Annotated in this window: 109 protein-coding genes, 1 tRNA gene and 1 pseudogene (2 of these 111 running past the window's edge); 62 read left to right on the top strand and 49 right to left on the bottom strand. The window is 57.5% G+C overall.

What is annotated here, in order from left to right:
* The 4 genes from ACOAP0_RS14780 to ACOAP0_RS14765 all read right to left on the bottom strand — a co-directional run.
* Positions 1-1,196: the 5' portion of an ATP-binding protein gene (locus ACOAP0_RS14780; RefSeq protein ID WP_498377014.1), read on the bottom strand. Its footprint begins 832 nt before the window's first position; the window shows 1,196 of its 2,028 coding nt (coding positions 1-1,196); it begins with the start codon at positions 1,194-1,196; its stop codon lies beyond the left edge, outside the window.
* Between the two features lie 59 nt (positions 1,197-1,255).
* Positions 1,256-3,235, bottom strand: a complete 1,980-nt coding sequence (locus tag ACOAP0_RS14775; RefSeq protein ID WP_498377013.1) for a methyl-accepting chemotaxis protein — start codon at positions 3,233-3,235, stop codon at positions 1,256-1,258.
* A gap of 130 nt (positions 3,236-3,365) precedes the next feature.
* Positions 3,366-3,752, bottom strand: a complete 387-nt coding sequence (locus tag ACOAP0_RS14770; RefSeq protein WP_498377012.1) for a response regulator — start codon at positions 3,750-3,752, stop codon at positions 3,366-3,368.
* Complete coding sequence (locus ACOAP0_RS14765; protein ID WP_498377011.1) at positions 3,749-4,447, bottom strand: glutathione S-transferase N-terminal domain-containing protein; 699 nt, start codon at positions 4,445-4,447, stop codon at positions 3,749-3,751. The genes ACOAP0_RS14770 and ACOAP0_RS14765 overlap by 4 nt, the downstream gene beginning before the upstream one ends.
* A 119-nt stretch (positions 4,448-4,566) precedes the next feature.
* Here ACOAP0_RS14765 and chrA point away from each other — a divergent pair, with 119 nt between their 5' ends.
* Positions 4,567-5,925 carry a chromate efflux transporter gene (gene chrA, locus ACOAP0_RS14760; RefSeq protein ID WP_498377010.1) on the top strand — a complete coding sequence of 453 codons (1,359 nt, stop codon included), beginning with the start codon at positions 4,567-4,569 and terminating at the stop codon, positions 5,923-5,925.
* Here chrA and ACOAP0_RS14755 read toward each other — a convergent pair.
* The 4 genes from ACOAP0_RS14755 to nadC form a co-directional block, all read right to left on the bottom strand.
* Complete coding sequence (locus ACOAP0_RS14755) at positions 5,903-7,486, bottom strand: methyl-accepting chemotaxis protein (protein ID WP_498377009.1); 1,584 nt, start codon at positions 7,484-7,486, stop codon at positions 5,903-5,905. The two genes, chrA and ACOAP0_RS14755, sit on opposite strands and share 23 nt — an antisense overlap.
* A gap of 254 nt (positions 7,487-7,740) precedes the next feature.
* The gene (locus ACOAP0_RS14750; protein WP_498391447.1) at positions 7,741-8,181 is read right to left on the bottom strand and encodes a hypothetical protein; all 441 of its coding nucleotides are present in this window, start codon (positions 8,179-8,181) and stop codon (positions 7,741-7,743) included.
* Positions 8,182-8,288: 107 nt separating this feature from the next.
* On the bottom strand, positions 8,289-9,392 hold the full coding sequence (nadA, locus tag ACOAP0_RS14745; protein WP_498377007.1) for a quinolinate synthase NadA: 1,104 nt from the start codon (positions 9,390-9,392) through the stop codon (positions 8,289-8,291).
* Complete coding sequence (nadC, locus tag ACOAP0_RS14740) at positions 9,392-10,261, bottom strand: carboxylating nicotinate-nucleotide diphosphorylase (RefSeq protein WP_498377005.1); 870 nt, start codon at positions 10,259-10,261, stop codon at positions 9,392-9,394. The genes nadA and nadC overlap by 1 nt, the downstream gene beginning before the upstream one ends.
* Positions 10,262-10,355: 94 nt before the next feature.
* On the opposite strand from nadC, the gene ACOAP0_RS14735 reads away from it, so the two are divergent.
* From ACOAP0_RS14735 to ACOAP0_RS14710, 6 genes are all read left to right on the top strand, one after another.
* Positions 10,356-11,381: a DUF2167 domain-containing protein gene (locus ACOAP0_RS14735; RefSeq protein WP_498377004.1), complete on the top strand. Its 1,026-nt coding sequence runs from the start codon at positions 10,356-10,358 to the stop codon at positions 11,379-11,381.
* Between the two features lie 42 nt (positions 11,382-11,423).
* The gene (locus tag ACOAP0_RS14730; RefSeq protein WP_498391446.1) at positions 11,424-11,630 is read left to right on the top strand and encodes a DUF3460 family protein; all 207 of its coding nucleotides are present in this window, start codon (positions 11,424-11,426) and stop codon (positions 11,628-11,630) included.
* Positions 11,631-11,692: 62 nt separating this feature from the next.
* Positions 11,693-12,541 (top strand): segregation and condensation protein A, encoded by an 849-nt coding sequence (locus ACOAP0_RS14725; protein WP_087496624.1) that lies wholly within the window; start codon positions 11,693-11,695, stop codon positions 12,539-12,541.
* Positions 12,542-12,645: 104 nt separating this feature from the next.
* Complete coding sequence (panB, locus tag ACOAP0_RS14720; RefSeq protein ID WP_087496623.1) at positions 12,646-13,548, top strand: 3-methyl-2-oxobutanoate hydroxymethyltransferase; 903 nt, start codon at positions 12,646-12,648, stop codon at positions 13,546-13,548.
* A gap of 115 nt (positions 13,549-13,663) precedes the next feature.
* Entirely contained in the window at positions 13,664-14,488 is an 825-nt protein-coding gene (gene panC / locus ACOAP0_RS14715; protein WP_498377003.1) for a pantoate--beta-alanine ligase, read from the top strand.
* Between the two features lie 15 nt (positions 14,489-14,503).
* On the top strand, positions 14,504-15,064 hold the full coding sequence (locus ACOAP0_RS14710; RefSeq protein ID WP_087496621.1) for a DUF1569 domain-containing protein: 561 nt from the start codon (positions 14,504-14,506) through the stop codon (positions 15,062-15,064).
* Between the two features lie 46 nt (positions 15,065-15,110).
* Here ACOAP0_RS14710 and ACOAP0_RS14705 read toward each other — a convergent pair whose 3' ends face one another.
* Together ACOAP0_RS14705 and ACOAP0_RS14700 are read right to left on the bottom strand one after the other, a co-directional pair.
* On the bottom strand, positions 15,111-15,602 hold the full coding sequence (locus ACOAP0_RS14705; RefSeq protein WP_498377002.1) for a cyanophycin metabolism-associated DUF1854 family protein: 492 nt from the start codon (positions 15,600-15,602) through the stop codon (positions 15,111-15,113).
* Positions 15,599-17,857: a cyanophycin metabolism-associated ABC transporter gene (locus tag ACOAP0_RS14700; protein WP_498377001.1), complete on the bottom strand. Its 2,259-nt coding sequence runs from the start codon at positions 17,855-17,857 to the stop codon at positions 15,599-15,601. The genes ACOAP0_RS14705 and ACOAP0_RS14700 overlap by 4 nt, the downstream gene beginning before the upstream one ends.
* 181 nt (positions 17,858-18,038) lie before the next feature.
* Here ACOAP0_RS14700 and ACOAP0_RS14695 point away from each other — a divergent pair, with 181 nt between their 5' ends.
* Both ACOAP0_RS14695 and cphA read left to right on the top strand, forming a co-directional pair.
* Positions 18,039-20,213, top strand: coding sequence for a cyanophycin synthetase (locus ACOAP0_RS14695; protein ID WP_498377000.1), 2,175 nt, complete (start codon positions 18,039-18,041; stop codon positions 20,211-20,213).
* A 7-nt stretch (positions 20,214-20,220) separates the two neighbouring features.
* A complete protein-coding gene (cphA, locus tag ACOAP0_RS14690) occupies positions 20,221-22,794 on the top strand; it encodes a cyanophycin synthetase (RefSeq protein ID WP_498376999.1) in 2,574 nt (857 codons plus the stop codon).
* Between the two features lie 18 nt (positions 22,795-22,812).
* Here cphA and ACOAP0_RS14685 read toward each other — a convergent pair whose 3' ends face one another.
* The 4 genes from ACOAP0_RS14685 to ACOAP0_RS14670 form a co-directional block, all read right to left on the bottom strand.
* Positions 22,813-23,838 (bottom strand): NAD(P)H-dependent glycerol-3-phosphate dehydrogenase, encoded by a 1,026-nt coding sequence (locus ACOAP0_RS14685; RefSeq protein WP_498376998.1) that lies wholly within the window; start codon positions 23,836-23,838, stop codon positions 22,813-22,815.
* A gap of 53 nt (positions 23,839-23,891) precedes the next feature.
* On the bottom strand, positions 23,892-24,347 hold the full coding sequence (gene secB, locus ACOAP0_RS14680) for a protein-export chaperone SecB (protein WP_087496616.1): 456 nt from the start codon (positions 24,345-24,347) through the stop codon (positions 23,892-23,894).
* Between the two features lie 84 nt (positions 24,348-24,431).
* Positions 24,432-24,695 carry a glutaredoxin 3 gene (grxC, locus tag ACOAP0_RS14675; RefSeq protein ID WP_087496615.1) on the bottom strand — a complete coding sequence of 88 codons (264 nt, stop codon included), beginning with the start codon at positions 24,693-24,695 and terminating at the stop codon, positions 24,432-24,434.
* A 29-nt stretch (positions 24,696-24,724) separates the two neighbouring features.
* On the bottom strand, positions 24,725-25,132 hold the full coding sequence (locus ACOAP0_RS14670; RefSeq protein WP_087496614.1) for a rhodanese-like domain-containing protein: 408 nt from the start codon (positions 25,130-25,132) through the stop codon (positions 24,725-24,727).
* A 104-nt stretch (positions 25,133-25,236) separates the two neighbouring features.
* Between ACOAP0_RS14670 and gpmA the strand changes: the two genes are divergently transcribed.
* The 5 genes from gpmA to ACOAP0_RS14645 all read left to right on the top strand — a co-directional run bounded on the left by gpmA (position 25,237) and on the right by ACOAP0_RS14645 (position 30,031).
* Positions 25,237-25,980, top strand: coding sequence for a 2,3-diphosphoglycerate-dependent phosphoglycerate mutase (gpmA, locus tag ACOAP0_RS14665; protein WP_498391445.1), 744 nt, complete (start codon positions 25,237-25,239; stop codon positions 25,978-25,980).
* 118 nt (positions 25,981-26,098) lie between these two features.
* Positions 26,099-27,535: a S41 family peptidase gene (locus ACOAP0_RS14660; RefSeq protein WP_498376997.1), complete on the top strand. Its 1,437-nt coding sequence runs from the start codon at positions 26,099-26,101 to the stop codon at positions 27,533-27,535.
* A 6-nt stretch (positions 27,536-27,541) separates the two neighbouring features.
* Positions 27,542-28,288 (top strand): HesA/MoeB/ThiF family protein, encoded by a 747-nt coding sequence (locus ACOAP0_RS14655; protein ID WP_498376996.1) that lies wholly within the window; start codon positions 27,542-27,544, stop codon positions 28,286-28,288.
* A 112-nt stretch (positions 28,289-28,400) separates the two neighbouring features.
* Positions 28,401-29,195, top strand: a complete 795-nt coding sequence (locus ACOAP0_RS14650; RefSeq protein WP_498376995.1) for a GGDEF domain-containing protein — start codon at positions 28,401-28,403, stop codon at positions 29,193-29,195.
* On the top strand, positions 29,195-30,031 hold the full coding sequence (locus ACOAP0_RS14645; protein WP_087496609.1) for a MinD/ParA family protein: 837 nt from the start codon (positions 29,195-29,197) through the stop codon (positions 30,029-30,031). Before ACOAP0_RS14650 ends, ACOAP0_RS14645 begins: the two co-directional genes overlap by 1 nt.
* On the opposite strand, the gene ACOAP0_RS14640 is transcribed toward ACOAP0_RS14645, so the two are convergent.
* From ACOAP0_RS14640 to ACOAP0_RS14565, 16 genes are all read right to left on the bottom strand, one after another.
* Complete coding sequence (locus ACOAP0_RS14640; RefSeq protein ID WP_498376994.1) at positions 30,028-30,867, bottom strand: DUF429 domain-containing protein; 840 nt, start codon at positions 30,865-30,867, stop codon at positions 30,028-30,030. The genes ACOAP0_RS14645 and ACOAP0_RS14640 overlap by 4 nt on opposite strands.
* Positions 30,868-30,870: 3 nt before the next feature.
* Positions 30,871-31,752 (bottom strand): DMT family transporter, encoded by an 882-nt coding sequence (locus tag ACOAP0_RS14635; RefSeq protein ID WP_498376993.1) that lies wholly within the window; start codon positions 31,750-31,752, stop codon positions 30,871-30,873.
* A gap of 9 nt (positions 31,753-31,761) precedes the next feature.
* Entirely contained in the window at positions 31,762-32,184 is a 423-nt protein-coding gene (locus ACOAP0_RS14630; protein WP_087496606.1) for a BLUF domain-containing protein, read from the bottom strand.
* A gap of 4 nt (positions 32,185-32,188) precedes the next feature.
* Positions 32,189-32,890 (bottom strand): GTP cyclohydrolase I, encoded by a 702-nt coding sequence (folE, locus tag ACOAP0_RS14625; protein WP_498376992.1) that lies wholly within the window; start codon positions 32,888-32,890, stop codon positions 32,189-32,191.
* A 102-nt stretch (positions 32,891-32,992) separates the two neighbouring features.
* Entirely contained in the window at positions 32,993-34,207 is a 1,215-nt protein-coding gene (gene clsB, locus ACOAP0_RS14620) for a cardiolipin synthase ClsB (protein WP_498376991.1), read from the bottom strand.
* A complete protein-coding gene (locus tag ACOAP0_RS14615; protein ID WP_498376990.1) occupies positions 34,201-34,950 on the bottom strand; it encodes an endonuclease/exonuclease/phosphatase family protein in 750 nt (249 codons plus the stop codon). Before ACOAP0_RS14615 ends, clsB begins: the two co-directional genes overlap by 7 nt.
* Complete coding sequence (gene nudB / locus ACOAP0_RS14610) at positions 34,947-35,444, bottom strand: dihydroneopterin triphosphate diphosphatase (protein ID WP_498376989.1); 498 nt, start codon at positions 35,442-35,444, stop codon at positions 34,947-34,949. Before nudB ends, ACOAP0_RS14615 begins: the two co-directional genes overlap by 4 nt.
* A gap of 75 nt (positions 35,445-35,519) precedes the next feature.
* A complete protein-coding gene (aspS, locus tag ACOAP0_RS14605; RefSeq protein WP_498376988.1) occupies positions 35,520-37,334 on the bottom strand; it encodes an aspartate--tRNA ligase in 1,815 nt (604 codons plus the stop codon).
* Positions 37,335-37,382: 48 nt separating this feature from the next.
* Positions 37,383-38,027, bottom strand: a complete 645-nt coding sequence (locus tag ACOAP0_RS14600) for a DUF502 domain-containing protein (RefSeq protein WP_198301977.1) — start codon at positions 38,025-38,027, stop codon at positions 37,383-37,385.
* Positions 38,028-38,045: 18 nt separating this feature from the next.
* The gene (locus tag ACOAP0_RS14595; RefSeq protein WP_498376987.1) at positions 38,046-38,363 is read right to left on the bottom strand and encodes an FmdB family zinc ribbon protein; all 318 of its coding nucleotides are present in this window, start codon (positions 38,361-38,363) and stop codon (positions 38,046-38,048) included.
* A 52-nt stretch (positions 38,364-38,415) separates the two neighbouring features.
* Entirely contained in the window at positions 38,416-39,981 is a 1,566-nt protein-coding gene (gene ubiB / locus ACOAP0_RS14590) for a ubiquinone biosynthesis regulatory protein kinase UbiB (protein WP_498376986.1), read from the bottom strand.
* Entirely contained in the window at positions 39,978-40,532 is a 555-nt protein-coding gene (locus ACOAP0_RS14585; RefSeq protein WP_498376985.1) for a ubiquinone biosynthesis accessory factor UbiJ, read from the bottom strand. Before ACOAP0_RS14585 ends, ubiB begins: the two co-directional genes overlap by 4 nt.
* A gap of 34 nt (positions 40,533-40,566) precedes the next feature.
* Positions 40,567-41,559, bottom strand: coding sequence for a Tim44 domain-containing protein (locus ACOAP0_RS14580; RefSeq protein ID WP_498376984.1), 993 nt, complete (start codon positions 41,557-41,559; stop codon positions 40,567-40,569).
* 25 nt (positions 41,560-41,584) lie between these two features.
* Positions 41,585-42,316 (bottom strand): bifunctional demethylmenaquinone methyltransferase/2-methoxy-6-polyprenyl-1,4-benzoquinol methylase UbiE, encoded by a 732-nt coding sequence (gene ubiE / locus ACOAP0_RS14575; protein ID WP_498376983.1) that lies wholly within the window; start codon positions 42,314-42,316, stop codon positions 41,585-41,587.
* 79 nt (positions 42,317-42,395) lie between these two features.
* Complete coding sequence (locus ACOAP0_RS14570) at positions 42,396-42,809, bottom strand: gamma-butyrobetaine hydroxylase family protein (RefSeq protein ID WP_087496595.1); 414 nt, start codon at positions 42,807-42,809, stop codon at positions 42,396-42,398.
* 9 nt (positions 42,810-42,818) lie between these two features.
* Positions 42,819-46,769 carry a DUF3683 domain-containing protein gene (locus ACOAP0_RS14565; RefSeq protein WP_498376982.1) on the bottom strand — a complete coding sequence of 1,317 codons (3,951 nt, stop codon included), beginning with the start codon at positions 46,767-46,769 and terminating at the stop codon, positions 42,819-42,821.
* Positions 46,770-46,968: 199 nt separating this feature from the next.
* Here ACOAP0_RS14565 and ugpB point away from each other — a divergent pair, with 199 nt between their 5' ends.
* The 5 genes from ugpB to ACOAP0_RS14540 all read left to right on the top strand — a co-directional run bounded on the left by ugpB (position 46,969) and on the right by ACOAP0_RS14540 (position 52,073).
* Positions 46,969-48,288: a sn-glycerol-3-phosphate ABC transporter substrate-binding protein UgpB gene (ugpB, locus tag ACOAP0_RS14560; RefSeq protein ID WP_498376981.1), complete on the top strand. Its 1,320-nt coding sequence runs from the start codon at positions 46,969-46,971 to the stop codon at positions 48,286-48,288.
* Between the two features lie 97 nt (positions 48,289-48,385).
* Positions 48,386-49,273 (top strand): sn-glycerol-3-phosphate ABC transporter permease UgpA, encoded by an 888-nt coding sequence (gene ugpA, locus ACOAP0_RS14555; RefSeq protein ID WP_498376980.1) that lies wholly within the window; start codon positions 48,386-48,388, stop codon positions 49,271-49,273.
* Between the two features lie 92 nt (positions 49,274-49,365).
* Entirely contained in the window at positions 49,366-50,208 is an 843-nt protein-coding gene (ugpE, locus tag ACOAP0_RS14550; RefSeq protein WP_498376979.1) for a sn-glycerol-3-phosphate ABC transporter permease UgpE, read from the top strand.
* 15 nt (positions 50,209-50,223) lie between these two features.
* Positions 50,224-51,258 (top strand): sn-glycerol-3-phosphate import ATP-binding protein UgpC, encoded by a 1,035-nt coding sequence (locus ACOAP0_RS14545; RefSeq protein WP_498376978.1) that lies wholly within the window; start codon positions 50,224-50,226, stop codon positions 51,256-51,258.
* Entirely contained in the window at positions 51,255-52,073 is an 819-nt protein-coding gene (locus ACOAP0_RS14540; RefSeq protein ID WP_498376977.1) for a glycerophosphoryl diester phosphodiesterase, read from the top strand. Before ACOAP0_RS14545 ends, ACOAP0_RS14540 begins: the two co-directional genes overlap by 4 nt.
* Here the strand turns inward: ACOAP0_RS14540 and ACOAP0_RS14535 are convergent.
* On the bottom strand, positions 52,060-52,722 hold the full coding sequence (locus ACOAP0_RS14535) for an HAD family hydrolase (protein WP_498376976.1): 663 nt from the start codon (positions 52,720-52,722) through the stop codon (positions 52,060-52,062). The two genes, ACOAP0_RS14540 and ACOAP0_RS14535, sit on opposite strands and share 14 nt — an antisense overlap.
* Positions 52,723-52,750: 28 nt before the next feature.
* Positions 52,751-53,020 (bottom strand): hypothetical protein, encoded by a 270-nt coding sequence (locus ACOAP0_RS14530; RefSeq protein WP_313868997.1) that lies wholly within the window; start codon positions 53,018-53,020, stop codon positions 52,751-52,753.
* A 76-nt stretch (positions 53,021-53,096) separates the two neighbouring features.
* Between ACOAP0_RS14530 and hemA the strand changes: the two genes are divergently transcribed.
* Positions 53,097-54,356 carry a glutamyl-tRNA reductase gene (hemA, locus tag ACOAP0_RS14525; RefSeq protein ID WP_498376975.1) on the top strand — a complete coding sequence of 420 codons (1,260 nt, stop codon included), beginning with the start codon at positions 53,097-53,099 and terminating at the stop codon, positions 54,354-54,356.
* Positions 54,357-54,507: 151 nt separating this feature from the next.
* Positions 54,508-55,629: a peptide chain release factor 1 gene (gene prfA / locus ACOAP0_RS14520; protein ID WP_498376974.1), complete on the top strand. Its 1,122-nt coding sequence runs from the start codon at positions 54,508-54,510 to the stop codon at positions 55,627-55,629.
* Between the two features lie 183 nt (positions 55,630-55,812).
* Here the strand turns inward: prfA and ACOAP0_RS14515 are convergent, their stop codons facing one another.
* Positions 55,813-57,777 carry a methyl-accepting chemotaxis protein gene (locus ACOAP0_RS14515; protein WP_498376973.1) on the bottom strand — a complete coding sequence of 655 codons (1,965 nt, stop codon included), beginning with the start codon at positions 57,775-57,777 and terminating at the stop codon, positions 55,813-55,815.
* A gap of 188 nt (positions 57,778-57,965) precedes the next feature.
* Between ACOAP0_RS14515 and prmC the strand changes: the two genes are divergently transcribed.
* Together prmC and ACOAP0_RS14505 are read left to right on the top strand one after the other, a co-directional pair.
* Complete coding sequence (prmC, locus tag ACOAP0_RS14510; protein ID WP_498376972.1) at positions 57,966-58,799, top strand: peptide chain release factor N(5)-glutamine methyltransferase; 834 nt, start codon at positions 57,966-57,968, stop codon at positions 58,797-58,799.
* 70 nt (positions 58,800-58,869) lie between these two features.
* Positions 58,870-59,208, top strand: coding sequence for a zinc ribbon domain-containing protein YjdM (locus tag ACOAP0_RS14505; RefSeq protein ID WP_498376971.1), 339 nt, complete (start codon positions 58,870-58,872; stop codon positions 59,206-59,208).
* Positions 59,209-59,255: 47 nt separating this feature from the next.
* On the opposite strand, the gene leuA is transcribed toward ACOAP0_RS14505, so the two are convergent.
* Both leuA and ACOAP0_RS14495 read right to left on the bottom strand, forming a co-directional pair.
* Positions 59,256-60,995: a 2-isopropylmalate synthase gene (gene leuA / locus ACOAP0_RS14500; protein WP_498376970.1), complete on the bottom strand. Its 1,740-nt coding sequence runs from the start codon at positions 60,993-60,995 to the stop codon at positions 59,256-59,258.
* A 168-nt stretch (positions 60,996-61,163) separates the two neighbouring features.
* Entirely contained in the window at positions 61,164-61,640 is a 477-nt protein-coding gene (locus ACOAP0_RS14495) for an FKBP-type peptidyl-prolyl cis-trans isomerase (protein ID WP_498376969.1), read from the bottom strand.
* A gap of 112 nt (positions 61,641-61,752) precedes the next feature.
* Between ACOAP0_RS14495 and grxD the strand changes: the two genes are divergently transcribed.
* Together grxD and ACOAP0_RS14485 are read left to right on the top strand one after the other, a co-directional pair.
* Positions 61,753-62,079 carry a Grx4 family monothiol glutaredoxin gene (gene grxD / locus ACOAP0_RS14490; protein ID WP_087496578.1) on the top strand — a complete coding sequence of 109 codons (327 nt, stop codon included), beginning with the start codon at positions 61,753-61,755 and terminating at the stop codon, positions 62,077-62,079.
* Positions 62,080-62,152: 73 nt separating this feature from the next.
* Positions 62,153-64,054, top strand: a complete 1,902-nt coding sequence (locus ACOAP0_RS14485; RefSeq protein WP_481874472.1) for a putative bifunctional diguanylate cyclase/phosphodiesterase — start codon at positions 62,153-62,155, stop codon at positions 64,052-64,054.
* Here ACOAP0_RS14485 and ACOAP0_RS14480 read toward each other — a convergent pair.
* Complete coding sequence (locus tag ACOAP0_RS14480) at positions 64,051-64,695, bottom strand: lytic transglycosylase domain-containing protein (protein ID WP_498376968.1); 645 nt, start codon at positions 64,693-64,695, stop codon at positions 64,051-64,053. The genes ACOAP0_RS14485 and ACOAP0_RS14480 overlap by 4 nt on opposite strands.
* Positions 64,692-66,434 (bottom strand): proline--tRNA ligase, encoded by a 1,743-nt coding sequence (locus tag ACOAP0_RS14475; protein WP_498376967.1) that lies wholly within the window; start codon positions 66,432-66,434, stop codon positions 64,692-64,694. Before ACOAP0_RS14475 ends, ACOAP0_RS14480 begins: the two co-directional genes overlap by 4 nt.
* Before the next feature lie 91 nt (positions 66,435-66,525).
* On the opposite strand from ACOAP0_RS14475, the gene ACOAP0_RS14470 reads away from it, so the two are divergent.
* Positions 66,526-67,149, top strand: a complete 624-nt coding sequence (locus ACOAP0_RS14470; RefSeq protein WP_087497404.1) for an RNA pyrophosphohydrolase — start codon at positions 66,526-66,528, stop codon at positions 67,147-67,149.
* On the top strand, positions 67,146-67,667 hold the full coding sequence (locus tag ACOAP0_RS14465) for a CNP1-like family protein (protein ID WP_498376965.1): 522 nt from the start codon (positions 67,146-67,148) through the stop codon (positions 67,665-67,667). The genes ACOAP0_RS14470 and ACOAP0_RS14465 overlap by 4 nt, the downstream gene beginning before the upstream one ends.
* Positions 67,668-67,686: 19 nt before the next feature.
* On the opposite strand, the gene proB is transcribed toward ACOAP0_RS14465, so the two are convergent.
* The 4 genes from proB to rplU all read right to left on the bottom strand — a co-directional run bounded on the left by proB (position 67,687) and on the right by rplU (position 70,624).
* Positions 67,687-68,823, bottom strand: coding sequence for a glutamate 5-kinase (proB, locus tag ACOAP0_RS14460; RefSeq protein ID WP_087496573.1), 1,137 nt, complete (start codon positions 68,821-68,823; stop codon positions 67,687-67,689).
* A gap of 55 nt (positions 68,824-68,878) precedes the next feature.
* Positions 68,879-69,970, bottom strand: a complete 1,092-nt coding sequence (gene cgtA / locus ACOAP0_RS14455) for an Obg family GTPase CgtA (protein ID WP_087496572.1) — start codon at positions 69,968-69,970, stop codon at positions 68,879-68,881.
* A gap of 73 nt (positions 69,971-70,043) precedes the next feature.
* Positions 70,044-70,301 carry a 50S ribosomal protein L27 gene (rpmA, locus tag ACOAP0_RS14450; RefSeq protein ID WP_087496571.1) on the bottom strand — a complete coding sequence of 86 codons (258 nt, stop codon included), beginning with the start codon at positions 70,299-70,301 and terminating at the stop codon, positions 70,044-70,046.
* Positions 70,302-70,312: 11 nt separating this feature from the next.
* The gene (rplU, locus tag ACOAP0_RS14445) at positions 70,313-70,624 is read right to left on the bottom strand and encodes a 50S ribosomal protein L21 (RefSeq protein WP_087496570.1); all 312 of its coding nucleotides are present in this window, start codon (positions 70,622-70,624) and stop codon (positions 70,313-70,315) included.
* 208 nt (positions 70,625-70,832) lie between these two features.
* On the opposite strand from rplU, the gene ACOAP0_RS14440 reads away from it, so the two are divergent.
* The gene (locus ACOAP0_RS14440; RefSeq protein WP_498391517.1) at positions 70,833-71,762 is read left to right on the top strand and encodes a polyprenyl synthetase family protein; all 930 of its coding nucleotides are present in this window, start codon (positions 70,833-70,835) and stop codon (positions 71,760-71,762) included.
* A gap of 26 nt (positions 71,763-71,788) precedes the next feature.
* Positions 71,789-71,865 (top strand) — tRNA-Pro (locus tag ACOAP0_RS14435).
* A 68-nt stretch (positions 71,866-71,933) separates the two neighbouring features.
* Here the strand turns inward: ACOAP0_RS14435 and ACOAP0_RS14430 are convergent.
* The 5 genes from ACOAP0_RS14430 to ACOAP0_RS14410 all read right to left on the bottom strand — a co-directional run bounded on the left by ACOAP0_RS14430 (position 71,934) and on the right by ACOAP0_RS14410 (position 76,751).
* Positions 71,934-72,524, bottom strand: a complete 591-nt coding sequence (locus ACOAP0_RS14430) for an FxDxF family PEP-CTERM protein (RefSeq protein WP_498376963.1) — start codon at positions 72,522-72,524, stop codon at positions 71,934-71,936.
* A gap of 163 nt (positions 72,525-72,687) precedes the next feature.
* On the bottom strand, positions 72,688-73,308 hold the full coding sequence (locus tag ACOAP0_RS14425) for an FxDxF family PEP-CTERM protein (protein ID WP_498376962.1): 621 nt from the start codon (positions 73,306-73,308) through the stop codon (positions 72,688-72,690).
* 164 nt (positions 73,309-73,472) lie between these two features.
* Entirely contained in the window at positions 73,473-74,087 is a 615-nt protein-coding gene (locus ACOAP0_RS14420; protein ID WP_498376961.1) for a PEP-CTERM sorting domain-containing protein, read from the bottom strand.
* 90 nt (positions 74,088-74,177) lie between these two features.
* On the bottom strand, positions 74,178-75,626 hold the full coding sequence (locus ACOAP0_RS14415; protein WP_498376960.1) for a mannose-1-phosphate guanylyltransferase/mannose-6-phosphate isomerase: 1,449 nt from the start codon (positions 75,624-75,626) through the stop codon (positions 74,178-74,180).
* A gap of 21 nt (positions 75,627-75,647) precedes the next feature.
* Positions 75,648-76,751: a nucleotidyltransferase family protein gene (locus tag ACOAP0_RS14410; RefSeq protein WP_498376959.1), complete on the bottom strand. Its 1,104-nt coding sequence runs from the start codon at positions 76,749-76,751 to the stop codon at positions 75,648-75,650.
* A gap of 426 nt (positions 76,752-77,177) precedes the next feature.
* On the opposite strand from ACOAP0_RS14410, the gene epsA reads away from it, so the two are divergent.
* The 23 genes and pseudogenes from epsA (at position 77,178) to ACOAP0_RS14295 (ending at position 103,098) form a co-directional block, all read left to right on the top strand.
* Positions 77,178-77,981 carry an XrtB/PEP-CTERM-associated transcriptional regulator EpsA gene (epsA, locus tag ACOAP0_RS14405; RefSeq protein ID WP_498376958.1) on the top strand — a complete coding sequence of 268 codons (804 nt, stop codon included), beginning with the start codon at positions 77,178-77,180 and terminating at the stop codon, positions 77,979-77,981.
* Positions 77,974-79,395, top strand: coding sequence for an undecaprenyl-phosphate glucose phosphotransferase (locus ACOAP0_RS14400; protein ID WP_498376957.1), 1,422 nt, complete (start codon positions 77,974-77,976; stop codon positions 79,393-79,395). Before epsA ends, ACOAP0_RS14400 begins: the two co-directional genes overlap by 8 nt.
* 3 nt (positions 79,396-79,398) lie before the next feature.
* Positions 79,399-80,598 carry an XrtB/PEP-CTERM-associated polysaccharide biosynthesis outer membrane protein EpsL gene (epsL, locus tag ACOAP0_RS14395; protein ID WP_498376956.1) on the top strand — a complete coding sequence of 400 codons (1,200 nt, stop codon included), beginning with the start codon at positions 79,399-79,401 and terminating at the stop codon, positions 80,596-80,598.
* Positions 80,599-80,607: 9 nt separating this feature from the next.
* Entirely contained in the window at positions 80,608-81,555 is a 948-nt protein-coding gene (locus tag ACOAP0_RS14390) for an EpsD family peptidyl-prolyl cis-trans isomerase (protein WP_498376955.1), read from the top strand.
* Between the two features lie 50 nt (positions 81,556-81,605).
* Positions 81,606-82,409, top strand: coding sequence for a polysaccharide export protein EpsE (epsE, locus tag ACOAP0_RS14385; RefSeq protein WP_498376954.1), 804 nt, complete (start codon positions 81,606-81,608; stop codon positions 82,407-82,409).
* A gap of 15 nt (positions 82,410-82,424) precedes the next feature.
* Positions 82,425-83,801: a chain length determinant protein EpsF gene (gene epsF, locus ACOAP0_RS14380; protein WP_498376953.1), complete on the top strand. Its 1,377-nt coding sequence runs from the start codon at positions 82,425-82,427 to the stop codon at positions 83,799-83,801.
* A complete protein-coding gene (gene epsG / locus ACOAP0_RS14375) occupies positions 83,798-84,649 on the top strand; it encodes a chain length determinant protein tyrosine kinase EpsG (RefSeq protein WP_498391443.1) in 852 nt (283 codons plus the stop codon). Before epsF ends, epsG begins: the two co-directional genes overlap by 4 nt.
* Before the next feature lie 8 nt (positions 84,650-84,657).
* Positions 84,658-85,533: an exosortase B gene (gene xrtB, locus ACOAP0_RS14370; RefSeq protein WP_498376951.1), complete on the top strand. Its 876-nt coding sequence runs from the start codon at positions 84,658-84,660 to the stop codon at positions 85,531-85,533.
* A gap of 10 nt (positions 85,534-85,543) precedes the next feature.
* Positions 85,544-86,296: an exosortase C-terminal domain/associated protein EpsI gene (locus tag ACOAP0_RS14365; protein WP_498376950.1), complete on the top strand. Its 753-nt coding sequence runs from the start codon at positions 85,544-85,546 to the stop codon at positions 86,294-86,296.
* On the top strand, positions 86,286-87,776 hold the full coding sequence (locus tag ACOAP0_RS14360) for a DUF6418 domain-containing protein (RefSeq protein WP_498376948.1): 1,491 nt from the start codon (positions 86,286-86,288) through the stop codon (positions 87,774-87,776). Before ACOAP0_RS14365 ends, ACOAP0_RS14360 begins: the two co-directional genes overlap by 11 nt.
* Before the next feature lie 9 nt (positions 87,777-87,785).
* Positions 87,786-88,988: a glycosyltransferase family 4 protein gene (locus tag ACOAP0_RS14355; protein ID WP_498376947.1), complete on the top strand. Its 1,203-nt coding sequence runs from the start codon at positions 87,786-87,788 to the stop codon at positions 88,986-88,988.
* Between the two features lie 39 nt (positions 88,989-89,027).
* Positions 89,028-90,464, top strand: coding sequence for an oligosaccharide flippase family protein (locus ACOAP0_RS14350; protein ID WP_498376946.1), 1,437 nt, complete (start codon positions 89,028-89,030; stop codon positions 90,462-90,464).
* A gap of 40 nt (positions 90,465-90,504) precedes the next feature.
* Entirely contained in the window at positions 90,505-91,059 is a 555-nt protein-coding gene (locus ACOAP0_RS14345) for a serine O-acetyltransferase (RefSeq protein ID WP_498376944.1), read from the top strand.
* Entirely contained in the window at positions 91,056-92,291 is a 1,236-nt protein-coding gene (locus ACOAP0_RS14340) for a glycosyltransferase (RefSeq protein WP_498376943.1), read from the top strand. Before ACOAP0_RS14345 ends, ACOAP0_RS14340 begins: the two co-directional genes overlap by 4 nt.
* Complete coding sequence (locus ACOAP0_RS14335) at positions 92,288-93,337, top strand: acyltransferase family protein (protein WP_498376942.1); 1,050 nt, start codon at positions 92,288-92,290, stop codon at positions 93,335-93,337. Before ACOAP0_RS14340 ends, ACOAP0_RS14335 begins: the two co-directional genes overlap by 4 nt.
* A 209-nt stretch (positions 93,338-93,546) precedes the next feature.
* Entirely contained in the window at positions 93,547-95,208 is a 1,662-nt protein-coding gene (locus ACOAP0_RS14330) for a hypothetical protein (protein WP_498376941.1), read from the top strand.
* On the top strand, positions 95,201-96,286 hold the full coding sequence (locus ACOAP0_RS14325) for a glycosyltransferase family 4 protein (protein ID WP_498376939.1): 1,086 nt from the start codon (positions 95,201-95,203) through the stop codon (positions 96,284-96,286). Before ACOAP0_RS14330 ends, ACOAP0_RS14325 begins: the two co-directional genes overlap by 8 nt.
* Positions 96,287-96,315: 29 nt before the next feature.
* A pseudogene (locus ACOAP0_RS14320) lies at positions 96,316-97,410 on the top strand (glycosyltransferase family 4 protein); the annotation flags it as partial.
* A gap of 59 nt (positions 97,411-97,469) precedes the next feature.
* Entirely contained in the window at positions 97,470-98,504 is a 1,035-nt protein-coding gene (locus ACOAP0_RS14315) for an NAD-dependent epimerase/dehydratase family protein (RefSeq protein WP_498376938.1), read from the top strand.
* Positions 98,505-98,599: 95 nt separating this feature from the next.
* On the top strand, positions 98,600-99,922 hold the full coding sequence (locus ACOAP0_RS14310; RefSeq protein WP_498376937.1) for a UDP-glucose dehydrogenase family protein: 1,323 nt from the start codon (positions 98,600-98,602) through the stop codon (positions 99,920-99,922).
* Positions 99,923-99,947: 25 nt separating this feature from the next.
* Positions 99,948-100,955, top strand: a complete 1,008-nt coding sequence (locus ACOAP0_RS14305) for an NAD-dependent epimerase (protein ID WP_498376936.1) — start codon at positions 99,948-99,950, stop codon at positions 100,953-100,955.
* A gap of 109 nt (positions 100,956-101,064) precedes the next feature.
* Positions 101,065-102,507, top strand: coding sequence for a phosphomannomutase (locus ACOAP0_RS14300; RefSeq protein WP_498376935.1), 1,443 nt, complete (start codon positions 101,065-101,067; stop codon positions 102,505-102,507).
* A gap of 108 nt (positions 102,508-102,615) precedes the next feature.
* A complete protein-coding gene (locus ACOAP0_RS14295) occupies positions 102,616-103,098 on the top strand; it encodes an FxDxF family PEP-CTERM protein (RefSeq protein WP_498376934.1) in 483 nt (160 codons plus the stop codon).
* Between the two features lie 84 nt (positions 103,099-103,182).
* Here the strand turns inward: ACOAP0_RS14295 and ACOAP0_RS14290 are convergent, their stop codons facing one another.
* Positions 103,183-103,785 carry a PEP-CTERM sorting domain-containing protein gene (locus ACOAP0_RS14290; RefSeq protein WP_498376932.1) on the bottom strand — a complete coding sequence of 201 codons (603 nt, stop codon included), beginning with the start codon at positions 103,783-103,785 and terminating at the stop codon, positions 103,183-103,185.
* 20 nt (positions 103,786-103,805) lie between these two features.
* A complete protein-coding gene (locus ACOAP0_RS14285; RefSeq protein WP_498391441.1) occupies positions 103,806-104,147 on the bottom strand; it encodes a pilus assembly FimT family protein in 342 nt (113 codons plus the stop codon).
* A gap of 211 nt (positions 104,148-104,358) precedes the next feature.
* On the opposite strand from ACOAP0_RS14285, the gene rfbB reads away from it, so the two are divergent.
* From rfbB to ACOAP0_RS14235, 10 genes are all read left to right on the top strand, one after another.
* The gene (gene rfbB, locus ACOAP0_RS14280) at positions 104,359-105,435 is read left to right on the top strand and encodes a dTDP-glucose 4,6-dehydratase (RefSeq protein ID WP_498376930.1); all 1,077 of its coding nucleotides are present in this window, start codon (positions 104,359-104,361) and stop codon (positions 105,433-105,435) included.
* Positions 105,432-106,337 carry a dTDP-4-dehydrorhamnose reductase gene (gene rfbD, locus ACOAP0_RS14275; RefSeq protein ID WP_498376929.1) on the top strand — a complete coding sequence of 302 codons (906 nt, stop codon included), beginning with the start codon at positions 105,432-105,434 and terminating at the stop codon, positions 106,335-106,337. Before rfbB ends, rfbD begins: the two co-directional genes overlap by 4 nt.
* Before the next feature lie 2 nt (positions 106,338-106,339).
* Positions 106,340-107,239: a glucose-1-phosphate thymidylyltransferase RfbA gene (gene rfbA, locus ACOAP0_RS14270; protein WP_498376928.1), complete on the top strand. Its 900-nt coding sequence runs from the start codon at positions 106,340-106,342 to the stop codon at positions 107,237-107,239.
* Positions 107,239-107,787, top strand: coding sequence for a dTDP-4-dehydrorhamnose 3,5-epimerase (rfbC, locus tag ACOAP0_RS14265; protein WP_498376927.1), 549 nt, complete (start codon positions 107,239-107,241; stop codon positions 107,785-107,787). The genes rfbA and rfbC overlap by 1 nt, the downstream gene beginning before the upstream one ends.
* Positions 107,788-107,893: 106 nt before the next feature.
* Positions 107,894-109,627 carry a type IV-A pilus assembly ATPase PilB gene (pilB, locus tag ACOAP0_RS14260; RefSeq protein WP_498376926.1) on the top strand — a complete coding sequence of 578 codons (1,734 nt, stop codon included), beginning with the start codon at positions 107,894-107,896 and terminating at the stop codon, positions 109,625-109,627.
* Between the two features lie 18 nt (positions 109,628-109,645).
* Positions 109,646-110,863: a type II secretion system F family protein gene (locus tag ACOAP0_RS14255; RefSeq protein ID WP_498376925.1), complete on the top strand. Its 1,218-nt coding sequence runs from the start codon at positions 109,646-109,648 to the stop codon at positions 110,861-110,863.
* Positions 110,863-111,708 (top strand): prepilin peptidase, encoded by an 846-nt coding sequence (locus tag ACOAP0_RS14250; protein WP_498377786.1) that lies wholly within the window; start codon positions 110,863-110,865, stop codon positions 111,706-111,708. The genes ACOAP0_RS14255 and ACOAP0_RS14250 overlap by 1 nt, the downstream gene beginning before the upstream one ends.
* A 4-nt stretch (positions 111,709-111,712) precedes the next feature.
* Entirely contained in the window at positions 111,713-112,321 is a 609-nt protein-coding gene (gene coaE / locus ACOAP0_RS14245; RefSeq protein WP_498376923.1) for a dephospho-CoA kinase, read from the top strand.
* Positions 112,322-112,343: 22 nt separating this feature from the next.
* Positions 112,344-113,099, top strand: coding sequence for a cell division protein ZapD (zapD, locus tag ACOAP0_RS14240; protein ID WP_481874221.1), 756 nt, complete (start codon positions 112,344-112,346; stop codon positions 113,097-113,099).
* A 30-nt stretch (positions 113,100-113,129) separates the two neighbouring features.
* Complete coding sequence (locus ACOAP0_RS14235; protein ID WP_498377785.1) at positions 113,130-113,327, top strand: DNA gyrase inhibitor YacG; 198 nt, start codon at positions 113,130-113,132, stop codon at positions 113,325-113,327.
* Position 113,328: 1 nt separating this feature from the next.
* Here ACOAP0_RS14235 and ACOAP0_RS14230 read toward each other — a convergent pair whose 3' ends face one another.
* A protein-coding gene (locus ACOAP0_RS14230; RefSeq protein WP_498376922.1) for an NUDIX domain-containing protein crosses the window boundary here: on the bottom strand, positions 113,329-113,815 show its 3' portion. 17 nt of this gene lie beyond the right edge of the window; only the last 487 of its 504 coding nucleotides appear in the window; its start codon lies off the right edge, out of view — the gene reads right to left on this strand; the stop codon is at positions 113,329-113,331.

Genomic DNA, 113,815 nt, shown 5'->3' with positions numbered 1-113,815 from the left:
TGCGCATCGAGATGGAGTGCGAATTCAAGCTGCTTCTGCACGCAGCGGTTGGTGTAGACGACCTTGAGCTCTTCAAGCAACGCGCGCAGATCCCATGCACTGCTCTCGAGTTGCATGTGGTGAGCCTCCAGCTTGGAGTAATCCAGAATCTCATTCAGGATCTTGAGCAAGGCATTTGCGGAGTTTTGCGCCGTAGCCAGGTAATGCTGCTGCTCCTGGGCATCTGAGGAACCCCTAGCCAACTCCAGCATGCCCAGCACGCCATTCATCGGCGTGCGTATCTCGTGGCTCATGTTGGACAGAAACTCACTTTTCACCTGACTCAGACGCTCTGCGTTCACCTTGGCGTGCCGCAACTCAGAGTCGATCTTGCGCTGTTGCTCGATGTCGCGGACCGTACCCTCGTAAAACACGTAGAAGCAGACCACACAGGCCAGCAGTGAGAAACCAACCAAAAACGCCAGCCACAGGTTTCTGGACAGCAAATCCCGCTGGCGCTTGGCCAAGGCAATCTCGAGGGTGTTGGTAACCAACAGGACCCTCGCCTCCAGAAAACCCTGCAAGCCAACCAACGCATCCTGACCCGGGCCAATGGCCTGATTAGCCGGGTTCTTGAGCGCCAACAAAGCCTGACGGACCGGCTGAATCGCAGCGGTGTCCAGTGTGGTGAAACCCAGGGTGTCGTTCGCCGTACGGGTGTAGCGCTCCAGCGAATCGATTTGCCCCAACACCACCGACACCCAAAACGCGGGGCCCTGTGGGTTGGCTACCCCGCGCTGTATGGCTTTGAGCTCTGCACTGGCATTGATCAGGCGGGGCATGACCTGGACCGTGATCAGGCTCAGGTACAGGGTGTGCAGTTCGGTGTCGAGAATCAGGCCGGATTCATCACCGATACGGTAGGCCGCCTTCTCCATGCGGGCCAACTCCATTGAACGGCGCTGCCACTCGTCTCTGGCCATCGGCTCTGCGCCACCAGCCAAGTCAGCGGCCTTCAGTTGGTCCAGAAGCAGTGGCCGGAGACTTTGTGTGCCCCGAACTTCCGCGGCCAGGGTGTTGCTCTCCTCCAGGTACCTCGCGGTGCTGATCACCGTGAAAAGCAGCAGCGGCACAGAGAAGAACGCCAAGACGACCCTGGCCTTCCCTTTGAAAGACAGCGCCCGCATTCGGCGGATGAGGAAGCTGTCTTTTTCCATGCTTCAGTGCCTTGGTTGAAAAACCATCAAATTACCTTCCGAGACTGAAGAACTGCTTACTAAACGACCCGGAAGTTGGCAATTTCGCGCATCAGGCCGTCCGACTGGTCGCTGAGAGCGCCGGCAGCCGCACTGGTTTCTTCCACCAAAGCGGCGTTTTGTTGCGTGCTCTGCTCCAGCAACTGGATGGCGGATACCGATTGGCTCACGCCGTTGGCCTGCTCGCGGGAACCCACAGCGATTTCATTGAGCAGGTCGTTAATGCGCTTGGCATTACCCAGAATTTCGTCCATGGTCAGGCCGGCACCGCTGACCACTTTGGTGCCCTGCTCCACGTTTTGCACGCTGGTGTTGATCAAATCCTTGATTTCCTTGGCCGCCGCCGCAGAGCGCTGGGCCAGCACCCGCACTTCGCTGGCCACCACGGCAAAGCCACGGCCTTGCTCGCCGGCACGGGCGGCTTCCACCGCCGCATTGAGCGCCAGGATGTTGGTCTGGAAGGCAATGCCATCAATCACCGAGATGATGTCGCCGATCTTTTGCGAGGAACTGTTGATAGCACTCATGACCGACACGACATCGCGGATCACCTCGCCACCCTTCTGCGCGACGCTGGCGTTTTCGCGGGCCAGCACGGCGGCATCTTTGGAGTTGTCTGCCATGGCTTGCACCGAGGAGCCAATCTCCTCCATCGTGGCCGCCTGCTGCTCCAGCGCGGCTGCGGCGGATTCGGTGCGCTGTGACAAATCCAGGCTGGCGCGCGCGATTTCGCCGCTGGTGCCGGTCAGGTCGCGCGCAGAGTGACGTACCTTGCGGATCAACAGGTGCAGCGAGTCGTACGCCTTGCGCAAGTCCACAATGACTGCGGCAGGTTCATCCTTGCCCCATGGCTGGCTGGGTGCTCGCCGCAAATCGCCTTCGGCCATTTCCTGCAGGTGCTGGCTGATCAAGCGCAAGCCGCCCCGAGTGACCAAATAGAAGGTGTAGAAAGCATAGCCCGCCAGCAACAAGGTCACGATCAATATGGCGATGGTGATGTTGACCTGACGCTGTGCTGCGTCCACCCGTTTCTGAATCAACTCGTCCAGAATGGGCAGCAAGCGGTCCAGCAATGCAGACTGGGCTGCAAAGGCCGCATCACCTTGGGCGACAAACGTTTTGAGCCCCTCGGGGTCGCGCTCAACAGACATCATGAGACCGTTGCTCACGGTATCTAGAAATTTTTGCGTACTGTCTCTGGACTCCTCTATACGAATGCGATTACTTAATTCTGAGTTCTGGAGAATCGACTTACCCAGCCCTGCCAGCATATTGGCCTTGTGAAACTCCGAGATAGCTAGCGCCTTGTCAATCGCACTACGGAACTCGGGGCTGAGCTTGCCGTCGCGCAAGGCAGCCGCGCCGGCCGCACGGATCAGGCCGATGCGCTCCATCAGATCCGGCAGGCGGAAGGCTGCCGCGTCCATCACGTAGTAGCTGTCAATGTCCGGGTCCAGGGTCAAGTTGGAGCCATCGGTGGCGGTGGTCATGACCGCGATCAAGGCCTGGATGTGGGCCGTGTTTTTGATGAAGCGCTCCAAGGCCTCGCCACCCTGGCTCTTGGTGGCAGTGCGCGCTTGCTTGAGTGCATCGAATGCGCTGGCAGTGCCCAGGCTGTCACCCAGCTCGGATTGCACTTTTTCCAGGTTGGCGTAGGCCTTGTCCATGGCATCCGCCAACGGGGCACTGGCTTCGGCAGGCGTGGCCCGCAGTTGCAGCGCCTTTTGCAGCACCGGGCTTGCGGCCTGCAAGTAGCGCACGCCGTCCCGCTCTTTCATGGAAAAGTCGATGGCCGACTTTTGTGCCGAAAAATAGCTCCACGACAGCCAGGCAATGGGAAGTGCGAACAAGAACGAAACGATCAGTGCCTTGGCTGCGAAGTTGATGCTTCGCATGATGTGGACACCCAAGGCCCAGATACCATGCGCGCCAAAAAGGCCGATGGGGGCAGGTTTGCTGGCAGGGGGAGGCAGGGCGAGGCTAGCGGACGTCTTATTCATTGATCACGGCTCCAAACGATGGCTCACTCTAGGCAAAAACTATGACAACCAACACTCATTCGTACACAACTTTACGTGGATTAAATCACCTTGGGTGATGTATGTGATTCAAAAGAAACAGGGTTTGCCCCTATGGTTTTTGCCTTATCAACAAGAGACCACGTTGCAAAATTTCCCGAGTAAGGGGCTTGGGTATCAGCCCTTTGGCGCCAAGTTCGCGGAAACGGGCCACATCTGACGGTAAATCGTTGCCCGTGACCATCATGATGGGGGGCACCAGTTTGCCGGTGGCGCGCCACTTGGCCACTTCCTTGAGCACACCGGTACCGTCCAGGTTGGGCATGCTTTCGTCCAGCAGCACCCCGTCAAACTGGTGGGCCTGCAGGGCGGCCAGCGCCTTGAGGCCGTCGTCCACCAGCACGCCGGTGCAACCTGCCTCCTTGAGCAGGCGGGCGGCCATCATGCGGTTAATGGGGTTGTCATCCACCACCAGGATGTGCGGCGCTTGCGCACTCATGCCGGAACCGCCAAGCCCCGCACCACGGCAGGGCGTGCCACAAACGCAGCCAGTACGCGGGCCACTTCAGGGAAATCGGCAAAGCCCACCAGATCGCCCGCTTCGTAAAACCCCACCAGGTTACGCACCCACGGGAAGATGGCAATGTCGGCCACGGTGTAGTCGTCCCCCATCAACCAGGTGTGGCCCGCAAGGTGCTGGTTCAGCACGCCCAGCAGGCGCTTGCTCTCGGCGACATAGCGGTCGCGCGGGCGCTTGTCTTCATAGTCTTTGCCGGCGAATTTGTGGAAGAAACCCAGCTGCCCGAACATGGGCCCCAGGCCGCCCATCTGCCACATGAGCCACTGGATGGCCTGGTAGCGCTGTGCAGGGTCGGCAGGTAGCAGCTTGCCGGTTTTGTCGGCCAGGTAAATCAAGATGGCGCCGGACTCAAACAGCGCCAGCGGCTGGCCGCCGGGGCCTTGCGGGTCCAGGATGGCCGGGATTTTGTTGTTGGGGTTGAGGGACAAGAACTCCGGCGTAGTCTGGTCGTTGGTCTGGAAGTTGACCTTGTGTGCCTCGTAGGGCAAGCCCAGCTCTTCGAGCGCAATGCTCACCTTCACGCCGTTGGGCGTGGGCAGCGAGTACAGCTGCAGACGGTCGGGGTGTTGGGCGGGCCATTTGGCGGTGATGGGAAAAGTAGATAAATCCGTCATAAGAACATTCCAAATTGCTCTGTTTTTGATAGCTGCTCGCGCACATTCTACGGGCGCCATAGGCCCAAAAGCCTTAAACTTTTGACCTTGGCCTGATCCGGGCCTGCACCGCAAACCTTATGCCAAGCACTCAACCTCCCCACACCCCCGACACACCGCAGGCGGTTTCTTTCTGGCAGGCATTGCTGTTCTGGTGGAAGCTGGGTTGGGTGAGTTTTGGCGGGCCCGCAGGCCAGATTGCCATGATGCACCAGGAGCTGGTGGAGCGCAGGCGGTGGATTTCCGAGAAGCGCTTTTTGCACGCCCTGAACTACTGCATGGTGCTGCCCGGCCCGGAGGCGCAGCAGCTGGCCACCTACATAGGCTGGCTTATGCACCGCACTTGGGGCGGCGTGGTGGCAGGTGGCTTGTTTGTGCTGCCCTCGCTGTTCATGCTGGTGGGCCTGTCATGGGTGTACATCGCGTATGGCGATGTGGCCTGGGTGGCGGGCATCTTCTACGGCATCAAGCCGGCGGTGACGGCCATCGTGGTGCAGGCGGCTCACCGCATCGGCTCGCGCGCCCTCAAGAACGGCGCGCTCTGGGCGATTGCAGCGGCATCGTTTGTGGCCATCTTTGCCTTGCAGCTGCCCTTCCCGCTCATCGTGCTGTCTGCGGCTGCCATCGGCTGGGCGGGCGGGCGCTGGGCGCCGCAACTGTTTCAGCTGGGCGGCGGGCACGGCGCTGGCAAGGCCAGCCAGGGCCCTGCGCTCATTGATGACGACACCCCCACACCGGCGCACGCGCTCTTTCGTTGGAGCCGGCTCGGCGTGGTGGTAGCAAGTGGTGCCGCGCTGTGGGCACTGCCCATGGGCTGGCTGAGCCTGCAGTTCGGCTGGGACCACACACTGACCCAGATGGGCTGGTTCTTTACCAAGGCCGCGCTGCTCACCTTCGGCGGGGCCTATGCGGTGCTGCCCTATGTGTTTCAGGGCGCGGTGGGCCACTACGGCTGGCTCACCCCCACCCAGATGATGGACGGATTGGCCTTGGGCGAAACCACGCCGGGCCCGCTGATCATGGTGGTGGCCTTTGTGGGTTTTGTGGGGGGCTATGTGAAAGCGGTGTTCGGGCCGGACCAGCTGTTTCTGGCCGGCGCCGTGGCGGCCACGCTGGTGACCTGGTTCACCTTTTTGCCCTCGTTTGTGTTCATTCTGGCTGGCGGCCCGCTGGTGGAGACCACCCACAACAAGCTCAAATTCACCGCGCCGCTCACTGCCATTACCGCTGCCGTAGTGGGTGTGATCCTGAATCTGGCGCTGTTCTTCGGCTACCACCTGCTGTGGCCGCAGGGCTTTGCCGGCCGGTTTGACGCGGTGTCTGCCGCGATTGCCATTGCGGCGGGCGTGGCGCTTTTCAAGTACAAGCGCAGCGTGATGCAGGTGATTGCTGCGTGCGCCCTTTTGGGGCTGGCGCTCAGCGCAGTGCGAGCACTGTAGGTGCCTGCAGTGTGGGGTGCTGCTTGCTCAGTTTGAAGAAGGCCACCGACTCCACCAACTGCTGCGCCTCATGCCGCAGGCCGCTGGCCGCAGCGGCTATTTCTTCCACCATGGCGGCGTTTTGCTGCGTAGTCTGGTCGATAAGCGCAATCGCTTGCCCCACCTGTTGCACGCCGGTGCTTTGCTCCGTACTGGCTGCGCTGATCTCGCCCATGATGTCGGTCACATGGCGGATAGAGCCCACCACCTGCGACATCGATTGCCCTGCCTTGGCCACGAGCGCGTTGCCACGCTCCACCCGCTCCAGGCTCGCGTCGATCAGGCTTTTGACTTCTTTGGCCGCAGCCGCAGAGCGACCGGCCAACGAACGGACCTCAGAGGCCACGACTGCAAAGCCCCGCCCTTGTTCACCGGCACGCGCTGCCTCCACCGCGGCGTTCAGCGCCAGGATGTTGGTCTGGAACGCAATCCCGTCGATCACACTGATGATGTCCACAATGCGGCGCGAGCTGTCGTTGATTTCCTGCATGGTGCTCACCACATTGGCGACCACTTCGCCGCCTTGGGTGGCTGCGTTGGACGCAGTGCGCGCCAACTCATCTGCACGCGCAGCGCGTTGGGCATTCACCCGTACGGTATCGCCCAGCGCCTCCATGGAAGCGGCCGTTTGCTGAATGGCCCCCGCTTGCTGCTCGGTGCGACTGGAGAGGTCGTGGTTGCCGGAGGCGATTTCGACACTCGCACCCGACACCGCTTCGGACGACTGGCGCACACGCGCCACCACCTCGCTCAGGCTGTGTTGCATCTCTCCGAGTTGTGCCATCAGGCTGTGGGGGGCCGCCGCGGTGCGCAAATCCGCGCTGAAATCGCCTGCGCTCAAGCGCTGCGCGACCTCGTTGGCTTGCGCCGGCTCGCAGCCCAGTTGGGCGGTGATGCTGCGCACGGTGCTCCATCCGAACGTGATGGCGCAGAGCAGCCCGAAACCGATCAGACCCACACTGCCCCACCACAACGCACGATAGCGGGTGCCAGCGGCTTCAAACTCCGTCCTGGCGCCTTCAATCTGGATTTGTTGCAGCGCCTGAATACTGCGGTTCACGGGCGCAGACAAGGGCGTCATTTTCTCCACCATGGCGGCCTGCGCGGTGGTGATGTCGTTCTCCAGCAAGGCGGTCACGGCGGGCTTGAGGCCTTGATCGTCGTACGCTTTGAATGCTTTTTCCCAATCAGCGGCCAAAGCCTCAGCCTCTCCATCGAGCGGGTGCTCGCGGTACTGGGCCCAGGTACTGGCGATTTGTTTTTGGTTGGCGGCAATTTCTTTGACGCTGAACGCAATCACATCGGGCAAGGGGTTGGCCAAGGCCTGTGCCACATGCATGCGGCTGCTGAAGGTCAGCGCATCAATCTGCCCCAGTGCCACTGCGGGCACCGTGCGCTCCTGGTACACCATGCGCAACGCGTCGTTGGACTGCCGCGCCCCATAAACACCAAAGCCGCCTATCACCAATAACAAGGCCGCCAGACTGGCAACCAACACAAACAGCCGGGTGGATACGCGCATGGCAACCTCAAGGGTGGAAGCACCCCAGATCGGGGCGGGTAAACCCTATTGAATGACTAATTTGTGAAGCTTTTATGACACTGTTACATATGGGGTTGAGAGGCAAAAGCACATCCATTTGTGGGCCTGTGCGATCCATCCGCCATCAAACAAACAGTTGCTTGCGCAGACCCTCAGACCTCTGAAGGTTCAACCATTTGCAACTCCAGCGCAGTGGATGCCGTTTAGTCGTGTTGAGCGTTGATGGCTAAAGCTCAGCGCGACCAGTCCACGAACACATAAGTGTCCGAATCAACGTGTCCGTTGATGTATGAGCGGGAGTCCAGCTTCAGGGAATCACCCGCAACCACGCCGCGGTAGCTGACCTTGCCGTACTCGCTGCGGGTCACAAACGCGATGGTGCCTTCTTGGAATTTGTAAGACCCTGTTTGCAGGCCGGCCCCCGGTTTCCTGGCGTTGGTCCACGTCAACCAATTGCGCATCCGCTTGGGCGTGTCTTCGGTGCATTCGCTGCTGACACCAACCACCCCACCCTTGGGGTAGAAGCGCAAGTAGGCGCAGTATTCGCCACCGGCACTGTCTGCATCCGGGCCCGACCGGTAGACACCATCAAACCGGAGTGCGTGTCCCGGCACCGGCGACTGGGCCGCAACCGAACCTACCGTCAACAAGGCGCCGGCAATGGAAGCGAGCAAGAAATAAGCTGCAACGCTGATCCGCATGGTCGATAACGCTATGGTTTCAGGAGCTATTCGCGCATATTCCACGGGCGCCAGAGGCGAAAAACACTACGAATCCGACCTCAAGCCGCCCCGATATTCGGGATCAATCCGCCCACCGGCTGCCCATTTTTCAGCGCAGCGGTAAACGCCAGCATCCGGTCAATCGGCAGGCGCGCGCGGTCGAGGTAGCGGGCTTCCACGTGGACTTCATTCAGTCCGTGTTCCAGCACCCGCGCCACACCGGCCAAGCCGTTCATGGCCATCCAGGGGCAGTGGGCGCAGCTTTTGCAGGTGGCGCTGTTGCCCGCGGTGGGGGCTTCGATGAAGATCTTGCCGGGGTTGAGCGTGCGCAGCTTGTGCAGCATGCCGTTGTCGGTGGCCACGATGAAGGTGTCAGCGTCCAGGGTCTGCGCAGCTTTGAGGATGGCGCTCGTGGAACCCACGGCGTGCGCCAGGGCCACCACCTCTTTCGGCGACTCGGGGTGCACCAGAACTTTGGCCTTGGGGTGCTCCTTGATCAGCGCTTCCAGCTCAAAGGCCTTGAACTCGTCGTGCACGATGCAGGCGCCTTCCCAGAACACCATGTCAGCGCCGGTTTCGCGCTGGATGTAGCCACCCAGATGCTTGTCGGGCGCCCACAAAATCTTTTGGCCCTTGTCTTTGAGCGCTTTCACAATATCCAGTGCACAGCTGCTGGTCACCAACCAATCGGCACGCGCCTTCACGGCAGCGCTGGTGTTGGCGTAGACCACCACGGTGCGGTCGGGGTGGGCATCGCAAAAGGCGTTGAATTCACTGATAGGGCAGCCCAGGTCCAGCGAGCAGGTGGCGTCCAGGTCTGGCATCAGCACGGTCTTGTGCGGCGACAAAATTTTGCTGGTCTCGCCCATGAACTTCACGCCTGACACCACCAGCGTCTGCGCGCTGTGGTCGCGGCCGAAGCGGGCCATCTCCAGCGAATCGCTCACCAGGCCGCCGGTTTCTTCCGCCAGATCCTGCAGGTCGGGGTGCACGTAATAGTGCGACACCATGACCGCGTTCTTTTCTTTGAGCAGGCGCTTGATCTTGTCTTTGAGCGCGCTGCGTTCATCCGGGGTGGGCTCTACGGGTACGCGGGCCCAGGCATGTTTGGTGGAGCATGCCGGCTGCTCGTACTCCACGTCGATCACATCACTGGCGCTCATCACAGGTCCTCGAATCGCATGGAAAAGTCGGTCGCCTTGACGTCTTTGGTGAGCGCGCCTATGGAAATGCGGTCCACACCGGTAGAAGCAATCGCCCGCACGGTGTCCAAGTTCACGCCGCCGGACACTTCCAGAATCGCGCGTCCGGCGTTGATGGCCACGGCCTGCACCAAGTGGGCCAGCGTCATGTTGTCCAGCAACACCATCTTGGCGCCGCAATCCAGCGCTTCGCGCAATTGATCCAGCGTCTCCACTTCCACCTCGATGAACTTGGCGGTGGCGGCAAACTGGGTGGCGCGTTGCAGGGCTGCGGTCACGCCACCAGCGGCTGCGATGTGGTTTTCCTTGATCAGCACGGCGTCATGCAGGCCGATGCGGTGGTTGGTGCCGCCACCGGTTTTGACGGCGTATTTCTGCGCCAAGCGCAGGCCGGGAATGGTTTTTCGGGTGTCCACGATGGCGGCGCGGTTGCCGGGCACTTCGTTGACTGCATCCACAAAAGTGGCGGTTTTGGTGGCCACAGCGCTGAGCAGCTGCAAAAAGTTCAGCGCGGTGCGCTCCGCGGTCAGCAGCGCCTGGGCGTTGCCTTCCATCTCGACCACCACCTGGTCTTGTTGGCAGCGCTGGCCTTCACGCACGTGCCAAATAATGGCGGCAGACGGGTCCAGGGCGCGCACGGCCGCAGTGGCCCAGGGCTCGCCGCAAATGACGGCCGACTCACGGGCCAGGACGCGCGCACGGGCGCGGCGGGCGGGGTCGATCAACGAAGCGGTCAGGTCGCCAGCGCCCACGTCTTCAGACAAAGCGCGCGCCACATCAGCCTGCGCCAAGGCAGCAATGTCGGCAGAAGAAAAGTCAAAAGTGCTCATACATCCGAGGATAACCCGCCTGCCTTTCACCCGGATTGCAGCCACAGGGCATGCCAGAATGCACTCTCTTTTGACTCGTGCACTCGAGGCCCCCATGAAACATGGTTTTTTGAAAGCATTGCTCGCGTTGGCGTTCATCTGGCACGCCACGGCAGGCGCACAAGCTATCAGCAAGGAAGAATCCGAACGCATCTGGGCGGAGGCCAAAGCGGCTGCCCAGGCGGGCCCGGCGCAAATTTCGCTCAAGGTGCAGGACACCGTGCAAGGCACCTTGGCGCTGCCCGCGGGCCACACCTACATTCCCCAGCCCCACGCCACCAAAGTGCTCAATGCCATGGGCAACCCCGGCAATGACGAACGTCTGCAGGGCCTGGTGTTTCCCGATGGCGATGCGCCCTGGTTCATGACCATCCGCTTTGAGCGTTCAGGCTACGTCAAAGACGACGATGCCAAAAACTGGGATGTGGACGAACTGCTGCAAAGCTACAAAGACGGCACCGAGACTGTCAATGCCGAACGCAAGAAGATGGGCGTGCCCGAGATGGAAATTCTGGGCTGGGCACAAAAACCCACCTATGACACCAACACCCACCGCCTGGCCTGGGCCATGTCGTCCCGCGACAAAGGCGCCGCTGAGAGCGAGCCCCAAGGCGTGAACTACAACACTTTCGCGCTCGGCCGTGAAGGCTACTTCAGCATGAACCTGGTGACCGACCTGAACGTGCTGCCGACCTACAAGCCCGCCGCCCACACGCTCCTGGACGCGATGCAATTCGCCGAGGGCAAGCGCTACGCCGACTTCAATTCCAGCACCGACCGCGTAGCCGAATACGGCCTTGCCGCCTTGGTGGTAGGCGCTGTAGGCAAAAAACTGGGGCTGTTTGCCACACTGGCCGTGTTTCTGGCCAAGTTCTGGAAAGTAGCGGCCATTGCGGCATTGGCGTTTGGAGGCGGCATCCTGAACTGGTTCAAGAAACGCAAAGCCAAATCCGCCGACGATGAGTTCGCCAACACGGTAATGGTGGACCGCGATGCCCCCGAACGCACCCTGCCCCAACCCCTGGCCCCGCACCCGCATGCTGACCAGGTACGCACCGGCCAGAGCGGTGACAAGGCCTGAGGCACAGGCAGCCGCTAAAATGCAGCAAATTAGGACATTGCCATGAACATCTTCCGCCGCCCCGATTACCGCTCTGAAGCCACCCAGTTCATCGACCAGCTCAAGGTCGCCAAGCCGACGCTGGAAGCCGAGCAGCGCAAGGGACGCGCCCTGCTGTGGGACAAAGTGGTGGACCGCATGGCCTGGAAAGGCTTCCGCAGCACCCAGGTCGCGCAAAAGCCGTACGTTTACCAGACCAAGAACGATTAAGCATCCAATCAGGCTCCAGCGCCCGCCGAATCTGCGCGAGCAGCTCCTGATTCAATAGCATCATGACTTCCAGCACCGAAGGCGTTTCCTCCGGGGGCGCCGAACTCGGGCACATGCCCGACGTGGTGGACCAGGTGGCCTTGGCGCGCCTGTATGGCGAGCCCCTGTTCGCCATGCCGCAGGACCTGTACATCCCGCCCGACGCGCTGGAAGTGTTTCTGGAGGCCTTCGAAGGCCCGCTGGACTTGCTGCTATACCTGATCCGCAAGCAAAACTTCAACATCCTCGACATCCCGATGTTGAGCGTGACCAAACAGTATCTGGTCTACGTTGACCAGATCCGCAAGCGCAATCTGGAGCTGGCCGCCGAGTATTTGCTGATGGCGGCCATGCTGATCGAGATCAAATCGCGCATGCTGCTGCCCCCCAAAAAGACCGCCGAGGGCGAAGAGGCCGAAGACCCCCGGGCCGAGTTGGTGCGCCGCCTGCTGGAATACGAGCAGATGAAGCTGGCCGCCGCGCGGCTAAATGCCATTCCCCAATACGGCCGCGACTTCCTGAAGGCCAACGTCTACATCGAGCAGAGCCTCAAGCCCCGCTTCCCCGATGTGTCGGTGGACGAGCTGCAAACCGCCTGGCGCGACATCCTGAAGCGGGCCAAGCTGGTGCAGCACCACAAGATCAGCCGGGAAGAGCTCTCGGTGCGTGAGCACATGAGCATCGTGCTCAAAAAGCTGCAGGGTCAGCGCTTTGTGGGGTTTGAGAACCTGTTTGATACGACCCAGGGCGTGCCGGTGCTGGTGGTGACCTTTATCGCCCTGCTGGAGCTGGCCAAGGAAACCCTGATCGAAATCACCCAGGCCGAAGCCTTCGCGCCCATCTATGTGCGCCTGGCGTATTCACCTACCTGAGCCGGGCCCTCTATTTCAGGGGGCGCAACTGCGGTTAGTATTCGCCCCACTTTCGCCAAACCCTCGGCATGCCCGATTTGTAATCCCGATTTTTGGAGTCCCCCATGGCCCTGAACCCGACCGGTGAACAAGCCTCCAGCGCAACCAACGCGACTCCCTACGGCACGCTGCCCCCGGCATCTCCGCCATCCACGCGCAAGCCCATCAGCCTGCCACGTATCCAGGAGATGCACACCCGCGGTGAAAAAATCACCATGCTCACCGCCTATGACGCGACCTTTGCCGCTGTGGCAGATGCCGCAGGCGTGGAGTGCATTCTGGTGGGCGACTCGCTGGGTATGGTCTGCCAGGGCCGCCACAGCACCGTGGGCGTCACGCTGGACGACATGGCATACCACACCGAGAGCGTGGCCCGCGGCCTGCGCCGTGCGCAAGGCACAGCATGGCTGATCGGCGACCTGCCTTTTGGCAGCTACCAGGAATCCAAAGAGCAGGCCATCCGCAGTGCCAGCGTGATCATGCAAGCCGGCGCTCACATGGTGAAGCTGGAAGGCGGCGGCTGGACCACCGAAGTGGTGCAGTTTCTCGTGGAGCGGGGCATTCCGGTCTGCGCCCACTTGGGGCTCACCCCGCAAACGGTGCATGCCCTGGGTGGTTACCGCGTCCAAGGCCGTGGCGATGCCGCTGCCGACGTCATGAAAAAGCAAGCCCACGAGTTACAGGATGCAGGTGCATCCCTGTTGGTGCTGGAAATGGTGCCCGCCCCCTTATCGGCAGAGCTGACCCGCGAACTGCCGAACTGCGCCACCATAGGCATAGGTGCCGGTAAAGGCACCGCCGGCCAGGTGCTGGTGTTGCACGACATGCTGGGCGTGAATCTGGGCAAGAACCCGAAGTTCGTGCGCAACTTCATGCTGGAGGCCAGCAGCATCCGCGGTGCCATGGAAGCCTATGTGGCCGCCGTCAAAAACGGCAGCTTCCCGGATGACGCCATCCACGCCTGGTGACTGTGGCTCCCCCCAGGAGCGCCTCCGGCGCTTCCCCCCTCAAGGGGACGATACCAGCCGACTGGCAAAGCCAGACCGGCGGTATCTCTGGTCGTAACTTCCCTTCTGTTTATCTATGCAACTGATTCACACGATTGCCGAGCTGCGCGAGGCGCTCAGCCAGTACCGTCACCCTGCCGTGGTGCCAACCATGGGCAATTTGCATGCGGGTCACTTGGCGCTGGTGCGTCAGGCCAAGCCACTGGGGGACGTGACGATTTCCACCATCTTTGTGAACCGGCTTCAGTTCGCGCCACACGAAGATTTCGACACCTACCCCCGCACCTTGGAAGCCGACTGTGAACATCTGGAAGCGGCTGGCTGCGACATCGTGTTTGCACCCAAAGAGTCCGAGCTGTATCCGCAGGCGCAAACATTCAAGGTGCACCCGCCCACCGAATTGGCAGACATTCTGGAAGGCCACTTCCGTCCCGGCTTTTTCATCGGGGTGTGCACCGTGGTGATGAAGTTGTTGGCAGTGACACAGGCCCGCACTGCCCTATTCGGCAAAAAAGACTACCAGCAGCTGATGGTGATACGGAACATGGTCAAGCAATTCGCCTTGCCGATTGATGTGATCGGTGGCGAAACCCAGCGCAATGAGGCAGGCCTCGCCCTGTCGAGCCGCAATGGCTACTTGTCCCCGGCACAACGCGAAGAGGCACTGCTCTTGTCCCGGACCTTGCGCCACATCGTGGACAACGTGCGTCAGGGAGAGACCGACCTGGCCCGCCTGGAACAGGAGGGTATGCAAACCCTGCGCGCCGCAGGCTGGTTTCCCGACTATGTGGCCGTGCGCCGGCAAAGCGATCTGCAGACGCCACAAGCAGGTGATGCCAAAGTCGTACTGGCCGCAGCGCGGTTGGGCACGACCCGCTTGATCGACAATATGGAAATCTGACTCCCTGACTCTCGTATGACAACGCAATTCAACCCCGAACGTCGTGCCTGCCTCACCCGCGGCGCCGCCCTCTCTGTTCTGGCTACAGGCGGCATGCTCACCGCCTGTGCCGCTGGCCAGGACCGCGGCTTGCAGTTCAGCACACTGTCCGCTGCACAAGAAGAGGTGATGCGACTTGCACAGGCACCGGCCCTGGACAGCGCCGCTGTGTTCAGCTGGAGCCAAACGCTGGAGCATTGCGCCCAGAGCATTGAGTTTTCGATGAGCGGGTTTCCCGAACCCAAGTCGGCCCTGTTTCAAAAAACCGTGGGTGCTGCCGCATTCGGCGTGTTCAGCTGGCGCGGCAAGATGAGCCACAACCTGGCGGAACCCATTCCCGGCGCACCGGTGCTGGCAAGCGATACCCCTGCCGCTGCGGCGGTGGAGCGTTTGCAAAAAGCCATCACAGCGTTTGCGCAATGGAGTGGAGAGCTCAAGCCTCACTTCGCCTATGGCGCACTGACCAAACCACAATATGAGCAGGCGCACGCCATGCACCTCGCGCAACACCTGTCAGGCTTCACCATCAAAGCCTGAGCACTCCAGGCCTCATGAAAAAAGGCACCCTCGGGTGCCTTTTTCTTTACAGGAAGCGGTCCAGTACCCGCTTGCTATGGGTATCCATAGCAAACTGGTCGCGCACCAGGTATTGAATGCCGTGGGCATCTGCAATCAGCAAGGCGTTGTCTTTGCCGATACGGCGAATGTCTTCATCACCGCGCAGCACAAACTCCGTGGTACCACGGTCAGTTTCCACGGTCCAGGTGCAAGGTGTGGAGTAGCTGGTGACGGACACGATGCGTTCAATCACCGGCATGAATTCACGGGTAGCGAGTTCCGCCCGGATCAGGTCTTGGGCGGGCTGGGGCACATCGGACAGCAGGTCCACCCAGGCGACCTCCTTGCCATCAGTGCTAACCAGCGAAATACCGTCCTCCGGCGACTGGATCGGGAAAGCGCGCACGGGCACCACGCCCTCAAAGCGCTCACCCGACTCATTGATAAGCACCAGCTTGCCAAAAGGTGTGCGCTCCAGGGTGAAGCGGCTGGCGGTTACGGTGTAGAGCGCGCTCATGCGGCCTCCTCCATCATGTTGTTGCGGGCCTGGGCCTGGTACAGATTGAAGTACGCACCAACGCTTGCCATCAGAGCGTCATGGGTTCCTTCTTCCACTACCTTGCCGCGGTCCAGCACCACCAGGCGATCAGCCCGGTGCAGCGTGGAAAGCCGGTGGGCAATCGCAATGGTGGTACGGCCTTGCACCAAGTTTTCCAGCGCCTTCTGAATTTCTTTCTCGGTCTCGGAGTCCACCGACGAGGTGGCCTCGTCCAGGATCAGGATGCGCGGGTCAATCAGCAAGGCACGCGCAATCGAGATACGCTGACGCTCCCCGCCGGACAAGCCCTGACCGCGCTCGCCGACCATGGAGTCATAACCCTGTGGCAAGCGCAGGATGAATTCATGCGCATGCGCGGCGCGAGCGGCGGCGATGATCTCGGCACGGGTCGCGTCCGGCTTGCCGTAGGCGATGTTGTCCGCGATGGTGCCGAAGAAAAGGAAGGGCTCTTGGAGCACCAAACCGATGTTCTGCCGGTAGTCTGAAATGGCGTAGGAGCGGATATCTACACCGTCCACCAGAATGGCGCCTTCGGACACATCGTAAAAACGGCAGATCAGGTTGACCAGCGTGCTTTTTCCCGAGCCGCTGTGTCCGACCAACCCCACCATTTCTCCGGGCGCGATTTTGAGGTTGATCCCACGGTTGACTTCACGATTACCGTAGCGGAATCCCACATCTCGCACCTCTATGCTGCCCTGGACTTTGCCCATGGGCACCGGGTTGACCGGCTCAGGCACGCTGGAGACGTGATCCAGAATGTCAAAAATGCGCTTGGCGGCGGAAGCAGACTTTTGCGTGACAGAGACAATGCGGCTCATGGAATCCAAGCGGCCGTAGAAGCGACTGATATAGGCAATGAAGGCCGTCAACACACCGACCGTGATTTCGCCTTTGGACACCTGCCAAATACCGAAGGCCCAGACCACCAACAAACCCAACTCCGTCAAGAAAGAAACGCTGGGGGAAAACAAAGACCAGATTTTGTTGATGCGGTCGTTCACCGCGAGATTGTGTTTGTTGGCCTCGCGGAATCGGGTGGCTTCGCGACGCTCCTGCGCGAACGCCTTGACCACACGGATGCCGGGAATGGTGTCAGCCAACACGTTGGTCACTTCACCCCATACCCGGTCAATTTTCTCGAAACCCGTGCGCAGACGGTCCCGCACGAAATGGATCATCCACGCAATGAATGGCAAGGGCACCAAAGTCACCACCGCCAGCCACGGGTTGATGGAAAACAGGATGACGGCCGTCATGGTGAGCATGATCACGTCGGTCGCGAAGTCCAGCAGGTGCAAGGACAGGAACACGCAAATCCGGTCACTTTCGCTGCCGATGCGCGACATCAGGTCGCCCGTGCGCTTGCCACCGAAATACTCGAGCGACAAACGCAACAAATGCTCGTACGTGGTGGTGCGCAGATCAGCGCCTATGCGCTCTGAGACGAGGGCGAGGATGTAGGTCTTGGCCCAGCTCAGGATCCACGCCAGCAAGGCAGAGCCCAACAGTCCCCCCATGTACATACCCACCAGCATGGAGTCGATCTTTTGTCCGTTCTGGAACGGGATCAGCACGTTGTCCATCAAGGGCATCGTGAGGTAAGGCGGCACCAGGTTAGCGGCAGTCCCTAACAAGGTCAGCACAAAACCCAACAGCAACTGGCCTTTATAGGGCCGGGCAAAACGCCAGAGGCGGAACAGCGTCCAGGTGCTGGGCGGGGTATGAACCACCTTGGTACACACCGGGCACTCCTCCTGGTCGGGCTCCAGAGGCGCTTTGCAGCTCGGACAGACGTTGGTCAAGGCCTGCGCGAGCGGCCGCCCCGAAACCGTGCTTTCCAGTTGAGCTTGGAATTGGTCCGCCAACCGTATGGCCAACAGGTTCTGTCCAAGCGTGAAGCGCCAGCTGCCCAACAAGGCATTGGCATCCAGCAAATCAATATGACCCACGCCCGCGTGGTCATGATGGAGCAACTTCTGGCCTGCCTGCAGGTCCCAGGATGTCCACACCTGCTGGGTGCCCGCACAAGACAGCAAACGCTGGTTGGTCAGCACAACCAGACCTTTGACGAAGCGCAGCTGCTGGTCAAGGTCAACCTCCAGGGTGGCCAACACGTTCTCTTGGGGGCGGAGTTGTTTTTGGACCGCTTCACGCCAAATGGACGGCATTTCGCCGGACAGCGTGGTTAAAGCAGGGGCTTCTGTGGTCATGGATCGCAAAAAGGGTGAATTTGAATCAGTTTTCTAGGGTGACATGCCCTGCGGCTCGTCCCACTTCAGGCCGTCGATACTACGCGCTAGCGTAATCAGGCAGGTTTCCGCATCATCAGTGAGCGAAAATACACAACGCATAAAGCGTAACAATGGTGGACCGCTCTTTTCCCACATTCCAATGACAGCCAAGAAAAATATCGAAATTCTTCGGGTGACCCACCTCCGCGGGCCCAACATCTGGACCTACCGCCCGGTCATCGAGGCCTGGGTTGACATTGGTGAGCTGGAAAACCACCCCTCCAACACCCTGCCCGGCTTTTACGAACGCCTGACCACTTGGTTGCCCGGCTTGATTGAACACAAATGCAGTCCCGGTGTCCGTGGCGGATTTCTCGAGCGCCTGCGTGAAGGCACATGGGCCGCGCACATCATGGAACATGTGGCGCTGGAAATCCAGAACCTGAGCGGTATGCAAACCAGCTTTGGCAAGGCACGCCAGATGTCCAAGCCCGGTGTTTACAAGATTGCATTCCGCACCCGGCAGGAACAGATCGGGCGCAAGGCCTTGGTGGTGGCACGTGACCTGATCATGGCCGCCATCAACGACACCGCTTATGCGCTGGACGCCCATATCACCGAGCTGCGTGACATGGTGGACTCCCTGTGCCTCGGGCCCAGCACTTCCAATATTGTGGATGCAGCGACCGACCGCAGCATCCCCTCTATCCGCCTCACAGAAGGTAACCTCGTGCAACTGGGCTATGGCATTGCCCAGCGCCGCATCTGGACGGCTGAGACAGACCAGACCTCTGCGATTGCCGAAGAGATTGCCAGCGACAAGGACCTGACCAAAAGCTTGCTCAAATCCTGCGGTGTGCCAGTGCCTGAGGGTACTTTGGTCAATTCGCCCGAGAAAGCCTGGGAAGCAGCCCAGGACATCGGGCTACCTGTGGCCGTCAAACCCTATGACGGCAACCACGGCCGCGGCGTCACCTTGGACTTGTCTGACAAAGCCAGCATCGAAACGGCGTTCCACGTGGCCAAAGAACAAAGCGGCGGCAGCGTGATTGTGGAAAAGTTCATACCCGGCAACGAGCACCGCCTGCTGGTGGTCGGCAAACGGGTGGTCGCAGCTGCCCGCGGCGAATCCGCTTGGGTCATCGGAGATGGCACCAGCACCGTCACTGAGCTAGTGAATGCGCAAATCAACACCGACCCTCGCCGCGGCGAGGCTGAAGAACTGCCTCTCTCGCCTATCGAACCGGAAAAGAGCCCGGAGGTTCAACTGGAATTGCGCCGCGCCGGGCTGACGCCCGCCTCCGTACCCGCCAAAGACCAGAAGGTCCTGATCCAGCGTAACGGCAATGTGGCGTGGGATGTGACCGATGAACTGCACCCCACCGTGGCAGCTACTGCTGCACTTGCGGCACGCATTGTGGGCCTGGATATAGCCGGCATCGACATGGTGATGGAGGACTGCTCCAAACCCATGAAGAGCCAACGAGGCGCCGTGATTGAGGTGAATGCCAGCCCCGGTTTGCTGTTCCACATCAAGCCTGCCATCGGTACCCCGCGCAATGTGGGCAAAGCCATTGTGGAACACCTGTTTGCCCCGGAAGCCGATGCGCGAATCCCGGTCATCGGTGTCACAGGTACCCAGCACACAGGCCGCCTGGCGCGCCTGATTGCTTGGCTGGTGCACATCAGTGGCAAGCATGTGGGCCTGGCTTGCAGCGAAGGCCTGTACTTGGATGGTCGCCAGATCGACGCCAAAGACAGTGCCCATTGGGAGCCCAGCCAGCGCCTGCTTATCAACCGCTCGGTGCAAGCCGCGGTGTTTGAAAACAGCAGCCGCATGATCCTCGCGGAAGGTCTGGCGTATGACCGCTGCGCCGTGGGCGTGGTGACCGACATCAGCTGCACCCCTGATCTGGCGGAGTTCGACATTCTCGATGCGGAACAAACCTACAAAGTGGCGCGTACGCAAGTTGATGTGGTTTTGCCATCCGGCACGGCTGTGCTGAATGCGACTGACCCGCAAGTGGTGGAACTGGCCGATCTGTGTGACGGCAAAATCATCTTCTACGCACCTGATGCAGACAACGCGGCGATCGTCGCCCACCGCGCCAAAGAAGGCCGCGCCTTGTTTGTACGGGATGGCGAAATTGTTCTGGTGGAAGGCACCAACGAAATGGCGGTGCTGCCCCTTGCGACCCTCAAACCCGCCAAGGCCGCCAAACCTGAAATGGTGATGGCCGCGATCGGTGCCGCTTGGGCGCTTGATATCCCCGTGGAATTGATTGGCGCCGGACTGCGCACATTCGAATCCAACCCCAAGAAAACTCCTTACTGAGCCCACTATGGAAGTCACCCGTATCCGCGCCCTGCGCGGCCCCAATCTGTGGAGCCACCACACGGCCATCCAGTCTGTGGTGATCTGCACTGCCCAAGAGGCAGCGGTATCGTCCATTCCCGGGTTTGAAGACAAGCTGCGCGCCCGATTCCCCGAAATCAGCCCGTTCCAACCGGTAGGCCACGCGGAAAGCGTGTCGCTCGCACGGGTATTGGAATTGGCGGCCCTGGGTTTGCAGGCGCAAGCGGGATGCCCCGTCACCTTCAGCTGCACGACACCTACGGTGGACGAAAACACCTACCAGGTCGTTGTGGAATACAGCGAAGAAGAGGTGGGCCGCCTGGCCATGGAGTTGGCTGAAAAGCTGTGCAATGCTGCACTGAACGACACCCCGTTTGACTTGCCTGCTGCTTTGGACGAGCTGCGTGAATTGGATGAAGACGTACGCTTGGGGCCCAGCACCGGCTCCATAGTGGACGCAGCAGTAGCACGCGGCATTCCCTACAGCCGGATGACCGAAGGCAGCATGGTGCGCTTCGGTTGGGGCAGCAAGCAACGCCGCATTCAGGCCGCCGAGATGGACGTGACCAGCGCGATTGCCGAAGCCATTGCGCAGGACAAGGAGCTGACGAAAAAGCTGCTGTCCGCAGCGGGCGTGCCGGTCCCGGGTGGGCGTTCGGTAATCGATGCAGAGGACGCATGGGCGGCAGCCCAAGAAATCGGTTTGCCGGTGGTCGTGAAACCCAACGACGGCAACCAGGGCAAGGGCGTCACGGTCAACATCACCAGCAAAGAGCAATTGCTCAAAGCATTTGCCGTGGCCAAGGAATTCCGCGACGACATCCTGGTCGAGCGCTTTATGCCGGGCAACGACTTCCGCTTGCTGGTCGTGGGCGACAAGTTGGTAGCCGCTGCACGTCGTGACCCGCCCAAGGTGGTCGGCGATGGCGTACATACCATTGCGGAGCTGGTGGCCCAAGTGAATTCCGACCCGCGCCGCGGATCGGGGCATGCCACGTCGCTGACCAAAATCCGCTTTGACGAGATTGCCAAAGCCACACTGGCGACCCAAGGCTTCAATGCCGAATCTGTGCCTGCCAAGGGCCAACGCGTGAACTTGCGCAACAACGCCAATCTGTCCACCGGCGGGTCAGCTACCGATGTAACAGACGACGTGCACCCCGAAGTGGCCGCGCGCGCCATTGCCGCAGCACACATGGTGGGCTTGGACATTTGCGGTGTGGACGTGGTGTGCGACACCATCCTCCGCCCTCTGGAAGAGCAAGGCGGCGGCATCGTGGAAGTGAATGCGGCACCCGGTTTGCGCATGCACTTGTCTCCTTCCTTCGGCAAAGGCCGCGCTGTGGGCGAAGCCATCATCAGCAGCATGTTCAAAAAAGGACAGGACGGACGAATCCCCATCGTTGCAGTCACCGGCACCAATGGCAAAACAACCACCGTTCGCCTGATTTCGCACCTGCTGACACAAAACGGCTTGAAGGTCGGCATGACCAACACCGATGGCGTATACGTGAACGGCGACTGCATTGACACCGGCGACTGCAGTGGCCCCAAGAGTGCCAAGAGTGTCCTGTTGCACCCCGATGTAGATGCGGCTGTGCTGGAAACTGCACGGGGCGGCATCTTGCGCGAAGGCTTGGCTTTCGACAAATGCGATGTCGCCGTAGTCACCAATGTCGGAAGCGGCGACCACCTCGGGCTGAACTACATCACCACGGTCAACGAACTCGCAGTGCTCAAACGCGTGATCGTGCAAAACGTGGCGTCCACCGGTGCGGCGGTGTTGAATGCGGCCGACCCCATCGTCGCGTCCATGGCGGCCAAGTGCAAAGGGGAAGTCATCTTCTTTGCCGCCGACAAAAACAACGCGGTAATGGCCACCCACCGGGCCCAAGGGCAGGCGGTGGTTTACGTGGAAGGCAAGCACCTGATCGCCAGCAAAGGCGACATGCTGCAATCCATTCCCTTGGAAGATGTGCCCATCACCTTGGGCGGAGCCATCGGTTTCCAGGTAGACAACGTCATGGCCAGCGTGGCCGCGGCTTGGTCCCTGGGATTGGGCTGGGACGTGATCCGCAAAGGCTTGGCCAACTTTTCGAACGACAGCCACAACGCAGCAGGTCGTTTCAATATGTTCAAGTTCCGCGGTGCTACCGTGATTGCTGATTACGGCCACAACCCGGACGCCATGCTGGCGTTGGTGCAAGCCGTTCAAGCCTTGCCTGCAAGCCGCCGCTCAGTAGTGATCAGCGGCGCCGGCGACCGGCGTGATCAGGACATCCGCCAGCAAACCGAAATTCTGGGCGACGCCTTTGATGAAGTGGTGATGTTTGAAGACCAGTGCCAGCGTGGCCGCAACGACGGCGAGGTGTTGGCTCTGCTGCGCGCAGGCTTGGCAAATGCCAAGCGCACCAAACAGCAATCCGAAGTGTTCGGCGAGTTCCTGGCGATTGATACCGCCATGGACAAGCTCCAGGCCGGCGAGCTGTGCTTGGTGCTGGTGGACCAGGTTGAAGAAGCCATGGCCCACATCGCCGCCAAAGTGGCTGCAGCCCAGTAAGGCCTTACGCAGCGGGGTTTAGTAGACCTCGGCTGCGGGACCCCGGCCCATCAGTGCCATGACCGCCTGGTGGGCCTGCAGTTTTCCATCCAGAAGATCGACCACGCCTTGGGTTATCGGCATAGCGACCCCGAGGCTGGCTGCGCGCTGCCAGACGGTACGAGCGCTGTAGACGCCCTCTGCCACATGACCAAGCTCTGCCACTGCCTGGTCTAGCGTTTTGCCTTGGGCCAACGCAAGGCCGACTTTGCGATTGCGGGACAAGTCGCCAGTCGCCGTCAGCACCAAGTCACCCAAACCACTCAGGCCCATGAAGGTTTCGGCTTTGGCACCCAAGGCCATGCCTAGCCGGGTGATCTCTGCCAAGCCCCGTGTGATCAACGCGGCACGCGCGTTCAGGCCCAGGTTCAAACCGTCGCACAGGCCGGTGGCGATCGCGAGCACGTTCTTGACGGCACCGCCCACCTCCACACCCACCACGTCATCATTGGCATACACACGCAGCTCTGCGCTGTGGAAAGCATTCACCAAAGCACGGCGCACGCTCTCATGCGCACTCGCAGCCACCAGTGCCGTAGGCATGCCGGCTGCGACTTCCTGGGCGAAGCTGGGGCCACTCAAAACGCCGGCGAGCAATCTGGGTGCTACCGCGTATTGCACCTCATGGCCCAACAAGCCCATACCCTCAGCGACAGGCGCCTCAAAGCCCTTGCACAGCCATGCAACCGGGCATTCCAGATCTGCGACCAGCTGCAAAGTACTACGCAGGGCTGCCATAGGCGTGGCGATGATGACCAGATCCACGGCACCGACACCCTCCCCAGGGCGGGTGAGATCGCGCAAAGGGGCTGAGCTGACCGTAAGGCCGGCGGGAAAGCTGCAATCGGGTAGATAGCGCGCATTGACCCGCTCAGCATTCATGGTGGACGCCGCTTCTGCATCGCGGGCCCACAAGGTGACGTCGTGGCGGTTGCGCGTGTTGCGCGCGGCGCTGATGGCCAGCGCCGTACCCCAGGCGCCGGCGCCGATTACTATGATTTTCATAGCTGCTCGCGCTTATTCAACGGGCGCCAGGGGCCAAAACCCCTGGCAAAAGCTTACTGGGGCAATGTGCCGGCCGCTGCACCGGCAGCTTCAACTTGCTGCTGCTCGTACATGGCCTGGAAGTTGATTTCCGACAGGTGCACGGGGGGGAAGCCGCCGCGCTGAATCAGGTCCGCCACGTTACCGCGCAGGTAAGGGTAGACGATTTGCGGGCAAGCAATGCCCATGATCTGGCCCAGTTGCTCTTGCGGCAAGTTGCGGATTTCGAAAATGCCGGCTTGCTTGGCTTCGACCAGAAACACGGTCTTGTCCTTGATTTTGGTTTGCACAGTGGCGGTCACGCACACTTCAAACACGCCTTCTGCTACAGGAGCAGCTTCCACACCCAACTGGATATCGACGGAAGGCTGTTCCTGCTCCAGCAGGATGGCGGGGGAATTGGGTTGCTCCAGGGAAGCCTCTTTCAGATAGACGCGTTGGATTTGGAATACGGGTTCTTGGTCAGCCATGGCTAAAGTCTCTCTAGATAAACAGAAGCCCGCCGGCACAACACCGACGGGCTACGAAAACAAAATTCGCTGAGGGGAATTATGTCAGGCCGCAGCACCCAACAATGGCAGCAAGCCGCCTCGGCTGTCCAGCGCCATCAAATCATCACAACCGCCGACATGGGTGTCGCCGATAAAGATCTGGGGCACCGTGCGCCGACCGGTGATCTCCATCATTTTCATGCGCTCATCGGGATTCGCATCCACCCGGATCTCTTCAATGGTTTCCACGCCCTTGGACTTCAGGATTCGCTTGGCCTGCACGCAATAGGGGCAGACAGCGGTGGTGTACATCTTGACGGCTTGCATATTCAATTTCCTCGGTTCTGGGGCCTGAATCAGGCCTTTTCAACCGGCAGGTTAGCGGCTTTCCAGGATTTGAGCCCGCCCTGCAGCGATTGAGCCTGCTCGTAACCCAGTTTTTTGGCAATATCCACCGCCTTGGCGGAACGCGCGCCCGACTGGCAGACCAGCACCAAGGGAAGCGTCTTGTTCTTGACAGAGCCCGCAAGCTTGGCTTCCAGCTCAGCCAAGGGAACATTCTTGGAACCCACAATGTGCCCGGCTGCGAATTCAGTCGCGTCTGACACGTCAACCACATTGGCCTTTTCCCGGTTGATCAACTGAATGGCGCCAGCAGAGTCAATGCCCACTGCGGTTGCACCCTGCAATACCGGCCACATCAGCATCCCCCCGGATGACAGCGCGATAGCAATCAACATCCAGTTATCGATAATAAATTTCACTTTGTTCCTTCTTGGTTACTTCACGCGAAGCCGACATTTTAGAATGACGCGTCTTGACCCGCCGGCCCCCGAGGCCGGTTTTCTCAACCCTTGATCCCTGCACCATGTACAAACTTGTTCTCGTACGCCACGGCGAATCCACCTGGAATCTGGAAAACCGCTTTACCGGTTGGACCGACGTCGACCTGACCCCCACTGGCGTAGAGCAAGCCAAAACTGCCGGACGCCTGCTCAAAGCCGACGGCTACGAGTTTGACGTGGCTTACACCAGTGTGCTCAAGCGCGCGATCCGCACCCTGTGGCACACGCTGGACGAAATGGACCGCACCTGGTTGCCCGTGGTGCACAGCTGGCGCCTGAACGAGCGCCATTACGGCGCTCTACAAGGCCTGAACAAAGCAGACATGGCAAAGCAATACGGCGATGCGCAAGTGTTGGTCTGGCGCCGCAGCTACGACACACCCCCACCCGCACTGGAAGCCGATGATCCCCGCAGCGAACGCTCCGACATCCGCTACGCCAAGCTGCCGGCCGACCAAGTGCCCTTGACCGAATGCCTGAAAGACACCGTGGAACGCGTGATTCCGTTCTGGAATGAATCGATGGCACCCGCGATCAAGGCCGGCAAACGCATTGTGGTGGCGGCACACGGAAACTCTATCCGCACCCTGATCAAGTACCTAGACAACATCTCTGATGACGACATCGTCGGCGTGAACATCCCTAACGGTATCCCTTTGGTGTACGAATTGGATGCTGACTTGAAGCCGATCCGCCACTACTACCTGGGCGATGCCGAAGCAGCCGCCAAGGCCGCTGCTGCAGTCGCCTCCCAAGGCAAAGCCTGAGATTCCGGAGCTCCCCGTTAAAAACGCCCGCAATCGCGGGCGTTTTTGCAGGGCATCCCGGGAACCGGGGCGGACGAGTGCACTCCAAGGTGTATATTGGCGCGGCACAGGAAGAACTATGGGTCACAAACTGAAAATCACAGGCTGGGTTGCATTGGGCGTTGTTGCCGGAGCCCTCACTACTGTCTCGCTGCAAACGGTTGCGCGCAACTCCTTGGCCCCGCTTCCCTTGGAAGAACTCCAGCAGCTCGCTACCGTGTTCGGCATGGTCAAAAGCGACTATGTGGAGCCAGTGGATGAGAAAAAGCTGATTACAGATGCCATCACCGGCATGGTGGCCAGCTTGGACCCCCATTCCCAGTATTTCGACAAAAAGTCGTTCAAGGAATTCCGCGAAGGTACTTCCGGCAAGTTCGTGGGCGTCGGCATTGAAATCACCCAGGAAGACGGCTTGGTAAAAGTCGTCTCGCCGATCGAAGGCTCTCCTGCCTTCCGTGCTGGCCTCAAAACCAACGATCTAATTACCAAAATTGACGACACCGCGGTCAAAGGGCTGACGCTCAATGAAGCCGTCAAGCGCATGCGCGGCGAGCCCAACACCAAGGTTCTGTTGACCATCTATCGCAAAGATGAAAACAGGACGTTTCCCGTCACCATCACGCGGGAAGAAATCAAGCAACAATCGGTTCGCGGAAAAGTGATCGAGCCGGGCTACGCATGGATCCGCGTCAGCCAGTTCCAGGAACGCAGTTTTGAGGATTTCGCCAAGAAAGTGGACGAGATCTACAAGCAGGACCCCAAGATCAAAGGCATGGTGCTGGACCTCCGTAATGATCCGGGTGGTCTGCTGACATCTGCTGTTGCGATGTCGGCCGCATTCCTGCCAGAAAACTTGACGGTGGTCTCCACCAATGGGCAGACACCTGAGAGCAAACAGGTGCTGCGTGCCACACCATCCGATATACGTGGTTTGGCGGGTGCAGATGCCCTGAAAAACTTGCCTGCGGCACTGAAGAAAGTTCCACTGGTGGTGCTTGTCAATGAAGGTTCTGCATCTGCCAGTGAAATCGTGGCCGGAGCACTACAGGATCACAAACGCGCCACCATCATGGGAAGCCAGTCATTCGGCAAGGGTTCGGTACAAACATTCCGACCTTTGGGACCGGACACCGGCCTCAAAATCACCACGTCGCGCTACTACACACCGAGCGGGCGCTCCATCCAAGCCAAGGGCATCGTGCCTGACGTGATGGTGGACGAAACCGAGGAAGGCAGCCCATATGCCGCACTGCGCATGCGCGAAGCGGACCTCGAGAAGCACCTGTCCAGTGGTCAGGGCGAAGAGAAGAAAGACGCCGCCCGTGAAAAAGCACGCGAAGATGCGTTGAAGCGTCTGGAGGAAGAGTCCCGCAAACCAGCCGCAGACCGCAAGGTGCCTGAATTCGGTTCGGACAAGGACTTCCAACTGATCCAGGCGATCAACCACCTCAAAGGCAAGCCCGTGCTGGTGAGCAAAACGCAAGTTGAGCGCAAAGAAGAAGTCAAAGACAACTGATTCCCCATGCAGGACACCGAGCTGCTTCGGTACTCGCGGCACATTCTGCTGGACGAAATCGGCATTGAAGGCCAAGAACGCATTTGCGGCGCCCACGCACTGATCATCGGAGCCGGTGGCTTGGGCGCACCCGCCGCCATGTACCTTGCCGCAGCGGGCATCGGCAAGATCACGTTGGTCGACCCTGACACCGTAGATCTGACCAATCTCCAGCGGCAAATCATCCACACCACCCATAGCGTAGGGCAAGCCAAGGTCCTGTCTGCGTCAGTAAGCCTGAATGCGATCAACCCGCTCACGCAGGTTCAAGCCGTTCAAAGCCATGCCGACGCTGCTTGGCTGGCGGATAACCTCGAGTCGGTGGATGTCGTCCTCGACTGCTGCGATAGCTTTACGACACGTCAAGCCGTTAACAAGGCATGTGTGCTCGCACGTGTTCCTTTGGTCTCCGGAGCTGCCATACGGTTTGATGGCCAAATCTCTGTGTATGACTGTCGTGCAGACGATGCCCCCTGCTATGCCTGCGCTTTTCCTCCAGACGATGCCCCGCCGCCCACACAGTGCTCGACCATGGGCGTTTTTGCCCCTTTGGTGGGCGTCATTGGCGCCATGCAGGCTGCCGAAGCTTTGAAGCTGGTGCTGGGTATCAGCACCACTCTGCGCGGCAGAGTGCTGCTTTTGGATGGCTTGCGCATGGAGTGGACGGAAATGCGGCTACCCCGCAATCCCTCGTGCCCTGTCTGCGCCCACTAGCAAACGGCGAATTGCGTCTTCCAAACCTGCTAATTGCAGGCTTTCGCGGTCTGAGCCCCCTCCAACGGACTCAGGCTTCCTGTTAGACTTTCCACACACCATCCGATCTATCGTGGCCAAACCGTTTCCACCGTCTCTCGTCGATCTGCAGCGCCTGCGCTTGGATGATGCACGTGCGCTGTTGGAACACGATGCCACCGTCTCGCTTCCTTCCCCTGAAGAATCGCCCACGGCGTATTTGCAAGCGGTGATTGACGGATTGTGCGAACTCTCCTTGAAAGACCCCCTCACGGGTCTGGCCAACCGTCGCCACTTCCGCGGCGTATTGGAGCGATCCATCGATGTGGTCGCCCGTTCCGGCGAGCCCGCCCTGCTCTTGATGCTGGATATCGACCACTTTAAAAAGGTCAATGACACTTACGGACACCAAGCTGGCGATCAGGTGCTGCAAGCGATTGCCAAAGCTCTGACCGGATGCGTACGTCCCATGGATACCGTCGCCCGTTTCGGCGGGGAAGAGTTTTCTGTGATGCTCCCCAGTTGCCACACAGGTTTCGGCACTGCTGTCGCAGAGCGGATCCGTGCGCATATCGAAGCAATGTCCATTCCCATCGCACCCGGCTTGTCCATCAAGGTCACTGTCAGTATCGGTGGTGCCTTTGCGCCTGAGTGGGTGCGATCCACCGCCACGTTATGGACCGAAAGGGCTGACATGCAGCTCTACCGCGCCAAGAGCGAAGGTCGCAACTGTGTTTTTCTGGACCAACAACAAGAGATTTATGTCAGTGCAGAAGAGAAGAATCTCTTGTTCGGTCACCTGTCCTTGGGTGACCCGGCATGGATTGAGAGCGTTTCCAGCGACGCACAAGGCAGCCATGCCACCGGTTCCATGCAGAGGGTATTTTGATGTCTGACGTGCTGAATCCACCCGAATCCGCCGAAGGCAACCCCGGAGTGCCGCTCAAACCCATCGGTAAAGTCATTGCCGTGACCAGCGGCAAGGGCGGAGTCGGTAAAACTTTTGTCTCCGCCAACCTGGCGGCGGCCATGGCCAAGCGTGGCCAACGAGTTCTGGTGTTGGATGCAGATTTGGGCCTTGCCAATCTGGATGTGGTGCTGAACCTCTACCCCAAGATCACTTTGCATGATGTTTTCACCGGCAAAGCCAAGTTGGAAGAAGCCATCATCCGGGCGCCGGGCGGCTTCTCGGTGTTGTTGGCGGGCTCCGGCATGGTCGAGTATTCGCGCCTGACACCGGAAGTGCGCGGCGACTTTCTGCGCATCATGAACGGACTGGTGCCACATTACGACGTAGTGATACTGGACACGGGTGCAGGCATTTCCGACGTGGTTTTATTCGCTGTTTCATTGGCTTCTGAGGTACTTGTGGTGGCAACCCCTGAGCCCACATCGCTAACCGATGCTTATGCCACCATCAAGGTACTGGTAGGCCAACAGAAACGACAGACTATCCGCCTGGTAATCAATCAAACAGCCCGCTTGGGTGACGGCCGGGCTATTACCACCCAGTTGCAACAGGTGCTGGACCGTTTTGTCACCACCGACACCGGCAAACCCGTCCGTTTGGTGCATATGGGCGATATCCCTGCAGACCCCGCTGTACGCCAAGCCGTCATGCGCCGGCAATTGCTACTGCAAGCGATGCCCGGCAGCCCTGCGGCGTTGGCGATCTCCCAGTTGGCGGTCAAAGTGGAAGAAACCGTCGGCCTGCGGGTCAACTAAGCGGAGACGATCCACCCTTCCAAAGGATCCATATCCTGTGGAAGGCCGTACAACAAGTGACCTTGTTGGTGCTGGACTTCTGCCCATGCCGCCAAGAACAAGCACAACACTGCATCGAGACTGTCCCCACTGGCATCGTCGACCAGCGCATCGCGCTGGGCGTGACTCAGCTTCAAACGCACATCCCAACGGGTCTGTCCGGTTTCCAGGGCATTGAGCAAATCTTTGCGGGCGATGAGACGGTCAGGTGTCTGCTTGGCTTTGTCGTCGCTTTTGTAGCTGCGATTACCCAGAATGGAGCGCGCGATCAAGCCGGGGTAAGCCTCAAGCCCTATACAGACCGATTCCTCAGTCGCAGGAACGGGCCTGGGCTGCAAGCCGGGCAAATAGACACCCGCCTCCAGCAGACGAGGAACGCCCGCGTGCAGCATGAATGCGACGGGCGGGTTTACCCATTTCATGGAAGGGCTGGACTGTGCGGGTGCATCAGTAGCACGGTGGGCGAACTTGCCTCCAGCAGGACGAGCGTCACAGAAAGCAGCAAACAAGCGCCTGATTTCATCCCGCGACAGGCCAGCGTAATGGCGCATACAGGCCTCCCATTCGAGAGGCCAGCCCAGCGCAACAACGAGTTCACGCGGCAGGCCGAAGGGAAGGTCAAACGCACCGATCCATGCCGGGTCTTTGCGCAGCCATTGCGAGAAGGCGTCCAGAGAATGGAGCTTGTCCAGACCTTCCAGCACCAACCGCCCTCGAGCCTGGGAACCCCTTGCACAAACAATCGCTTTGCGCGATGTGGGACTGCTCGAAAAATCACACCCGACCAATAAACCCATGGCTCAACCTAACGCCAAAGCGATCACGCCGAAGGCAATGCAGGCGGCACCTGCGAACCGCGCCATCCGATCACCCTCGCCCAGCAGATGCCCACCCAGAAGTGCCGCAAACAACATGGACACCTCACGCGCGGGGGCCACATGGCTCATGGGTGCTGTTTGCATGGCATACAGCACCAACACATATGAAATCGGGCTGACGATTCCCACCATCGCTGCGTATTTCCATTGCGCACGCCAGAGCAGCCGGGCAGCGGTCAGGTCGCGAACTACCGGGGGGAAGAGAAACACCAATCGCACAAAATTACCCATGTAGTCCAGCAGGATGGGCGACAGTAGCAGCACCTTGACCGCATAGCCGTCCACCACGGTGTAGCTGGCAATGAAGACACCGGTTACCAAGCCGTAGACCACTCCTTTGCGCATGCGCGCATTGCGGGCCGGATCATCTGAGGGACGGAACAAAGCGGGCCCTCCAGCCACCAGAAACACCCCGCCCACGACAGCCAGCACACCTGTCAGACCCAGGGCAGATATCTGCTCGCCCAGCACGAGAATGGCAAACAAGGAGGACATCAAGGGCCCTGAACCACGCGCAAGGGGGTACACGACCGTCAAATCTGACTTGCGATAGCCGCGTAACAGCACGGTGTAATAACCGACGTGAATGATGCCGCTGGCGATGATGAAGGCCCACGCCAGCGCGTCCCACTGTGGCACTTGTTGCCAGCCCAGCCACAGGCCGACAGGCGCCCAGAAGACCATCATCACCATGGCGGTGAAAAACGCAAAGCGGGAGTCACCTCCCGCTTTTTTGGCAGCGATATTCCAACTAGCGTGGATCAGCCCTGCAAAGATCACCAGCCCCAGGGCTGTGAACGTCATGCGCTCAGATCAGGCGCGCCCGATGATGGACGCGGTTGCCATCAGCTCTTCGAGCAAGGCCAACGACACTTTGCCGGACACCGAATACGGGTCCAGCTCAGGGCGCTCTGCGTATTTCAACAAGATGTTGGTGTTGATTTTGGACATATTCACTTGCCCCATGGTCCAGCCACCGAAGCGGCGCTCGGTGATCTCTTCATAGTGCAACAGCACGACATCTTTGTGGCGCGAATCCTTCTGAATGTGGCCATAGAGCTCGCTGACCGCCATGCGGCCACCTTCAATCGCCTGCAGGAAAATGCCGCCACCGTAGCAAAGAATGCCGGTGATGCCGCAGGTAGGGTTGTAGTTACGGGACTGGGCCAGAATGGCTTCGATCGCATCAGGATTGGAATCGATAGCGCGACTGGCGTAGAGCAAACGGACCAACATGGCATTAGCCTTTCTGGGGAATGAGAGAGAGAAATTCGCGACGCAGATTGGGGTCTTTCAGGAACACGCCGCGCATGACCGAGTTGATCATCTTGCTGTCCATGTCCTTCACACCGCGCCAGGCCATGCAGTAGTGGCTGGCTTCCATCACGATAGCCAAGCCGTCCGGCTGGGTTTTTTCCTGAATCAGGTCAGCGAGTTGCACCACGGCCTCTTCCTGGATCTGGGGGCGCCCCATGATCCATTCAGCGAGGCGCGCATATTTGGACAAACCTATCACGTTGGTGTGTTCATTGGGCATTACGCCGATCCAAATTTTTCCGATGACCGGGCAGAAGTGATGGCTGCAGGCACTGCGTACCGTGATGGGGCCGACGATCATCAACTCATTGAGGTGGCCAACGTTAGGAAACTCGGTGATCGTGGGTGCGGGTACATAGCGGCCGCGGAACACCTCATTGAGGTACATCTTGGCAACACGGCGGGCTGTGTTGTCAGTGTTGTGGTCGTTTTCGATATCAATGACCAGGCTGTTCAAGACGCCACGCATCTGGACTTCAACCTCGTCCAACAAGGTCTCCAGCTCACCAGGCTGGATGTATTCGGCAATGTTGTCGTTGGCGTGAAAGCGCTTGCGGGAAGCCTTCAATCGTTCACGGATTTTGACGGAAACCGACGTTCCTTCAAATGTGTCAGAGGAGCTCATAGTAGATTTCTTTTTCATAAAAGTCCGGTCATGGTACCAGCGATTGGCTTTTAGGGTTTTTCGAAATCAGCGCCCATAAACACTGCGCGAGCAGCTATCAAATCAATAGCGGGAACCACTGAAGAAGAGCAAAACCCGCATCAATCCGAAAGCCAGACGGTCCCGCACCCGCTGGTGCCAGGGTCGTTTTGCGTCTGCCGCCAGATCCCACCGGCGTGTTGACGTTTGAATGACAGCACACAAGGCTGTATCCAGTTGCTGGGCGAAATCCGCGTCATGGACCACCACATTGGCTTCACGGGCTAACAAGAGACTCAAGGGGTCCAGATTGGACGAACCGACTGTCGCCCAAATGGTATCCACCACTGCCACCTTGGCATGCAGAAATCCCGGGGTGTACTCGTACACTTCTACGCCGGCCAGCACCAGCTCGCTCAACACCGGCCGGGAGGCGTGGTACTGCATAAAGTATTCGTACTGTCCTTGCACCACCACCTGTACGCGAACACCACGGCGCACCGCGTGCTTGAGCGCTCTGCGCAGGCGGGCACCCGGCAGGAAATAAGCATTGGCCAGGACAATCGCGCTACGGGCCTCCCCGATCGCTTTGAGGTAAGCCCTTTCAATACGGGTACGGTTGCGAACGTTGTCACGCAGTACCAAAGCGGCGAAGCTACCTGCAATAGGTGTCTCCACCAAAGGCAAAGCAGCTTGCCTTGGCAGCCAGGCCAACGCGGGCCAATTCCTTCGGATCTCCCGCCAGTGCAGTCGCTCTATTTGCAGTTTGGCTTCCAAGCGTGCCCAGAATTGCACCATCGCCTGCCTGCATTGCGCCACCAAGGGACCCCGCACCCTGACCGCATAGTCCAAACGAGCCACCCGCAGTGGCCCATGATTCGGGTCCAGAAGGTCATCCAGAATGTTGATGCCGCCGCAAAAGGCCGACTCACCGTCGACTACGCACAACTTCCGGTGCATTCGCCGCCAGCGCCCCGGAATGAACAAGCCCAAATAACCGAGAGGGGCGTATTGATGCCAACGCACTCCACTGGCGTTCCATCGGTGTTGCCAATCCAGCGGTACATCTGGCGTGCCCACGCCATCCATCACCAGATACACGGCGACACCCCGCAACGCAGCGCGTTCAAGGGCCTCTGCCACTTGAATGCCTTGTACATCGAAATGGAAGATATAGGTCTCCAAGCGGACTTCATGTTGCGCGGCATCGACAGCGCTGATCAACGCAGGGAAGTATTGCCCCCCACCCTGCAAAAGCTGCAGCTCGTGACCAGAGGCAAAAGCGGCAGACCTCAACATGCCGGCGTTTCCGCTGCCAGCTGCCATTCCGTGATCAAGGGCAGATGGTCCGACATACGCGCCCAACTCATGCCCCGGGGCGCTGTAGCACTTACAGGTGTGAGTCCTCGCGCCAGCACGTGGTCGAGTTGCACCAGCGGCAGGCGTGACGGGAAGGTGACACAAGGCTTGGTCACAGGCGCCTTCAATCCGGCAGGGGCCAATTGCCGGGCCACCCAGGCAGGCAAATCATTGAAATCGCCAGCCACCAAAAGGGGGGCGTCCGGCGGAATCTCCCGTTGAATGAACTGCGTCAGTTGTTGCAATTGACGCCCCCGCCCCGCACGAATAAGCCCAAGATGCACCACCAAAACATGCAAACTCTGCCCCGCTACATCCAACTCCACATGGAGCAAACCCCGCTGTTCAAGACGGTGGTCCGACATGTCTTCATGCTGATGTTGCACCACCGGCCACTTGCTCAGCAAAGCGTTACCGTGCTCCCCATGGCGTGTGATGGCGTTGGTGCGGTAGATGGCCTCGTAGCCTGAGGGGGCCAGGTAATCCGCCTGCGGAGCTTGCGGCCAATGCGGAAAATGCCGCGCCTCACGCTGGTGCAACTTTCGGACCTCCTGCAGGCACAGCACATCCGCATCCATGAGCTCCATCGCATGGCTGAGGTTATGGATCTCCAAACGACGCAGAGGCCCCAGCCCCTGAACACCCTTATGGATGTTGTAGGTCACCACGCGCAAAGTCTTCATTCGCGCTCCTCCTGATGGCTGGGTGGCATGTGCATGAGCTGCAGCACGGCCTCTGCATTGGACGGCGAAAAACACAAATCGGCCGCCTCTGAGTAAGGCAGCCAGCAATAGTGAGTGTGCTCCCGAGGTGCGAGCGTTACTTCACATTTTTCAGGAACAAGCAAACCGAACACCCTCTCGGTGTTGTGCGTGACTCCGGGGGCGTAACGATGCAGCCAACGCGGATAGATGGTGTACACATTCTCCAGAGCCCAGTCCGTCAAATTGTGTTGCAGGGGGCCACCAGTTCTGCAATCCAGCCCTGTCTCCTCCCACACCTCACGGGCGGCTGTGATCGCCCAGTCCTCATCCTCAGTGTCTTTGGCGCCCGTTACCGACTGCCAGAAAGGAGGCGCGGCGGGGTCAGACTCCACCCGCCGAATCAGAAGTACCTCGCGCTGCGGGGTATGGATCACCACCAATACCGACTGGGGAATCTTGAAGCGGTTCGTCATGGTTCTCGCAAAGAAAAAGGGCACTCCAAGAGTGCCCTTTCATTGTGCATGACCCATTACGGGTGTCTATGCGTTTCAGGCCGGTTTGGCCAAATCCACATTGCGCAAGCGGATGTGCAATTCTCGCAGCTGCTTCTCGTCCACCGGGCTCGGCGCCTGGGTCAGCAAGCACTGGGCACGCTGGGTCTTGGGGAAAGCAATCACGTCACGGATGGATTCCGCGCCGGTCATCAGAGTCACGATGCGGTCCAGACCGAATGCGAGACCACCGTGGGGTGGGGCACCGTATTGCAATGCATCGAGCAAGAAGCCGAATTTAAGCTGGGCTTCTTCCGGTGTGATCTTCAGGGCATCGAACACTTTCTGCTGCACGTCTGCACGGTGGATACGGACCGAACCGCCACCCATTTCCCAACCGTTCAAGACCATGTCGTAACCTTGGGAAATGCACTTTTCAGGCGCGGTGACCATCCAGTCCTCGTGGCCTTCCTTGGGTGCTGTGAAGGGGTGGTGCACAGCGGTGTAACGCTGGCTTTCTTCGTCGTATTCGAACATCGGGAAGTCCACCACCCACAGCGGCTTCCAGCCACCGGTGAACAGGCCGTTTTTCTTGCCAAACTCGCTGTGGCCAATCTTGATGCGCAGGGCACCGATGGCGTCATTGACGATTTTTTCCTTGTCGGCACCGAAGAAGATCAAGTCTCCGTTCTGGGCACCGGTGCGCTCCAGCACCGCATTCAGGGCTGCGTCGTGGATGTTCTTCACAATCGGGCTTTGCAGACCATCACGGCCCTTGGACAGGTCGTTCACGCGGATGTAGGCCAAGCCCTTGGCACCGTAGATCTTGACGAACTCGGTGTAGGCATCGATTTCGCCACGGCTGATACCACCGTTTTCGGCAGAACCACCGGGGATACGCAGGGCCACCACACGGCCACCCTTCATGGTGGCAGCGCCTGAGAACACCTTGAAATCCACGTCCTTCATGACGTCGGTGAGTTCGGCGAACTCGAGGTTCACGCGCAAGTCAGGCTTGTCAGAGCCGTACAAACGGGCCGCATCCTGGTAGGTCATGACCGGGAACTCGCCCAAGTCCACACCGATGGTGTTCTTGAACACGGTGGTGATCATGCCTTGGAACATGTCACGGATGTCCTCTTCGGTCAGGAAAGAGGTTTCGATATCGATCTGGGTGAATTCGGGCTGGCGGTCAGCGCGCAAGTCTTCGTCGCGGAAGCACTTGGTGATCTGGTAGTAGCGATCGAAACCCGCCACCATCAGCAGCTGCTTGAACAACTGGGGGGACTGGGGCAGCGCGAAAAACTGGCCATCATGCACACGGCTGGGCACCAGGTAGTCACGTGCGCCTTCGGGCGTGCTTTTGGTCAACATCGGGGTTTCGATGTCCACAAAACCGTTGGCGTCCAAAAACTTGCGCACTTCCATGGCCACGCGGTAGCGCAGCATCAGGTTGTTTTGCATGTAGGGGCGGCGCAGATCCAACACGCGGTGGGTCAGGCGGGTGGTTTCAGACAGGTTGTCTTCGTCCAGTTGGAACGGAGGAGTCACCGATTCGTTCAGCACGATCAGTTCGTGGCACAACACTTCAATCTTGCCGCTCTTGAGGCTGTCATTGGTGGTGCCTTCGGGGCGCGCACGCACCAAACCCTTGATCTGCACGCAGTATTCGTTGCGAATGTCTTCAGCCACCTTGAACATCTCGGCGCGGTCAGGATCGCAAACCACTTGCACGTAGCCTTCGCGGTCACGCACGTCCACAAAAATCACACCACCGTGGTCACGACGACGATTGACCCAACCACACAGAGTCACGGTTTGGCCCAACAGGGCTTCGGTCACGAGACCGCAATAATGAGAACGCATAGCCATAGAGTGCTTTCAATTCGCCGCAAAGTGTGCAGCGGGTTAGTAATAAGGTTATTTGGGCGCAGTGGGCGCTGTCGGGACGTGGGCAGTTGGAGCCACCGATCCCATGGAAATCACATAGGTCAGCGCCTCGTCCACGCTCATATCGAGCTCGATCACATCTTTGCGGGGCAGCATCAAAAAGAAACCGCTGGTCGGGTTCGGCGTGGTGGGTACATAGACACTGACAAACTCTTCGCCCAAGTGCGATGCCACCTCTCCACCCGGCGTACCCGTCTGGAAACCGATGGTCCAGCTGCCGGCGCGGGGGTATTGGATCAACAAGGCGGTGCGGAAGGCATTGCCGTTGCTGGAGAACAAGGTGTCGGACACCTTCTTCACGCTGTTGTAAATGGATTTGACAATCGGGATGTTGGTGAACAACTTGTCCCATTGCTTGACCCACCAGCGCCCGGCCACATTGGAGACCAATGCGCCGGTCACCAACAATGCAGCAAACACCAGCACCACGCCGAGCCCCGGAATGCTGTGCAGTCGCTCGATGGTTGGTGCAGAAGTCGTGGGCGTGATGGCGGAAACGCCGCTCAAAAATCCTGCGAACACGGCGTCCAGCAGACCGACCAGCCACAACAACACCCAGATGGTGATGGCCAGCGGCAACCAGACCATCAGGCCGGTAAGCAGGTATTTTTTAATGGGCACAGGTGCTCCGCTTCAGGTGGTGGATGACGGGGTACTTGGCGCCGCAGGGGCTGCGGGTGCGGCAGCAGGCGCTTCAGATTTGGTTTCTGCAGGCTTGGCCGCGGGGCTGTCGCCGGTGACTGGCGCCACGCCAGTTGCTGGCGCGCTGCCGCCTTTGAAGTCTGTCACGTACCAGCCGGAGCCCTTGAGCTGAAAACCGGCGGCCGTCAGTTGTTTCTTGAATGCAGGTGCGTTGCACTGCGGGCAATCCTGCAGCGGTGCGTCGGAGATTTTCTGCAATACATCCTTGGCAAATCCGCAGGACTCGCATTTGTAGGCGTAAATGGGCATGGAAGTAGAGCTCAGACCTGAAGTTGCAAAACCCTCAATTATAGGTGCGCCATCAAAACAGCCGGATGCGCGCCCATAGCTGAACCAGCACCAATCCCACCGAGAAGCCGATGACAACTGCCACCAGGGTTTGCAACAGGCGGTTGGTACGTTTTTGCTCTTGCAGCAGCTCCCGCATCAGCTCCTCGTTGCCACCACCTTGACGCTGGAGATACTGATGCAGCAACCCCGGTAGCTCCGGCAACAATTTGGCATACCGCGGTGCCTGGGCCTTGAGTTCATGGATCAGCTTTTGCGGACCCACCTGCTGCAGCATCCACTGCTCCAGAAAGGGCTTGGCCGTCGCCCACAAATCCAGATCCGGATCCAGATCCCGACCCAAACCTTCGATATTGAGCAGGGTTTTTTGCAACAACACCAGCTGCGGCTGAATCTCCACGTGGAAGCGGCGGGACGTCTGGAACAAGCGCATCAGCACCATGCCCAGAGAAATCTCTTTGAGCGGCCGGTCAAAGTAAGGCTCACACACTGCGCGGACAGCGGCTTCCAACTCATCCACCCGGGTGGCAGCGGGCACCCAGCCGGACTCTATGTGCAACTCCGCCACACGCTTGTAATCGCGGCGGAAGAAGGCCACAAAGTTCTGCGCGAGGTACTCTTTGTCCACTTCGGTCAAAGTGCCGACGATGCCGAAATCCAAAGAGATATAGCGACCGAAGGTCTCAGGCGCGAGGCTGACCTGGATGTTGCCAGGGTGCATATCGGCATGGAAAAACCCGTCGCGGAAGACCTGGGTGAAAAACAGGGTCACGCCATCGCGGGCCAACTTGGGCACATCGACGCCGGCCTCGCGAAGTTTGTCGATCTGGCTGATCGGCACACCATGCATGCGCTCCATGACCAGCACTTCGGTCGTGCAATAGTCCCAGAGCATCTCAGGGATCAGGACCAAATCTAGCCCCTCCATGTTGCGCCGGAGTTGTGCGGCGCTTGATGCTTCACGGACCAAATCCAGCTCATCATGCAGGTACTTGTCGAACTCGGCCACCACCTCGCGGGGTTTGAGGCGCTTGCCGTCTGCAGACAGCCCCTCGACCCAGCCGGCCATCATGCGCATGAGTGCCAAGTCTTTGTCGATCACACCCAGCATGTTGGGACGCAGTACCTTGACAGCGACCTCGCGCTCACGACCGGAGCGGTCCTTCAGCACCGCAAAGTGCACCTGTGCGATCGATGCACTGGCCACCGGCGTACGCTCGAACGACACAAAAATCTCGGACACCGGCTTTCCCAGTGCGCGCTCGATGGTGGCGACCGCCACCTCCGAGTCGAAGGGGGGCACGCGGTCTTGCAGCTTGGCAAGTTCGTTGGCGATGTCCAAGGGCAGCAAATCCCGGCGGGTGGAAAGCACCTGCCCGAACTTCACAAATATGGGCCCCAACCGCTCCAGCGCTTCGCGCAAACGCTGCCCGCGCGGCTCATCCAGAGAACGGCCGATGGAGACAATACGGGCAATCAAGCGCAACCAGGGCTTCTGGAAGCTGGTAAGCACCAGCTCGTCCAGCCCGTATCGCAGAACGACCCAGACGATGAACAGCCCGCGGCCGAGGCGGCTCATGGAGCTTTGCCGCTGGATTCCGACGACGCAGCGCCGCGCTTGCCGACAAACTGCTGCAGGGCTTGGCCCATGGTGCGGCAGGTCTGCATCAGCATGTGCGCAGGAGCATCACCCAAGATCTTGGAGAGATCCTCCTCCACATCCCAGCGCACATGGTCTGCCAGCCAGTTCACTTCGGCTGCCAACTGCACATCGCCCTCAATGCGCACAGACGGCTTGCCACCCTGCATGACCGCTTGTGCGATCGCATAAGGTGAGTCTTCAGTAATCGTGAGGGTCAGGTCGGGCTTGGCGTCCGCCCCTGCCAGATCCAGCAAACCGGCGGGGGTAGCCTGCACACGGAAGGTAAATTCACGCCACTGGGTGTGAATGACGCGGCCTTTCTGGCGCGCCAGCCGTTCCATTGCCTGAGGCTCCTGCTGCAGCACATGGTTGAGCAAGAGCACCACCCGGCGGTGACTTTCTTCAATGGCCCAAGCCGGTGGGGTCAGGGCGGAGGGAAGATTCTGGAAGAGACCTTCCAGCATGGAAAAGGGGGACTGTGTTGCCATAGTCCCCCATTATCTTCCTGAAAAATGACCGGTCCTATTGCAGGGCTTGCACACCTGCCACCAACCAGCCACTGCTGCCGTTTTTGGCCTTGGTCATGTTCCAGACTTCGCGGAAAGGGCTCGGTCCTGCAGACGGCTCTTCACGGATCATGCCGGAGAACTCCACGCTGGCCATGTACTCATCAGGCAGCTCTTCAATGCCCAGCAAACGGGCATCAATCATGACCACATCGGTGTGGTTCACGCCGGCACCCGTGTGCGTCTCGCGCTCGGCCAATTGGGTCTGTATTTCTCGGGTCATGTCGTCCGTCATCATGGCGCGAAGCGCTGCCACGTCGGACCTGTCCCAGGCCGCTTGCAGAGTCACAAAATTGGCTTTGGCCGATTTGAGGAAACCCTCAGTATCAAATCCAGCCGGTACACCCCAGGTTTGCGAACCCATCAACGCCGAGCCGATCATGGAGCCACCTTGGGCCGCAGGCTGCGGCGCCTCGAAGACCATGCTGCTCCGCTCCCAAGGGCGGGCTGAAGCATCATTACCGACGTTCTCGGCCCGGTACTGCTTCAAATCCTGAACCGGAGCCGGACCAGCACCCTGAAACGCAAACGGGGAAGCAGCCTGTGCCGCAGGCTTGCGGCTGCGCATGAACATGCCGATGAGCATCATCACACCCAGCGCCAGCAAACCGAACATCAGCACGTTGCCAAAGGCTTCACCCAGCCCCAGGGAACTTGCCAGCCAGGCCAAGCCCAACCCGGCCGCGAGACCGCCCAACATGGCACCCCAAGGACGCTTGGGCGCCTGCGCGGCTGTGGGTGCTGCCGCAGGTGCAGGTTTGGCGGCTGCGTTATTCACGTTCTGCCCGGGCGCAGCGGGAGATGCCGGCGCGGGACTGGCTGCTTCGCGTTGTGTGACGTTGCTCGACTGCTTGCCGAACGACTTGCCTCCGCCCAGGCGTCGGGCGGCTTCTGCGTCAAAGCCCGAGAGGGTCAGCGCGACTGCCAAAGCCAATGCCCAAAGTTTCATGTCTTCTCCAAAATTTGTAGTTATCTCAGCACTTGATTCCAACATGCAAGGCAGCAATGCCGCCAGTCAAATTGTGATAGTCCACATGACCGAAGCCCACTTTGTGCATCATGGTCTTTAGCTCTTGCTGGCCCGGATGCATGCGAATGGATTCCGCCAGATAGCGGTAACTTGCGTCATCTCCGGCGATCATCTTGCCCAAGCGCGGCAACACCTTGAAGGAGTACCAGTCGTACACCTTCTCCAAGGGGGGCGCCACCTTGGAAAACTCCAGTACCAACAGCTTGCCACCCGGTTTCAAGACCCGTTGCATTTCTGCCAAAGCCACGTCTTTGTAGGTCATGTTGCGCAAACCGAAGGCCACGCTGACCACATTGAAGTAGTTGTCGGGGAAGGGCAACTTCTCCGCATCGCACACCAGCGTGGGCAACACGATGCCCGCATCCAGCAAACGGTTGCGGCCGGTGGAGAGCATGGCTTGGTTGATATCGGTATGCACGACTTGACCCGACTTGCCGACTTTCTTGGAGAAGGCCATTGCCAGGTCACCGGTGCCGCCGGCAATGTCCAAGGCCTTGTCGCCCTCTTTGAGGTTGGCCACCAGCACGGTGTAGGCCTTCCAGGCGCGGTGCAGGCCGGCTGACATCAGGTCGTTCATCAGGTCGTATTTGGGGGCGACGGAGTCAAACACGCCACGTACGTGGCTGGCTTTCTCCGACTCATCGACCGACTTGAAACCGAAATGGGTAGTACTCATAGTTTTAGTCCAAATAGGGCTCTAGCGCTCATGGAATATGCGCGAGAAGCTCCCGAAACAATAGCAAACAGGTCGAAGGTTAGTGGCTGGCACAGCCGTGGCCGCCCTTGGGAGCCATGACTGCATCGCGCCCAACGCCCGCGGCCTTGAGCTTGTCTTCGTAATCCTGCCACAGGCGAGCCTGCTGAGAACCCAGAAAATACAGGTAGTCCCAGGTGTAGATACCGGTGTCATGTCCGTCGGAAAAGCGGGGCTGCACCGCGTAGTTGCCAACCGGGTCCAGCGCTTCCAACTCCACGTCGCGCTTGCCGGTTTGCAGGGTTTCCTGGCCCGGGCCATGGCCCTGCACCTCAGCAGACGGCGAGTAGACCCGCATCAGCTCAAAGGGAATGCGAAAGCGCGCCCCGTCCGAGAAGCCCACTTCCAGCACGCGGCTTTGGCCGTGGACGGTGATGTCCTGCGGGGTCGGCGCGCCAGCGGTCAAACCTGCCATGGCGCCCCCTTAGACCAGCACGCGCTCAATGCCACCGGCATTGGCGGTTTGCACGTACTCGGGCAACCATTCCTTGCCCAAAATCTGGTTGGCCATTTCGACCACGATGTAATCGGCCTCCAGCAAGCCGTTGTTCAGGTCGTTGCCGTAGCGGCTCAGGCCTTGCAAGCAGCTCGGGCAGCTGGTCAAAATCTTCACATTGCCTTCCGCCTTGGGCGACTGTCCCCCTGGCGCCGTCAGGGCACGCAAAGCGGTTTCTCCCTTGCGCAACTCTTCTTCCTTGCGGAAGCGGATTTGAGTGGAGATGTCGGGGCGGGTCACGCCCAGCGTGCCGGACTCGCCGCAGCAGCGGTCATTCTTCAAAACTGCGTCGCCCACGAGGGCCTTGACCGTCTTCATCGGGTCCTGCAGCTTCATGGGGCTGTGGCAGGGGTCGTGGTACAGATAGCCGGCACCGGCACCCCCCTCCGGCACCAGGGTAATGCCCTTCTCCAGCAGGTACTCGTGGATGTCGATGATGCGGCTGCCAGGGAAGATTTTGTCGAACTCGTAGCCCTGCAACTGGTCGTAACAGGTACCGCAGCTCACCACCACCGTCTTGATGTCCAAGTAATTCAAGGTGTTAGCCACACGGTGGAACAGTACCCGGTTGTCGGTGATGATTTTCTCGGCCTTGTCCGCCTGGCCGGAGCCACGCTGGGGGTAACCGCAGCACAGGTAGCCAGGGGGCAACACGGTTTGCACACCCGCATGCCAGAGCATGGCTTGGGTTGCCAAGCCCACCTGGCTGAACAGGCGCTCCGAGCCGCAACCGGGGAAGTAGAACACCGCCTCGGTCTCTGCCGTGGTGGATTTCGGGTTGCGGATGATGGGCACGTAATCCGCATCTTCAATGTCCAGCAAGGCGCGCGCCGTTTTTTTGGGCAGGCCGCCAGGCATCTTCTTGTTGATGAAGTGGATCACCTGCTCCTTGATGGGCGCGGTGCCCACGGTGGCTGGCGGTTTCGCAGTCTGCTTTTTGGCGGCCAGACGCAAGACCTGGTTGGCCAAGCGTTGCGCCTTGAAGCCCACGCCCACCATGGCCGAGCGCATCAGCTTGATGGTCTCGGGATTGGTAGCGTTCAAGAAGAACATAGCCGCCGCGTTGCCGGGGCGGAAGGACTTCTGCCCCATCTTGCGCAAGAGATTGCGCATATTCATGGTCACATCGCCAAAGTCGATCTTCACCGGGCAAGGCGATTCGCACTTGTGGCAGACCGTGCAGTGGTCGGCCACGTCTTCAAACTCTTCCCAGTGCTTCACGCTGATGCCGCGGCGGGTCTGCTCCTCATAGAGGAAAGCCTCCACCAACAGCGAGGTCGCCAGAATCTTGTTGCGCGGGCTGTACAGCAGGTTGGCGCGTGGCACGTGGGTGGCGCACACCGGTTTGCACTTGCCGCAGCGCAGGCAGTCTTTCACCGAATCGGCAATCGCGCCGATATCGCTTTGCTGCATGATCAAGGACTCGTGCCCCATCAGGCCGAAGGAGGGCGTATAGGCGTTGGTCAAATCGGCGTAAATGGTGGAGCCATCTGCGGTCAAATGCGGTGCAAAGCCTTCACCATCCTGCGCGGGCAGCTCCTGATTCCGTAGCAGCTTGCCTTTGTTGAAGCGGCCTTCGGGGTCCACCTTGGCTTTGTAGGCAATAAACGGCGCCAGCTCGGCTTCGCTCAAAAACTCCAGCTTGGTGATGCCAATGCCGTGCTCGCCCGAGATCACGCCGTCCAGGCTGCGGGCCAATGCCATGATGCGTTTGACCGCACCGTGGGCAGCCTGCAGCATGTCGTAGTCATCGCTGTTGACGGGGATGTTGGTGTGCACGTTACCGTCACCGGCGTGCATGTGCAGCGCCACCCAGACGCGGCCTTTGAGCACGCGCTTGTGGATGGCGGCGCACTCAGACAGGATGGCGTCAAACGCCGCACCCGTGAAGATGGCTTGCAGCGGCGCACGCAACTGGGTCTTCCAGCTGGCGCGCAGCGTGTGGTCCTGCAGCTGGGGAAACAGGGTTTCCACCCCATCCAGCCAGCCCTGCCATTGGCCACGCACTTGCGCGACCAAGTCCAGCGCCTGGGACACACGGTCTTCCAGCAGCTCGGCCGATGGAATGTCGTTGGCGTCATCTGTCTTGCCCAAGGGCAAATCGCTGCGCTCGAAAAATTCGGTCAGCGCGTCGCACAGGGCCAGCTTGTTCTGCAGGCTCAGTTCGATGTTGATGCGCTCGATGCCGTCGGTGTACTCGGCCATGCGGGGCAGCGGGATCACCACGTCTTCATTGATCTTGAAGGCGTTGGTGTGCTTGCTGATGGCCGCAGTGCGCTTGCGGTCCAGCCAGAATTTCTTGCGCGCTTCGGGGCTGATGGCCACAAAGCCCTCGCCACTGCGGCCGTTGGCCAAGCGCACCACTTCGCTGGTGACGCGAGCCACATCGTCGGCGTTGTCGCCTGCGATATCGCCGAACAACACCATCTTGGGGAAGCCGCCGCGCTTGCTCTTGGTGGCGTAGCCCACCGCTTTCAGGTAGCGGTCGTCCAAGTGCTCCAGGCCGGCCAGCAACACGCCGCTGCGCTTTTGCTCGGCGAACATGAAATCCTTGATGTCCACGATGCTGGGCACCGCGTCCTTGGCGTTGCCAAAGAACTCCAGGCACACCGTGCGGGTGTGCGCAGGCATCTTGTGTACCACCCAGCGCGCGCTGGTGATCAGGCCGTCGGTGCCCTCTTTCTGGATGCCGGGCAAACCGCTCAGAAACTTGTCGGTGACGTCCTTGCCCAAGCCTTCCTTGCGGAAGGTGGTGCCAGGAATGTCTAGGCGCTCTTTGCGGATGGGCGTTTTGCCGTCGGCCTTGTAGTACTGCAGCTCGAAGCTGGCCACTTCCACGTCATGGATCTTGCCCATGTTGTGGTTGATACGGGTCACTTCCAGCCACTCAGCCTGCGGCGTCACCATGCGCCAGCTGGCCAGGTTGTCCAGCGCAGTGCCCCACAGAACGGCTTTTTTGCCGCCCGCGTTCATGGCAATGTTGCCGCCTATGCACGAGGCCTCGGCAGACGTCGGGTCCACCGCAAACACATAACCGCCGCGCTCGGCGGCATCCGCCACCCGCTGGGTGACCACACCGGCCTCGGACCACACGGTGGCCACATCGCGGTCCAGACCGGGGAGGCGTTTCATCTCCACCTCGGTCATGGCTTCGAGCTTTTCGGTGTTGATGACCACGCTCTTCCAGGTAAGAGGAATCGCGCCGCCCGTGTAGCCGGTGCCGCCTCCACGGGGAATGATGGTCAGCCCGAGTTCGATACAGCCCTTCACCAGACCGGCCATTTCCTCTTCCGAGTCCGGGCACAGCACCACAAAGGGATATTCAACGCGCCAATCGGTCGCGTCGGTCACATGGCTTACGCGCGAGAGGCCGTCAAACTTGACGTTGTCTTTGGCGGTGAGCTTGTAAAGCAGCTTCTGGGTCTTCTTGCGCAGGGCGGCCACCTCCACAAAGGCAGCGTCAAACGCTTTGACGGCTGCGCGTGCTGCCACCAGCAACTGGCCGACCATGGCGTCCCGCTCGGGGTCGGCCTCTGGGGTGCGGCGCTTCTCCACCTCGGAGAGGCGGTGGTTCAAGGCATCAACCAATTGGCCGCGGCGCTTGGGGTTGTCCAGCAGGTCGTCCTGCAAGTAGGGGTTGCGTTGCACTACCCACACATCGCCCAGCACCTCGTAGAGCATGCGGGCAGAGCGACCGGTCTGGCGTTCGCCACGCAGCTGGTTCAACAGCTCCCAGCTGTGAGAACCCAGCAAACGAATCACGATTTCCCGGTCGGAGAAAGACGTGTAGTTGTACGGAATTTCGCGGATGCGCTCTTGCGCATGAGCGCCCGGCTTGGCGGCGCTGAGGAGGTGATTGAGCGAGGTGGGAGCGTTCATCAGGGTGTTTAGTAGCTGCCAAAGGCCCCGGCACGGCCTTTTTTGGTAGGTCTGCGATGGTACCGCACCGCCTATTCACGGGCTTTTCTAATGGAAACCCCTGACCAATCGGTCAAAATTCTCAGGTTGTAATGAGAGTGACACATATTTGACATGCGGCGCACCTAGCATCGCCGCATTCGACATTCAGGAGGCAACCATGTCCATTACCCGCAGAGCTCTTTCCATTGCTGTCGTATCCGCGGCCGCATTCGCTATCCCTGGCATCGCCCAAGCCCAGACCGAAATTCAGTGGTGGCACTCCATGACCGCCGTGAACGGCGAATGGGTGAACGACCTGGCCAAGGAATTCAACGCCAGCCAGAAAGACTACAAAATTGTTCCCACCTTCAAGGGGACCTACGACGAATCCATGACCGCTGCGGTTGCCGCTTTCCGCGCCGGCAATGCACCCCACATCCTCCAAGTGTTTGAAGTGGGCACTGCCACCATGATGGCCAGCAAGGGAGCCGTGGTTCCTGTCGGCAAAGTCATGGCAGACGCGGGCTACAAATTCGACCCCAAGGTGTACGTGCCTGCTGTGGCCGGCTACTACACCGCGCCCAATGGCCAGATGCTGAGCTTCCCGTTCAATAGCTCCACCACCATCTTTTACTACAACAAGGACGCCTTCAAGGCAGCCGGCATCAACCCCGACCAGGCGCCCGCTACCTGGGGCGATGTAGCTCTGGCAGCCGCCAAGCTCAAAGCCAGTGGCCACAAGTGCCCTATCTCCATCGCATGGCAAGGCTGGACCCAGCTGGAAAGCTTCTCTGCCTGGCACAACGTCGAATTCGCGACCAAGCAAAACGGCCTGGCCGGAACAGACGCCCGCCTGAAGATCAATTCGCCACTGCACGTGCGCCACATTGAAAATCTGGCCAACATGGCCAAGCAAGGCTTGTTTGTGTACAAGGGCCGCGCCAACGTGCCGGAAGCCAGCTTCGTATCCGGGGAGTGCGCCATGATGACTACATCGAGCGGCTTCTACGGCAACGTGAAGAAGAATGCCAAGTTCGCCTACGGTATTGCTCCCCTGCCCTACTACAAAGACGTACCCGGAGCACCGCAAAACACCGTCATCGGTGGCGCCAGCTTGTGGGTCATGGCCGGCAAGAAAGCGGAAGAGTACAAAGGCATTGCCAAGTTCTTCGACTTCATCTCCACGCCTGAAGTGCAGTCTGCCAGCCACAAGCGCACCGGCTACCTGCCCATCACGACTGCAGCTTTTGAGCTGACCGAAAAGTCCGGCTTCTACAAAGAAAACCCCGGTACGGATGTAGCCGTGAACCAGATGATCCGCAAAGTGACAGACAAGTCCCGCGGTATCCGTTTGGGCAATTACGTGCAGATCCGCGCGATTGAAGACGAAGAATTGGAACAAGTCTGGGCCGGCAAGAAAACTGCCAAGGAAGCGCTGGACTCCATCGTGACCCGTGGTGACGAACTGTTGGCCCGTTTCGAAAAAGCCAACAAATAAATCGTTTCTTGATTGAACGGAGTGGCCGCTGCGGTGGCCACTCCGTTTTTCTATTTCCGACATCCCACTTTGGGTCCCCACACCTTGCATAACAACTATGGCTAACGAAAAACGGGTGGTATTCAAATCCGCGTGGCTGCCTTGGGTGCTGATTGCACCGCAGGTCATTGTCATCACGGTCTTCTTTTTCTGGCCGGCGGCTCAAGCGCTTATGCAGTCAGTGCAACAAAGCGACGCCTTCGGCACCTCGGTGGAATTTGTCGGGCTCGACAACTTCCGCAACCTCTGGAACGACGCCTCCTACCTCGCTTCCTTCAAGACCACTGCAGTGTTCTCCGCATTGGTGGCCGTGATGGGCCTGAGCATCTCGCTGATGCTGGCGATCTTTGCCGACCGGGTCGTCAAAGGCTCAGGCATTTACCGCACTTTCCTGATCTGGCCGTACGCCGTAGCCCCTGCAGTAGCCGGTGTGCTGTGGCTCTTCATGTTTGCGCCCAGCATCGGTATCGTGAGCTATGGCATCCGCGCTCTTGGAGCGAGTTGGGACCCGCTGCTCAACAGCAACCACGCCATGGCGCTGATCGTGATGGCAGCAGTTTGGAAGCAGCTGTCCTACAACTTTCTGTTCTTTCTGGCCGGCTTGCAGAGCATCCCCAAGTCGCTGATCGAGGCCGCATCCATGGACGGTGCGCGCCCCTGGCGCCGGTTCTGGACCATCCAGTTCCCGCTGCTGTCGCCCACCACCTTCTTCCTGCTGGTGATCAATGTGGTGTATGCCTTCTTTGACACCTTCGCAATCGTCGATGCGGCCACCAAAGGCGGCCCGGGCAAAGACACGGCCATTCTGGTCTACAAAGTGTATTTCGACGGCTTCAAGGCCATGGACCTGGGTGGCTCGGCAGCCCAGTCGGTGGTGCTCATGGTCATCGTGGTGGCACTCACCGTGGTGCAGTTCCGCTTTGTTGAAAAGAAAGTGAATTACTGAAATGACACGCCCCCACGCTCATCACTACGTGTATTCGCTGCCCCCCAAGGGGGCGCATGGCTCCTTTGGGGCAGCCCTGCAGGAGCCATCTCATGGTTGAACGTCGCCCCTGGCTGGACTTTTTGTCGCACGCCATTCTCATCATCGGGGTGCTCATCGTGGCATTCCCCATCTACATCACCTTTGTGGCCTCCACCCATACGGCGGACGCGGTGGTGCAGTCGCCCATGCCGCTGCTGCCCGGCAGCCACCTGCTGGACAACTACGCCGCCGCTCTGGGCGGTGACCGCCAAGGTTCGGGGTCGCACGCTTCTGTGGGTCGCATGATGATGGTCAGCCTGATTACGGCGCTGATCATTTCCATCGGCAAGATTGCCATCTCGCTGCTCTCGGCGTTTGCCATCGTGTACTTCCGCTTTCCAGCGCGCATGTTCTTTTTCTGGGCCATTTTTGTGACCCTGATGCTGCCGGTGGAGGTGCGCATCGGCCCCACTTACCAAGTGGTGGCTGATCTGGGCATGCTCAACACCTATGCCGGCCTCACGGTGCCACTGATTGCGTCCGCTACGGCCACTTTCTTGTTCCGGCAGTTTTTCCTGACCGTGCCGGATGAGCTGGTGGAGGCCGCCCGAGTGGACGGCGCAGGCCCCATGCGCTTCTTCAAAGACATTCTGGTGCCTCTGTCGGCCACCAGCATGGCGGCACTGTTTGTCATCCAGTTCATTTACGGCTGGAACCAGTACCTCTGGCCGCTGCTGGTCACCACCAAGGAAGACATGTACCCGGTGGTCATCGGCATCAAGCAAATGATTTCGGGCGGCGACGCCCAGACCGAATGGAACATCGTCATGGCCACCGCCATGCTGCCACCCGCGTTGGTGGTCATGCTCATGCAGAAATGGTTTGTCAAAGGCCTCGTGGACACCGAAAAGTAATAGGAAAAAAGATTTATGGCTTCCATCGAACTCAAAAACGTCATCAAGCGCTACGGCAGCGGCAAGTCGGCCAACCAGGTCATCCACGGCGTGAACGCCCAGATTCAGGACGGTGAATTCATCGTCATCGTCGGGCCCAGCGGCTGCGGCAAATCCACGCTCTTGCGCATGGTGGCCGGCCTGGAAGAAGTCAGCGGCGGCCAGATTTCTATCGGTGGGCGCGTGGTGAACGACCTGGAACCCAGCGACCGCGACATCGCCATGGTGTTCCAGAACTACGCGCTCTACCCGCACATGAGCGTGTTCGAGAACATGGCCTACGGCCTCAAGATCGCCAATGTGCCCATGGACGAGATCAAGGCGCGTGTGGAAAAAGCCGCCAAGATTCTGGAGCTGGCCCCTTATCTGGAGCGCAAACCCAAAGCCCTGTCGGGCGGACAACGCCAGCGCGTGGCCATGGGCCGGGCCATCGTGCGCCAGCCCCAGGTGTTTTTGTTTGACGAGCCGCTCTCCAACCTGGACGCCAAGCTGCGCGCCCAGACCCGGCTGGAAATCCAGAAGCTGCACCGCGAGCTGGGCATCACCAGCCTGTTTGTGACCCACGACCAAGTGGAAGCCATGACGCTGGCCCAGCGCATGATCGTCATGAATGGCGGCGTGATGGAGCAGTTCGGCACGCCCGAAGAGGTCTACACCCGCCCGGCCAGCACTTTTGTGGCCAGCTTCATCGGCTCGCCGCCCATGAACCTGCTCAAGAACGCACCGGACGCCAAGCCCGGCGTCATCACCGGCATCCGCCCCGAGCACCTGGACATCGCGTCTGGCGGCTGGGCCCTGCAAGTGGAAGCGGTGGAAATGCTGGGGGCTGAGCGCCTGATCTACGGCAAGTGGGCGCACAAATTGAATGCCGCGGATGCGGATGAGACCGTCATCATCCGCATCGAAGAGTCGGCCGCCGTGCCCGCCTTGGGCAGCACCCTGCATGTGACACCGCGCGCAGACCGCATCCACCACTTTGACGCTGCCACCGGCAAGAGAATCACCGCATGACCGCCGTCCACGAATTCGACCTCCCCGACTGGCCCTACCCGCGCTGGGTAGCCCACCGGGGTGCCGGCAAGCTGGCTCCGGAAAATACGCTGGCCGCCTTCCGCCTCGGGGCGGGCCACGGCTACCGCATGTTCGAATGCGACGTGAAGCTCAGCGCGGATGGCGTGCCATTTTTGCTGCACGATGCCACCCTCGCCCGCACCACCAATGCCTCCCATCAAGTGCTGGCGCCCGTGGATCATGCGCAAGTAGCTATCAAAGATGTAGCAAATGAGGCCATCGCCGGCAACCACCCTTGGGCCACATTGAGCCGGCTCGATGCCGGCGCCTGGCACAGCCGTGCCTACGCAGGCGAGACCATTCCTACGCTGGACGGCATTGCCGCCTATTGCATCCGCAACGGCTACTTTCTGAACATCGAGATCAAGCCCACCCCGGGTACCGAGCGTCACACCGGCGAGGTCGTGGCCCGGCACGCCGCCCGCCTGTGGGCAGGACAGTCCGTGCCACCCCTGCTGACTTCTTTCGCGCCCGACGCACTGGAAGGCGCTCTGGACACTCAGCCTGAGTTGCCCCGTGGTCTATTGCTGGACGAACTCTGGAGCGGTTGGCTAGAAACCGCCCTGCGCCTGGGATGCCACGCCATCGTGTGCAAGCACACGCTCTGGGACACCAGCACCGTGACCCAAGCCAAAGCGGCCGGCATGCGCACCATGAGCTACACGGTCAATGACGAGCCAGTGGCGCAGGGGCTGATCGACTTGGGTACGGACGGCATCATCACCGACCGGGTGGATTTGTTCAGCCCTGCTTGAGTACCCAATCGACGGCAGAAGCCATGTCCGGCACCACCACGGTGGCGGCGCTGAAGTCCTGCACCGCAGACATGGCGGTGGGTATCGCCACACAAGCCAGCCCAGCCGCAATCGCAGAGGCGACGCCGTGCTCAGTGTCCTCAAAGGCCACTGCTTCATGGGCCTGCAAGCCCATCTTTTCCAGCGCCAGCAAGTAACACTCGGGTGCCGGCTTGCTGTGGACGACCTCATCCGCAGATATCACGATCTCAAACTCCGGCGCCAGCGCGCGCGAGCGCAAAGTGGCGGCAATGGCGAACATGCGTGCCCCGGTCACTACGCCCTTGCGTAGACCGGCTGCATTCAAACGGGTCAATGATTCGCGCACGCCGGGCATCAGCGGGAAGGCGTGGGTTGCAAGGTATTCGGCCGTCATGGCGTTTTTGGTATCAGCCAGTTCGGCGGCGTCTGGGGCCAGCGCATAGCGCTTCTTGATGTCATGGCCGTTGGTGATGGCGGGCACACCCGAGAAGTCCGCCATGAACAACTCCAGCGGAATCTGCACGCCATAGGGCTGCAGCACCTGATTCCAAATCGCGTGATGCACCGCTTCAGATTCGACCAGGGTGCCGTCGTGGTCAAACAGAACGGCTTTGAAACGTGAGGGCATAAAGCTCCAAAAAATTTGCGGGCTGGGATCAGCGGCGCATGGCCCACCACTGACTGACGGCACAGGCCAGCACCATGGCGGCATAGCTGGCCATCTTGCCATCGCGCCCGAAGAATACGAGTCCGCCCACCAAGGCCCCTAGCCCCGCTACAAAATTAATAGCTGCCTGCGCATATAGACTGCGCGCTACCGGCACTTTTCTATACAAAAGAGGCGCCAGAAGCGCCAGCAACACCCCGACCACCAAGGCAGGAGCCGCAAAATTCAACAGGTGGTTCAGGAGATCGAGTGGGCCCATGGCGGTCATTGCAAAGGCCAATCGAGGCTTTGGCGGGGTGAGTAGACGCTGGATTTTATAATCGGCATCTAAACATATGGCAGTCTGGGCATTAGGCATCAACCAAACCACCGCACCGCTGGATATGCGGGGCCGGTTTGCGTTCGCCAGTGACCAGATTGCGCCGCAGCTCCACGGGCTGCGCCAGAGCATGGCCCGTCCCCCGGAAGCGGCCATCGTCTCTACCTGTAACCGCACCGAGATCTACTGCGCAGGCGATGAAGCCGCGCTGGACCACACCCTCGCCTGGCTGGCACAAAGCGGCGGCGTGTCGGCCAGTGAGCTGCGCTCCCACACCTACCGCTTGGAAGACCAGGAAGCCGCTCGCCATGCGTTCCGCGTGGCCAGTGGCCTGGACAGCATGGTGCTGGGCGAGCCGCAGATTCTGGGGCAGCTCAAAGACGCCGTACGCGCCGCTGACGAGGCGGGCGCTTTGGGCACCACGCTCTCCCAGCTCTTCCAACGCTCGTTCGCGGTGGCCAAAGAGGTGCGCACCTCTACGGAAATCGGCGCGCATAGCATCAGCATGGCCGCCGCCGCCGTGCGCCTGGCCGGTAATTTGTTTGAAGACCTGGCCAAGGTCAAGGTGCTGTTTGTGGGTGCGGGCGAAATGATCGAGCTTTGCGCCACGCACTTTGCGGCCAAGAACCCCAAGGCCATCGCGATTGCCAACCGCACGCTGGAGCGGGGCGAAAAGCTGGCCAGCCGCTTCGGGGGCGAGGTCATGCGCCTGGCCGACTTGCCCGAGCAGCTGCACGAGTTTGACGCTGTCATCAGCTGCACCGCCAGCACCCTGCCCATCATCGGCTTGGGCGCGGTGGAGCGCGCACTAAAAAAACGCAAGCACCGCCCCATGTTCATGGTGGACCTCGCCGTGCCGCGCGACATTGAACCCGAAGTCAAAGCCTTGGGTGATGTGTACCTCTACACTGTGGACGACCTGGCCGGCGTGGTGCAAACCGCCCAAGCCAACCGCCAAGCCGCCGTGGCTCAAGCCGAGGCCATTGTGGACGCCGGGGTGCAAAGCTTTATGCACTGGGTGGACCAGCGCAGCGCCGTGCCCCTGATCCAGCAGCTCAATGCCCAAGCCGAAGAATGGCGCACCGCAGAACTCACCCGTGCCCGCAAGATGCTGGCCAAGGGCGAAGATGTGGACGCGGTGCTTGAAGCTCTGGCCAAAGGCCTGAGCCAGAAGATGCTGCATGGCGCAATGGCCGAGCTGCACGCCGGGGACGCTGCGGCGCGCGAACGGGCGGGCAACGCGATTTCGCACTTTTTCTTGCGGAATAAGCGTTAGCTGGGGTCAAGCTTCGGGGTTCACCCCCCTCTCCCCCAGCCCCTCTCGCCCGGCCGGGTGAAAGGGGAGCTTTAACAGCCACATTTTGTTTTTTCGCTTCGACCCCGCTTCTACGGTCGTCGCATTGATCGCTACACACACAAAGTCACCCATGAAACCGTTTCTCCGCCAACAGCTTGCCAAGTACAAAGACCGCCAAGGGGAGCTGGAGTTTTTGCTTTCGCGTGAAGACATCATGAAAGACATGGAGCAGTTCCTCAAGCTGTCGCGCGAGCACACCGATGTGGCGGCGGTAGCTGGGCGTTGGAAGCGCTTTCAGCAGCGCGAGGCCGATCTGGCCACGGGGCAGGAGATGCTGGGTGATGCGGCGGGCGATGAAGACATGCTCGCCATGGCGCAAGAAGAGATTGACGGCGCCACTGCCGAGATGGCCCAGTTAGAGGCCGAGCTGCAGCGCATGTTGCTACCCAAGGACCCGGACGATGCCCGCCCTGCGTTTGTGGAAATTCGTGCGGGTACAGGCGGTGACGAGTCCGCCCTGTTCGCTGTGGATCTGGCCCGCATGTACACCCGCTACTGCGACGCCAAGGGCCTGCGCACCGAGATCATGAGCGCGTCTGAAAGCGAGCTGGGCGGCTACAAGGAAGTAGTGCTCCGCATCGAAGGCAGCACGACCACTAGCGCGGGCTCTTGCGGTGCCTACGGCATGCTGAAATTCGAATCAGGCGGCCACCGCGTGCAGCGCGTGCCCGCCACGGAGACGCAGGGCCGCATTCACACCAGCGCCTGCACGATTGCGGTGTTAGCCGAGCAGGACGAGGCGGAAGCCATCAAGATCAATCCGTCGGATCTGCGCATCGACACCTACCGTGCCAGCGGCGCCGGTGGCCAGCACATCAACAAGACCGACTCGGCGGTGCGTATCACGCACATCCCCACTGGTATCGTGGCCGAATGCCAGGATGGCCGCAGCCAGCACAGCAACAAGGCCCAAGCCCTGAAAGTGCTGACCGCCCGCATCCACGAAAAAGACCGCTCCGAGCGCGCCGCCAAAGACGCGGCTGAACGCAAGAGTCTGGTTGGCAGCGGCGACCGCAGCGACCGCATCCGCACTTACAACTACCCGCAAGGCCGGCTGACCGACCACCGTATCAACCTCACGCTGTACAAGCTGGACCGCGCGATGGAAGGCGATTTGGACGATGTGATCGAGGCCCTGCAAGCCTACGAAGCGGCCCAGCAGTTGGCTGCGCTGGAAAACAGTCTGAATTGATTTGCTTACGGGTTGGAGTTGGGGCGGCTGGGCGCTCACCGCAAATAACGGAGAGCGCTTGGGCGACAGAGCGTTTTGCGCAGGTCAAGGAGGAGCCCGCAAAGCGGGCGGGGGACACGGAGCAAAACGATCTGTCGCCCAAGCGATCGGCCCATCGCAAAACCGCCCGGATTTTCAAAAAAGTCAGAGCTTGAACACCCCCACCACCTGCACCAAGTCGTTAGCCTGACTCTTCAAACTGCTAGCTGCCGCAGCCATCTCTTCCACCAAGGCTGCGTTTTGCTGCGTCGCCTGGTCCATCGAAGTCACAGCCTCACCCACCTGCGCTACACCGGCACTTTGCTCATTGCTGGCGGCGCTGATCTCGCCCATGATGTCAGTCACCCGGCGGATGCTGCTGACCACTTCGGTCATGGTTTCACCGGCCTTGTCGACCAAAGCAGTGCCCTGCTCCACGCGCTCCACGCTGGCGTTGATCAGGCTCTTGATTTCTTTCGCGGCCTCAGCACTGCGGCCGGCGAGTGAGCGGACTTCGCTGGCCACCACCGCAAAGCCACGGCCCTGCTCCCCGGCGCGGGCGGCTTCCACTGCTGCGTTCAGCGCCAGAATATTCGTCTGGAAGGCGATGCCGTCGATCACGCTGATGATGTCGCTGATCTTGCGGCTGGCTTCATTGATGCCCTTCATGGTGTCCACCACCTGCCCCACCACTTCGCCCCCTTGCACCGCCACCGTTGAAGCGCTCATGGCCAGTTGATTGGCTTGGCGAGCGTTGTCGGCGTTTTGCTTGACGGTGCTGTTGAGTTCTTCCATGCTGGCCGCAGTTTCCTCCAGCGAGCTGGCCTGGTGCTCAGTGCGGGCACTCAAGTCATTGTTGCCTTGGGCAATCTCGGCGCTGGCGTTGGCCACGCTATCGGCACTGCTGCGCACTTGCGCCAACACCCCATGGATTTTGGCGACGAACTGGTTAAACCCGTTGCCGATGGCGGCCAGCTCGTCATTGCCATGCACGGCGATTTTGGTACGAAGGTCTGCATCCCCGCTGGATACATCGGCCATAGCGCTACTCAGGGCCCGCAGGGGCTGCATGAGCCGCGACACTACCGCAACCAGAATGACCGCCGTAGCCAAGGCGCACACCAATGCGGCACCCAAGGTGTAGAAAGTCAGTTGGCGCGACGATGCGGTTGCCACGCTCTGCGGAAAGCTCATGCGCACTGCCCAAGGCGCTGCGTCCGGGTGGATGACCAAGGGCTGCAAGAGGTGAATTACTTTGCTGTTATCGGTGTACTCGTAAGTCTGACCCTTCTGCACCGCCTCCAAACCGGCTGCGGGGATGTCCTCGGCCTTTTTGTTGATCAGCGCCGCATCGGGGTTGGTCGCATACAAGCCGCCGTTGGAGATCAAGACCAAGCTGCCGCCATTCATGACTTTCACATCTGACAGGATGGTGTTCAGCTGTGTGAGCGCGAAGTCGGCACTGGCCACACCTTGAAACTTGCCTTCCACCAGAATGGGCGCCACCAGCGATGCCATCAGCACATCTTTGCCTTCAATCGGGTAGATGTAGGGCTCGGTGAAAAACACCTTGCTGGTTTTCTTGGGAATGTCGTACCAATCATTGGCCCCCGGCGCGGGGTCGAACACAATGGGATCCACATGAAAGCCGCCTCCAGCCTTGCGGGTCCAGTAGGGCATATGGCGTCCGGTTGCATCGTAGATCGGCGCTTTGCCCGCGAACTCGGCATCTTTGCCGTCCAGCGCATTGGGCTCCCAAGTGACGGCGGCACCCACAAAGTCCGGGGAGCTCATCAGGGTGGATTTGGTGATCTCGTCAATTTGCGGACGTTGCAAGGGCAAGCCAGCCGCCTTGGTAGTGGTCATGGCGCCGGAAAGCGCCATCACGGAATACAGATTGGCCTTGATCCGCGATTGCAGGGCCCCCGCAGCTTCGCGGGCAGAGGTGCGGGCCAGCTCCATGGTTGCAGCTTCTGCGGTGGAGCTGCTTTTGAAGCCGATCACAGTGGCTGTAATTGCCAGACTGGCGACCACGAGGGCGGTAGCCGCGACACAAATCTTGGCGTTGAGCGACAAGCCACTCAGGCGTGCAGGGGGCGCGGACGAACCGGAGGACAATACAAGGCTCATTTTGAGAACACTCCAACGAAACGGCGCCTCGCCAACGCCTGCTCCAGCCAAGATCGGCCTTATCTATTTGTGGATTCACTGTACTTTATTTAGGTCGAAAGCGCAGCGGGAAATAAGCGGTCTTTCAACCATTTCGTGCATTCATCCATACAAAATATGCGCGAGCAGCTATCAATTCAAGAGCAATCATGCCCACCATTGCGCAAGCCATTTCTCAGCTCCAAAGTCAGGGGCTGGACCTGACAGACAGTCGGCTGCTGCTTTTGCATGCAGTCGGGCAGGCCCGGGCGGGGCGGGCCTGGCTGCTGGCACATGACAGTGACCTCCTCAGTGAGCAAGCGCTCATCACGCTGACACGGCTGGCAAATCGACGGCTGGCAGGCGAACCCGTCGCCTACCTGGTTGGCCACAAAGAGTTTTACGGGCTGAACCTGCAGGTCAGCGCCGATGTATTGGTACCCCGCCCTGACACCGAGACGCTTGTGGAGTGGGCACTGGAAACCCTGGAGCCCACCCCCCATGCCCGGGTGGTGGACCTGGGCACTGGCAGCGGTGCGATTGCGCTGGCCCTCAAGGCCACGCGGCCGGAATTGCAGGTGGAAGCCGTGGACTTCAGCCACGCAGCACTGGCTGTGGCGCAAGGCAATGCGCAACGTCTGGGGTTGGAGGTGGCTTTTGGCCAGGGCTCCTGGCTTGGCAGCGCAGAAGGCAAGTTCCAGCTCATTGTGTCCAACCCACCCTACATTCGCGAAGACGACGAACACCTGCCTGCCCTGCGGTTCGAGCCCCGGCAGGCATTGACCGCCGGTACCGATGGGCTGGACGATATACGCACCATCATCCGCCAGGCCCCAGAGCACCTGCTTGCCGGCGGCTGGCTGCTGTTCGAGCACGGGTATGACCAAGCGGGTGATGTTCGCGGCCTTTTGGCTGCCGCCGGCTTCAGTGAAGTGCAGAGCCGCCGCGATCTGGCTGGCATTGAGCGCTGCAGCGGCGGCAGATGGCCGGCAGCATTTCCATAATGAATTGGCCTTTAGCGCACACCAATATTGCGCGAGCAGCTCCTGAATTCATAGCAAGAAGAAAGCATCCATGTCCTCTACACCCGCCTGTCCGCAATGCACTTTGGAAAACACCTACCCCGATGGCGACAACTTTGTGTGCGCCGACTGCGGCTTTGAATGGCCACATGCTGTTGCAGCCGCGGATGTTGAAGACAACGCAGTCGTCAAAGACTCCAACGGTCAGGTACTGCAGGACGGCGATGCGGTGGTGCTGATCAAAGACCTGAAAGTCAAAGGCAGCTCCACCGTGCTCAAGCAGGGTACCAAGGTCAAAAGCATCCGGCTGGTGGGCGGCGACCACGAGGTGGACTGCAAGATGGACGGTGGCAGCTTCATGCTCAAGGCCTGCTTCCTGAAAAAGGCATAAAAAACCGGGGCGCTTGCGCTGCCCCGGCTCTTCATGACTTGGCTGAATCAGGCCGCAACAGGCTCTGCCGCATCCACGTCCACCAGCCCCAAGCGGTTCACACCGCTGATCAGGGCTTTGACCGAAGCGGTCACGATGTTGGTGTCCATGCCCACGCCGAAGCGCTCGCCGCCCTTGCCGGTATCGCCGTTCGTAGCCACTAGCTCCAGGAAGGCACAGGCTTGTGCATCACCCGCGTCGGTGCTGGCTTTGGTGCTGCGCTCTTCATAGCTACGCACTTGCACCTTGACGCCAATCGTCTGCAAAGCGTGCACTGCTGCGTCGATGGGCCCATTGCCTTCACCGGTGATCAGCATGGGCTGGCCGTCCACCTCCACACCGATACGGATGCCCTGCACATGGGCTTTGCCGGCCTGGCCAGGGTGGTCAAACAGGTGGTGCTCCACATAGCGCACTTTGGCGTCAGCGGCGTTCAGGTAGGTGGCGTCAAACAGGTTCCAGATGTCTTGCGCGCTCATTTCGCCGCCATGGCTGTCGGTGTAGCTTTGCACCTCGCCCGAGAATTCCACCTGCAGGCGGCGCGGCATGACCACACCGAACTCGGCTTCCATCAAATAGGCCACGCCGCCCTTGCCGGACTGGCTGTTCACGCGAATCACCGAGTCGTAGCTGCGACCCACGTCGGCCGGGTCAATGGGCATGTAGGGCACATTCCACATCGCATCCGGGCCGGCCGCCTTTTGGGCGGCAAAACCTTTCTTGATGGCATCCTGGTGGGAGCCACTGAACGCGGTGAACACCAAGTCACCCACATACGGGTGGCGTGGGTGGATGGGTAACTGGTTGCAATGCTCGACGGTGCGGGCAATGGCGTTGATGTCGGAGAAATCGAGACCGGGGCTCACGCCCTGGGTGTACATATTCAGGGCCAAGGTCACAAGGTCCACATTGCCGGTGCGCTCGCCGTTGCCGAACAAGCAGCCTTCCACGCGGTCGGCGCCGGCCATCATGCCCAGTTCGGCAGCTGCCACGCCAGTGCCCCGGTCGTTGTGCGGGTGCAGGCTCAGGATGATGCTGTCGCGGCGCGCCAAATGGGTGTGCATCCACTCGATCTGGTCGGCATAGATGTTGGGTGTTGACACCTCGACGGTGGCGGGCAAGTTGAGGATCACCTTGTTGGAAGGTGTCGCGCCCCACTCGGCGGTGACGGCATCACACACTTCGCAGGCGAATTCGAGCTCGGTGCTGGTGAACACCTCGGGGCTGTATTGCAGCACCCACTCGGTCTCAGGCATGGTGGCGGTGATCTCTTTGATCAAGCGCACGGAGGACACGGCCAACTCTTTCACCTCGGGCTTGCTCATGCCGAACACCACGTCGCGGAAGACGGGGGCGGTGGCGTTGTAGACGTGCACGATAGCGCGGCGGGCGCCTTGGAGGGACTCGATGGTGCGGCGAATCAGGTGCTCGCGAGACTGAGTGAGCACTTCAATGGTCACGTCATCGGGCACATGACCACCAGTGATCAATTCACGTACGAAATCAAAGTCGGTTTGCGAGGCACTGGGGAAGCCGACCTCGATCTCCTTGAAACCCACTTGCAGCAGCGTGCGGAACATGCGCATCTTGCGCTCCGCATTCATGGGCTCAAAAAGGGATTGGTTACCGTCCCGCAGGTCCGTGCTCATCCAGATCGGTGGCTGGGTGATGCTACGCGTGGGCCATTGCCGGTTGGTCAGGTCAATGGCGGGGAAGGCGCGGTATTTGGTTGCGGGGTTGGACAGCACGGCAAAAACTCCTGAAGGGCATGACACCAATTTCTAGACTGGTATCGTAGCCCCGCAGGACCGGCAGCCAATTGCGTTGTTTGCCTTTATTTCAAAATACTTGGTGATTTATGCCAATAAATTAATAAATCCAGCAATCCAACTTAGGTTCAATCTAACGAAGGGCAATCAGTGATGATGGCCGTGGGCACCATGCACGTGTCCATGGGCGATTTCTTCTTCGCTGGCAACACGCACTTCCAGCACTTTCAGCGCAAATCGCAGTGTCTTGCCGGCCAGGGGATGGTTGCCGTCGAGGTGCACTTCAGGGCCCTTGATCTTGACCACAGTGAACACGATGGTTTGGCCATCTTCGGCACGGCCTTCCAGCTGACCACCAACCTTCACGCCCGGGGGAAACTGGGTTTTGGGAATGGTTTGCAACAGGCCTTCGTTGTATTCGCCGAAGGCATCGGCAGGGGCCAGCTCCACGGTGGTGGCGAAGCCGGCTGCTTGGCCTTCGAGTGCTTCTTCAATCTTTGGGAAAGTATTGCCGTAGCCGCCATGCAGGTAGGCGATGGGTTCCTGGCTCTGGTCCAGCAGTTTGCCGGTAGCGTCGGAAATCTTGAATTGCAGGGTGACTGCGGTGTTTTTAGTGATGTTCATGCCCCCAATTATCGTAAAAAGCCCTACCGGCTGTGCGCTGAGGCCACGGAGTGGCGACAAGCAGGGACGAAGGTGAAATAATTAGGGTATCTATCTACTCGGAATTTTTGACATGAGCGACGCACAACAACGCATTGACGAACTGGTGAAGTCCAACGACATCCTGCTGTTCATGAAGGGCACTGCCAGCTTCCCACAGTGCGGCTTCTCCGGCCGCGCTATCCAGATCCTCAAGGCCTGCGGCGTGGATACCAAGACCATCAAGACCGTGAACGTGCTGGAAGACGACGGCATCCGCCAAGGCATCAAGGAATACAGCAGCTGGCCCACCATCCCCCAGCTCTACATCAAGGGTGAATTCATCGGCGGCTCAGACATCATGATGGAGATGTACGAATCCGGCGAACTGGTGCAAGTGATCGGCGCCCAGGCCAATTAACCGCCTCCAGCGGTATGCTCGGCGCGAATGACCGGGCAACCGCAACCCCCATGAGGCTTGCAGGGAGTCTGCTGTGTCCAATCCCCGTCATGACGATGCGGAAGAGGCGACCGTACGAAGTCGCCGGGTCTTCCAGTTTGCACTGCTGGTGTTCATCGCCTTCAGCGGCACGGCAGCCCAGTACGGTCTGCAATCCCGCTGGGATGTAGTCCTATCCCTGGGCTTGGGAGCAGCGCTGATGCTCCCCTGCCAATGGCTCAACCACCGCGGGCACCACGAAGCTGCTGCCGGCATGGTGCTGTCGGTGGCCACCCTCTCCCTGTTCAGCATCATGTGGTTCAGCGACGGGCTGCGCGACTCCTCGCTCCTGGGCTATCCGGTCATTCTGATCGGAGCGGGTCAGCTATTGAAACCAAGACACTTCTGGATGCTGTTGACCTTCATGCTGGGGTGCGTGGTGATGTTGGGCCTGGGTACATTGAATGGTTGGCGCACGGGCATCACCTCCGGTACCGAGCTGGACCGGCTGACAGACAGCGTTTCCATTTTGCTGATTAATGGTTTTCTGATCTGGTTTCTGACCTACGACATGCAAAACGCATTGGTGCGACTACGGGCGCAGATTGCGCGTTTTCATGCCTCGGAAAAGAACCTGACCTATCTGGCACAGCACGATGGGTTGACGCGTCTGCCCAACCGCATACTGGGTAACGAGCTCCTGACCGAGGCGATGCGCGTAGCGGCCGAAGAGAAGAATCTGGTCGCCATGCTGTTTGTGGATCTGGACAACTTCAAAGACGTCAACGACTCCTTGGGGCATTCCGCTGGCGATGATTTTTTGGTGCAAGTGGCGCAGCGTTTGCGTGAATCGGTCCGGCAATCAGACATTGTGTGCCGGCAGGGCGGGGATGAATTTTTGATTGGTCTGACTGGCCTCCAACACCCCGATGCGGTGGCGAAAGTCAGTCAGGACATCCTGCAGAAGATGCAGGCCCCGTTTCAGTTGCGAGGCATAGAAGTGCTCGCTTCCTGCTCTATCGGCATCGCCCTGTATCCCCAACACGGCAACTCTTTCGACGAACTGATGCGGCACGCTGACCTGGCGATGTATCACGCCAAAGAAGCCGGGCGCAACACCTTCCGATTCTTCAGTGAAGACATCCGCAGCAGTGTGACGGAGAGCCTGCACCTGATTTCCAGCCTCCGGCAGGCCGTCACGCAAGAAGAGTTTGTATTGCACTACCAGCCGGTGTATGACCTGCACAGCGGCAGGCTGTTAGGGGCGGAAGCGCTGGTGCGCTGGCAAAACCCCAAGCTGGGTATGGTGTCACCCGGCTTGTTCATCACCTTGGCAGAAAAATCGGGCTTGATTGTGGACATCGGTCAATGGGTGTTGACTGAAGCCTGCCGGCAAATGCAGGCATGGCGGCAGCAAGGTGCGACGGACCTGTTTGTGTCGGTCAACCTGTCGCCGGTGCAATTCAGTCGGGGCAATGTGGAAGCCGTGATTGCACAGGCTCTACGGGAGACCGGTCTGGATCCGCGGCAACTGGAGTTGGAAGTGACGGAGTCCACCCTGATCCATGACACCGAGAAGTTCATCACCACGCTTGGCCGGATTCAGCACTCCGGCATCCGAATGTCCATCGATGACTTCGGCACCGGTTATTCCAACCTGTCTTACCTGCAGCGCTTTCCGGTGCATAAACTCAAGATTGACCAGTCGTTTGTACGCCGCTTGATGCAGGGACAAAAAGATGTGGCCATGGTGAGCGCCATCATTCACTTGGCCAAAAGTTTGCAGCTCACCGTGACCGCCGAGGGCGTGGAAAACGAAGCCACCCGGGAGGCCCTTACCCGCATGGGCTGCGATCAGGCGCAGGGCTATTTGTTCGCGCGGCCCATGCCTGCCAAAGACTTCGAGGCCTACTGGCTGGCCCGCCCTACCCTCACCCCGATTGCGGGCCAGGTTTAGCCTGCCCACTCCCAGTTGCGGCGGGCGCCGAGCACTGCGTTCGGATACGGGGCTTTGCCGCGGGAGCCGTTGTAGCGCCCCAGGGCCATAAACACATCGCCGCGCTCCCGCTCCAGGTAGTGGCGCAGGATCACACAGCCGAAACGCAGGTTGGTCTGCATGTGAAACAGCTTGCTGGCATCGCCGTCGCCAAGAACGCGGGTCCAGAACGGCATGACCTGCATGTAGCCGCGCGCCCCCACGCTGCTGACCGCAAATTTGCGGAAGTTGCTCTCCACCTGAATCAAGCCGAGTACCAGGGCCACATCCAGACCGGCACGCTTGCTCTCGTACCAGACCGTTTGCAGAAACTCCCGGCGCACGTCCCACTCAGGCTTTTTCTTCTTCAGACGCTCGCTCATGGCCCCCAGCCAGCGCAGGTATTTGAGGCGCGACTCGGTGTCCTGAAATTCAGGAATGGGCGGCGCAGAATTGGTAATGGCGGACGACAGAGCGGTACGCACTGAATCCACCAAAGGCTCCTCCACCTGCGCACCCGCCCATGCGCGTTGCTGCGAAAAACAGAGCAGCCCGCACACGACGGATAAGCGCTGCAGCCCGATTCGCCTTGAAACCAGCGAATCGGAGAGCGGAAGACTCATGCCTTGAGGCGGCCGAGCAACAGCGATGCGATCTCAGCCACGGGCACGCTGGTTGCGGCACTTTCACGGCGGTGCTGGTACTCCACCACGCCTTCTTTCAAGCCACGGTCGCCGATGTTCACGCGGTGCGGAACACCGATCAGCTCCCAATCCGCAAACATGGCGCCGGGGCGCTCATTACGGTCGTCGAGAATCACGTCAACACCCGCAGACAGCAGCTCTTCATAGAGCTTGTCGGCCGCTGCTTTCACATCAGGGAAACGATCCGGATTGATCGGGCACAAGACCACGGTAAACGGCGCCAACGCATCGGGCCAGATGATGCCCTTGTCATCGTGGTTCTGCTCAATCGCAGCGGCGGGCAGGCGGGTGATGCCGATGCCGTAGCAGCCCATCTCCATGAACTGGGGCTTGCCGTTCACATCCAGGAAGGTGGCGTTCATCGCCTTGCTGTACTTGGTGCCCAGGTAGAACACATGGCCGACTTCGATCCCACGCTCAATCGCCAGCACGCCTTTGCCGTCGGGCGAGGCATCGCCCTCCACCACATTGCGCAGGTCTGCGACCATGTCGGGTTCCGGCAAATCGCGCCCCCAGTTGACGCCCCGGATGTGAAAGCCTTCTTCGTTGGCGCCACAAATCCAGTCGGCCATGACCGTCACATCACGGTCAGCCACAATTTTGAGCGGCTGCTTCAGGCCAATAGGGCCCAGATAACCGGGCTTGCAACCGAAATGGTCTTCAATCTCACCCACGGTGGCAAATCGAAACTCGGCCAGACCCGGCAACTTGCCGACCTTGACCTCATTCATGTCATGGTCACCGCGCAGCAGCAAGAGCCAGACTTGGGTCTTCTTGACCACGCCGTGCTCATCTTTCTCGTCTGTCGCCAGAACCAAAGACTTGACAGTCGTATTCAGTGCCACACCCAACAAAGCAGCCACATCCTCACAGGTACTCTTTCCGGGCGTTGCTACTTTTTCCATAGCAGCTTGCCCAGACGCTCTGGGCGCTACAGGCGCCAATGCTTCTGCTTTTTCCATATTGGCAGCGTAGTCACTGGTCGGGCAATAGACGATGGCGTCTTCACCGGTAGCCGCAATCACCTGGAACTCTTCGCTCAAGTCGCCGCCGATAGCGCCGCTATCTGCTGCAACTGCGCGGTAGGTCAGGCCGAATCGGTCAAAGATGCGGCGGTAGGCCTTGGCCATGACCTGATAGCTAGCCTTCGCCGAATCCTGATCTCGGTCGAAGCTGTACGCGTCCTTCATGATGAATTCGCGTCCGCGCATCAAGCCGAAACGGGGCCGGCGCTCATCACGGAACTTTGTCTGGATCTGGTACAGGTTTTTGGGCAGCTGTTTGTAGCTCTTGATCTCTTGGCGGGCGATGTCGGTCACCACCTCTTCGCTGGTGGGCTGCACCACATAGTCGCGCTCATGGCGGTCCTTGATGCGAAGAAGCTCAGGGCCCATCTTGTCAAAGCGGCCTGTCTCCTGCCACAGCTCTGCCGGCTGAATCACGGGCATGGTCAGCTCAACAGCACCGGCACGATTCATCTCTTCACGGACGATGGCTTCGACCTTGCGGATGACCCGCAAACCCATAGGCATGTAGTTATAGATGCCGGCACCCAGCTTTTTGATCATGCCTGCGCGCATCATGAGCTTGTGGCTCACCACTTCGGCATCGGTGGGCGCTTCTTTCAGGGTGGAAATCAGGAATTGGGAGGCTTTCATGGGTCGCTCAGTGAACTACAGGGAACTCCAGACCTTGATGCTCCGCTTTCGCTGTGCATAATGAATGAAGTTTAAAAATTGGGGTTTGATTATGCTTGACCGGGACGGATTTCGACCCAATGTCGGCATCGTCCTGCTCAACCAGCGAAATCAGGTATTTTGGGGCAAACGCATACGCACGCATTCGTGGCAGTTCCCGCAAGGTGGCATTGACCGAGGGGAAACTCCCGAGCAGGCCATGTTCCGGGAACTCCATGAAGAGGTGGGCCTCCTTCCGGAGCATGTAAGCATTGTGGCCCGTACCCGGGACTGGTTGCGCTACGAGGTGCCGGACAGGTATGTGCGCCGCGATGCGCGGGGCCATTACAAAGGACAAAAGCAGATCTGGTTTCTGCTGCAGTTGGTCGGTCACGATTGGGACCTGAATCTGCGTGCTACGGACCACCCAGAGTTCGACGCTTGGCGCTGGAACGACTATTGGGTGCCGCTGGACGCCGTCGTGGAATTCAAGCGCGGAGTCTATGAGATGGCGCTGACAGAACTATCGCGTTATCTGCCTCGTCATGAGCCACGTAACCGTTTTTTGCGCCACGGCAGCGGACGCCAACGGGAAGTCGAGAGCGGCTTTGACCGGCTCCAACCCAACCACATGGAATTGCCTCCGGGCGCGTCGTTTGAACCGGACCCGGGCACGAATGTGCCCTCCACATCATGAATCACTTCAAGCGCTCAGTTGCAAGTCAAGTCTTGCTACTGGTCAGCAGTCTTGCCTGCGCACAGAACTCTTTGGACAACCCGGACTGGGTTGAGGAAAAGGAGCCTCCCGCACCCGCCTTTTCGGTCACCAAAGTTTTGCCTTTGGAAATGCCGAACTTCGTGACCGTCAAAGTAGGGATTGATCCCAACACGATTTACGTGGGCAATGACGGCATTGTTCGGTACGTGGCGGTCATGACCAATTCGACGGGGACGAGCAATGCGGTGTACGAAGGCATCCGGTGCCTGACGGGTGAGGTCAAAACCTATGCCCGCGCCGGCTCCAGTGGAACCTGGTCACAGGTAGCCAACCCGGTCTGGCGTGATCTGCTGGATAACATGGGATCACAACACCCCCGCATGTTCGCCAGGCAGGCAGCCTGCTATGCGCGTGTCGTAGTGAGTAAGCCTGACATCATCAAGGCACTTCAAACCGGCACGAAACCTGCAAATCAGAAAAACGACAACCCGGTGTAGCTCTTCAAACTGGTGAGGCTTAGCGGCTGAGCACCAGATTGTCCCGATGCAGCATCTCGGGCTCGGCGGCATAGCCCAATAGGCGCTCAAATTCGGACGATGGCTTGCGACACAGCAATCGAGCCTCTGCGCTTGCGTAATTGGCCAATCCGCGGGCAATTTCTTGGCCGGCCTCATCCCGAACTGCGATAACGTCGCCGCGAGAAAACTCACCTTCCACCTGGACCATGCCGATGGGGAGCAGGCTCTTGCCCTCGTCGCGCACCTTGGCTGCGGCACCCGCATCCACAATGACAGCGCCACGCATTTGCAGGTGATCCGCCATCCACTGTTTGCGGGCTTGATTTTTCTGGGTCTGTGCAATTAGCAAGGTACCAATCGCATCACCCTGGGTTAGCCGAATCAGTGCATCAGGCTCACGCCCCCAAGCAATGACGGTGGAAGCCCCGGAGCCGGCCGCACGTTTGGCCGCCAGAATTTTGGTGAGCATGCCACCGCGACCTATGCTGCTGCCAGCGCCACCCGCCATGAGTTCGAGCTTCGCATCACCTGCAGAGGCTTCGCTCACGAAAGTGGCAGATGCATCTTTGCGCGGATCGGCAGTGAACAAGCCCTTTTGGTCGGTGAGGATGACCAAGGCATCCGCTTCCACCAGGTTCGCCACCAACGCACCGAGGGTGTCGTTGTCGCCAAACTTGATTTCATCATTCACCACCGTGTCGTTTTCATTGATCACCGGGACTACACCCAGTTTCAGCAAAGTCAGCAAGGTAGAACGTGCATTGAGGTAGCGCTCGCGATCGGCCAAATCGGCATGCGTGAGCAAGACCTGTGCACTTCCCAAACCATTCGCTCGGAGCTTGGTCTCGTACATCTGCGCCAAGCCCATCTGCCCAACCGCGGCGGCCGCTTGCAGTTCTTGAACTGCCTTGGGGCGAGTGGTCCAGCCCAGCCGCTTCATGCCTTCGGCGATGGCGCCGCTGGACACCATGATGACCTCGCGTCCATCGCGAATCAAGTGCGCCAATTGCCTGCACCATTCACCGATGGCCTGCTCGTCCAGCCCACGACCATCATTCGTGACCAGGCTGGAGCCCACTTTGACCACGACACGCCGGGCATCGCGCAACACCATCGAACTGAATTTAGGGTTCATTTATGCTTGTAGCGCCCGTTATGTATGCGCGAGCAGCTATAAAAATAGGAGCAAATCAGGCAGCGGAATTACCATCGGGATCGGTAGATCCTGGTGCGAAGCGGGGGTCCACTTCCACGTGAGGCATTTCAGCAATCTGCTGCGCCTTGATGTGCTTGTAGATTTCTTTGATCAGCGGCTCGCAGCCTTCTCTGGTCAGCGCCGAAATTTCGAATACGGGGCCTTTGAACTTGTAGCGTTTCACAAAGTCCTTGATCAATGCCGCACGGTCATCTGTGGGCACCATATCCAACTTGTTCAGAACCAACCAGCGTGGCTTCTTGTACAACTCTTCGTCGTACTTTTTCAGCTCATTCACGATAGCCTTGGCCTGTGCAACAGTGTCTACGCCTTCATCAAAAGGCGCCATGTCTACAACATGCAACAAGAGGCGGGTACGCTGCAGATGGCGCAAGAACTGATGTCCCAAGCCGGCACCTTCCGCCGCGCCTTCAATCAGTCCAGGCAGGTCAGCAACCACAAAGCTTTGCTCAGGGCCCACGCGCACCACACCCAAGTTGGGGTGCAGGGTTGTGAAGGGATAATCCGCAATCCGCGGACGCGCATTGGAGACCGCAGAAATAAAGGTAGATTTACCGGCATTGGGCATACCCAGCAAACCGACGTCCGCCAGAACTTTGAGCTCCAGCTTCAGGTTGCGCTTCTCACCTGGCCAACCGGGCGTCTTCTGGCGCGGGGCGCGGTTGATCGCGCTCTTGAAACGCAAATTGCCAAAACCGCCATCACCGCCTTTGGCGATGGTGATGACCTCACCGGGCTGCAATAACTCAAACAGAACTTCACCGGTTTCCGCGTCGGAAATGATGGTGCCCACCGGCATTTTGAGCGTAATGTCATCGCCAGCTGCACCGAACATATCGGAGCCCATGCCGTGCTCGCCCCGCTTGGCGTCATAACGACGCGCAAAACGGTAATCCACCAGCGTATTCAGGTTGGGGTCTGCAACGGCGAACACATGCCCACCGCGGCCACCGTCGCCCCCGTTGGGGCCACCAAATTCTTTGTACTTTTCATGCCGGAAAGAGACGCAACCCGCGCCACCGTCTCCCGCGGAGATATCAATGTAGGCTTCGTCAACAAACTTCATGGTCGTACACCGAGGTTAGAAATGAAAAACCCCGCGCGAAGGGCGCAGGGTTTCTCGGGGGAGCCTGTGCAGTTTACGCTGCAGTAATGCTCACTGTGTGCTTGTTCAACGCACCCTTCACTGCGAACGACACTTTGCCGTCCACCAGTGCAAACAGGGTGTGGTCCACGCCCATGCCGACGTTGTCGCCAGCGTGGAACTTGGTGCCGCGTTGACGCACGATGATGGAACCAGCGCTGATCAATTCACCGCCGAAAGCCTTCACACCGAGCATCTTTGGCTTGGAGTCACGTCCGTTGCGCGTAGAGCCGCCGCCTTTTTTCTGTGCCATGACCTATTCCTTTAAGCCTTGATCGCGCCGATTTGCAGTTCGGTGAACTGTTGACGGTGACCTTGACGTTTTTGGTAATGCTTACGACGACGCATTTTGAAAATGCGCACTTTGTCGTGCTTTCCGTGGGAAATTACTGTGACCGTAACGGTCGCACCGGACACCAAGGGTGTGCCAACCTTCAGTTCAGCGCCGTTTCCGACTGCCAGAACCTGGTCGATCACGATCTCTTGGCCTACGTCCGCAGCAATCTGTTCTACTTTAATTTTTTCGCCAGCAGCAACACGATATTGCTTGCCGCCGGTTTTTATGACCGCGTACATGTTGACCTCTTCGACTAGGAAATTCTGCAAATGAATTTTTACAGAGCCTTGGAGTATAACATTTCGCCGTAATTCGTCAAAGCCTACTCTACCAGTGCAGGGGCAGAGAGCCATAGCCTCTCTATAATCGGGAAAAACAAACCGGTCCAACGCCTTGCAAGTCTCTACTCCTGCTTCTTCGACGGGTCTCTCCATCGTCGAACCCGACATGCGCGAAGTTGACAGGGTTATCGCCCAGAGATTGGACTCCGGCGTTCCCCTCGTTGGCAGCGTCTCCCAATATATCATCTCAGCTGGCGGCAAGCGTCTTCGCCCCGCCCTGTTGCTGTTGTGCTGTGGCGCATTGGGCTACAAGGGAGAGCAACGGTTCAACATGGCTGCAGTGGTCGAATTCATTCACACAGCGACCTTGCTGCATGACGATGTTGTTGACGACTCGGACCTCCGTCGCGGAGCGCCCACAGCCAACGCACGGTTCGGAAACCCCGCCAGTGTGCTGGTAGGCGACTTCCTGTATTCCCGCGCCTTCCAGATGATGGTCGATGCCCAAAGCATGCGCATCATGCAGGTGCTGGCAGATGCCACCAACATCATTTCCGAAGGGGAAGTGATGCAACTGATGAACATGCACAACGCAGCTCTCGATGAGGCGGGTTATTTGCAAGTCATTCGCTCCAAGACTGCCAAGCTGTTTGAAGCAAGCGCCCGTGTCGGCGCCATCTTGTCCCAAGCATCCGAAACCCACGAAGAAGCATGTGCCGAGTTCGGCCAAGCCATGGGGACCGCATTCCAAGTCATCGATGACGTGCTGGACTATGCAGGTGACGCCACAGTCATGGGCAAGAACCTGGGCGACGACCTGCGCGAAGGCAAAACCACACTACCGTTGATTGCAGCCATGCAACGTGGCACCGAGTCTGAGCGGAGTACGATCCAAACCGCAATCGAAACCGGCGACCTCACCATGCTGGAGGCGGTTGTAGCCATTGTCAGAAATACCGGTGCACTCGACGTCGCCAAAGCTTCTGCAAGGTCTGAAGCGGCTCGCGCTATTGAAGCCGCAAAGCGCCTTCCTACAAATGAATACTCAGAGTGCTTGATAAACTTGGCGACACAGTTGCTTGAGCGCAACCACTGAGCTTTCCAGCGGCGCGCTTGCTCACTCGGGGTGTGGCCTAGTCCGGTAAGGCGCTTCGTTCGGGACGAAGAGATCGGAGGTTCGAATCCTCTCACCCCGACCATGTTTCGGCGTATAAAAAAAGGGGCTTGCCGTTTGGCAAACCCCTTTTTTGTGTCGGAAGCGTACTTCTTAAGCGGCTTTTTGCTTGCGCCGGCGGGCGATAGTACCCATCACACCCAAACCTGCCAGCAACATGGCATAGGTTTCTGGCTCGGGCACTGCTGTTACCGTTGCTCCAGCAACCTTCCAGCTTTCGTCACCAATGCTTTGACCGCTGCCATTGAGATACCCGATGGGGGTGTAAGCGAAGGTAATCGTGTTATTGCCTGCGTTCAGCGCTACGCCCACGCCGGAAAAAGACACAGACCCTCCGTTACCGGAGATAGCTACGCTGTTGCCGTTGCTGTTGACAGCAGTACCTGTACCAAACCATCCGGATGATCCACCGCCACCGAGGTTGAACGCGCCCCAACCCACTGCGGTGCCATTCACCGATAACTTGAACACGTCAGCGTACTCGTTGAAGCCGTCGACAGTGTTAAAGCCCTTTAGGACAAAGCTCAAAGTGGCAGCAGGATCAGCGGCTACTGAGCTGAAAGACCAGCTGTAAGTGGCTGGAATTGCCAAAACAGAGGATCCTGTTGTGGTGTAAGTCGCTGCATTGGCGCTGATGGCAGAAAAAGCGATTGCTGTTGCCAGCAAAGTTTTTGTAAATTTCATATGTTCCCTTGAGCTCCTGCGGCAACAGGCCGCTGGTTACTTCGATTATCAAATTCTTTGCAAAAAATGTAGATAGCCCATCCGGACTACCCCATACAGCAACGCAATAGTCAAAAAAAAGGGCCTGACCAATGCCAGACCCTTTTATTGAAAATCAAACCGTTCAAACAGCTTTGTTACGGCGGCGAGCAATCGCTCCCATCACACCCAAACCAGCCAAGAGAAGAGCATAGGTTTCGGGCTCGGGTACCGCAGTCACGGAAATGTTATCCAAAGATCCGCCGTAAGAATCTGACTTGCCCAAGGCATAAAACGCCAACACCGCATGACCAGAGTTACCCAAGTTAATGACGCGGGTGAACTTCTGCCAAGCGTTGCCGGAACTACCGCCAGCCACGCCATCCAACACTACAGACTGGAAGCTTTCGCCGAATGACACACCGATGTCATTGCTTCCTGCTTCAGTGCCTGGACGCGCAGAATAGTAAAAGCTCAGTTCCACCAAGCCGGTCGCAAAAATGGTTTGGGCAATACCGCTGTTGCGGTTGGTATCCAGCTCAACGAAATTGCTTCCGTTTTGCGCTCCACCGGACACGTTATTGCGCAACTCAACGGTGGGCAATCCGGTCCAACCGGGCAAGCTGCTGTACGTACCCCAAGTGCCCGAGTTTTGAACTGTGGCTTCAAAACTTCCGTTAGTCACAAGGTTAGTGTTGGTGGCCGCTTGTGCACCAACACCCGCCATACCGATCAATGCAGCTGCAAAAAAATTCTTCAGTTTCATGACAATCCCCGTTGTGTTGGCAAGCAAACGACCCACCGCCCCTTTATTTTCTTCTGCCTCGTGGTTTCTACCTATAGCCCATCCGGACTAAGCTCAAGTGAATCCACAAGAAAAAAGAGAAAGGCCAGTCCCAAGACAGGCCTTTCTGCTGAAGCAGCCAGTGATCAGGCTGCTTTGCTGCGGCGACGAGCTATCGCCCCCATCAAACCAAGACCAGCCAACAACATGGCGTAGCTTTCGGGTTCTGGAACAGCAGTCACCTGGGCAGAGGAGATCCCCCAAGCTTCGTCCTGAAAGGATTGGCCGCCATTGTTGGCATAGCCGACTGGCGAATAGCTGAAGGTAATGTTGTTGATACCTGCATTCAGTGCAAAGGTAACACCGGAAATGGTGGTGGTGCCACCGTTGCCGCCAATCGAAGTGCCAGTGTTGCTAGTTACGGCAGTACCCGGACCTGACCAGGCAGAAAATCCACCACCGCCCAAGTTGAACGAGCCGCTACCGATTTCGGTGCCGTTGATTTTCAAGACGAAGAAGTCGGCATAGGTATTCATCCCGTCCAATGTGCGGTAGCCATCTATGACAAAACCCAATGTCGCAGCCGGGTCGGCCGCCACGGAACTGAATGACCAGTTGAAGGTATTCGGGTTGAGCAACTCGCCCGAACCTGCCGGCAGACTGTAGGTCGCAGCGTTTGCGCCGAATGCTGTCAGTGCAACAGCAGCGGCGAGAATAGACTTTTTAAATTTCATTACATCCCCTAGTTTCCACAGCCCCATGCTGCGGTAACCGAATTATCAAATTTCCACCGGACTCGTGAGATAGACCAATCGGACTACCCGAAGCTCCAAAATGTGCAAAAAGTCACACTATCGGCCGTACACATCCTCAAATCGGACAATATCGTCCTCACCCAAGTAGCTTCCGGACTGCACTTCAATCATCTCCAGAGCCAGCTTTCCGGGGTTTTCAAGCCGGTGAGTAGTACCCAGAGGGATGTAGGTGGACTCATTTTCAGAAAGCAACACGGTCTTATCACCCACCGTCACCTTGGCGGTACCACTCACCACAATCCAGTGTTCCGCACGGTGGTGGTGCATTTGCAGTGACAAGGCCGCACCCGGCTTGACCACAATGCGCTTCACCTGAAAGCGTTCACCATGGTCAATGCTGTCGTACCAGCCCCAAGGGCGGAACACCTTGCGGTGCGCCTGCCCCTCACTGCGACCAGCTTGCTTCAAGCGGTCCACAATTTTCTTGACGTCCTGGGTCTTGTTCTTGTGAGCAACCAGAATGGCGTCGGCCGTTTCCACAACGATCAGATCATCCACGCCCACGCATGCAATCAAGCGCCCTTCCGACAGAGCCAGCGTATTTCGACTGTCCTGCATCAGCACATCGCCTTGCGCAACGTTGCCAGCATCGTCTTTCGGCAGCACATTCCACAGCGCCTCCCAGGCGCCTACGTCCGACCAGCCTGCAGCTAATGGAATCACCACGCCCACCGGCAACCCCGGAGCTGCTGCACCATTCTGGCCGGCGAGGCGCTCCATGACCGCGTAGTCAATCGAATCACTTGGGCATGCGCTAAATGCCTCTTTACCCACGCGCACAAACTCGCCATCGGTCTTGCCTTGGCTCCACGCCATTTCACAAGCTTTGGCAATATCTGCCCTGCATAACTCCAATGCAGCAAGCCACACCGATGCCTTCATCATGAACAAGCCACTGTTCCACGAGTAAGTGCCCTCGCGCAAGTAGCCTTGTGCGGTTTCCAAATCAGGTTTTTCCACGAAGCGCGCGATGCGCTTGGCGTCACCCGCACCGAAAGCCTCGCCAGACTGGATGTATCCGTAACCGGTTTCCGGCGCATCCGGCGTGATACCGAAGGTCACCACCGCGCCATCTTGGGCCAGAGCAGCACCTTGGATCACGACAGCCTTGAAAGCTGCCACATCCATGATCACATGGTCCGCAGGCATCACCAGCAAAACCGGATCTGCTCCGTTTTTGATAGCTGCTCGCGCAGCAAGAGCAAGCGCTGGAGCGGTATTCCGCCCTAAGGGCTCCAAAATGACAGAGCCCGGCTTGCCCATCAGCCGCATTTGCTCCGCGATCACAAAACGATACTCTTCGTTGCACACCACCATAGGCGCTGCAAGTTCAGCTCCTTGAATTCCGTCCACACGGCGGATCGTGGCCTGTAACAAAGAGTCATCGCCTATCAAGGGCAACAACTGCTTGGGATACTTCTCACGCGAGAGCGGCCACAAACGCGTACCGGAACCTCCGGATAAAACTACGGGTTGAATCAACATAAAAACTTTCAAAGATAAAAATCAGGCCCGGGCATCACCCCAACGTAAGCGGGAGGCATCGTCCCCGGCGTACAGGGTTTCTCCATGTCGGTTCACGCAGTAAAGGCGGGACACAATCATTTCGTGGAAATGCATGTCCGGTGCAATTCGGGTGTACTCAAACAAAATACCCCGGGTAATGCGAGCGCCTGACCGAATCACGCTTCCATGTCCGATCCAGGCCGGGCCAATGATGGTTGCGCCCTCTTCAATCTTTACGCTAGAGCCGATATACACCGGCCCTTCAATTTTCACCTTGTCCCAAGGGATGCTGGTGTTCAGCCCCACCCACACACCAGGCTTCACCTCCTTCCCAGGCATGGGCATGTTTTCAACCTCCCCCTTGAGCACGCGCTGCAACACCGTCCAGTAGTCGCTCACACGCCCGATATCAATCCAGTGGAAGGGCCGGTTCTGCACATAAAACGGCGAGCCATCCTGGGCAAGCTGCGGGAAAAGCTCTGACCCGATGTCGTACACCTTGCCCTTAGGCACTTTTTCCAAAATCTCAGGTTCAAAAATGTAGATGCCAGTGCTTGCCAACGTAGATTTGGCTTCTTCCGGCTTAGGCTTTTCCTGGAAAGATTGAATACGACCCTCACCATCCGCCACCACTACACCGTAGTTTTGCACCTCTTCCAAGGGCACATCCAGTGCTACCACGCTGGCAAGAGCGCCTTTGGCTTTGTGCTCGGCAATGGCCGCAGTGATGTCCAGGTCAATCAAGGCATCGCCACACAAGACCAGCGTCGTGTCATCGAAGAACCCGCTGAAATCCTGAATCCGGCGCATCCCACCCGCAGATCCCATCGGCCTGGGCAGGATGTCACCATGCTCGCGCACGCCTTCGTACGAGTAGGCAATCTCCACACCCCAGCGACTGCCATCGCCGAAATACTGTTCGATACGCTGGTGGTGGTACGCCACGTTCACAATGATCTCGCGAATCCCGTGCCGGGCCAGATGCTCAATCAAGTACTCCATTACCGGCTTGCCCAAAATGGGCACCATCGGCTTGGGCAGATCTTTGGTCAGCGGGCGAACCCGTGTCCCTTGGCCTGCAGCCAGAATCATTCCTTTTGCCACTTTTTTCACTCCCTAATTTTTTACGGGGCATCGCCGCAACAGCAATATTCAGGCCGTCAAAGTTACCTGCTTGCATAGGTCTCCACCCCCGTCAAAGTGTAAGACGAACCCATTAGTCCATTCGGACTAACAACAATGACTCTACCCAAAACCGCGCTGACTTTCTGTCATTGCCGAGTCACTGAAAAGCGCCAGATTCACCGAGTCAAAACGTAAGTCTGCAGCTCGACTGTGCGCCAGCGCACGCATAACGAATGTCCTAAAAAAAATTTTCAAAAATGTGCATTTGTTCACATTGTTTGTTGCGAATAGCACCAATGACTAGAAATTCACCCGTTTGGGGGATATGCGGGTCCGAATGGACTACGTACCATCGCGCACTTGTTACCAAATCAGCAATAACCCTTAGTTATTTTGTTACCTGCCATGTCTTTTCTGCCCTCGCTTTCCTCCGAGGATCTCCATCACTACCACCGTGTGGTCACCCACTCGGTGGAGGTGCGCAGCCATTTCGACATGCTGATCTGGCTGCAAGGCGACATGCAAAAGTACCTCCCCCATGACATCCTGATCGCGGCTTGGGGCGACTTTTCTACCGGTGCAGTACAGCACGACATCATTTCCGCCATGTCCGGAGTGCGCTCCCACGCCTCGCACACCGAGCCACTGACCCCCTTGTTGACCCGCTTGTTCGCCCGATGGGCTGAGTTCGGCAAAAAGCCCTTCAGTCTGAATGCCGGTCAATCCGGCTTCTCCATGGAGGACGCTGGCCTGAAAAGTGCATTGGGCGGTGCGCTGCTCAAAATGCGCTCGGCAACGGTGCATGGCATCACTGATGAGCGTGGCAGCCACGATTGTCTATACGTTGTTTTCAGTACTCAGGAACACTTCACCGAAAAAGAACGTAGTGCCATGGCCATGGTCCTGCCCTATATCGACACCGCCTTGCGCCAGGTCGAACATCTGCCGCACCAAGCGCCTGGGCAGGTAATCGCCCCCGTCACCTACACCAATGGCAACTTGCCCACCGAAGCTGACGTCCTCACCGAACGGGAGGCCGAAATCCTGAAGTGGGTCGCCTTGGGCAAAACCAACCCCGAAATCGGCAGCATTCTGGAAATCAGTGCATTCACCGTCAAGAACCACATGCAGCGCGTCTTCAAAAAACTGGACGTCTCCAACCGTGCCCAAGCAGTGGGCAAATTCCGCGCCTGGGTTAACCATGTCTAAAGCCCACGTTACCTTTTCCGCCGCTGAGTTCAACCGCGGCCACGAACATGCCTCCATGGGGCGCGATAACCTTCTGGGCATTCTCGAATCGTGTATCTGCCCTGCTGCCCTGGTGGGTTCACTCTGGGTGCTTGCCTTCTTGTTTGAGGGGGACGTGCCCCCTGCCTACCTGCTTTTGGCAGTCTTGACCTTCGCCCTTACATTCCCCGGCGAACCACGCTTGCAAGCATCCAAAGCCGGCAGCCTGCTTGACATCGGCTTCAACTGGGTCTGGATTGCCGGGCTCCTGGGTGTTACCGGCTTTGCAACCGGCTACATCCGCCAGTTCGACCAACAGGCCCTCGTAGCCTGGTTATGGGTGGCGCCCATTACTGAAGTTGCACTTACCTTGGGTCTGCGCATGGCTGCGCCCGCCATCATCAACCTGCAGGGTGCCCGCCAGCGCGCACTGATTGTGGGCATGAACGAGCAGGGCCTTGCCCTAGCCAGCAAGCTCAAAAGCTCTCCGTATTCCAGGGTAGAGCTCGCAGGTTTTGTGGACAGCCGCAGCACCGAACGCTTGAGTGCCGGTGCCACTTACCCCCTCCTTGGCAAACTCGACCAGCTGGCTGCGATCGCCAAGAACGACCGCATTCAGGTTATCTACTTGTCGCTGCCCATGGCCTCCCAGCCCCGCATCTTGCAAATCCTGGACGAGCTCAAAGACACCACGGCCTCCATCTACTTTGTGCCCGACATGTTTGTGACCGACCTGATCCAGGGTCACCCCAGCGCAGTGTGCGGTATGCCGGTTATCTCGGTCTGCGAAACACCCTTTCGCGGTGCCAACGGCATGGTCAAGCGCTTGAGCGACATTGTTTTCTCCATCGGCATACTCACGCTCATCGCCCCGGTGCTGCTGGCCATCGCCCTGGCTGTGAAGTTCACTTCCCCTGGCCCGGTCATTTTCAAACAGCGCCGCTACGGGCTCGATGGCGAAGAAATTCTGGTCTACAAATTCCGCTCCATGAGTGTTACCGAAGACGGTGGCGTGGTCACCCAGGCCAAAAAGAACGACAACCGTATCACCCCCCTGGGTGCCTTTTTGCGCAAAACCTCGCTGGACGAGCTACCCCAGTTCATTAACGTTCTGCAAGGCCGGATGAGCATCGTCGGCCCCCGCCCGCATGCCGTGGCGCACAACGAGCTGTACCGCAAACTCATCAAAGGCTACATGGTTCGCCACAAGGTAAAACCCGGCATTACCGGCTGGGCGCAGGTCAATGGCTACCGTGGTGAAACCGACACCCTGGACAAAATGCAGGGCCGTATTGACTACGACCTGGATTACCTGCGCAACTGGTCTTTGCGGCTGGACATTCACATCATTCTGCGCACCGTGCGCCTGGTCGCCAAAGACCAGCAGGCTTACTGAACCATGCGCACCTACACATCACTATTCACAGCGGCTCTGACGGCGCTTGCAGCCTCACAGTTACAGGCACAGCAGGACCCGCTGACCTTGAGCGCCGGCTACACGATGCAAAGCGACAGCAACCTGTTCCGCCTGCCATCCAACGCAAACGTACAGGCCCTCACTGGTCAAAACAGTGCTGCCGAGACCATTGGTGTCACCACCATAGGCATCGGGTTCAACACGCGGCAAAGCCTTCAAACCCTGTCAGTCAATGTGAACCTTATTGACTACCAGTACCAGAAGTTCAACTATCTGAGCTTTACTGCCAACAACTACAACGCCAACTGGCAGTGGGCCATTACCCCCACCGTCACGGGCACGCTAAGTACGGACCGCAAAGAAACGCTCAACAGCTTTGCAGACTTCACCGGCTACCGCCAGCGCAACCAACGTCTGGACACCACCACCCGTTTCGACGCCACCTACCAGCTCGATGGCCCATGGCGCCTGATTACCGGCGCTAGCACTACCCGCCAGGAAAATCAGTTGGCCCAAGTCACGGGCAGCGACTTCACCAGCAATGCTGTAGATGCTGGTGTGCGCCACGTATTTGGCTCCGGCAGCTCCATCAGCTACCAGATGCGCATCGGCAAAGGCGCCTACCTCAACCGCGTGGTACCCAACGCCAATGCACAGGACGATCAATACACCCAGATTGACAACGACCTGCGCCTGCGTTGGGACTTGGGCGGCGGCACGGCTGCCAACGCCAACCTCACCCACATCAAACGCACCCACCCACGCTACGGCCAGCGTGATTACAGCGGGTTTAACTCTGGTGCGGGTTTGGACTGGGCACTGAGCGGTAAAACTAGCATCAACCTCGCCTACAGCCACCTGCTGGAGGCTTATGCGGCCACAAATAGCAACTACAGCAGCACCGACCGCATCAGCATCGGGCCTGTCTGGCAGCTCAGCCCCAAAGTGGGCGTACGGCTGAAGCACGAGTGGGCCCAACGCAGCTACCTCGGCAGCCCAACAGCCGGTTTGAGCAGCAACCGCCAGGACACCACCCGCGACACCACCCTCTCGGTGAACTGGCAACCGCAAGACAAATTGGCACTCAGCGCCGCACTGCAAACCGCAAGCCGTGGTGTGAACCAATCCGGACTCGACTACGACAGCACCATGCTGTTTCTCACCGCACAACTTACCTATTGAGTGAATCACATGATGAAAAACACACGCTTTACCACTACGCTCCTGGCCGCCGCCATTGCCCTCACGCTGGTGGCTTGCGGAGACAAAGATGGCAAAAAGGTTGCCACCCAAGTCGCTGCCAAGGTTGGCAGTGAAGAAATTTCGGTGCACCAGATCAACCAGGTGCTCAGCCGCACCAACACCAATGGCGCCAGCCCCGAGGCGGTGCAGGCCATGGGCAAAGAAGTGCTCGAAAAGCTTATCGACCAGCAACTCGCCGTCGACCAAGCTACTGAGAACAAACTCCATCGTTCGCCCGAAGTTGTTGCACAGATTGAAGCCGCACGCCGCGACATTCTGGCTCGCGCCTACATCCAGCAAATCAGCGCCGGCATTACCAAACCCACTGCCGACGAAGCCAAAAAATACTTTGCTGAACACCCCCAGCTGTTCAGCGAGCGCCGGATATTTAATGTGCAAGAGATCGTGGCTCCCAATGCGCCCGGCGTTGCTGACCTTTTGAAGAGCCAAGTGGCCAACGGCAAGAGCCTTGAAGAAATTGCCGCCGCCCTCAAAGGCAAGGACATCCAGTTCAATGGCGGCAGCGCCACCCGCTCAGCGGAGCAGATTCCTCTGGATGTGCTACCAAAAATTCACGCGCTCAAAGATGGGCAATCCACCGTGCTCGAAGCACCACAGGCCATCACTGTGGTTCGCGTAGTGTCATCACAATCTGCATCGGTCAGTGAAACAGCGGCGTTGCCCCGTATTGAGCAATTTTTGACGAATCAACGCGCTGGCGAAGCTGTGGCAGCCAACATCAAACAACTGCGCAGCACTACCAAGATTGCCTACATGGGCGAATTTGACAAAGGTGCTGCCGCAGCCACCGCGCCTGCAGCCCCTGCACCAGATGCTGCTGCCACCGACGATAAAACCAAGTCCGTCATCGAAAAAGGCGTATCTGGCCTGAAGTGAGTCGCCACACCGAATCACCGTTGCCCGACTCCACACGCATACCCAACATCATGAAAAAACTGATCACCCTGTTTGCCACCGGCCTGCTTGCCCTGTGCAGCTTGGCCGCCCACGCGCAAGACGGCAAGGCCGACTACCCCCTGGGCGCGGGCGATACCATCCGCGTGCAGGTCTTCCAGAACCCCGACCTCACCATTGAAACCCGCGTATCCGAGAGCGGCATCATCACCTACCCGCTGATCGGCGCAGTACCGCTGGGTGGTCTGTCTGTTGCTGCTGCTGAGAAAAAAATTGCCGATGCCCTGCAGACCGGCGGCTTTATCCAAAAGCCACAAGTCAACATTGCGCTCATCCAGATCCGCGGCAACCAGGTCTCTGTGCTGGGCCAGGTAGCGCGCCCCGGCAGATTCCCTCTGGAAACCGTGAACACCCGCCTGAGCGACATGCTGGCCAACGCAGGCGGCGCCACCTCAGCGGGTGATGACGTGGTGGTGGTAACCGGAGTGCGCGATGGCAAGGTCTTCCGCAAAGAGATCGATATTCCATCCATCTTTTTGAACGACAAAGCTCAGGACAACCTGCTGCTGCAAGGTGGCGACACCATTTATGTGCACCGCGCACCGGTGTTCTTTATTTATGGCGAAGTGCAGCGCCCCGGCTCTTTCCGCATCGAGCGCGACATGACCATCATGCAAGCCCTGGCCCAAGGCGGCGGCCCCAACGCCCGTGGCTCAGAGAAGCGCCTGCGCCTGCACCGCAAGCTGGCCAACGGCACCGTGCAACAGATCGAACCCCAGCTCACCGACGCCGTGCAGGCCAATGACGTGCTTTACGTCAAAGAAAGCATCTTCTAAAGAAGGCACCTGACCATGTCACTCCAACAATTTCTGCTCATCCTGCGCGCACGCTGGAAGGTGGCGCTGCTCGCCTTCATACTGACCGTGGCTACCACCGTCACCGTGAGTCTGCTCCTGCCCAAGCAGTACACCGCTAGTGCTGCCGTGGTGGTAGACGTCAAATCCCCCGACCCTGTGAGCGGCCTCATGTTGCAAGGCATGATGGCCCCCGGCTACATGTCTACCCAAGTAGACATCATCAACAGCGACCGCGTGGCCCAAGCAGTGGTGAAAAACCTGGGCATGGAAAGCAGCCCCGCCATTCAGGCCCAATGGCAAGAGGCGACCCAAGGTAAAGGTCAGCTGCGTGATTGGCTGGCCACTCTGTTGCAGAAAAACCTTGACGTCAAGCCCAGCCGCGAGAGCAACGTTATCAGCATCAACTACACAGGCACCAACCCCGAGTTTGCAGCCGCTGTGGCCAATGCATTTGCCCAAGCGTATATGGATGTGAACCTGGACTTGCGCGTAGCACCCGCCCGCCAGTTTGCTGCGTTCTTTGAAGAGCAAACCAAGGCCGCCCGCGGCAAGCTAGAGGCTGCGCAGCAAGCCCTGTCGGACTACCAGCAAGCCAACGGCATTACCTCTGCCGACGAGCGCATGGACTTTGAGACCACCAAACTCAATGAAACCAGCAGCCAGCTCACCGGCGTGCAAGCCCTGACGACCGACAGCCAAAGCAAACGCCAAAGCACCAAGGCAGACACCATTGCCGAAGTCATGCAAAGCCCGCTGATCAATGGCCTCAAAGCCGACATTGCCCGCCTGGAGGCCAAGTTGAATGAGTCCAGCGGCAACCTGGGCAAAAACCATCCACAAATTCAGCGCACAGAGGCAGAGCTAGCCACCCTCAAGGCCCAGCTGGATGCAGAAACCCGCAAGATCACCGCCTCCATAGACACCACTTACCAAGTGGGCAAACAGCGCGAAGCCCAGTTGCAAGGCGCCTTGGCCACCCAAAAGGCCCGCGTGCTGCTGCTGAACAAGCAGCGCGACGAGCTGAACGTGCTGCGCCGCGATATTGAATCCGCACAACGCGCGTTTGAGATCGTGAGCCAACGCGCCTCGCAAACCAATATCGAAAGTCAAACCAACCAAACCAACATCGCGGTACTTAACCCTGCCAGCCCACCGCCCGATCCATCCAAGCCACGCGTACTTTTGAACGTTCTTGTGTCCATTTTCCTAGGCACTCTCTTGGGTGTTGGCTTGGCTTTGGTGCTTGAGTTGATGAACCGCAAGGTCCGCTCGACCGACGACCTGGTGGAAGCGCTGGAGCTGCCCGTGCTGGGCGCCATCAGCTCCGCATCGGGCATGTTTAAACGCACCGCCATTGGAGTACGCGCATGAACGACAACACCAAAACCATTGGTGACATTCTGGTAGCCACCGGTCGCCTGAGCCAGGAAGACGCTGTCCGCATCGTCGAGCGCCAGCGCAAAGACCAAGTGCAGTTCGGCGAAGCCGCCCTAGCACTGAAGGTGCTGAGCAAAGACGATATCGACTTTGCCCTGAGCAAGCAGTTTGACTACTCGTACCTGAGCGACCAGGACCAAAGCGTCAGCCCCGAGCTGGTGGCGGCCTATAAACCATTCAGCCGTGTAGGTGAGAACCTGCGCGCCGTGCGCAGCCAGCTCATGTTGCGTTGGTTCAACACTGACCCTGCCCGGAAGGTCATGGCCATTGTGAGCCCGGGCAATGGAGAGGGCCGCAGCTTTGTAGCCGCCAATCTGGCCATTGTGTTTGCCCAGCAAGGCGAGCGCACGCTGCTGATTGATGCCGACATGCGCTCCAAACCCGAGCGTAGCCAAAACAGCCTGTTCAAGCTAGGCAAGAGTGCCGGCTTGTCTGCCATATTGGCTAACCGCGCAGGCTTGGAAGTGGCACAGCTCATCCCCGGCCTGCCCGGCTTGGCAGTGCTGCCGGCCGGAGCCACGCCCCCCAACCCGCAGGAGCTGCTGGGCCGCCCCGCCTTTGGCGACCTGCTGCGCGTTGCCAGCCAACAATTTGATGTGATCATCATCGACACGCCTGCTGGCGCCGAATTTGCAGATGCCGAAATCACCGCCGCACGCGCAGGTGCTGCTTTGCTGGTGGCACGCAAGAACACCAGCCTGGTGCCGCAAGCCACCCAGTTGGCTCGGCGCCTTCAAGACAGCAGCGTGGCCTTGGTAGGTTCAGTACTGAACGACACATAGTGCAGGCCATGAAAATCCAGTCTTCTGAAGTGAAAAGATTCTTGCCTTGGTTGTTGCTTGCAACTGGTTTTGGCGTAGTCTTCCTTCCAACCTTTAAAGACCTGTTCCGGACTCTTTGGAGCACCGATCAAAACGCCCATGGACCCATCGTCCTTGTGGTTGCTGTGTGGTTTTTCTATTTCAAAGTAAAGAACATGGCGTACGGCGGCGAGGTAGCGTTGGCACCCGCTCGCACTGCCGGGAGCCTGACGCTGCTCTTTGGGCTGATCATGTACGTAGCGGGTCGCTCACAGTCCGTCTATGTGCTGGAGGTCGGATCCATTGTTCCGCTGCTAGCAGGCTGCGTGATGATTTACTTTGGCACGGCGATTTGTAAAAAACTCTGGTTTGCCTTCTTCTTTCTGTGTTTCATGATCCCATTGCCAGGGTCAGTGGTGGATGCTCTTACGCAACCAATGAAGATTGCAGTTTCTTATGCCACTGAGCACGTGCTTTATTGGTTGGGTTACCCCATTGCACGTAGCGGCGTGATCCTGATGGTTGGGCAATACCAATTGCTAGTTGCTGATGCCTGCGCGGGTCTGAACTCCCTATTCACACTAGAAGCCTTGGGTTTGTTGTACATGAATGTCATGCGCCACGAATCCCCCGCCAGAAACAGCATTCTTGCCATTTTGATTGTTCCAATTTCCATGACTTCCAACGTTATCCGTGTCGTCATCCTGGCGCTTGTCACTTACCACTTCGGGGATGAAGCGGGACAGGGCTTCGTTCATGGCTTCTCCGGAATCGTGCTGTTTATAACTGCGCTCATGCTGATCATTGGCGTCGACTCTTTGTTAAGAGCCGGGGTTCGCAAAAGCAATAGTCAAGCAGCAGCATAAAGAAAATATCATGCAAAAAACACTTGGCTTACCCAAGCTACCCCAATTGCCTTTGGGCACTAGCCTAGCCATATTTGCCGCGTTTTTGCTTTCTGCTGCATTGGCTTACTGGGCAACACCACGCCTAACAGAAGTAAGCAACGCCCCCAGCCTTGACACCACCGTTCCCAAAGCCTTTGGCGACTGGAAAGAGGTACCCAGCCCATTTATGCAAGTCAGCTTAACGACCGGGTTGGACCCCAATATGGACCAACCCTACGACCAAGTGACAATGCGCACGTACGTCAACAGCAAAGGGCAGCAAATTATGCTGGCTTTGGCTTGGGGAAAACGTCAGAAGCAAGAGGTCAAGATTCATCGCCCGGACCTTTGTTATGTGGCGCAGGGTTACAAAATCGCTTCCCTCAAGACGGCCCAATTCAACGATATCGCAGCCGAGCCCAGAGCCGTCTTGGGAAAGCAAATGGTGGCGAAGTCTTCACGCAATAGCGAAGCAGTCTTGTATTGGATGCGCATCGGGGGGCTTTTCAGTGAAGACGCATTTGCAACCCGCGCTTACATCATGAAAGAAGGTTTCGCTGGCCGCATACCAGACGGGATCCTGGTTCGGGCTTCGATGCGCTTCACTGACCCAAGCCAAGAACAGAACGCCTGGCCACTGCTTGATGCATTTCTCGTAGATTTGGTCAAGGCCGTGCCCCCTGAAACCCGGGCGCTGTTGCTGGGCAATCCGAGATCTGAAACCACACCACATGGCACATGATCATTTCGGAGGCATGTCTTCGGATGCAGCCCATGGCCCACGCAGATACAGCCTCGTAGACGTTTTCCTTTGGGGAACAATTCTCGCCAATATTGCAGTGGCGATCATGCTGCCGAACCTGATTTCTTCGGGTTTGGCTACTGCCCTTTACCTGATTTTGTTGTCCCGAATCTTCAAGAAGAGTCCACTCGGGTTTTTGCTTTTTTCACCCATCATCTTTCTGCACTTCTCCGCGCTAATTTCGCTAAATGCGATTGAAGCAGGAGCGTACATGAAGGAAATGGGACGATTGGGCCACGCGTCTGCCGCCGGCGCCACCTGGGTATTGGTGGTTGGTGTGTTTATTTGGGTAGCGACATCTGTGTTTACTCACAACCGCAAAGCCCCAACAAAACCCACCATTGCACTTGATGCGTCTAGGCATCGATTCATTGGCACTTGGGCTGCGCCTCTAGTCGTCTGCCTGTTTATCTTGTGGCTGCTAATGAAAGGGGCATCAACCGGCTTTCCACTGATAGATGGTTTTGACCGTTTTGCCTATCGCCGGGTTGCCGGCGACCCGATCACACTCAACATACTCAACCTTAAGGTTGTCATTTCGGCTTTTTTGGCTTTGTCTGCTGTTAATTGCAATACCGCCATTAAGCGCAATTGGCACCATGTTATTTTTGCAGCCTACCTAGGCACATCGTTCCTATTTGGTGACAAGTTCTTCATCATTATCTCGGCTTCGCTGTATTACGTTGCGATCCAACTCGCCTTTCGTCCAGAGATCATTGCCCGACAAGCGAAAAGGTTCTTTTTACCCGCAACTGGAGCCCTACTCGTCGCAATTGCGATGACGGTTTATATCTACTCAGGGCTTGGGACCTACGGTGTGGACAAGACCTTTCAGTTGCTAATCGAACGTTTTGCCTCGCAAGGACAACTTTGGTTTATTGCCTTCACCGAAAACTTCCACTGGATAGGTTTCGATACTTATGGCGTTAAAGAAAACCTTAATGCTTTGATAGAGAACCCCCATCAGGACTACGTGTTCGAAAAGCGCCTAAGCGCCTTCTACTTCATTGAGACCTATGCTCCCAGCAAGATGTTTCTTTCATTCGTTGGGAACCAAGGATATGTCGCTCCCACAGGGGTTTTTGAAGCCTACATGATAGAAATGTTTGGATTTTTCGGCGGTCTAACTGTCGTAGCACTTGCTGCCACTTTGCTGGGTTGTATTGCTCGCTGCATTCGCTATGCCGTTACCACCGGCAATCCGTTCACTGTACTGTTACCCGCCTACATATTGGTTCAGTTTTATTACCTTATTGCGGCTGGCACTCCGTTCAATGTTTTCGGTGCTAGTGCTTTTAAGGCTTATGCCGCCTTCGCAACACTGCAATGGGCTGTCACTTTTTGGGTCAGAAAAACTGACCTAAGCAACGCAGGGCGGAGTGAACACAACTCCACACCTCTCACCAAAAATCAAAACTAAGACATCATCATGCGTATCCTGCACTTGAGCATGCTATACCCCCCGCACATCATTGGCGGAGCAGAAAAGTCCGTTGCTTTGCTGGCAGAGGCACAGTCCGCGGCGGGCCACCAAGTCGCTGCAAGTTGCACTACTCCCGGAGCTGCGGTACAGGAGACTATCAATGGGGTTAGCGTCTACCGGATGCCCCATGAAACCGACTTCTGGGCCGAAGAGTGGCCACAGCACTCGTCACTAGAGCGAGGCCTGCGGCGCATAAAGATGCCGTTCAACTCGAAACTTGAACGGCGTTTCTCAGAGGTCATTGAAGACTTCAAACCAGATGTTGTGCACACCCACTCAATGACCGATGTTTCCACGCGCGCTTGGTTGGCCGCGCGCGAGCAAGGTGTGCCGATAGTGCATACCCTTCGGGACTACGATTTGCTTTGCGCCCATTCGTCCATGTTCAAGGACGGTCAGCGCTGCACCAAACGGCACTTGAAATGCCAATTTTTCACCCATTTCAAAAAAGACCACCACCTTTGTGTGAGTGCAGTTGTAGGTGTGGGGGCCGAAATACTGCAAACCCATATCGACCACGGTTACTTTGCCCATGTTCCTGCCGATTTGAGGCGAGTCATCTGGAACCCTGCAGTGGTGGACGGTGTGCCCCCCGACTACCAAAAACCAGCGCTGAATGGCCCAATTGTGTTTGGATACCTTGGCCGCATTAGTGTCGACAAAGGAGTAGGCAAATTGTTTGAGGCCTGCCGGAAACTACCACGAGATGGCTGGCGCCTGGTATTGGCCGGGAGACCGGCGCAAGATGATGAGCCGCTGATGAATGCAGCGGGTGACCTACCCGTAGATTTTTTGGGCTTTATTTCGCCAAAGGTATTTTTTGAGCAGATTGATGTGCTGGTCGCGCCCTCCATATGGGCCGAGCCCCTGCCACGCACAATCTTGGAGTCTTATGCCATGGGCATCCCGGCTCTAGGTGCCGACTCAGGTGGTATACCTGATCTGATAGGTCACAACAACACAGCATGGCTGTACCCTGCCACCGACGCTGAAGCGCTGGCAGAGCGCATGCAAAGCATACTGGCAGCAGGCCGCACAGCATTGCCGGGTCGTGCCACGTTTCAATCCGTTTTAGACCGCACTACGCCTGAAAGAGTCTTGCAAAACTATGACGAGGTCTACCAAAGAGTAGTTGTGCAGCATGGTTGATCTGGGGCGGTATGCAGCATTTCGAGGCTGGAGGGTGCTGTGATCATTCGTAGCATCGGCTTGATGACGGTCATTAACATTCTGAAGGGTGCAGTCAGTCTTCTGCTTTCCTTTTATGTTGCCAAAGCTGTTTCCCCTGCCGAGTTTGGTCTGATTGCATTTGCGATACCGCTGGCGGCGCTGATAACTCTGTTGACCGACCTTGGCATTGCCAATGCGATCGTACGGGAGCGCAGTCTTAGCAAAGCCCAGTCTGGTTCCGCCCTGGTCATGATGCTTGCCTTCGGGTTAGTCGGTGGCGGCACTCTTGCACTTCTTGCCACGCCTATTCAATGGGCTTCGGGCTTGCCAGGCGTACATGATGTAGTACTAGGCTTCGCGGTTGTGGCCTGTTTTTCGGTGTGGGCAACCTGTCCACGGGCCTTGGTTGAACGCGAGTTGCAATACAGCACCATTAGCGCCGTAGAACTTACCGCCTTGTTAGCAGGCACCGGAGGGTTTTTCTTTGCGTTGCACGCCGGCTGGGGTGTTTTTGCACTGGTTGCGTTTCACGTCATCCTCCAGTGCATACGCAGCCTGGTTTTTTTGTGGTGTGCGCGCGGTTTGTTTACTTGGGTACTAGTACCGCGTGGCATTAAGCCGTTGCTACAAACCGGTGGTTGGATCTTTGCATCGAATCTGCTTTCTTATGCATCTCGCAATCTGGATCGCTTCATCATTGCGGCCAACCTTGGTGCTGCGGCCGTGGGGCTGTATGGTTTTGCCTATCAATTCATGACGGTGCCACTTGTTTTGCTGGCTTGGCCGGCAAGTGGTGTGCTTATGTCCACGCTGTCGCGCCTGAATGACGATATCGAGAGCAAAAAGAAAGTGGTCGAGGGTTTCCTCGCCATCACAGCAGCTGCGGTGTTTCCAATGATGGCTTCAATTGCATTTCTGTCTTCATATCCCTTGCAATCCTTTTTGTCCGATAAATGGCTTGGTGTTGATCACTACATCGCGTTACTGGCTCCACTAGGGGCAGCGCAAGCGCTTGCGGTCTATGCTAGTGCAACCCTTGTCGCTGATGGTCGAATGGTATTGAACTTTCGACTTAGTTTACTAAACGGGTTAATTATCCCAATTGGATTTCTAGTTAGCGCTCCGTTCGGTCTAAGTGTTTCCGTATCTAGCTATTTGCTGTTGAATAGTATTGTTTGTGGACTAATGATTTACTATATGTGCTCAACGACTAACATTTCTGCACGAAACTTTATTGAACTGCTGTTGCCAGGAATTTTGGCAACTATCGTTGTTGTATTGGTAAACCTGATGCCAATACGTTCTACTGACTCAGCAAAAACGGATTGGGTGATATTAACTAGCGCCTCAGTCTTTGGAGTTTTTGTTTCAATAATTATTTTTAGAGCGCGCTTAATTTCGCATTATGTTGTTCTGAAGTCTTTGCGTTTAGCAAAAGCAAATGCTGCAAGTTGACTTGTTCATCTAGATGAAATAGCGAACCTATTCGAAATTTATGAGCAGCTTTAAAGAATTTGCAAATGTGATTTCGATGGATGTGCAAGCAAGCACTGGACGTCGAGGCTTAACGGCTGTTTTGTCAGCCTTAATCTACGAACCGGGTTATTCATACGTGTTTTTCCACCGAATTGCAGTTCTGCTGTACTCAGGCGGTCTACCACGATTTGGCAAATTTATTTGGAAGCGAAACTCGGTTCGCTATGGGTGTTACTTGCATCTGCATGCCAAGATTGCCGGTGGATTAAAGCTTCCGCATCCAGTAGGCGTAGTCGTCGGTGAGGGGGTTGAGATTGAAGAATGGGTAACGCTATATCAAGGCGTAACGCTCGGCAAAGGCTACGCGCAAAACACTTATCCAACAATTGGAACTCGAACTACTGTTTTCGCGAATGCGATTGTTTTTGGCGCCGTTAGGATAGGTTCGAATGCAGTTATTGGCGCAGGGGCAATTGTGAACAAGCCAGTGACCGGCGGTGATGTTGTTGCAGGGAACCCTGCAAAGTCTATTCATTCGACGCCGATTCACGTTGAGATTAGTGGAACGCAATGATTGATTTTTCTGCGATAAAGGTGAAGCTTAGAGCAGCCATCGGTACACTTTTGGCAGTTTGGGCGGAGTACCGCGTCACAGTTTCGGGCTTTGAAGTCAAAGGCCTGCACCCCAGACCTTCACATCGATTTGCAAAGATCGCAGTTCTTTCATTTTTCGGTCGACACAATGGTATTTCAGCTGGCGCACTTTGGCAGATCGATGCGCTTACTGAGGCTGGGATATCAGCCTTTCAACTGGACGTAACAGCTGCTATTCGAAATCCCTTGTTTCGGCTGTCGGCTGAGTCTACGGGAGCGCCAAGCTGTATGGTTATTCACACAGATGGACAACGGGTGGCAGTTGCACTTAGCGCAATACCCAGGGCAATGCGCAGTGCCTTTAGGGTGGGCTACTGTGCATGGGAATTGCCTGATCCACCGCTGGCTTGGGGGCGCTTTGATAGATTTCTGCACGAGGTGTGGACACCAAGCGAATTCAGCCGTCTAGCACTACAAAAAATGTGCGAGAAGCCGGTGCGAGTCGTAAGGCACGTAGTACGCGCGCCTACAAACGTAAACGACCGTGCGATGCGTGATCGACTTGGGTTAAGCGACTCGGATTTTGTAGTTTTAGCCATGGCAGATGTGCGCTCTAGCCTTGCGCGCAAGAACCCATTTGGCGCCATCGCAGCCTTTAGGCAAGGGCTTGGCACACACGCAAATGCCGTCCTGGTGCTCAAGGTATCTGGCGCTGACCATGACCCCACTACTTTTGCCTCCTTACAGGCAGCATTGGATGGTAGTCGCGTAGTGCTCTTGTTGGACCGGCTAAGCATGGACGAACAGTGGCAACTCTATGCAGCTTGCGATGTTTTCATCTCTCTCCATCGCGCAGAAGGCTACGGCCTGCCAATGGCGGAAGCTATGGCTATCGGCAGGCCAGTAGTAGGAACGGGATGGTCGGGCAATCTAGACTTCATGAACGCCACTAACTCCGCGCTGGTGGACTACAAACTGGTCGAGATAAACGACCCCCAAGGTGTCTATGCCGGTAGCACTTGGGCCGAGCCGTCAGTGGCACATGCTGCGGAATGGCTGGGACGCCTACATGCCTCTTCCGATCTACGAGCTGAGCTTGGGAATGCAGCGGCTCAAAGCATGACCATTTCGCAGCAGATGAAGGAGTTCAATAACCAGATAAGAAGTACCCATTTGGTCGACAGCGAAAAGAAAATGGAGAGAACCAGTTGAAAACTTTCTGGACATCAATACATTATCTTCGCGCAATTGCTGCATTAATGGTGGTCACGCACCACGTACCTTATGCGCTAAACAGTTGGGGATTCAAAACCCCCCTTGCATTTGATTTGGGAGCATGGGGCGTAGATCTCTTTTTTGTAATCAGTGGCTTCGTTATGGCATCAACGAGTGGTCTGACTCCCGGCCCAGCCACTGCCAAACGCTTTCTTGTAAGTCGATTCATTCGAATAGTACCCATGTACTGGGTAGTGATCCTTTTTCCAGTTCTATTGGGCCTCGTGTTTCCAAGCATTTTTCGCAGCTTCAACTTCCCGATTGAACAAGTCTTGAAATCTATGTTCTTCGTCCCTTACCTTGATGATCGAGGACTTATGCGACCCGTCGTGTCGCAGGGTTGGACCTTGAATTTTGAGATGTACTTTTACGCGACTATTGCATTGGCGCTTTTGTTTTTTTCGCGATGGCGATTGCTTGCAATATTTACACTCTTGATGGCAGTTTTCTCTGCAATTCGAATGGATGTTTTTTCACTGCCTCCAGCCATGCAGGTTTATGCAGCGCCAATCGTTTTTGAGTTTTTGCTGGGCTTACTGCTGCCTAGCTTTTTGGATCGTATGAATTGGCAGGCAAGCCGCAAGCTACCAATTGGCATTTTCTGCATAGCCCTTGCTCTTGTTATTCTCATAAGTGCGCCGTCTGGACTACATCAGGAATACAACTCAATTGATCGCTTGGTGTACTGGGGTAGTGCGGCATTTGCCACTGCACTCGGCTTTTGTTTGTTGGAACCGGTTTTTGGCAAGGCCAAAATTGCCATGCTGTTGGGTGACGCATCTTATGCTATCTATCTAGTTCACGGTTTAGTCTTCGGGTTACTCCTAAAGCTAATTCCCAAGTCAACTCCACTCCTGCTTGCCGGTACTCTTGCATTTTTCGCTGCCATTTTAGTTGGGCAGTTCTTCCACTTGCTCCTTGAAAAGCCCATAACCAAAATACTGCGCGATTGCCTCGTTCCAGCAAAAGATCGGGAAGCTTAGGAATGAGGAGTCACTACTTTTCATACGCATGCAAAGTCCTTGCTTCAATGCGGACTTGCAAAGGCTTCTTTCGGATGCCGAGCGTTCTAATCACGTTGACTTGCATCTCAGTGCTTGCTGCGGATTCAAGTTCGCAAATGCAAAGTATGGAATTCCAAAGCTTTGACCAATGGTCGAGCCTCGCCGGTGGCCAACACGAGAGCCCTGCCATGGCAAGCAGTCGCAAACATGACTTGTTGTCCCAATGGCTAGGAGCGGACGGACAAACGGTGACTTTGGTTGTACGCCAACCGGTTTTCCTGAACAACCGCAAACGTGTGTCACTCAGCCCACCGCCAAAGGGCACGGACGCGCGGCCACTGGTAGAGAGCGCTTTGCAGCGGCTGCGTTCGGAAAACGCAAACACGCTAAGCCTGGCGCCTGGCGACTATGATTTCTTGTCAACTGAGCCCAAGTTCAAGTCACATCTGCGCTTGGAGGATCTGTCTGATTTCATCCTGGAGGGCAATGGCGCACGGTTGAACTTCTACAACAACGCGCCAGGCATTTGGATTCAACAATCGCAACGTATCCGGGTTGAGCAGCTGACGCTTAACTATGCTTTGCGCACTACTTCAATTGGGCGCATTGTTGACCGTGCGGGGCAACGGGTTTTGGTAATCGACGGCGCATATCCGGTAGATGCATTGAACGAAATTGCGCAAATAGTCGAGCTCCGACCTGATGCCATGCGCTATGTTGTCGGGGGTGGCCGGGTGATTTTTTCTCCTAAAGACACCAGTCAAGTTAGATTTTTGGGTGCGCAGACTTATGCGTCTCCACGGTTTGCAAAGCTGGTTCCAAGCAGCCGCTACATGGTCTTGCACCAGTATTACGGCGGGCAAGCTGTAAAGATTGATGGTCAACGCACGCCAAGTCAAACAGAAGACATTACTCTTGCAGCCCTACAGCTGCATGCGACCCCTGGCATGGGTATTACGGTCACCGGCTTGCGCCGTGGTCTGGCAGTCATCGATAGCCAGTTTGTTGCAGCGGGAGACGGTTCGAATGCGGGTGGGGTGTCTTGGGACGGGGTGCACGTGCACTCTGGTGGCGGAGACATCTTGATCAAAGGCAATCGATTTGAGTTGCTAGGGGATGATGCAATCAATCTGAGTAACCCTATTCACACGATACGAACATTAGATTCAACAACAAGACGCGTGACTCTTGCAGGCTCGTCAAGATTCATCACCCAAGGGGACACACTTGCCTTCTTTACCGACGATGGTGGTTACCAAGGTTCGTCCAGAGTAACAGCTAGACCGGTTGCTGCCGGGAACAATGAGTTTTTGCTGAGCCTTGACGAGTTGCCCGCAGGCGTGGGTTTGAGTTCGGTAGTGCGTACGGTTGAAATGATTACGCGGAGATTTGTAATCGCCGACAATTTGATCCAAAACATCGGTGGCCATGCAGTCTTAGCTCAGATCCCCCATGGGCTGATAGTCAACAACTCTGTGCAGAACATTAACCGCAACGCGATACGCCTGCTGTCTGATATTGGCACTTGGAATGAGGGGGTCGGAGCCTTCAATATAGCGGTCCGCAGCAACACGATTGTCAACCCAGGTGTGGACCCCGTTCTCGACTTTCCATGGGCGGCAATAACTGCTTACAGCGGAGCGCGCGGCCGAGTGCTGTCGCCACATTTCTACAACCGGGATTTGGAGATAAGCGACAACAGAATCGAAAACTACAAACAGGGCTGTATTTCGGTGACAAATAGTCTCGGTGTAGTGTCGCGAAGAAACACATGCATTCGCGATTCAAACGCTGAAAAGACTGCTTTGCCGTGGTTTGTAGTTCGCTCTAAGGGAGTGATAAATGAATAAAAAAGTATTGATAAACGGGCGCTTCCTGGGCAGGAAAGTTACGGGCGTTGATCGATTTGCGATTGAAGTCCTTCGTGCTTTGGATGAACTATATGAGACTGCAGACGTAGCCATCTCTGATATTGAAATTGAAGTACTTGCACCAGTCGGTGTGAACGAATTGGCTGGTTTGCGCCATATTCCTATCCGCCAAGTTGGCAGTTTGAGTGGCCAAGCATGGGAGCAATTCAGTCTGCTAAAAGAAGCAGGCGATGTTTTGTTGGTTAACCTGTGCAATACAGCGCCGCTCTTACATAGAAAACAGCTTGCTGTCATCCATGATGCGGCTACTGCACGAGCACCATCTTCTTACAGCAAAACGTTCCGGCTCTGGTACAGCTTACTAATCCCCTGTCTGTACACAAGGGCGAAGTCCGTTTGCACTGTTTCTCAGTTTTCAAGGGATGATCTGGCCACTCTTTATGGGGTACGCAACGACGTCATGGTCTTGCCCGAAGGCACAGACCATATGGATCGGACAAATGCCGATGTTCGCGTATTGGAAAAAGTAGGGCTTACCCAACGACCCTATGTATTGGCAGTCAGCAGTTTGGCTCCGCACAAGAACTTTGAAACTGTTGTCCGCGCTGTCGCATTGATGGGGGAAATAGACTTCGATGTAGTGATAGCAGGAGGACTCAATCCGGCAATTTTTGCGAAGGCTGGAAACACACTTCCGAGTTCAGTGAAGTATGCGGGCTATGTTACAGATGCCGAGCTAAAGGCTTTGTATGAACATGCGAGCTGCTTCATCTTCCCTTCAATTTACGAAGGCTATGGGCTTCCACCCACTGAAGCAATGGCTTCAGGCTGTGCCGTCATTGCATCGAATGCTGCCGCGATTCCAGAGACTTGCGGAGAAGCGGCGTTGTACTTTGACCCCAAAAGTCCGGCAGATTTGGCACGAGTGTTGCAAGTTTTTATGGCTCAACCGCAGCTTCAAGAAAAGATGCGATCGTTAGGCCGTGCGAAAGCAAAAACCATGAGATGGCGAAACACCGCTATCGGTCTCTTGAATGAAATTAAGCGAATTGCATGATGCAAAAATCCCTAAACTCAACAGAACCGCGAGTGGCCATCGTTCACGAGTGGCTGAAGACCTATGCCGGATCTGAAAAGGTTGTAGAGCAACTTTTGACCATCTGGCCCGATGCGGATCTATTCTCTGTGGTGGACTTTGTGCCTGAGGGCGAGCGCGCCTTTTTGCAAGGCAAGAAGCCAACCACCACGTTCATTCAAAAGATGCCTTGGGCTGCAAACAAGTTTCGCGGTTACCTGCCCTTTATGCCTTTAGCCATAGAGCAGTTGGATGTTTCTGCCTATGACGTGGTGATTTCCTCTAACCATGCGGTGGCCAAAGGCGTGCTCACCGGCCCAAACCAGATGCATGTGAGCTATGTGCACTCGCCGATGCGCTACGCCTGGGACATGCAACACCAGTACTTGGCAGAGTCAAACATGGTTTCTGGTGTCAAGAGCTGGATCGTTCGGGCCATGTTGCATTACATGCGCCTGTGGGATTTTCGCGCCGCCAATGGCGTAGATGAGTTTTTGGCCAATTCGTCATTTATTGCCGGACGCATTCGCAAGTCTTACCGGAGGGAAGCGGTGGTGTTGTACCCGCCGGTGGATGTTGAGCGATTTGCACTGCATACGGAAAAAGAGGATTTCTATTTAAGTGCGTGCCGCATGGTGCCTTACAAGCGAGTGCCACTCGTCGTCGAGGCATTCCGCAAGATGCCAGACAAGCGCTTGGTGGTAGTGGGTGATGGCCCGGACTTCGATCGCATCAAGCAAAACTGCCCACCCAATGTCGAAATCAAGGGCTTTTTGCCAACCAACGATTTGGTGGATTTGATGCAACGTGCCAAGGCAATGGTGTTCGCCGCCGAAGAAGATTTTGGAATTGCTCCGGTTGAAGCACAAGCCTGTGGGACCCCCATCATTGCCTACGGGCGCGGCGGTTCGCTCGAAACGGTACAAGGCGACCCTGCCAAGGGGGACATTACAGGGCTGTTTTTCGAAGAGCAAACTGAAGACGCTATCTGCAAAGCCGTGCAGTGTTTTGAATCAGTGCAAGACAGCATAACGCCCGAAGCTTGCCGAGCCCACGCTGAGAAGTTCTCAATTGAAGCCTTTCGGCAACGGATGTCGTCATTCGTTAATGACCGCTGGGCAAAATTTAACAACGCGAAGCGCGGGTTTCAAATTTGGGAGTAGATGTGAAAAAAGTAGTGATTTTTGGTGGCACAGGCTTTATTGGCCTGCATTTTTCAAAGTACTTGCTGGCGCGAGCAGGCTTTGACCATGTAGTTCTGGCTGATATCAAGCCGCCAGCAGAACACATTGCTTCGCAATTTGTGAAGGACGAAATAGAGCGCGGGCGGATCAGCTACGTTTACAGCGACGTAAGGAAAAGTATCGACAGCAGCCTCTTTGGCGACCTGGGTGACATTAAGTTTTTAGCAAACTTTGCCGCTGTTCACAGAGAACCGGGTCACCCTGCCAACGAGTACTTCGAAACCAACATCCCCGGTGCTCGAAACGTTTGTGCTTTTGCTGAACAAATTGGATGCGACGACATTTTGTTCACCAGCAGCATTTCGCCCTACGGGCCTAGCGAAACGCCTCGCTCTGAGACTGACATTCCAACGCCAGAGACGGCATATGGATCTTCCAAGTACGCAGCTGAATTGATACACGAGGCCTGGCGATGCCGAGGTATTGGTGAACGACGTCTCCTGGTAGTCAGGCCCGGCGTGGTCTTTGGTCCTGGCGAAGGCGGAAACGTCTCTCGTTTGGTTAGCGCGCTCACCAAAGGTTTTTTTGTGTACGCTGGAAATCGCCAAACACGCAAAGCTGGCATCTACGTCAAGGAGCTGTGCAATGCCATGTGGTGGATGCATGAACTTCAGGCAAACCGCCCACCAGCGCTCGCGACAGCAAACATGACGATGAATCCCGGCCCCTCGATGGAAGAGTACGTTGAAACGGTTCAAGAAGTCGCCAAGAAGCGTGCGTTTGTCCCATCGATCCCTGTCTGGTCCCTGATGTTGGCAGCGAGACTTGTCCAAACGCTTCTGGGGCCCTTCGGCGTCTTTAAGTCAGTGAACGTGGTGCGCGTGCGCAAGATTATTCGGTCAAACAACATTGTTCCAGGCGTATTGGCTGCTGAAGGTTATCCATACCAATACACGCTGCAATCTGCACTTGCAGATTGGCGCAAAGACATGCCTAGCGAATGGGGTATTCGCTGATTTTCTGGACATGGCGCTATCAAAAGTGAAGCTGTTCGCGCAGATTCCATGAGCGCTAGAGGCCCATTTTGTTTAAATTTGAGAGGGAGTAAGTCATGAAGATTACCGTGATTGGAACGGGTTATGTGGGCTTGGTATCAGGCACTTGCCTAGCCGAAGTAGGCAATGAAGTTCTTTGTTTGGATGTGGACCCCGCCAAGATCAAAATCTTGGAGGATGGAGGAATTCCAATATTCGAACCCGGCCTGCAAGAGATGGTGAAACGTAATGTGGCGGCTGGCCGCTTGCATTTCACAACGGATGTGCAACGTGCTGCGCACTTTGGCACGATTCAATTCATTGCGGTTGGCACTCCACCCGATGAAGACGGCTCAGCCGACATGAAATACGTGATTGCCGCTGCACGCAATATTGGCAAGCACATGACCGACTACAAAGTAGTCGTAGATAAAAGCACGGTGCCTGTGGGAACTGCGGATGCCGTGAACGCTGCTATTGAGGATGAACTGAAGAAGCGCGGGGTAGAGATTCCGTATAGCGTGGTGTCTAACCCCGAGTTTTTAAAAGAAGGAGCAGCGGTAGAAGACTTTATGAAACCTGACCGCATCATCATTGGTTGCAGCGATGAGCAAGCGGCACTGAATATGCGTGCTCTTTATGCGCCTTTCCAGCGTAACCACGACAAGTTGGTGCTGATGGATGTGCGTAGTGCTGAGTTGACTAAATATGCTGCAAATGCCATGTTGGCGACCCGCATTAGCTTTATGAATGAGTTGGCCAATCTGGCTGAAAAGTTGGGCGCAGATATTGAAAATGTGCGCAAGGGTATTGGTTCTGACCCACGTATTGGCTACGACTTCTTGTACGCAGGTGCGGGTTATGGTGGATCTTGCTTTCCAAAAGACGTTAAAGCGCTCATCAAAACAGCCGCAGACGATGGAGGCATTGAACTCAAGGTGCTGACCGCGGTTGAAGAGGCCAATGACGCGCAAAAGCATGTACTGGCCAGCAAGATTAAGTCCCGTTTCGGTGCTGATTTAACTGGTAAACACTTCGCACTTTGGGGCCTCGCTTTCAAAGCCAACACAGATGACATGCGGGAAGCGACTAGCCGAGAGGTCATTAAAGATCTTCTTGCAGCTGGAGCAACTGTGACGGCTTACGACCCGGTCGCCATGAAGGAGGCCGCACACTGCTTCCCGGATGAACCACGCATAACCTATGTGGAGAGCCAGTCAAGTGCGCTCGCCAAAGCAGATGCACTGGTCATTGTTACGGAATGGAAAGAATTCCGGAGTCCTGATTTTGCAGGGATCAAGTCGACACTTAAGTCGCCGGTGATATTCGATGGCCGGAATATGTATGACCCGAAGTTGGTCCGTTCCATGGGAATTGAATACCACGCAATCGGCCGTTGAAGGCTAGGTCAGACAGGGAGGGAATATGAAAATACTAGTAACTGGTGCAGCCGGATTTATAGGTATGCACACTTGTCTGCGCTTGCTTGAGCGCGGAGACGAAGTCTTTGGTATTGATAACTTGAACGACTACTATGAAGTTAGTCTGAAAGAAGCACGGCTTAAGACGCTGCTGGGTTACAAGAACTTCAATTTTAAGAAAATTGATGTTGCACACGCGCACGATATCAATGAAGTGTTTGAGGACTTCAAGCCTGCACGATTAGTGCACCTAGCCGCACAAGCAGGTGTGCGGTACTCGATTCAAAATCCGAAAGCCTATTTGGACTCAAATCTGGTGGGATTCGGAAACATATTGGAAGGGTGCAGGCACAACGGAATTGAACACTTGGTTTATGCCAGTAGCTCGAGTGTGTACGGTGGAAACACCAATATGCCATTCAGTGAGCATGACAGTGTCAATCACCCTGTGAGCTTGTATGCGGCTACAAAGAAGGCCAACGAACTGATGGCTCATACATACAGCCATTTGTTTCGACTTCCCACAACGGGCTTGCGCTTCTTTACGGTATACGGCCCGTGGGGGCGGCCAGATATGGCTCCAATCCTGTTTACGAAAGCCATACTTGCTGGGAAGGCAATTGACGTATTCAATTATGGAAACATGAAGCGCGACTTCACATACATCGATGACATCGTTGAAGGGGTGATTCGTGTTTTGGACAAGCCAGCACAAGCAAATGAGCGTTTTGACTCAAGCGCACCCGATGCAGCGTCGAGTCATGCACCTTACCGAATCTTCAATATCGGAAACAACAGGCCGACTCCACTCTTGGAATTTATTGATGCAATTGAGACATCGCTGGGGAAGGTTGCAGTCAAGACTCTTTTGCCGATACAGCCAGGAGACGTCGAGACAACTGCAGCTAACACAGACGAACTGAACCGTTGGGTAGGTTTCAAACCGAAGACTGATATTCGTGATGGTGTTGCGAACTTCGTGAATTGGTACAAAGCTTTTTACAAGGTTTAAATGTAGTTACCAGTGCCAGTGAGGAACGCTTCCGCCCTTTGCCCACGATCTATGTATTGCTAGGGTTGGAAGAGGCGAGTCCACTCGAAACATCATTTGGAACCTATACATGACAGTACTGACTCTCCAAGACATGGCCACGCAGTCGGGTGTGGCCTTCGGCACCAGCGGTGCGCGCGGCAAAGTAGCCGACATGACGCCGGACTTGTGCCATGCCTACACCACTGCCTTCCTGAATGCGGTGGTGCCCAAGGCCACCACCATCGTGCTGGGGCATGACCTGCGCCCTAGCAGCCCTGAGATTGCCGCAGCCTGTGCTGCCGCTATTGAGAGCCTGGGCATGACGGTTGTTTACGGTGGTGCCCTGCCCACCCCTGCGCTGGCTTTGTACGCTGCGCAAACCGGCTCACCAGCCATTGTGGTGACGGGCAGCCACATTCCGTTTGACCGCAACGGCATCAAGTTTTACAAAGAAGACGGCGAGATCACCAAGGCAGACGAGCGGGCCATGCTCGACTTTTTGGTGGGTCTGCCAAAACAACTCAAGCTACCCAAGCTGCCGGCCCCAGACGCACGGGTGGAACAGGCGTATCTGGACCGCTACATCCGGTTTTTTGGGGCCAACGCCTTGCTGGGTGAAACGATAGCCGTCTATGAGCACAGCAGCGTGGCGAGGGATGTGCTGCGCACCATCCTGGAATCGCTGGGTGCCGAAGTGATATCGCTGGGGCGCACTGATGTGTTTGTGCCCATAGATACAGAAGCCGTGCGCCATGAAGACATTGAGCAGGCCCGCGAGTGGGCGGAACTGTATGACTTTGACGCGATTGTTTCGACCGACGGAGATGCGGACCGCCCGCTGATTGGCGACGAAAAAGGCGAATGGATGCGTGGCGATGTAGTTGGCATTTTGACTGCCCAGTACCTGCATGCCACCGCCGTAGTGACGCCGGTGAGCAGCAACAGTGCCCTGGAGCGCACCCAGAGTTTTGCGCAAGTGGTGCGCACACGCATTGGCTCGCCTTACGTTATTGAGGGCATGCAACAGGCAGCGCACGACGGTGCCGAGCTGGTCGTGGGTTACGAAGCCAATGGCGGCTTTTTGCTGGGTAGCCAGGTACTGCGCAAAGGGCAGCGGCTTGGCCCCCTGCCCACCCGGGATGCCGTGTTGCCGATGCTGGCCCTGCTATGCGGAGCCAAGGCGCAAGCGCTAAAAATGTCAGAGGTGGGCTACCGCCTGCCCAAGCGTTTTACGGCCAGCGACCGCATTCAGAACTTTGCCACTGCTAGCAGCCGCGAGCTGATTGCCAGCCTGCGCAATGACCATGTGCTGCTGCGCAATGTGATGGCGCCCCAGGCAGGACCGGTAGAAGCCATTGACGAAACTGACGGCCTGCGGGTGCACTTTGCGTCTGGCGACATTGTGCATTTGCGCCCCAGCGGCAACGCCCCCGAGCTGCGCTGCTACGCCGAAAGCACCAGTGTGCGGAGTGCCAAGCGCCTGTGCGACGAGTGCCTGCTGCGAATCCTGAAAACTGCAGCGCCTGCGTAACGTTTGTGCGACAACCGGCCCGAACGGACTATGTACAGCTCCAAGGGCTAACCCTAATATGAAGTCAGCTGAAAAGGTTTCAGCTCACAACTGAAATAAGGGATGGACATGAAATTTAAAACTGCAATTGCAGCCGCAGCCGTAGCGGCAGCGTCTGTGGGCGCTCAAGCGTCTGTCATCACCGGTAACAGCGCAACTTTTGTTGCAGGTACCTTTACCGATACTTACGTTACCGATGTGATCGTGACCGGCCTGTCCAACGTGACCGGCTCTTTTGATTACCTGCTGAGCGCCACTGGTGCTTCAGGCGCCTCGTATGTTGGCGCTGCGGTTACAGGTCTGACCACATCGATTTATCTCGGCAACACGCTGAAGGGCACATCCACTGGTTTGAACTACAGCTTCAGCAATTTGCTGAGTGGCACTTACACTCTGAAGGCCTCCGGCTCCGTGGCCAATAACGGATTCAATGTGTTGATCAATAGCTACACCGTAACACCTGTGCCAGAACCCGAATCGTTCGCCATGTTGTTGGCTGGTTTGGGCGTGATGGGCGCGATTGCACGCCGTCGCAGCAAGACTGCTGCCTAAGCCACAAGGTTTAGCAACCCACAAAAAAGGGACTGCAATTGCAGTCCCTTTTTTTATGTCTTGCGGCAGCGTGCTGCTGCGGGATTAAGCTGCTTGGCGCCGGCGGCTTACAGCAGCGATGAGCCCGAGGCCGGCTAGCATCAGAGCGTAGGTTTCCGGCTCTGGCACGGCACTTACCTGCAAGTTGTCAACCGCCAGATAGCCACGCCCCGGCAGTGCCCCCAAAGTGACCGATCGAAGATGCGTGAAGCCCGTGAGCTGAAAGGTAGAGAACGCATCTGGCAAAACGGTGGCGCTCAAGCTCAGGGTACTGAAATCGGCTTTGAGCCCGGTGATGGACAGCGTGGCAGAAGTGCTGCCAAAGTTTTCCCAACCTCCGATATCAAGGGATAGCAGGTTGAAGAGCCCGCCGTCTTGCCGGCTGAACGTTTCTGTGCCCACACCAGCTTCATAGGCCAGATAGTGGTTGCCGGCTGCACCGAAGGTATCGAGATTAGTAACCCCATGCACGGCCAGCGGGAAAGTGCTGGAATACTTGAACACGTAGCCGCCCGAAACCACATCTGCTGAACCGCCGGCGCTGACCGCAGGCACATCCTGGAAGTCGACCGTAGCCCACGTTTGCGATGCGCCCAAAGAGATGAACGCGGTGATCATCAAGCGGTGGAATAAAGACTTTGTTTTCATATGCTCCCTTTGGTTATTGTTCACAAAATGCCAGTGATAAACGCGGTCGCCGTGCTAGTGTTGCCTGGCCCCCGCACTGTGCAACTCTGGGTAGTACCTGGCGGGATAACTGTGACCCCGAACCCGCTGCCTAGGGAATAGCCGCTGGGTAAACCGCCTTGCAGGAGGTTGCGGGCATCATCACAGGAAGCGATAGGCACCGTGTTGGCCGTGCTGATCTGCCGGGCAGCCACATTAATGGCCGAACCGGAAGTGAGTGAGCCGGCGACAGCTTGGGTTGCGGCTAGTTGGGCGTCGGTTCGCAAATCGACAAACTTGGGGATGGCCACAGCCGAGAGGATGCCAAGGATGACAATCACCATAACAAGCTCTATCAGCGTAAAGCCGGACTGACGGACTGAAGAAAAACGCATTCCCTGAACGTAACGAGTTGTTACAACATGATACGGGACCGAGGCGACATTGGGAATAGTCCGGATGATTGATCCAAACGGACTAGCAGGCAGACCTCCCGGATCGCAAACTGGCTACGAAGATAATTACAGACTCACCCAAGTTCACAAGAAACTCCATATGACCATTCTGGTAACCGGCGGCGCCGGCTTCATCGGCAGCAACTTTGTTATCGACTGGTTGGCCGGCTCGTCTGAGACTGTGGTGAACCTGGACAAGCTGACCTACGCAGGCAACCTGCAAAACCTTGCTTCTCTGGCTGATAACCCTGCCCATGTGTTTGTACAAGGCGACATTGGCGATGCGGAACTGATTACGCGACTGCTACAGCAGTATCAGCCTCGCGCCGTACTTAACTTTGCGGCAGAGAGCCACGTGGACCGCTCCATTCATGGCCCAGGCGAGTTCATACAGACCAACATTGTGGGCACCTTCCACTTGCTGGAAAGCGTGCGCGCTTATTGGGGCGCCTTGCCTGCTGAAGCCAAGGCGGCGTTCCGCTTCCTGCACGTCTCCACCGACGAGGTATACGGGTCTCTGACCAAGACAGATCCTGCTTTTGCCGAGACAAACCGCTATGAGCCGAACAGTCCGTACAGCGCCAGCAAAGCGGCTAGCGATCATTTGGTGCGCGCTTACCACCACACCTACGGCCTGCCGGTGCTGACCACCAACTGCAGCAACAACTACGGCCCCTACCATTTCCCCGAAAAACTGATCCCGCTGATGATCGTCAACGCCCAGGCCGGCAAACCCCTGCCCGTGTACGGCGATGGGCAGCAGATCCGCGACTGGTTGTATGTGAAAGACCACTGCAGCGCTATCCGACGTGTGCTGGAAGCCGGCGTATTGGGCGAAACCTACAACGTAGGCGGCTGGAACGAAAAGCCCAACCTGGACATCGTGCACACCGTGTGTGCCCTGCTGGATGAGCTCAAGCCCCGCGCGGACGGCAAGCCCTACAAAGAGCAGATCACTTATGTGACCGACCGGCCCGGCCACGACCGTCGCTACGCTATAGACGCCCGAAAAATTGAGCAGCAACTGGGCTGGAAACCATCTGAGACGTTTGAGACCGGCATTCGCAAAACCGTGCAGTGGTATCTGGACAACCCGCAGTGGGTAGCCAACGTGCTGAGCGGCGGCTACCGCGACTGGGTGAGCAAGCAATACGGCGACAGCAAGGCTGCAGCATGAAAATCTTGCTGTTGGGCCGAGGCGGCCAGGTAGGCTGGGAGTTGCAGCGTTCTCTGGGTGTGCTGGGCGAGGTGGTGGCGCTGGACTTTGATGCCAACCAAAACCCGCAGGGTTTGTGCGGCGACTTTACGGATATTGACGGGCTGGAACGCACGGTGGAAGCGGTGCAACCGGATGTGATTGTCAACGCTGCCGCTCACACGGCAGTGGACAAGGCCGAGAGCGAGCCCGAGCTTGCACGAACAATTAATGCCTTGGCGCCCGCTGCACTTGCGCGAGCAGCTATCAAAACAGGAGCATGGCTGGTCCACTACAGCACAGACTATGTGTTCGACGGAAGTGGTAACGCGCCTTGGAAGGAGACAGACGCGACCGGCCCTTTGAGTGTATACGGCCAGACCAAGCTAGAGGGTGAACAGGCAGTCGCCACGTGCCCCAAGCACCTGATCTTGCGAACCAGCTGGGTATACGCCACCCGGGGCGGCAACTTTGCCAAAACCATGCTGCGTCTGGCGGGTGAGCGGGATGCGCTCACCGTCATCAACGACCAGTTTGGCGCGCCCACCTCAGCCGAATTGCTGGCCGATGTGACGGCCCACGCCATTCGCAGCCTGCAAACCAGACCTGAGCTGGCAGGGCTGTACCACTGCATTGCCGCGGGTGAGACCACTTGGCATGGCTACGCGCAACATGTGCTGGAACAGGCTGCAACGCTGGGGTTGCCGCTCAAAGCCACGGCCGGCAAGGTTGCACCTACGGCGACCAGCAACTACCCCACACCGGCCAAGCGGCCGCTGAATTCACGCTTGGACACCACCAAACTGCAGGCCGCATTCGGACTGAAATTACCGCATTGGCAGGATGGTGTGAAGCGCATGTTGATCGAGATTGCAGGGAAGTAACCATGAACACTACAAATACAAAGCCGCGCAAAGGCATCATTCTGGCCGGAGGCTCGGGCACCCGCCTGTACCCGGCCACTCAGGCGGTCAGCAAACAACTACTGCCCATCTACGACAAGCCGATGATTTACTACCCCTTGAGCGTGCTACTGCTGGCAGGCATCAAGGAAGTGCTGGTGATCAGCACCCCCCAAGACACTCCGCGCTTTGAGCAACTCTTAGGCAATGGCAGCCAGTGGGGCATCCATATCGAGTACGCGGTGCAACCATCCCCGGATGGTTTGGCCCAAGCCTTCCTGATCGGTGAAGAGTTTCTGGACGGTGCGCCCAGCGCGCTGGTACTTGGCGACAACATCTTCTACGGCCACGACTTTGCAGGCTTGCTGCAGAGCGCAACGGCTCAAACCACAGGCGCCACTGTGTTTGCCTACGCCGTCAACGATCCTGAACGTTACGGCGTGGTGGAGTTTGACACTCAAGGCAAGGCGATTAGCTTGGAGGAAAAGCCCAAGGCTCCCAAGTCGCGCTACGCCGTAACCGGCCTGTACTTTTACGACGCGAATGTGGTGGAGATGGCCAAGCAGGTGAAACCCTCAGCCCGCGGCGAGCTTGAAATCACCGACCTGAACCGGATGTACTTGGAGCGCGGAGCTCTGGACGTACAAATTATGGGTCGCGGTTACGCGTGGCTGGACACCGGTACCCATGAGTCTATGCTTGAGGCAAGCCAGTTCATCCACACGATTGAGAACCGCCAAGGTCTGAAAGTGGCCTGCCCGGAAGAAATTGCCTGGCGCAGCGGCTGGATTGATGATGCGCAATTACAAAAACTGGCGCAACCCTTGGCCAAGTCCGGCTACGGACAGTACTTGTTCCGCTTGCTAAAGGAAAAGGTGTTCTGATGCAAGTGACCCGAACCGCCATTGCGGATGTGCTGCTACTCGAACCCAAAGTGTTCGGAGATGAACGTGGTTTCTTTTTTGAGAGCTTCAACGAGCGGGTGTTCCGCGAAGCGACCGGGGTGACCCTGCCCTTTGTGCAGGACAATCACTCCAAATCCAGCTACGCTGTTTTACGTGGTTTGCACTATCAAGTGCAACAACCCCAAGGCAAGTTGGTTCGGGTGGTATCGGGTGAGGTGTTTGACGTAGCGGTGGATATCCGGCCTGAATCCCCTACCTACGGCAAGTGGGTGGGCGAAATCTTGTCTGCCATTAACAAGCGACAGTTGTGGGTGCCGCCGGGCTTGGCGCACGGTTTCGTGGTGCTCTCCGAAACAGCTGAGTTTTTGTACAAAACTACGGATTACTACGCTCCGGAACATGAGCGATGCATTGCATGGAACGACCCGACGCTGGCTATCGGGTGGCCTGCGATGACCATTGCGCCCAAGCTTTCAGCCAAGGACGCTACTGGCACTGCATTTTCAGACACGCTGAAAAAACCTTAATCGCAAGCCCGTGGTGTGAAAATCACCACGTTCTGCCTGTGAAAATTGGTAACTGCTTGATTCTGGAGCCCTGAAGGTACATGGCTTCGGCTATCCTAGAAGGCTTATGGCATCCGCAGACACCACGACCCGCGACCCCAGTACAGTCGCCCTGCCGGGCATCGGCCGGGCGCTGGTAGCCGCCGGCAAAATTCCCCAGAAGACGGCGGAAGACATCTACCGCAAAGCGGTCTCCGGGAAAAATAGTTTCATGGCCGAAATGGTGGGCTCAGGCGCGGTGTCGCCTGCTGATCTCGCCCAGACTTTGTCAAATGCTTTTGCCGCACCGCTTATTGACTTGGATGCGGTGGACATACAAAGGCTACCCAAGGGGCTTTTGGACGCGAAAATTTGCACAGAATTCCGGGTGCTGGTTTTGAGCAAACGGGGCAACCGTCTGATCATTGCAACCGCGGACCCATCAGACCAACAGGCAGCGGAACGAATTAAGTTCTCGACCCAGATGGGATTCGACTGGGTCATCGCAGAGTACGACAAGCTATCCAAGATCGTAGAAGCCAATACGGTGACGGCCAGCGAGGCGATGGAGGAGATCATCGGGGGTGATTTTGAGTTCGATGAGTCAGCGGCTGAAGCTGCGACCGACACCACCCAAGCGGCGACGGCTGAGGTGGAAGACGCCCCTGTTGTCCGATTCCTGCACAAAATGCTCATGGATGCATTCAGCATGCGTGCCTCGGACTTGCACTTTGAGCCCTATGAGCACCAGTACCGCGTGCGCTTCCGGATCGACGGTGAGTTGCGCGAAATTGCCAGTCCACCGATAGCCATTAAGGACAAGCTGGCTTCCCGTATCAAGGTGATATCCCGCATGGACATCTCTGAAAAACGGGTGCCTCAGGACGGCCGGATGAAACTCAAAGTGGGTGCGGACCGGGTGATCGACTTCCGGGTCAGCACCCTACCCACCCTGTTCGGCGAAAAGATTGTGATCCGTATCCTTGACCCCAGCAGCGCCAAGCTGGGCATTGATGCTCTTGGGTATGAAATTGAAGAAAAAGAACGCTTGATCAAGGCGATCGGGCGTCCTTACGGCATGATTTTGGTGACCGGACCTACGGGCTCTGGCAAAACCGTGTCGTTGTACACCTGCCTGAATATGCTCAATCAGCCTGGTGTAAATATTGCGACGGCGGAAGACCCTTCAGAAATCAATTTACCGGGTGTCAACCAGGTCAACGTCAATGAGAAGGCGGGGCTGACCTTTGCGGCTGCACTGAAGTCTTTCCTTCGACAGGATCCTGACATCATCATGGTGGGTGAAATCCGGGACTTGGAAACGGCGGATATCTCCATCAAGGCGGCGCAAACCGGACACTTGGTGTTGTCAACCCTGCATACGAATGATGCGCCGACAACGCTGACACGCATGCGCAATATGGGGATACAGCCTTTCAACATCGCCTCCAGTGTCATTTTGATCACGGCGCAGCGGTTGGCGCGTCGTTTGTGCCTCAACTGCAAACAACCAGCAGATGTGCCTGAAAAAGCACTACTGGACGCAGGTTTCAAGGCTGCTGAGCTGGACGGAAGCTGGAAGCCCTACCGCGCGGTCGGATGCTCAGCTTGCAACAACGGCTACAAAGGCCGCGTAGGCATCTATCAGGTGATGCCCGTTAGCGAAGAGATCCAGCGGATTATTCTTCGGGATGGAAGTGCGATGGATATAGCAGCCCAGTCGGAGTTGGAGGGTGTGCGATCCCTGAGGCAGTCTGGCCTCCATAAAGTGAAACAAGGGCTGACTTCGTTGGAAGAAGTGCTTGCTGTGACCAACGAATAAAGATAACCCGGGGGAACTATGGCAACAGCAAAGTCTGCGGACACTAAAGACGCAGTATTTGAGTGGGAAGGCAAAGACCGGAATGGCAAGCAGGTACGGGGGGAGACTCGTGCCGTGGGTGAAAACCAGGTCAAATCCATGCTACGCCGTCAAGGCGTTACACCCACCAAAATCAAGAAGCGCCGCATGCGCTCGGGCAAGTCGATCAAGCCCAAGGATTTGGCGATCTTCACCCGCCAATTGGCGACGATGATGAAGGCTGGTGTTCCACTTTTGCAAGCGTTCGATATTGTGGGTCGTGGCAACCCTAATCCGAGCGTCACCAAGCTACTGAGTGACATCCGATCCGACGTTGAGACGGGGACATCATTAAGCGCAGCGTTCAGGAAGTATCCGTTGTATTTCGATAACCTCTATTGCAACTTAGTTGAAGCTGGTGAGTCGGCGGGTATTTTGGATCAGTTGCTTGATCGTCTAGCCGTATACATGGAAAAAACCGAGGCCATTAAGTCAAAAATCAAATCAGCGCTGATGTACCCAATATCCGTTTTGGTTGTTGCCTTTGTAGTGGTATCGGTGATCATGATTTTTGTGATTCCCTCATTCAAGCAAGTGTTCACTTCATTCGGGGGCGAACTACCGGCCCCTACACTTTTTGTTATCGCGTTGAGTGAGGTTTTCATTGAATACTGGTGGCTGATATTTGGTGGCATTGGGGGCGGAATTTATTTCTTTATGCAAGCTTGGCGGCGAAATGAAAAAGTTCAAGCCTTTATGGACCGCGTGATGTTGAAGCTACCGATATTTGGCGTGATGGTGGACAAAAGCTGCGTCGCGCGATGGACAAGAACGCTATCAACAATGTTTGCCGCCGGTGTGCCCCTGGTTGAAGCTTTGGACTCTGTGGGGGGTGCATCGGGAAACATTGTGTATCAATACGCCACACAGAAAATTCAGCAGGAGGTTTCTACGGGAACATCATTAACCGCCGCAATGACCAATGCCAACCTGTTTCCCTCCATGGTCCTTCAAATGTGTGCAATTGGAGAGGAGTCCGGTTCGATTGATCACATGTTAGGAAAGGCCGCTGACTTTTTCGAAGCCGAGGTCGACGATATGGTTGCCGGCATTTCCAGCTTAATGGAACCCATCATTATTGTGGTTCTTGGCACTATCATTGGCGGCATTGTGGTCTCAATGTACTTGCCCATCTTTAAGCTGGGACAAGTGGCTTGATGCAGCCCGATGCACAATGGCTGGACGCAAGCCTTATCGGCGTTTTGGGGCTTTTGATCGGTAGCTTTTTGAATGTGGTAATCCATCGTTTGCCAAGGATGATGGAACGACAGTGGGCTGCAGAGTGCGCAGAGCTTTCCGGGAAAGAGGCTCCACAGGTCGATAAATTCAATTTGATGGTTCCGCGGTCACGCTGCCCTCACTGTGGGCACGAGATTGCTTGGTACGAAAACGTCCCGGTCATCAGTTACATCGCACTGCGGGGCCGTTGTTCCAAATGTAAAAAACCGATCAGCATCCGTTATCCGTTGGTAGAGATAGCGACAGGCGGACTTTTTTTCTTTTGTGCGTGGCAGTGGGGAGCCAGCCCCGCGGGGATTGCATGGTGCGTTTTCAGCGCCTGCTTGGTGACCTTGGCATTGATTGATTGGGACACCACTTTGCTGCCTGATGACATTACCTTGCCTTTAGTGTGGCTCGGTCTCGTGGCTGCAGCCTTACAGTGGACCCCGGTGGGGCTGAGCACCGCATTGTGGGGCGCTGTGGCGGGCTATCTTTCCCTTTGGTCCATCTATTGGTTGTTCAAGTTGGTAACTGGCAAAGAGGGTATGGGCTATGGAGATTTCAAGCTCTTTGCCGCCCTAGGCGCTTGGTTTGGGTGGCCAGTACTGATCCCCATGATTTTGATGGCCTCTGTCATTGGGGCTATCGTGGGTATCGCCATGAAGTTCACCTCCGGACTCCGAGAAGGTGGTTACATCCCCTTCGGGCCATTTCTTGCCGGCGCAGGATTTACTGCTTTGATATTGGGTCCGCAAACCCTACGCAGTTTGGTGAATCTATAAGCTCATGTCGAAGGGCATACGCGTCGGACTCACAGGAGGCATGGGCAGCGGAAAAAGTACCGTGGCTCGCTTTTTGACCCAACGCGGCGCTTACCTCATCGACGCGGATGCCATTTCGCGCAGTACCACCTCAACTGGAGGGGCTGCGATACCCGAATTGACTCAAGCTTTTGGCCCGCAGGTCATCGGTCACGATGGTGCCTTGGACAGGGTAAAAATGCGGGAATTGGCATTTCAGAACCCGGATGCACGAAAGCGCTTGGAAGCCATCGTTCACCCACTGGTCAAAGCATCGATTGAGCAGGAGGCACTGAAAGCAGATGCAAACTCGGCACCTTGCGTGGTGTACGACATCCCACTGCTCATGGAGTCCAGTCATTGGCGCCAAAGCCTCGACACGATTGTTGTGGTGGACTGCACCGAAGACACGCAAATTGATCGCGTGCGCCGGCGCAATGGACTATCTGAAACCGAGGTCCGCGCCGTATTGGCGGCTCAGGCCATGCGAACGAAGCGCCTCAAAGGTGCAGACTTTGTGATCTTCAATGATGGGATCACTTTGAGTCAACTTGAGACTCTGACGCAGCAAATAAGTGTGCAGTTCGGGCTATGATCCGACGTCCGGAAAAAACAGCGTGATCCTCTACGAATACCCCTTCAACGAACGCATTCGCACCTATTTGCGTTTGGAGCATTTGTTTCTCCGTTTGGCTGAGTTGATGGGCCGCGCTTCGCCCCTAGATCACCATTACGCGCTAACCACCATTTTTGAAGTGATGGATGTGGGCGCGCGAGCGGATTTGAAATCCGACGTCCTCAAAGACCTTGATAAACAAAAGCAAGCTCTGAACGGATATCGCGGCAATCCGGCCATTTCCGAGGCAGTTTTGGACAAAGTGATTGCCCAGTTGGATGGCTGCTTTAGTGCGCTGAATGCACTCACGGGGAAAGCCGGGCAATCGCTGACCGAAAACGACTGGTTGATGAGTATCCGAAGCCGGGTAGGTATACCCGGAGGCACCTGTGAATTTGATTTGCCAGCTTACTACGCTTGGCAACACCGGAGTGCGGAGTCGCGTCAGCAAGATCTCCAGCGCTGGGCAGCCACCTTGGCTCCGTTGGCTGAATCCATTCACCTTCTGCTCAAGATGCTAAGAGATTCCGGTGCACCCCAGAAAGTGATGGCGGTGGGCGGACAGTTTCAGCAGAATTTGCCACAGGGCCGTACGTTTCAGTTACTGCGTTTGGCACTCGATCCTGAACTGCAAGTCATTCCTGAAATCAGCGGCAACAGGCTGATGGTGTCTATTCGCCTGATGCGACACGACGCGGATGACCGCTTGCACGCATGCGGCCAAGACACTGCCTTCGAGCTCACACTGTGCTCGTGAGGGCAGAGCTTGCTTCAACCAAAAAAGAAGATGGCCGCGACTGAAAAAATCGTCCGGTGCCCCGGATGTGGCGGAGACAGTGTTTTTGCTCCATCCAACCTATACCGCCCCTTTTGCAGCGACCGCTGCAAAAATCTTGATCTGGGCGCTTGGGCTAGTGAGGCATTTCGCGTACCTACGGAAGCCCCCCCGGAAGACGTAGCTTTCGGCGATCCAAAAATGCAATAAATCAGGCCGTAGCGCCCGATGAATCCGCGCCGGCAGCTACAAAAATAGTAGCATCAACAAAGTCACGCTCTTGTGCAAACCAGTCCAATACGGGGATCGTTCCCGGCAACACTGGATCGACCTGCACGGGTAATTGTTGCCAGGAATAGGCCTGCCCCTCACGCATTTCGAGCTCGCCGCTCCATTCGAGCACTTTGCAAAAGTGAAGTCGCACCAAGGCATGTGGATAGTCCACCAGCTCCACGCGCCAGGGAGTTGCACTTGCAATCGTGACCCCTATCTCCTCTTGAAGCTCCCGACGCAAGGCCTGCTCAATCGACTCGCCCGACTCAACTTTGCCACCCGGGAACTCCCAATAACCTGCATAGGCCTTACCCTCGGGGCGCGAAGTCAAAAGGAAAGCCCCATCGGGCAGCATGAGAACGCCCACTGCCACCTCCACCACCTTGCGATTGACCCCGCCTTCACGCGCCATCAGTGGGTCGGCA

The sequence above is a fragment of the Curvibacter sp. Hmag1.1 genome (assembly GCF_059769165.1).
The sequence above is the reverse complement of the archived record's forward strand: the minus strand, read 5'-3'. Positions and strand labels throughout refer to the sequence as shown.

Bases quoted from the DNA above. Each gene is read 5' to 3' on its own strand.
- pilB (WP_498376926.1), top strand. From the start codon at position 107,894: ATGGCATCCGCAGACACCACGACCCGCGACCCCAGTACAGTCGCCCTG.
- ACOAP0_RS14290 (WP_498376932.1), bottom strand. From the start codon at position 103,785: ATGAAAACAAAGTCTTTATTCCACCGCTTGATGATCACCGCGTTCATC.
- ACOAP0_RS14735 (WP_498377004.1), top strand. From the start codon at position 10,356: ATGAAACATGGTTTTTTGAAAGCATTGCTCGCGTTGGCGTTCATCTGG.
- epsF (WP_498376953.1), top strand. From the start codon at position 82,425: ATGTCACTCCAACAATTTCTGCTCATCCTGCGCGCACGCTGGAAGGTG.
- ACOAP0_RS14355 (WP_498376947.1), top strand. From the start codon at position 87,786: ATGCGTATCCTGCACTTGAGCATGCTATACCCCCCGCACATCATTGGC.
- ACOAP0_RS14390 (WP_498376955.1), top strand. From the start codon at position 80,608: ATGATGAAAAACACACGCTTTACCACTACGCTCCTGGCCGCCGCCATT.
- ACOAP0_RS14645 (WP_087496609.1), top strand. From the start codon at position 29,195: ATGTCTGACGTGCTGAATCCACCCGAATCCGCCGAAGGCAACCCCGGA.
- ACOAP0_RS14285 (WP_498391441.1), bottom strand. From the start codon at position 104,147: ATGGTGATTGTCATCCTTGGCATCCTCTCGGCTGTGGCCATCCCCAAG.
- rplU (WP_087496570.1), bottom strand. From the start codon at position 70,624: ATGTACGCGGTCATAAAAACCGGCGGCAAGCAATATCGTGTTGCTGCT.
- ACOAP0_RS14630 (WP_087496606.1), bottom strand. From the start codon at position 32,184: ATGTTGGTCCGTTTGCTCTACGCCAGTCGCGCTATCGATTCCAATCCT.
- ACOAP0_RS14465 (WP_498376965.1), top strand. From the start codon at position 67,146: ATGAATCACTTCAAGCGCTCAGTTGCAAGTCAAGTCTTGCTACTGGTC.
- ACOAP0_RS14475 (WP_498376967.1), bottom strand. From the start codon at position 66,434: ATGAAAGCCTCCCAATTCCTGATTTCCACCCTGAAAGAAGCGCCCACC.
- ACOAP0_RS14425 (WP_498376962.1), bottom strand. From the start codon at position 73,308: ATGAAACTGAAGAATTTTTTTGCAGCTGCATTGATCGGTATGGCGGGT.
- ACOAP0_RS14310 (WP_498376937.1), top strand. From the start codon at position 98,600: ATGAAGATTACCGTGATTGGAACGGGTTATGTGGGCTTGGTATCAGGC.
- ACOAP0_RS14615 (WP_498376990.1), bottom strand. From the start codon at position 34,950: ATGAAGACTTTGCGCGTGGTGACCTACAACATCCATAAGGGTGTTCAG.
- ACOAP0_RS14725 (WP_087496624.1), top strand. From the start codon at position 11,693: ATGACTTCCAGCACCGAAGGCGTTTCCTCCGGGGGCGCCGAACTCGGG.
- ACOAP0_RS14470 (WP_087497404.1), top strand. From the start codon at position 66,526: ATGCTTGACCGGGACGGATTTCGACCCAATGTCGGCATCGTCCTGCTC.
- ACOAP0_RS14700 (WP_498377001.1), bottom strand. From the start codon at position 17,857: ATGACCACAGAAGCCCCTGCTTTAACCACGCTGTCCGGCGAAATGCCG.
- ACOAP0_RS14535 (WP_498376976.1), bottom strand. From the start codon at position 52,722: ATGCCCTCACGTTTCAAAGCCGTTCTGTTTGACCACGACGGCACCCTG.
- ACOAP0_RS14540 (WP_498376977.1), top strand. From the start codon at position 51,255: ATGACCGCCGTCCACGAATTCGACCTCCCCGACTGGCCCTACCCGCGC.
- ACOAP0_RS14480 (WP_498376968.1), bottom strand. From the start codon at position 64,695: ATGAGTCTTCCGCTCTCCGATTCGCTGGTTTCAAGGCGAATCGGGCTG.
- cgtA (WP_087496572.1), bottom strand. From the start codon at position 69,970: ATGAAGTTTGTTGACGAAGCCTACATTGATATCTCCGCGGGAGACGGT.
- ACOAP0_RS14585 (WP_498376985.1), bottom strand. From the start codon at position 40,532: ATGGCAACACAGTCCCCCTTTTCCATGCTGGAAGGTCTCTTCCAGAAT.
- ACOAP0_RS14595 (WP_498376987.1), bottom strand. From the start codon at position 38,363: ATGCCCATTTACGCCTACAAATGCGAGTCCTGCGGATTTGCCAAGGAT.
- ACOAP0_RS14330 (WP_498376941.1), top strand. From the start codon at position 93,547: ATGGCAAGCAGTCGCAAACATGACTTGTTGTCCCAATGGCTAGGAGCG.
- rpmA (WP_087496571.1), bottom strand. From the start codon at position 70,301: ATGGCACAGAAAAAAGGCGGCGGCTCTACGCGCAACGGACGTGACTCC.
- clsB (WP_498376991.1), bottom strand. From the start codon at position 34,207: ATGTTGAGGTCTGCCGCTTTTGCCTCTGGTCACGAGCTGCAGCTTTTG.
- ACOAP0_RS14505 (WP_498376971.1), top strand. From the start codon at position 58,870: ATGTCCTCTACACCCGCCTGTCCGCAATGCACTTTGGAAAACACCTAC.
- ACOAP0_RS14300 (WP_498376935.1), top strand. From the start codon at position 101,065: ATGACAGTACTGACTCTCCAAGACATGGCCACGCAGTCGGGTGTGGCC.
- ubiE (WP_498376983.1), bottom strand. From the start codon at position 42,316: ATGAGTACTACCCATTTCGGTTTCAAGTCGGTCGATGAGTCGGAGAAA.
- ACOAP0_RS14305 (WP_498376936.1), top strand. From the start codon at position 99,948: ATGAAAATACTAGTAACTGGTGCAGCCGGATTTATAGGTATGCACACT.
- xrtB (WP_498376951.1), top strand. From the start codon at position 84,658: ATGAAAATCCAGTCTTCTGAAGTGAAAAGATTCTTGCCTTGGTTGTTG.
- ACOAP0_RS14545 (WP_498376978.1), top strand. From the start codon at position 50,224: ATGGCTTCCATCGAACTCAAAAACGTCATCAAGCGCTACGGCAGCGGC.
- ACOAP0_RS14655 (WP_498376996.1), top strand. From the start codon at position 27,542: ATGCAGGACACCGAGCTGCTTCGGTACTCGCGGCACATTCTGCTGGAC.
- proB (WP_087496573.1), bottom strand. From the start codon at position 68,823: ATGAACCCTAAATTCAGTTCGATGGTGTTGCGCGATGCCCGGCGTGTC.
- ACOAP0_RS14250 (WP_498377786.1), top strand. From the start codon at position 110,863: ATGCAGCCCGATGCACAATGGCTGGACGCAAGCCTTATCGGCGTTTTG.
- ACOAP0_RS14340 (WP_498376943.1), top strand. From the start codon at position 91,056: ATGATTGATTTTTCTGCGATAAAGGTGAAGCTTAGAGCAGCCATCGGT.
- epsA (WP_498376958.1), top strand. From the start codon at position 77,178: ATGTCTTTTCTGCCCTCGCTTTCCTCCGAGGATCTCCATCACTACCAC.
- epsL (WP_498376956.1), top strand. From the start codon at position 79,399: ATGCGCACCTACACATCACTATTCACAGCGGCTCTGACGGCGCTTGCA.
- cphA (WP_498376999.1), top strand. From the start codon at position 20,221: ATGGAAGTCACCCGTATCCGCGCCCTGCGCGGCCCCAATCTGTGGAGC.
- ACOAP0_RS14710 (WP_087496621.1), top strand. From the start codon at position 14,504: ATGACAACGCAATTCAACCCCGAACGTCGTGCCTGCCTCACCCGCGGC.
- chrA (WP_498377010.1), top strand. From the start codon at position 4,567: ATGCCAAGCACTCAACCTCCCCACACCCCCGACACACCGCAGGCGGTT.
- prfA (WP_498376974.1), top strand. From the start codon at position 54,508: ATGAAACCGTTTCTCCGCCAACAGCTTGCCAAGTACAAAGACCGCCAA.
- ACOAP0_RS14360 (WP_498376948.1), top strand. From the start codon at position 86,286: ATGGCACATGATCATTTCGGAGGCATGTCTTCGGATGCAGCCCATGGC.
- nudB (WP_498376989.1), bottom strand. From the start codon at position 35,444: ATGACGAACCGCTTCAAGATTCCCCAGTCGGTATTGGTGGTGATCCAT.
- ACOAP0_RS14570 (WP_087496595.1), bottom strand. From the start codon at position 42,809: ATGGCAGGTTTGACCGCTGGCGCGCCGACCCCGCAGGACATCACCGTC.
- ACOAP0_RS14515 (WP_498376973.1), bottom strand. From the start codon at position 57,777: ATGAGCCTTGTATTGTCCTCCGGTTCGTCCGCGCCCCCTGCACGCCTG.
- ACOAP0_RS14705 (WP_498377002.1), bottom strand. From the start codon at position 15,602: ATGAGCGCGCTCTACACCGTAACCGCCAGCCGCTTCACCCTGGAGCGC.
- epsG (WP_498391443.1), top strand. From the start codon at position 83,798: ATGAACGACAACACCAAAACCATTGGTGACATTCTGGTAGCCACCGGT.
- ACOAP0_RS14430 (WP_498376963.1), bottom strand. From the start codon at position 72,524: ATGAAATTTACAAAAACTTTGCTGGCAACAGCAATCGCTTTTTCTGCC.
- rfbA (WP_498376928.1), top strand. From the start codon at position 106,340: ATGAACACTACAAATACAAAGCCGCGCAAAGGCATCATTCTGGCCGGA.
- grxD (WP_087496578.1), top strand. From the start codon at position 61,753: ATGAGCGACGCACAACAACGCATTGACGAACTGGTGAAGTCCAACGAC.
- nadC (WP_498377005.1), bottom strand. From the start codon at position 10,261: ATGAGCACTTTTGACTTTTCTTCTGCCGACATTGCTGCCTTGGCGCAG.
- ACOAP0_RS14770 (WP_498377012.1), bottom strand. From the start codon at position 3,752: ATGAGTGCGCAAGCGCCGCACATCCTGGTGGTGGATGACAACCCCATT.
- ACOAP0_RS14295 (WP_498376934.1), top strand. From the start codon at position 102,616: ATGAAATTTAAAACTGCAATTGCAGCCGCAGCCGTAGCGGCAGCGTCT.
- ACOAP0_RS14235 (WP_498377785.1), top strand. From the start codon at position 113,130: ATGGCCGCGACTGAAAAAATCGTCCGGTGCCCCGGATGTGGCGGAGAC.
- secB (WP_087496616.1), bottom strand. From the start codon at position 24,347: ATGGCTGACCAAGAACCCGTATTCCAAATCCAACGCGTCTATCTGAAA.
- ACOAP0_RS14415 (WP_498376960.1), bottom strand. From the start codon at position 75,626: ATGTTGATTCAACCCGTAGTTTTATCCGGAGGTTCCGGTACGCGTTTG.
- ACOAP0_RS14400 (WP_498376957.1), top strand. From the start codon at position 77,974: ATGTCTAAAGCCCACGTTACCTTTTCCGCCGCTGAGTTCAACCGCGGC.
- ACOAP0_RS14755 (WP_498377009.1), bottom strand. From the start codon at position 7,486: ATGCGCGTATCCACCCGGCTGTTTGTGTTGGTTGCCAGTCTGGCGGCC.
- ACOAP0_RS14365 (WP_498376950.1), top strand. From the start codon at position 85,544: ATGCAAAAAACACTTGGCTTACCCAAGCTACCCCAATTGCCTTTGGGC.
- panC (WP_498377003.1), top strand. From the start codon at position 13,664: ATGCAACTGATTCACACGATTGCCGAGCTGCGCGAGGCGCTCAGCCAG.
- ACOAP0_RS14345 (WP_498376944.1), top strand. From the start codon at position 90,505: ATGAGCAGCTTTAAAGAATTTGCAAATGTGATTTCGATGGATGTGCAA.
- folE (WP_498376992.1), bottom strand. From the start codon at position 32,890: ATGAGCTCCTCTGACACATTTGAAGGAACGTCGGTTTCCGTCAAAATC.
- ACOAP0_RS14565 (WP_498376982.1), bottom strand. From the start codon at position 46,769: ATGAACGCTCCCACCTCGCTCAATCACCTCCTCAGCGCCGCCAAGCCG.
- ACOAP0_RS14685 (WP_498376998.1), bottom strand. From the start codon at position 23,838: ATGAAAATCATAGTAATCGGCGCCGGCGCCTGGGGTACGGCGCTGGCC.
- hemA (WP_498376975.1), top strand. From the start codon at position 53,097: ATGGCAGTCTGGGCATTAGGCATCAACCAAACCACCGCACCGCTGGAT.
- ACOAP0_RS14635 (WP_498376993.1), bottom strand. From the start codon at position 31,752: ATGACGTTCACAGCCCTGGGGCTGGTGATCTTTGCAGGGCTGATCCAC.
- ACOAP0_RS14495 (WP_498376969.1), bottom strand. From the start codon at position 61,640: ATGAACATCACTAAAAACACCGCAGTCACCCTGCAATTCAAGATTTCC.
- prmC (WP_498376972.1), top strand. From the start codon at position 57,966: ATGCCCACCATTGCGCAAGCCATTTCTCAGCTCCAAAGTCAGGGGCTG.
- aspS (WP_498376988.1), bottom strand. From the start codon at position 37,334: ATGGCTATGCGTTCTCATTATTGCGGTCTCGTGACCGAAGCCCTGTTG.
- ACOAP0_RS14440 (WP_498391517.1), top strand. From the start codon at position 70,833: ATGCGCGAAGTTGACAGGGTTATCGCCCAGAGATTGGACTCCGGCGTT.
- rfbD (WP_498376929.1), top strand. From the start codon at position 105,432: ATGAAAATCTTGCTGTTGGGCCGAGGCGGCCAGGTAGGCTGGGAGTTG.
- nadA (WP_498377007.1), bottom strand. From the start codon at position 9,392: ATGAGCGCCAGTGATGTGATCGACGTGGAGTACGAGCAGCCGGCATGC.
- coaE (WP_498376923.1), top strand. From the start codon at position 111,713: ATGTCGAAGGGCATACGCGTCGGACTCACAGGAGGCATGGGCAGCGGA.
- epsE (WP_498376954.1), top strand. From the start codon at position 81,606: ATGAAAAAACTGATCACCCTGTTTGCCACCGGCCTGCTTGCCCTGTGC.
- ugpA (WP_498376980.1), top strand. From the start codon at position 48,386: ATGGCTAACGAAAAACGGGTGGTATTCAAATCCGCGTGGCTGCCTTGG.
- rfbB (WP_498376930.1), top strand. From the start codon at position 104,359: ATGACCATTCTGGTAACCGGCGGCGCCGGCTTCATCGGCAGCAACTTT.
- ACOAP0_RS14325 (WP_498376939.1), top strand. From the start codon at position 95,201: ATGAATAAAAAAGTATTGATAAACGGGCGCTTCCTGGGCAGGAAAGTT.
- ACOAP0_RS14730 (WP_498391446.1), top strand. From the start codon at position 11,424: ATGAACATCTTCCGCCGCCCCGATTACCGCTCTGAAGCCACCCAGTTC.
- ugpB (WP_498376981.1), top strand. From the start codon at position 46,969: ATGTCCATTACCCGCAGAGCTCTTTCCATTGCTGTCGTATCCGCGGCC.
- ugpE (WP_498376979.1), top strand. From the start codon at position 49,366: ATGGTTGAACGTCGCCCCTGGCTGGACTTTTTGTCGCACGCCATTCTC.
- ACOAP0_RS14775 (WP_498377013.1), bottom strand. From the start codon at position 3,235: ATGAATAAGACGTCCGCTAGCCTCGCCCTGCCTCCCCCTGCCAGCAAA.
- rfbC (WP_498376927.1), top strand. From the start codon at position 107,239: ATGCAAGTGACCCGAACCGCCATTGCGGATGTGCTGCTACTCGAACCC.
- ACOAP0_RS14420 (WP_498376961.1), bottom strand. From the start codon at position 74,087: ATGGGGCTGTGGAAACTAGGGGATGTAATGAAATTTAAAAAGTCTATT.
- ACOAP0_RS14530 (WP_313868997.1), bottom strand. From the start codon at position 53,020: ATGGGCCCACTCGATCTCCTGAACCACCTGTTGAATTTTGCGGCTCCT.
- grxC (WP_087496615.1), bottom strand. From the start codon at position 24,695: ATGCAAGCCGTCAAGATGTACACCACCGCTGTCTGCCCCTATTGCGTG.
- panB (WP_087496623.1), top strand. From the start codon at position 12,646: ATGGCCCTGAACCCGACCGGTGAACAAGCCTCCAGCGCAACCAACGCG.
- ACOAP0_RS14765 (WP_498377011.1), bottom strand. From the start codon at position 4,447: ATGACGGATTTATCTACTTTTCCCATCACCGCCAAATGGCCCGCCCAA.
- ACOAP0_RS14580 (WP_498376984.1), bottom strand. From the start codon at position 41,559: ATGAAACTTTGGGCATTGGCTTTGGCAGTCGCGCTGACCCTCTCGGGC.
- ACOAP0_RS14640 (WP_498376994.1), bottom strand. From the start codon at position 30,867: ATGGGTTTATTGGTCGGGTGTGATTTTTCGAGCAGTCCCACATCGCGC.
- gpmA (WP_498391445.1), top strand. From the start codon at position 25,237: ATGTACAAACTTGTTCTCGTACGCCACGGCGAATCCACCTGGAATCTG.
- ACOAP0_RS14660 (WP_498376997.1), top strand. From the start codon at position 26,099: ATGGGTCACAAACTGAAAATCACAGGCTGGGTTGCATTGGGCGTTGTT.
- ubiB (WP_498376986.1), bottom strand. From the start codon at position 39,981: ATGAGCCGCCTCGGCCGCGGGCTGTTCATCGTCTGGGTCGTTCTGCGA.
- ACOAP0_RS14255 (WP_498376925.1), top strand. From the start codon at position 109,646: ATGGCAACAGCAAAGTCTGCGGACACTAAAGACGCAGTATTTGAGTGG.
- ACOAP0_RS14695 (WP_498377000.1), top strand. From the start codon at position 18,039: ATGACAGCCAAGAAAAATATCGAAATTCTTCGGGTGACCCACCTCCGC.